The organism is Paenibacillus sp. DS2015 (assembly GCF_050433705.1).
Lineage (GTDB): Bacteria > Bacillota > Bacilli > Paenibacillales > Paenibacillaceae > Paenibacillus_AQ.
On sequence record NZ_JBNPWS010000003.1, the window covers coordinates 115,343 to 225,869 of the forward strand.

Below are 110,527 nucleotides of genomic sequence, written 5' to 3' on the forward strand. Positions count from 1 at the left end.
TGGGAGTAGATCAACGTGAAAATGACCGTGGTCGCTCAGATACGATGATTGTATTAACTGTAAATCCGATCAAACAGTCCATTCTTATGTTTAATATACCTAGGGATACTCGAACAGAAATAGTGGGGCATGGAACAGTCGATAAAATTAATCATGCTTATGCCTTTGGTGGCACAAGTATGTCAATTCAGACGGTTGAGAAGTTTCTGGACTATCCCATCGATTATTATATCAAGATGAATATGGAAGGATTTATTCAGATTATTGATTTATTAGGTGGGGTTAAAGTGAATAATCCTTATGCATTTAACATGGAGGGTCATTCGTTTCAACAGGGGAATCTGCAATTAGATGGTGCGGAGGCCTTGCTCTTCTCTCGTATGAGATATGACGATCCCAAGGGAGATTTGGGTCGAAATAGTAGGCAACGAGAAATCATTCAGAAGATGTTAAAGAGTGGAATGCAGATATCTAGTATTATACATATCCAATCCATGATTAAAGAAGTGGGGGATAATGTTAAGACAGATATTAACTTTGATAATATGAAGAAGCTTGTAACAGACTATCGTTCAGATCTCAAAACGATAGATATGGTAGAAGTGAGAGGACAGGGGCAGAAGATGAATGGTATCTATTATTACATTGTCGATGCAGCAGAACGTAGTCGTATACATGAAGTGATGATCGAGCATTTGAATCAGTCGGACGTACAGAAATAATAAGTATTTGGAATAGAGGACATGTCTATTATACGGAGCGACTAGTCCTATTGTGATACAATTTATATCGTTATGGAGTTGAATTAATCCCTTTTCTTTGATCGCTCCGTAATTAGACGTGACTTCTTTCTACAATTCAAAGTTTGAATGTATAAAAGGAATGGATGTAATGATAAATGGAGGATAATACATATGGTTCAATTGGTGAGAAATTCTGAGGGTATACTTGAAGCAGAGCTAGAGGGAAAGAAATATAGTCATGTTAAATTAATTCGGAAATTCCCCTTTACGATGCCAGATCAATATATCTCGGTACGCACCCAGGAAGATGAGGAAGTTACACTGATCACCAATATTTCAGTATTGGAAGAAGCAAGTCGTAGAGAAGCAGAACAGGAGCTTCAAGCTTACGATATGATTACACAAATCCTAAATGTTATTTCGATAAAGAGAAGCGAAGACCTATGGCTATGGACGGTGGATACGGATTATGGAAGAATGGTGGTTCGGATGAATGAGAGATTTGAGAATCTACACCCTCTAAGTCCAAGTCGATGGATTCTAACAGATATTGAAGGTCGTAGGTTTACTCTATCTAATAATTAGATCTGACAACCCTCACATTATAGGAATTCCTTGACATTGCAATAAATGTCAAGTACATTACTGTTAATGATACAATATGTAACTATTTGTGTAGTAGTCGATACATTTTGTCGAATAACAGAAATGATTCCGTGAGGGGAAGGTCTTCGCTTGATTGAATATAATCAATTTTTCTGCGTTTATTGTGAGAAAATGGTCCGATGGGATAAGAACAGTGTGATTTTCAAAACAGGATTTTATAGATCTAACATAGCTATGGGCTACTGTGCAGAATGTATTCACAATCAACCTGAAATTTATCAAGTATGTAATATTGTGGAGAAATAAACGAGATAATATGCTAAACTATGTTGTGGAACAAGAAGATTAGACCAAGAAGGTTGTTATTCGGTAAAGGAGTGAATATGATGCAGCAAGAGCCAGTGGTTCGGCTAGAGGGTGTTTCGAAGATTATTTCTTCAAAAACAATAGTGAATAATCTTTCTTTAGATATCGAACCAGGCCAAGTTTTCGGGTTCCTAGGACCCAACGGGGCAGGAAAGACAACAACAATCCGCATGATGGTTGGATTAATTTCTATTAGCAAGGGCGACATCGTAATCTGTGGCCACAGTATTACCAAGGAGTTCGAGAAAGCAATTACACATGTTGGAGCTATTGTGGAGAACCCAGAGATGTATAAATTTCTGACTGGGTATCAGAATTTACGACATTTTGCTCGGATGATGTCGGGTATTACGGAAGAAAGAATACAAGAGGTCATCAAGCTTGTTGGATTAGGTAATCGAATCCATGATAAGGTCAAAACCTATTCTCTTGGTATGAGACAGAGATTAGGTGTAGCCCAAGCGATACTTCATCGCCCGAAGCTTCTTATTCTGGATGAGCCGACGAATGGCCTGGATCCACAAGGGATCCGTGAATTACGTGATTATTTACGACATTTATGTAAGATAGAGGGTACGACGGTGTTCGTCTCGAGTCATCTACTCTCTGAGATGGAACTGATGTGCGATCGTGTAGCTATCATTCAGAATGGTTCCCTCATTGATGTTCGTCAGTTAAAAACGGAGGATGGTATCGCAGTCTCAGCATCTGAAATTGCCTTTGATGTAAGTGATCCACAGCAAGCTGCGCTAGTTCTTAGTGTAGATCGAGTGGAGAATAATCTACTGGTTATGCGAGCGTCACGTGAGGAAGTGGCAGATATCAATGCCCGTTTGGTTCAGGCCGGAATTAAAGTATACGGCATTCGCGAGGTAACACGCTCCCTAGAAGATCAATTTTTGGAAATGACGGGAGCTGATCAGATTGTCTAGTTCTTTTGTTAATCTTGTGTTAAATGAGAATATGAAAATTTATCGTCGTATTCGTACATGGATTATGATATCTATCTTAGTCGTTATATCCATACTTCTGCCCTTTTTGTTTTCTTTTTCAACGGGATTCGAACAACCGAATGTATGGGAAGTTACAATCATATCGATGACGATATCCTTTTTTCTAAACATGATATTTGTCGTCGTCATTGCAGCTGATTCAGTAGCAGGCGAATTCTCTTGGGGTACAATTAAACTATTACTAATTAGACCTTGGAAACGGTCCAAAATTTTACTTTCAAAGTATGTATCGATAGTGTTGTTTAGCTTACTTACTACTATTATACTTTTTGGTATTACTTTTCTATCTTCTAATATTTGGTTCTCCTATGGGGGTAGTGCTGGAATGACTTCAGGAGCATGGAGCGATATGAATTTCACATTGATGTCGTTGCTACTCAAATATGTTGAACTGGTCCTGATCGCTACGATTGCTTTCATGGTATCTAGCGTATTTCGGGCAAGTGGACTGGCTATTGGATTATCTTTATTCATTATGTTTACTAAGGATATCTTTACTACATTGTTTAATCCAGATAATCATGAATGGATGAAGTATCTAATATTCACGCATATGGATTTGAGTGGATATATGAACAGTTCCGTAGGTCCAGGTGGTAGTACACTTACCTTCTCCATATCCGTACTGGCTGCCTATTATATTTGTTTCTTATTGTTGTCATGGTTCGTCTTTAAGAAGCGAGATGTTTCATCTTAAGTATAAGTAACCATTAGAGCCTCATTGATGTAGAGTATACCTCTATCTCAATGGGGCTCTTTCAATTTTCATAGGACGTTTAATTGGTTTCTGGCTGTAAAAAGCGTGAACTAACCTCTTTCGAAGGTGTAGCCATGGTCGGAACAGGTTCTGGTTGGTTCATTGTACTCGTACCACTTAAGGCACCGCCCTCCATAATAATAAGCGCAGAGGCCGTTACATCACCGAACATCTCACCTGTCGCCGTAATCGTTAGTTTACCAGTGGTTGCTACATCACCGTATACTTTACCCGCAATGATGACCTCTCTTGCGTTAATATTAGAACGAGCTATTGCAGATTCACCAACGGTCACATAGCCTTGGGATGCTATCTCTCCATTGAAATTACCTTCGATTCTGAGGTTGGCATCGCATTGTATTGTGCCCGTTATTTCAGAACCTTGTCCAATAAGTGTATCTGTTGCTACTAGTGCTTTTCGTGATTTTCTCAATCTTGCCAAAGAAATAACCTCCTTCAAATGGTTAGTTTAATCTATATAGGGAAGTGGATTTACGACTTCATCTTGCTTTATGACCTGGAAATGTAAATGGGCTCCAGTACTACGACCTGTACTACCCATTTCTCCAATGATTTCTCCCTTAGAAACGAGATCCCCAGGAGACACCTTGAGATGACTCATGTGCATATACGATGTTTGTAGACCTTCAGGGTGTTGAATTACGATATAGAGACCTCGGGCGCCACTCTCTTCGGCACTCAATACTTGTCCTGCACCAGCGGCATAGATTGGATCTCCCGTCTGACCTCCAATATCGATACCCGCATGAAAAGCAGCTTTACCTGTAAAGGGATCTGTTCGGTAACCAAAGCTAGAGGTTAGTACTTTAGATACTGTTGGCCAAGCATCGGGCGTGCCAGAGATCATTTCTTGTGTTTCTTTGGCCTTTTCAAGCGTGTTGGGAATATGATTCTCCATCGTATCTAGTAGTTTTCTCATTAGCTCAAAGTCATCTTTGGTTTCCTGAGTAAGATCTAGAACCTCGCTTTGGTGAACCGCGATGAATTCCCCCCCTACGTGACTGGAAGCATCTAAAGACAGAGGGTCTGTATGAACTTCTGTAGATTCAGGAAGCATACTAATATCGTGTTTCTTGATGAATTTTTGTAACTCGTCCTCTAGCTCGCTGACGCGTTGCATCTTGCTCTTCATGTCATCAGCTTCGGAAGATAAGTTCACAATTTCATTCTTCAGTCGAAGGATGGCTTCCTCACGATTATTTACCGTTAATTCCATCTGAAGATTAGCTATGGTCTTCGATGTTATTTCGTGTTCCATCTTGGAAATGACCTGAGAGGAATGAACCTGCATGGATACAATTAGGCCCGATAAACATAGAATGGCGGCAGTGGGGACAGCAATAAGTAAGGGTTTGGAAATATGGATCTGCTTAACGGCATGCTGAGCATCTCGCAGAACGAGCAGGGTCAAGTGTTGTTTAGATTTCGCACTTTTCATGGCAACTCCTTTCTGTGGCTCAATTTTGTTGGACCGTGAAGATATTACGAAAGCTTGTTTATATTCTATTTATTCTAAATTATCTCGGAATATGTCAAATTTTTCTGTATCGTCAAGTTATACTTTGCCTTCTGGAGGGTATATATTGAATAAAGCTTGGACGTTATGGTCAATGCTGATATATATATTTTGGAAGCGGGAGGTGTGTATCCTTGACCGTTCACTTAAGGGGGCTAGCCGAATGATGTGGCTACTGGTCGTACTAGTGGCATTTATTTTTCAAATGGTGACCATTCTATTCCTTGAGTTTCGGGACCCAACAAAGGCTGTCGCTTGGATGTTTATTGGGATTTTCATACCTTTTTTTGGTTTTGTAGCTTATTATTTCGTAGCTCAGGAGTTTAAGAAGCGCAAGCACATCCGATCACGGGGATCTCGCTTATTTCAGGAAATTCGAGAACACCTGTGGAATGAAGCGGCTATTGTAGAGAAAGTAGAGGAAATGAGTAATGCTGAGTTTCTCCATGAGGGGCGATTGTTCAATCTCTTATCTCACCTATCGGAAAACCCTATAACGGGATGCAACCATAGTGGTGTACTTACTGATGGCAAGGCAGTCTATCAAGCTATGTTTGAGGCGATGGAAACGGCAGTTGACCATATCCATGTCCAATTCTACATATTTAGGCAAGATGTTATTGGTACTAAATTTCAGAATGTCTTGATTCGTAAAGCGCGAGCAGGTGTGAAGGTTCGTGTGGTATGTGATGGAGTCGGGAGCTACAGACTTAAACAGCCCTTTTTACAGCGCTTCAAGGATGCTGGGGTAGAGTTTCACTTCTTCCTCCCGCCATTTATTGCCACACTAGATCGTCGTGTTAACTATCGTAACCACCGCAAAATAGTAATCGTTGATGGAAAAAGGGGGTTTGTTGGTGGACTTAACGTAGGAGATGATTACCTGGGGCTCTACCCTAAGGTAGGACATTGGCGGGATACACATCTTGAGATTGAAGGAGATGCTGTTTATTTTCTACAAAATGTGTTTCTTAATGATTGGAAATTAGCCTCTGGGGAGCGAATTGTGGAGATGTCCTTGTTCCCTGCGCATGAATGTACGGGGAAGGAGCAAATACAAATATTAAGTAGTGGGCCAGATCAGGCTTGGAACGCTGTACAGGAGATGTGTTTCGGTGCTATAACAGTAGCCAAAGAGAGAATATGGATTACGACACCTTATTTCATTCCAGACTCAAGTATCTATGAAGGACTAAAAACAGCGGCAGTAAGTGGGGTAGATGTACGAATTATTATTCCTTATCAATCGGATTCAAGATTGGTACATATGGCTTCATTATCCTATGTTGAAGAATTGTTGATTGCGGGTGTACGCTTCTTTCAATATCGCAAAGGATTCGTTCATGCCAAAATTATGATTGTGGACCAGTTACTTGCCTCTGTAGGAACGGCGAACATGGATATGCGTAGTTTCTTCTGTAACTTCGAGCTGACCGCCGTGTTGTTTGAGCAAGAGCCCATTGCTCGTTTAGTACACGATTTCGAAGAGGATTTGAAAGTTTGTTCTGAAATGGAGCTCGACATCTTTCTGCGTAGATCACGTTTACAAAAAGGAGAAGAAATAATATGTCGTATGTTATCTCCTCTACTCTAAGTAGTGGAGAGTGTGCATAAAAATTACCTTATATCCATTAGGATCGAGGTGCCCAGAGGATTACAGAGACTCCAGCTATACATAGAATAGCTCCAATCCAATCGTACATATCGGGTGTGTTTTTATCGACCCACCAGCCCCATAGTATAGCGAGTACAATGAATATCCCCCCATAAGCCGCATAGACTCGTCCAAAAGAAGGGTAATGCTGCATTGTAGGAATAATTCCATATAAGATAAGAATGAGACTGCCTATGATGCCATACGTTAGAGGTTTGGATTCCTTAAGCCACAGCCATACCAAATATCCCCCACCAATTTCAGCTAAACCTGCAGCTATGAATAATAATAAGGAGCGCATTACAGTTATTTACCTACTTTCATTTTGTTCGTTATATTTCTATGATATAATATATATCATGTAATATTCATAATAACGGCATAAGTCCTAAGGTTACAGCCAAGGTTAAGATGATAATTAGAGCAAATGTTCTAATGGGATTTACAAGGATATGACTTGGACTACAATATTTTGGCTTACTATATAGACTGTTCATTCTAAATTATATTTCCTTCACTTATTCCTAGGCAGTGAGTCCGTACCCAATGCTTAACATATGAATATTTTGACCGAAATACGAAATAAATTCGAATTGTGCGGGGGGGGATTATATGGTAGCAAATTCAAATGTATTTGTTGAAGAGAGGCCGCAGGAGCCTAAGATACCACAGAGAACTCAATCAAAGGTCAAGACATTAGTCCGAATTTTCACCATGATTATAGGAGCGACTCTGGTTGCTGTAGCACTTGAAATTTTCCTGGTGCCTAACAACATTATTGATGGGGGTATTACTGGGATATCCATTATGTTTTCACATCTTTTCGGTATACCTATTGGTGTATTCTTACTGCTCCTTAACTTACCATTTCTATTTCTTGGCTACAAGCAAATAGGTAAAACCTTCGCTTTATCAACGTTATTCTCAGTTATTGTTATGTCCGTAGGTACTACGTTATTGCATCCTGTTAAGCCACTGACGATTGATCCTTTACTTGGAGCTGTGTTTGGCGGTGTGATCTTGGGGGTTGGTGTAGGTCTAGCGATACGCGCTGGGGGTTCAACAGATGGAACAGAGATTGTAGCGATCCTATTCAGTAAGAAGTCGCCCTTCTCCGTTGGGGAAGTTGTTATGTTTATAAATGTCTTTATTCTAGGTAGTGCAGGCTTCGTCTTCGGATGGGACCATGCAATGTATTCTCTCATTGCATATTATATTGCTTTTAAATTGATAGATATTACTAATGAAGGTGTAGATCAATCGAAGTCAGTTTGGATTATCAGTGATAAGTATCGGGATATTGGAGATGCTTTGACACATCGTCTTGGACGCGGAGTTACGTATTTGGATGGCGAAGGATCTTATTCGGGTGAGAATAAGAAAGTAATCTTTGTCGTTATTACGCGCCTAGAAGAAGCTAAACTGAAAGCTATTGTTGAGGATTGGGATTCACAAGCCTTTATTGCTATTGGTAATATCCATGATGTTAAAGGCGGACGCTTTAAGAAAAAGGCGATCCATTAGTAGACAATTTGACAAAAGAAGGTGCCCCAAAGCCATGGGAATTGGCTGAGGACACCTTCTTTTTTATGAAGTAAGCTACAGTGGGCTTTTTACACTTAGACTAGCTGTTTAATAATCTGTCCAACGGGTTGAGGTGGAAGGGTTGCGATGAGATCACCCTTAACTTGGAGTCTTTGTTCGATGTTAAGCAAATGGAAGTCGCTGGGACGGACGTCTTGCCTCACTTCATCCCATGATAGAGGGGTAGACACGGTAGCTAACGCACGAGCACGTGGTGTATAAGGAGCGGCCAATGTTTTCCCACCATAATGCTGTAAGTAATCGAAATAGATGTTATCCCCGCGGTGTTTCTTAAGTCTTTCTAGAGTGAAAAGATTAGGATGTTTCTCTGTGACATATCGACCTACAAAGTGGCCTATTCTTCGCAGTTCCTCAAAGGTTATTCCTTGCTCAATGGGTATGATAATCTGAACTCCAGTAGCACCAGACGTCTTGGGTACAGACTGTAGTCCGAGTGAGGACAGAAGTTCCCCTACGATATTGGCCGCCTCCATAATACGCGGTTCCACTTCAATCGATGGATCTAGATCAATCATCCACTCGCAGGGAAGGTCACTTCCCGCATAATGAAGGGACGGATGAAATTCTAACGAAGCTAAATTTCCGAGCCACAACAGTTCAGGAAGGCCGTTGAGCAGAATGTAGTTAATGTCTTCAGACGAAGATATAGATACATAAGGTGGCAAAGGTTCAGGGGCATTTTTTTGATAAAAAAAAGTCCCATTGACACCATGCGGATATCGGATTGTAGTTAGTAGTCGGTCACGGCAGTAGGGAAGTAAATATGGAGCAAGAAAAGCTAACTTTTGTAAGTATATAGCCTTCGTAATACCTACTTCCGGCCAGAGCATCTTCTCGGGATTGGTAATCTGTAAGGACTGACCATTAATCTGTATACTCCCCTTCAAATTTCTCTTCAAGACACTGTTGATTTAGCAGCTTTTTTCGTTGAACGTCGTTTTGGCTTAGGAGTTGCTGTCCCATCTGCGGTTATCTCAGCGCTTGTTTTTGCAGATTTAGTGGAAGGACCCTTTGTGCGTTTATTCTTAGGCTTACCAGGATCACTAATGACAGGTTGCACGGCTTCGATACTCGCTTGTAAGGCAGCCATCAGATCCATGACGTTCGTTTCTTGGCGTGCTGGAGCAATCTTCACTTCTTGACCCGCTACTTTACTTTGAATGAGTTGGAGCAGTGATTCACGATAATCATCGGTATACTTATTGGGGTCAAAAGGGGTAGAGAGCTGTTCGATGAGCATTTTAGCCATGTCAAGTTCTTTGTCTTTAATTTCTGCATTTTCCGGTAAGTTAGGAACCTGTGATACAGGTCTAATCTCATCAGGGTAGAAAATAGTTTCGATCGCTAAACATTCATCCAACACTCGAATAGCCGCTAAGCTACTTTTGGAGCGTATGGATATTTTGGCGATTCCAATTTTACCCGATTGTCGCATGGCTTCTAGCAGAAGCATATAGGCATTCGATCCAGCTTGATCTGGGGAAAGGTAATACGTTTTCTGGAAATAGATCGGATCAATCTCCGTTAGATCCACGAAATCTATGATCGTAATATTCTTATTCCCTTGTTCAGACAATTGCTCCATTTCTGCCTTCTCAAATAGAACAAATTTGCCCTTTTCATATTCATAGCCCTTAGATATTTCCTCCCAGGGCGTTTCTTTATCACATACCGGACATTTCCGTACATAAGAGAGCGGGCTACCACAAGTGGAATGAACATACCTCATCGAAATGTCTTTGTCTTCTGTTGCAGAGAACATTTTTACAGGGACATGAACCAGCCCAAAACTAATTGCACCTTTCCACACTGTATGCATAGGACTTCGTCTCCTTTGTTTTTTAACCATTAGTATATCCAACGCTTATTCATTTCATGTTCACAAGAAGTTGTCTGAATTCTAATTGAATGGCTCAGTTCCCTATGGGGAATATTGAGTAGAGCCGAAGCTGAGGTATGCTTAGATTAGGGGTATGAAATGGGCTGGGAGGAGTAATATTTGATGAAGGAAGAAGAACTAGAGATTGACGGCAGGATGGTCGATTGGGAGAATATTACCGCTCCTCCAAGTATAGATTCTGAACCACCTGAAGAGTCTTATGAACTGGATATTGATCGTATGGTTAATGAGGGTTTAGGCGGAGGTAATGTGACCCTAGACAATGGTCTGATTGGGGATAGCACAGAATTTCTAGATGACGATAAAAAGGAGTAAATGCTATGGATTTGCGAAGAGCTCTTGATATTTATCACGATCAGGATAGTATTGCTGTTCAATTGGACGGAGAGCCTGTCTGGATTGAACATGTGGATGAAGTATATGGGATGGCTACGGTACAGGTGGGATCTAAGCCAACGAATACACATACAGTGAGTGTTGAGCGGCTACAGAAGAAGGAAAAGTAAGATTAGAGTAAAGCAGCAAGATGTCATAGAATTAGCTTCTATACAAGGACTGAGGCCTGAACTTCTGAGAAGAGGTTGAGGCCTCTTGTTGCGGCTCATACCATAGACCGATATAATAAAGGTCAAAGTTAAGTAAAAGAACTGAAATTGGAACTACGTACTAAAATGGAATTGGAATTGGAATAAAGGTGGGTTCTATGGTGGAAAAAGACCAATATGGGGAGCATTACGTGTACATATCCCATCATCTAGAAGATACAGAGAAATTAGCGGCATGGCTTGCGGAAGCATCCGTCCCTGGGACTGTTATTGGTCTAGATGGAGATTTGGGTGCGGGCAAGACAGCCTTTTCACAGCGTTTTGCTACACATTTAGGTGTGAAAGGAATTGTTAATAGCCCTACCTTTACGATTATTAAAGAATATGTAGGTAGGTTGCCTTTATATCATATGGATGTCTATCGGCTGTCTATGGATGAAGCAGGTGAGCTTGGATTAGACGAATATTTCTATGGCGAGGGTGTATGTCTCGTGGAGTGGTCTCAGATGATTAATGAACTATTACCTGAGTCCCATCTACATCTTTATATAGAGACTATAGGACTTGAAGAACGTAAAATTACGGTGCGAGGTTTCGGGGAGTCTTACGAAGAGCTATGCCGTAATCTGAATAAGAATGGAGTCTTTAAGTGATGAATATACAACAGAAATCAGAACCAGAAGCACGTTTTCTTGCACTAGATACCTCTACAACTTCTTTGGCTGTGTCGGTGATGGAGAACAACAAGGCGCTGCACGAGATTAATGTATATGGTGAACGCAATCATTCCGTTCGCATCCTCTCGATTATTAAGGAAGCATTGAAAGTAACGGATACCACGAATACGATGGTCAAGGGGATCGCTGTAGGGATCGGACCCGGTTCGTACACGGGTACTCGTATTGCGGTAACAGCAGCCAAAACTTTAGCATGGGCTTGGGAGGTTCCTGTCGTAGGGGTTTCTAGCTTACATGCATTGGCCTATGGGGGTTACACCCAGGGGGCAAATGAATTTGAAGAAAAATCGCATAAAAAGGATCACATCAGTTGGGTCATTCCGCTACTGGACGCGCGTCGAGGTCAGGTGTTTACTGCGCTCTTTAGCGTGGATCATGGGGCGCATATTCCGAACCGTTTAGAACAAGATGGCATTCGTTTAATGGAGACTTGGGTTGAACAGTTGTTAAGTCTTATTGCGATGTTAGCAGATGAAGATAGACCTGACGCTGTGTGGATTGTGGGAGATGTCCGTCTGCATGAAGAAGCAGCATCGAAACTCACTTCTGTGCTAGGAGACCAACTCCACATTGTTCCATACGATTTGGAAGGACGTTTTGTGGGAATCTTGGGAGCGGATAGACTATTAAAGGGAGACCTGGATGATATGCATACGCTGGTGCCGAATTATACACAGCTAGCGGAAGCGGAAGCTAATCTCTTACGAGCCCTTAAGGAAGGGAGATAAGTTTCATTATGCTAATGGACGACAAACATGAGATTAATTCATTCAAGTTTCGACCGATGAAGCTGGAGGATATTCCTAGCATTATGATCATTGAACGAGAGGCATTTACATTACCGTGGACAGAAGATGCTTTTCGGAATGAGTTGACAAACAATCTTTTTGCTCGGTATGTGGTATTGGAGCATGATGGAGAGTCCATCGGCTATGCAGGAATGTGGACGATTGTGGATGAGGCACATGTGACCAATATTGCTCTCTTAGAAGCGTATCGTGGTCGTAAACTTGGAGGCCTTTTGCTGGGTGAGTTAATGAATACAGCTTCACAGTTGGGCATGCTAAGCATGACATTAGAAGTACGTGTATCGAATAGGATTGCTCAAAAGTTGTATGAAAGAAAAGGATTTACATCGGCGGGACTTCGTAAAGGCTATTATTCAGATAATAATGAAGATGCTATGATCATGTGGGCAGATTTGCCATCATACCAGGAGCATGCAAGTATGGAAGGAAGCGTATAGATTCATGGGTGAAGCTAATAATGAATATAAACCTTGTTATATACTAGCTATTGAAACAAGCTGTGATGAAACAGCCGTATCTGTTGTAAAAGACGGCCATGAAGTGATGTCTAATCTGATTTCAAGTCAGATTGAGACACACAAAGCTTTTGGTGGAGTTGTGCCTGAAGTCGCCTCACGTAAGCATGTAGAGAGCATCACACTGATGTTAGACGAAGCTGTGGCAGCGTCAGGAATTAAGAAGAGTGAGTTATCAGCTATTGCGGTGACTCAAGGCCCTGGGCTTGTAGGTGCATTACTGGTTGGTGTGGTAGCAGCGAAGAGTCTAGCTGTTGCCTTAGATAAGCCACTAATTGGTACACATCACATCGCAGGACACATCTATGCTAACCGATTAGTTCAAGAAATTCAGTATCCATGTATGGTACTGGTTGTATCTGGTGGCCATACAGAGCTTGTGTATATGGAGAAGGAGGGGCAGTTCGATGTAATTGGTCGTACACGTGACGATGCTGTTGGCGAAGCCTACGACAAAGTAGCACGTTCGATTGGCTTCCCTTATCCTGGAGGTCCCCATGTAGACCGCACAGCGATGGAGTCAGAAGAGTCGATTACATTACCCCGAGCATGGCTTGAACCCAACTCCTATGATTTCAGTTTTAGTGGATTGAAATCGGCAGTTCTAAATGTGATTAACCAGCGGAAAATGCGTGGAGATCCTCCGATTCATGAAGCCATTGCACGTGGATTTCAAGAGTCAGTTGTAGAAGTACTAGTAACGAAAGCGATACGCGCTGTTAAATCCTATGATGTTAAACAGCTGTTACTTTGTGGAGGAGTTGCTGCCAATCGTGGACTTCGCAGCGAACTGAGTCGGCGCTGTGCAGAGGAAGGGATTAATCTCGCTATACCTCCCATTGAGTATTGCACGGATAATGCTGCAATGATTGGTGCTGCTGCATATCTGAAATGGTGTGAGGGACAATTTACATCGCTTGATATGTTGGCAGATCCTCAACTTTCATTAGAGGATTGGGCTGCCAATAAGATGGTCTAGTGATTTGGGCTTGACAATGGTTAGTGATGCTCGATATAATCAATAAAATTCCAAATGATTATAAACGCGATGAACAAGACTAGTATGGTTATCCGGGAATAACAGAGAGCTGCGGGAGGGTGCAACGCAGTCGAAGGAACCTGAACTCACTTGGGAGCGGAACGGTGGAACACGGCGTATATATATCTGCGCAGGCCCGGAAAGTGCACGCCGGGAAGTATACCGTTACGATGGCCTCCGTGAGAGGGCAAGCTTATCAGTCTATTCTATTGTTGGAGAAGAGTAGCTGCATAGCGTTGAGGGGCCTTTCCGCTAGTATCCCATTTAGATTTAGGGAGAAGGAAGAGCAACAAGAGTGGTACCGCGAAGGTTAACAGCCTGTCGTCTCTTGATTTAGAGATGACGGGCTTTTTTGTATACTTTTATAACAAAACGCAATGAACGGGAGTAGTAAAGGGCCAATGTCTACAGAGAGCTACGGGACGGTGTGACGTAGTGGCAGAATCCTTTGAATCTCGCCCGGGAGCGCAAGCGGTGGAACTGTAAGTACACCAGCTTCGGCTTACCCCCGATATAGGGAACTTCTTGATCGATACGGTTATAATCCGTACTTTCAAGAGGATAAGTGGGGTGCCTAGACTGTAATTTAAGTCGATGGCATCAACAAGAGTGGTACCGCGGAAGGTGAAAGCCTGTCGTCTCTTAATATAGAGATGGCAGGCTTTTTTGTGTTACCAGCAACCATAAAATAACTATAATTTGAGGAGGATTTACGAAATGACAACAATACCGAATATCACGATTTTTGACACAACGCTAAGAGATGGTGAACAGGCACCTGGGGCTAGCTTACAACCAGAACAGAAGATACAGCTTGCAGCTAAACTTGTAGAACTAGGTGTTGATGTCATTGAGCCAGGGTTTCCTATTTCGAGTCCAGGTGAATTTGCTGCAGTAGAAGCCATTTCACGACAATTTCAGCAGGTTGAGATATGTGGATTTGCACGTGCGGTACAGGGGGATATTGATGCTGCCGTTCGAGCTACACGCGATGCGGAGCGAAGAAGAATACATCTTTTTCTCTCTTCATCGGATATTCATCTACAGCATCAATTGCGAATAAGTCGTAAAGAAGCTGTCGCTAAGGCAAGGCAGATGACCGCTTATGCGAAGCAGTATTGTGAGCGTGTCGAATTCACGGCGATGGATGCAGCGCGGACGGGAATTGATGATCTGATTGAGATGGTAGAAGCAGCCATTGAAGAAGGAGCAACGATTATTAATTTGCCGGATACCGTAGGTTATGCTCTTCCTGGGGAATATGGAGAGATGTTCCGCAGAGTAAGAGAAGGGGTAAGGGGAGGTAACAATGTTCAATATAGCGCGCACTGTCACAATGATCTTGGGCTTGCAGTGGCGAATAGCTTAGCTGCCATTCAGAATGGTGCAACTCAGATTGAAGTAACGGTGAATGGGATTGGAGAGCGGACAGGGAACTGTGCACTTGAAGAGTTGGTTATGGCTTTAACAACTCGACAAGAATCGATAGGCTTTTCCACTGGGATTGTGAAAGAGAAGCTATATGAAGTATCGAGATTGGTTAGTGGTGCAATGCACTTTCCAATGGCCTATAACAAGCCTATCGTGGGACGTAATGCCTTCCAGCATGAATCAGGTATTCATCAGGATGGGCTTCTGAAAGATCGCAGCACCTATGAGATTATGAATCCAGAGTCGCTAGGTATTCCACGGAATATGATTATTCTAGGGAAACATTCGGGCCGTCACGCTCTGAAAGATCGTATTGCACGCTATGGCCTGCAGATCAACGAAGAGGAACTAGAATTGCTTTATATTGAGTTCAAAGAAACAGCAGATCGGCTTAAGGTAGTTAGTGATGATCTTCTATTGCAAATGGTGAGCAGAACGATGGGCATTACAGCACAGAACTATGAACTAGGAGAGGTACAAGTGTTGGCAGGTAGTGCTCAGAACCGTGTGGCAGCTATTACACTGCGACATCTTCATGAGAATAGAGAATCCTCTCATACAAGTACAGGAGACGGTCCACTCGAAGCCGTCATTGCAGCCATTAGTCAAGGCATTGACGCTGAAATTACTTTCGTTGATCTAGAATTGCATTCTCTTAGCGCAGGGGAGGAAGCACATGCGGAGGCGGCCGTAACGGTAGAGTGCCAAGGTACAATCTACCGAGGCACAGCCGTGCATCAAGATATTGTCATGGCAGCAGGTCTTGCCTATGTCGCCGCATGCAATAGTGCGCTAACTGTCTTCCCCAAGGCCTAGTTAGCAGGAGAATGAGTGTGGTGTATCTGATTACAATAACTAAACAACAATAGTACATTGCAGTATCTATAGTAGATAAGGGCACTCTTGGGTTAATAGCAAGAGTGCCCTTTGTCGAATTCTTGTATTACAACCAATGAATAATAAAAATGAATAGCATCACTATAGGTCAAGCTTCGACGAGGAGAGCGTGTGAATATATTAAGTTTGTGCTTTCATAATATTTTGGTGAAGGGAGATATACGAGTATGGGAATGAACAATTTAAGTTCTTCTACAGTCAATGTACGAGACTTTGGAGCCACAGGAGACGGTAGTACGGATGACACAAATGCGATTCAATTAGCGATTAATCATTGTTCTGCTACGAAGACTGTTTTATATTTTCCAGTTGGCAAATATATTGTTACCCGGACCATATATCTGCCAGATGTCGTTAGATTGCTAGGTAGTAATTCAGCTATGATGCTACAAGGAGATCAGATAGGCCCCGAACGATTTTCCCCATGTAGAATGATATATCGCCCTGTAACAGAAGGAACATTATTTCTGAAAAATAACGGAAACCAGAATCTATATTTACAAATGGACAATATGTGCATAACCTCTAACGATATATACTACGCTAACGAAGAGTGGCCGACCTCAGGTACGGTATTCAAAAATATGACCTTATCAGGGCATTCTGTCATATCGAATTGTCAGATTCAGTCGTTTAACATCATTTTTGATCATTGCACCATTAATTACGCCGTTCGTGTGATTAACAACACGTTTCGTGAGATTGGGCAGTATTTCACGAAGCAATGCCAAGTGGGAGACTGTTATTTTGCACAGAATTATTTCAGTGGTAGTTCAATCGCGCTTGACGGTGCGACCATCTTTGATGTTTACAACATGAATATGACGACCATTGTGCAGAATTGGTTCGAGTTATGTAGGGTAGCTATAGGGTCAGGTTTTATTAACCGGGTTACGATATCAGCTAATATTTTTGACTATGCTTATCGGGGCATCGTGGGAGAAGTTATGCATTGTACATTTGAAGGTAATGTCTTTGATCATGCCAGTAAAAAAAACGCTCTGACCAGATTTAAGAATCTATCCAGTAACTCTATACTAAAAACTAAAGAATGGATCTGTATGGAATTAGCCGCAGTGAATGGATTATCGATCATAGGGAATGTAGCCAACGAAGCGGACCAAATGATTCATTTGGAACGATCTTCTATGAAAGATATCATCACTTCGGGCAATCTCAATTCCTTTGAGGATACGACAAGAATCGTGCCTATCAATCCAGAAAAAACAGTCAGAATCGTAATGCCTAAATCTGGATATTTCGGTGTTTCTCACGGACAGAACATTAGACTTGAAGAACTCAATTATCAACGTTACAATACCGAACCTAAGACGAGTTTGTTTCCAGGGCGTATCGCTTATATTGACGGTGTGTGGGTCACGCTGCGCGATGACTACGTGTGGGTGAACCAAGAGGGTAATCCATTCGGATTCGGTGGAGCCAATCTGTGTTCTCAAGCATTTGATGTGTTGTGGACTTATAGTGGTAGTGCCAAGAATATTGTGTATTCAGCGAATAAGAAAAAGGTAACCTTTCTAGCGCAGTCTAACTGGACGGATATCACTTTAAATATTCCAATAGGTCAGAATGAGAAGTTGCAGTTCTATAGCGAAACGGATCTATTAAATTCCACAGGTAAGCCGCATCTTATAGAAATCCATTATTATAATGCAGCGAGTATTAAGATAGGTACAGAATTTATTACTAAGGTGAATGTGGAAACCTTTATTCAGACTCCAGATGGAACGGTGAGATTAGAAATTAAGTTGCGTGGGCAATATGCAGGCCAAACGTATACCTACAAGATTCCAAGTGTATACCGATATCATCCGAAATCAAGATATACGGTATACTCCACAGGCACTAACAAATATAAAATAACAGTTGATGAATCGGGTGCATTGATGACTAGCAAAATGCCCTAATAGGCTCAGTAATATTTTGTTGAATATAGGTCTTTATAACTTGTTATGTTAATGATACAATATGTATCATATTAATATTAATTAAGTTATGGGGAGATTGGAAATGAAAAAGAAGAGAAGACGGCGTAAGAAAACAATGAATCGTAAAATATTACTGCTCACTGTATTAATGATCGGACTCACCATGTTCTTCAGCGTTGTGCTGAACGATTGGAGATTAAAGGTTGGAGAACAAGCTGAATTCGGTAAGATTTACGCCAATAAGCCTCTTGTTTTACCGTTTCAAGATGAGGTTGATAAATGGAAACCAAGTGATAAACCTAGATCATATCTAGACCACTTAAGGTATTTCGCTGCTCTTAAGCTTCAACAGGATGATGACTCCTATGTAAGAATATCTACGCTTGGCAGCAGTGTTACTGAGGGCGCGGGTGCATCTGATCCAAGAAAGAAATGGAGTACGCAACTATTTAAGTATATCAAAGCACAGGAGGGTCTATTCAGATTTGATTTAATGGTGAATGGATTTGGAGGTTACAACACGCGGGAAATCTTAGAGGAAGATAAAGTGGATCTAGTCATAGCGCAGAAACCCAATCTTATACTATTCGAGACATGTATGCTGAACGATCACGGTGAAGGTATACCTATACAGGAATCCCTAAAAAACATCGCAAAGGTCGTAAACAAGTTCAATAAGAAGCTTCCTAATGCTGAGGTCATCTTAATTTCTCCGAATCCAAAGGGGATAAAGCAAGATGTACCGAATAGTCTAGGGCTTTATATGGATGATTATAACTCGGCAATCAAACAGTATATTCATAATCAGGGATGGGAATATATTGATATTTATGGAAGTTTTAAAATAAAGTATAAAAAGAAGATAGACTCGGTCTTGACAGATGGGGTACATCCGAATGATCTTGGGTATCAATTCTGGTTCGAGACGTTGGAAAAAGAATTCGAAAAGAAGAGATGAGTCTTGCTACTAATCTTCTTCCTCATAAAAAAATAGCGACAAGGTACTTATTGTGTACTATAATGATACAATAAGTATCATTTTGTTTGTGAGGGGGATACCCATTGTTAGAAAAGGGTACGCGCTACGCGCAACTAGATTCTATTCGAGGCTTGGCTTCACTCGTTGTTTATTTACATCATATTTACTTAGTTACTCCTGTTCTACCGCTCATCCTGTGGTATTCACCTCTAAGAATTCTTGTAAATGGACATGGATCAGTCATTCTGTTCTTTGTATTAAGCGGCTTTGTCTTGTATCTTCCATTCGCAAATGAGAGGTTAAACTTCTCTTATAGCTCTTATCTCATCAAACGGGTTTTCCGAATCTATGTACCCTATCTAGTCGCAATTATCTTATCGATAGTTGCCTTGCAACTATTTGCAACAGGTGCTGGAATTGAGAAACTTAGTGAATGGTTTAACCTTTTTTGGAGAAGTCAGCCTGATGCTAGTCTGATCCTTGAACACTTGCTACTGCTTGGAAATGTTCATTCAGATTCTATCAATACCGTTATTTGGTCATTGATTCATGAGATGAGAATATCGCTTATATTTCCATTGTTTGCCCTGATCGTTAGAATGTGCAGTTGGAAGATTAGTCTGGTTCTATGTGTATTATTGTCTTCTGTAGCGGGAGGTAACGCTGTCTATCCATTGATGGTGAGTCATGGATTCCATACGAATATCTTCGACTCATTCCACTATTTATCCTTATTTATATTGGGCGCATTGCTTAATAAACATAAACATCAACTGATCCAAGTCTATGTGTCCCAATCCAGAAGGAACAAAATGATCGCTTTATTCGCAATCCTCAGTGTATATGTCTATGCAGGAGCCTTTGATAATTTAGTTAAGAATCCTTTAAGTTACATAGTGAGTGATTATGGAATAGCTGTATCTGCATGTGCTATCATCATTTTTTCATTAGGTTCCATTAAAATGGGTCATATCTTATCTTGGAAACCTATCGTTTTTCTAGGGAATATCTCTTATAGCCTATATCTGTATCATTTCATTATTCTGTTTAGCTTGATCTATGCGTTCAATGAAGTACTGCCGATCTGGCAAATGTATCTCCTCTCCATCCCAATCGTGATGGTTGTATCCTACTTAAGCTGGTTCTTCATCGAGAATAATTCTGTGAGAATAGGTAAGAAGATTTCTAATACGTTAACAAAAAGTAATACGGCAGCAGTTATTCCCAATGAAAAAACGGCATAAGTCGCTCATTAGAACTGAATATGTCATGGTAATAGCTAAGCTTGTATTCATCCGGGTTGCGGCTATTATTTTTAATGTGAAGTCGGATAGAATTTGTCAAGATGTGGACAAAGTTATCCACATATTCAAGGGTAATTGTGTACAAATCCACGCAATTCATAATTCATAGGGCTTTGAAAGAATAGTGAAACGGTGGATAGCTTTTTCACGAAAATTGTGGATAATGTGGATAAGTCGGTGGACAATATTGGAATTTTACATAAAACGCGATTAAATAGACGATATTAAGCTCTAAAAGCAAAAAAAAAGAGAGAGTTATGCACTTTTATCGGGGATAAGATTGTGCATAACTCTTTCTGTGTGTTTAAAAATATATTTTGAATAATTGACAAGTATATTGAATGTCTTAAAAATCATTGCATGGACTCAGAAAAAAGGCTTAATCGACAGCAAGCAATTCCCACTCTTCATATACTTGTTCAAGCTTATGTTTTCTCGTCTCAACCTGTTGTTGATGCTCCTGAAGAGCCATATAATCTTGGAATATTTCAGGACGAGCCATTTCGGCTTCCAAATCGGATATTTCTCCTTCAAGTAACTGAATCTCTTCCTCTAACACGACAAGTCTACGCTGACGGTTTCGTTCTTCACGTTTCAGTTGCTTGTCTGCTTCGAAGGAGGATACACCTGATTTATCGTTAGCTTCTATTCCTATGACTGCTTTAGAAGAACGCGCAGCTAGCTCCATGGCTTCCTGCTGAATTTCGGCTAATTCCTGCTTTTTATCTGTATAATCGTCATAATTCCCTAGGAACTGCTCGGTACCTGTAGGTGAGAGTTCGATAATGCGTTCAGCCATCTTGTTCAGGAAATAGCGGTCATGGGAGATGAAGAGAAGGGTGCCTTCATAATCAATCAATGCCGATTCGAGTACTTCCCTACTGAATAGATCGAGATGGTTCGTAGGTTCATCGAGAATGAGCATGTTAGCTTCTTGTAGCATTAGCTTGGCTAAAGCTACCCGTGCCTTCTCACCACCACTAAGCGCAGATATTTTCTTGAGTACATCCTCACCACTAAATAAGAAATTACCGAGTACCGTTCGGATACGGGCTTCTTCCATATGTGGATATTCGCTCCATAGTTCCTCAAGCACGGTATTACTCGTGGTTAGATTGGTCTGCTCTTGATCGTAATAGCCTATTTTGACTTTCGTCCCCCAATGAATCGTACCTTCTGCAGGTGTAAGTGTACCTATCATAGATTTTAATAACGTTGATTTACCAATACCATTAGGACCAATCAGGGCAATAGTCTCACCCCGGCGCATATCAAACGATGCATGTTTAAATAGGGGTTCTTTGGGATTGAATGCGATGGATAAATCTTTAACCTGTAGGACTTCTTTACCAGATGTATAAGCCACTTCAAACGAGAAGTGTGCCTTCTTAAGTTCACCCATAGGCTTATCTAACCGATCCATTTTCTCAAGCGATTTGCGGCGACTCTGAGCACGCTTAGTCGTAGAAGCACGTACTAAGTTCCGCTGGACGAAGGCTTCCATCTTGGAAATCTCATCTTGCTGTTTATCATATTGCTTTAATTGTGATTCATACTCGGCAGCTTTGAGCTCGATATAACGGCTGTAATTACCTGTATACCGCTTGGATTGATGCCGTTCAATTTCGACAATAGTCGTCACGAGTCGATCTAGGAAATAACGGTCATGAGAGACGACTAATAGTGACCCTGAGTAGGATCTAAGATAATCTTCCAACCACGTTAATGTAGCAATATCCAAATGGTTCGTCGGCTCATCGAGCATAAGTAGATCAGGAGCAAGGAGAAGAATACGAGCTAAGGCTAGTCTAGTTTTCTGACCACCGCTGAGTGTGGATACGGAAGTATCTGGTGCGAAATCTCCAAATCCCATCCCGTGTAGAACACTACGAATACGAGTCTCCATTTCATAACCACCATGATCTTTGAACCAATCAGAACGCACCGCATACCGGTCTAAGAGGTCTTGATACTTTTTCTCATTCTCCATTAGGACAGGATCAGCAATTTGCTGCTCCATCGTTCTTAGTTCTTGTTCGGCTTCAATTAAGGGAGTGAATACACTGAGCATTTCCTCCCAAATACTACGATCTGAGTGTAGTCCACTATTTTGAGCTAAATAGCCTATGGTGGTTTCTTTCGCTTTAAAGATTTGGCCACTATCATAAGACATCTCACCGGCTAGGATTTGTAGAAATGTTGATTTACCGGCTCCGTTTACACCAACTAACCCAACCCGTTCTCTCTCAAGAACCTGTAAATTGATTCCATCCAGGACTGGGAGGACACCGAATAATTTTTTAATTCCAGTAGCTTGAAGCAGCATGCCTTGGGAACCTCCATTTATGTTCTTATATATAGATAGTTTACATGAAAATAGTTGAATACGCGACTTAGGAGCAGGACTTAGAGCATTCTTGGCGAAAAGACAGTAAGAGTGGTAAACTAAGAGCAAATCAACATAAATGGGTAGACTAACGTCTATACTTGAATTTTTGCAAAGGTAGTTGTATAGAAATGAATGGGGACAATCGGGCAGTATCCGACATCAAAAAAGACTTACGTATCCATATGTCAAGTATGCGAAATACTTTGTCTGAACGGGAACGTCAGATGTGGTCGTATGAGTCGTGTAACCACACTTCTGTATACTTGAGTAATATGGGTATACGCTGCTTTCTAACGTATATTCCGTTTCGCTCAGAACTGAGTACCGTGTCACTTATTGAATGGGGATGGCAACAGCAGTTACAGGTTCTGGCTCCTCGTTGTCAGCCAGAAGATTACTCTATGACACTTCATACCATTCAGAACTGGGGTGATTTGGTACCTGGTGCTTACGGTATACCGGAACCTGATTTAGCGCGATCTGTACGTTCGGCGTATCATTCGGTGCCCGAGGCAATTATCTTGCCGGGACTCGCTTATGATCGTGAAGGTGGAAGATTGGGTTACGGAAGTGGTTATTATGATCGTCTATATGAACGACTTCGGCAGGTAAATGGCTCTCGACCTTCGCCGCTACTAATCGGACTTGGATTTGAGATGCAGGTGCTAAGTAAAGTGCCCATGGACGGGCATGATGTGGCGCTGGATGTTCTCATTACAGAGAAGGGTATTGTGAATTGCAAGGAGGAGGCTATCATAGATGGGAATGACACATTTCAATAACCAGGGAAGAGCACGTATGGTCGATGTAACCGACAAGGAAGTGACAACTCGGACAGCCGTAGCACAGACAACAGTCACAATGTATCCTGGGACTCTGGCAAGTATCAAAGCAGGGAAGGTCGGCAAGGGAGACGTACTCGCCGTGGCTCAGGTTGCGGGTATTATGGCAGCGAAGAAGACCTCTGATTGGATTCCGATGTGCCATCCTTTACCCTTGACAGGTATTAATATTCTTTTTACTGACAATGACAATAATGAACTTTACATAGAGGCAACGGTTAAGACTACGGGAAAGACAGGTGTAGAGATGGAGGCTTTGACGGCTGTGTCCGCTGCAGCTCTTACGATATATGACATGTGCAAGGCGCTACAGAAAGATATGGTGATCGGCCCCACACAACTGCAATCGAAGTCGGGTGGTAAAAGCGGCGATTATCAGAAAGAGCAGTAAAGAGACATAGATAGATAGTAGAGAAGAAGGAGGGTGATCATATGGTGTGGAAAACAGCGATCTTAACAGCGAGTGACAAAGGGGCTAGAGGCGAACGTGAAGATACAAGTGCTCAAGTCATCCGAGAGCTGGTGGAAGAGGAACTCGGCGGAGAGATTGTGGAATACCGCATCGTGCCGGATGAACAGGATGATATTATCGCCTCGCTCATTGAGCTAACAGATTATTTTCGAGCGGATCTTGTATTGACTACAGGAGGAACTGAACTTGCAATCCGAGACGTAACCCCAGAAGCAACAATGCGCGTCATTGAGCGTGAAGTACCGGGAATTGCGGAGTCGATGCGTACAGCAGTTATGCAGAGAGATCGTTCCGCAATGTTATTTCGTGGTATTTGTGGGATTAGAGGGCGTACCCTAATTGTCAATTTACCTGGTAGCCCAAAAGGGGTACATGAATGCTTAGCGGCAATTATGGACCAACTCCCTGAAGCTTTGCTAATGGTTACAGGTCAGTATAAACAATAAATGTTACAAATAATACAAATATGCCTTTCTTGATTTGGTTTTTATGTGACTAAAGTTATGGTATTATAACTTTATTGAGTAGTTAGGAATGGATCGCGATGTTCTACCTAACCGTGATTCTTATCCATAAGGAGGTATATCCATGTTGAATTCTATCGGAGTGCCAGGAATTATTTTACTTGTTATTTTGGCATTGCTATTGTTTGGACCGAATAAACTGCCTGAATTAGGTCGAGCTGTTGGACGTACCTTTAAAGAATTTAAGGAAGGCGCGCGTGATATTATGGACGACTCACCCACTACGCGTAAGACTGAGCAAGTAGCTCAGCCCGTCATTTCACATCAAGAGGTAGAATCTAAGCGTCTTCCTGAGTAATATGGCTAGACCTTGATCCCTTCCTTCGGGGAGGGGCTTTGTATAAGAGAGAGTATAAGATTTCAATATACTTCTCTTATATTTCTACGAGAAGCGGTTACCGTCCTCTTAACGACGGTGAGGCCGTTTCTTCTTGTGTCCAAAAAGCCGTAGAGAGTGAAAGGTGGGCGGTCATGTCAGAAGAACAAGATAAAATGTCTGTGTTCGAACACTTAGGTGAGTTACGTAAACGTATTATCTATGTTCTGATTGTATTTCTTATTGGGTTAGTCATCGGATTAGTCTTTGCTAAGCCAATCTATCTATACTTAATTAATGCTGAGGTAGCCAAAGGGTATGTGCTCAATGCCTTCTCTTTCTGGGACGGAATTGGGATCTATATGAAAATTGCTATGGTTGTTTCTTTGATTCTATCTATACCCACGATCGTGTATCAGTTATGGGCCTTTGTAAGTCCAGGACTGCGTGAAATTGAGCGCAAAGCAGCACTTCGATATGTACCTTTTGTCTTCATACTATTCTTAGTGGGTCTAGCATTTGCTTACTACATTGTATTTCCAATGGCCCTAGCATTTACTACGTCTATTACACAAGATATGGGGTTAAAAGAAACATACGGAATGACACAGTACTTCAGTTTTATGTTTAGTCTAGTACTGCCCTTATCACTACTATTCGAATTACCTGTGATTGTTATGTTTTTAACTAAGATTAGGATTCTGAATCCGTTACGTCTTCGGAAGATGCGCAAAATTTCATATTTTGTTCTTATCTTTATTGCGGTTGTTGTTACACCGCCAGATTTTATTTCAGACTTCTTAGTGACAATCCCACTACTTATACTGTACGAGTTCAGCGTGTTATTATCTTCCTTGATTTACCGCAAGCAGTTGGCAGCGGATGAGGAACTGGAGCACAAATACCGTAAACCAACAGATGAATCAAATGAATGAACAAGAAAGCGTACCTTTCAATAGAAAGGACGCTTTTTTTGTGTGGGAACTCGCCTTTTTGCAGGGAAAACAAAACAAAATAGTTATATATTTTTAGAAAAATTGGTATAATTACCTATATAAATCGAGCAAAGCAAGAGTGCCTACTCTAAGAGAACAGAACACGATATGGATCGTCCATCATGACTCCATAGTGAGATACATAGTGTAAGTTGATAAGAAGTTGAAAGACGTAAACAAAGCTTACTACTTTAAAACAAATAGGAGGTTTGACATGTCGGAGACCCTTGAAAGTAAAGAACAATTATTAGAACAATTCAGTGAGTGGATACGTTATTTAGAGAAGCTCGAATACTTTCGTGAAGACGTGTGGAATGAAGAAATATCTGAGGGGAAATGGTCTTTACGTGAATTAGTCAGTCATATGATGTTATGGGATAAGTATTTCTTCGAAACAGCCATTGAGATGATTTATAAGGAAGAGACTTTTACGCTTGAGCATCAAGACTTCGACGAATTCAACGATACAGCAATGGAATACGGGAAGAAGACTGGCATTAAGAAATTAAAGGAAGAGACTATCTACTATAGAGAACAGATCATCCAGTATATTCGGAAGCTACCTGAGGAGTCGTATATGGCAAGCTATGGTGACGGGGAGCCTTTTCATCTTCCACAATATTTGAAAGATTTCATTTGGCATGATCAACATCATATGAACCAATTAAATGACTTTATTAAACGTCATCTGCAATAAATGAGATGAATGAAAGGAGGCGTAACTATGGATCAATGGGAATATAAAACGATAAAATATAAGACTGTAGGATTTCTTGGAGGTAAAGTGGACGAGGAGCAATTTGAAGAGGATCTGAATCAATACGGGTTCGATGGATGGGAACTTGTATCTTGTTTTGACACGAGCAATGCACAAGGACAATCTAATGAAGTTATTATCGTGTTTAAGAGAAAGGCTTTATTAGGCTAGTTAGGGATATTTCAAGACGATGAGGATACAATGTAGAAGGGATTCCACATTTTTTTGGAAGAAAATATACAAAGGGACTTGAAATGTGCGCTCAAGTTGAGTATCATAAATAGTGGTTGTTAGCACTGAGGCTTGTCGAGTGCTAATACATATTTCCACAGTTTAATATTGTATCACAACATACTAATAAGGAGGCTATTTTTCATGATCAGACCTTTAGGTGACCGCGTTTTGGTAGAACCAATCGAGCAAGAGGAAACAACAGCATTTGGAATTGTCCTTCCGGACTCCGCTAAAGAAAAACCACAAGAAGGTAAAGTTATTGCTGTTGGTAGTGGTTCGGTAAAAGACGGGGCTCGTGTTGCTCTTGAAGTTAAAGAAGGCGACAAGGTGCTTTTCTCCAAATATGCCGGAACAGAAATCAAATATGAAGGTAAAGAATATTTGATTATGAAAGAAAGCGACATTCACGCAATTGTAGGTTGATTATATGGAATGAACTAAAGCTAACCCTTTAGTTCAATTTGTATGACATCTAAACATAAGAGAGTATATGTAACATATAATCCATAAGGAGGAATACATCACCATGGCAAAAGATATTAGATTTAGTGAAGACGCTCGCCGCTCTATGCTGCGCGGTGTTGATGCTTTGGCAAATGCAGTAAAAGTAACACTTGGACCTAAAGGTCGTAACGTAGTACTTGAGAAGAAATTTGGTAGTCCCCTCATTACTAACGATGGTGTTACCATTGCTAAAGAAATCGAGTTAGAAGACGCATTTGAGAACATGGGCGCACAGCTTGTTAAAGAAGTAGCTACGAAGACTAACGATGTAGCCGGTGACGGTACTACAACAGCTACAGTTCTAGCTCAAGCAATGATTCGTGAAGGTCTTAAGAACGTAACTGCGGGTGCTAACCCAATGGTTATTCGTAAAGGGATCGAAAAGGCAGTTAAAGCTGCTGTCATCGAATTGAAGAACATTGCTAAGCCAATCGAAGGTAAACAATCCATCGCACAAGTAGCTTCTATCTCTGCTGCTGATGATGAAGTAGGCGAATTGATCGCTGAAGCTATGGAAAAAGTGGGCAACGATGGTGTTATCACTGTAGAAGAATCTCGTGGATTCGCTACTGAACTAGAAGTTGTAGAAGGTATGCAATTCGATCGTGGATACATTTCCCCATACATGATTACAGATACGGACAAAATGGAAGCTATTCTTGAGAATCCATACATCCTTATCACAGATAAGAAAATTACAAGCACACAAGAAATTCTGCCTTTGCTTGAAAAAGTTGTACAACAAGCTAGACCGCTTGTATTGATCTCTGAAGATGTCGAAGGCGAAGCACTAGCTATGCTAGTTGTTAACAAATTGCGTGGTACGTTCAATGCTGTTGCTGTTAAAGCACCAGGATTTGGTGACCGTCGTAAAGCAATGCTTCAAGATATCGCTGCATTGACTGGTGGACAAGTGATTACAGAAGAACTTGGTCTTGACCTGAAATCAGCAACAGTAGAACAATTAGGTACTGCACGTCAAGTGCGTGTAACTAAAGAAAACACAATCATCGTTGACGGTGCTGGAAACAAAGCTGATATCGATGCTCGTGTAAGCCAAATTAGATCTCAATTGGAAGATACAACTTCTGAGTTCGACAAAGAGAAATTGCAAGAGCGTCTTGCTAAACTTTCAGGCGGCGTAGCCGTAATCAAAGTTGGAGCAGCAACTGAAACAGAATTGAAAGAACGCAAACTACGCATCGAAGATGCCCTGAACGCAACTCGCGCTGCGGTTGAAGAAGGTATCGTATCCGGTGGGGGTACTGCGCTCGTGAACGTATATGCTGCTGTAAATGCAGTAGATGTAACTGGTGACGAAAGAACAGGCGTAAACATCGTATTACGTGCTCTTGAAGAACCAATCCGCACAATCGCAGCTAATGCTGGTCAAGAAGGTTCCGTTATTGTGGAACGCTTGAAGAAAGAAAAAATCGGTATTGGTTACAATGCTGCTACTGACGAATGGGTGAACATGTTCGAAGCTGGAATCGTAGATCCTGCTAAAGTAACTCGTTCTGCACTTCAAAATGCTGCATCTGTAGCTGCTATGTTCTTGACTACTGAAGCTGTCATCGCTGACAAGCCAGAGCCAGAAAAAGCAGGCGGAATGCCTGATATGGGCGGTATGGGTGGAATGGGCGGCATGATGTAGATTTGCCAATTAACCCGTGGTGTGTAAGGGTTTGGGCGGTTTGATAATTTGTCATCCCACATTCATCCCACTTTGATCACGGAGTTGTTTAAGGGGAGAGGCTTTGCATGAGTTGAGAAAACTTATGTGCGGCCTCTTTCTTTTGTGTTTTTGTGACATGGAGGTATACATTCCTTGTTGTTTCGTCATCTTGATGTCCTAAACGTTCCATGATTGCCTCGAGCGAAACTTTAACTTCTGCAAGCAAAGATGTATGTGTGTGCCTGAGCGAATGTGGTGTTAGGTCTGTGTTTAGTTTGCAAATTTTTAACAGCCTTGCCATGCGGTTTTCGATATGCTTTATTTGTTCGGGATACCCTGCATGCTCCGGACTTTTTTTAACTAACACAAAATCTTTGTTATGATAAGTTTTTCTATACCTCATATAAAGTTCTTTTTGTGCTTGTTGGTGTGCCTTTAAAACATCATGTAACACATTATCCATTTCTATTACGCGAACAGAGCTTTTCGTTTTGGGAGTAAGTAAAGTATATTTTAATGTGTTATTGGTTGGATTATACAGCGTTTTGGTGATGCTAATTGTATTCTCATCAAAGTCTATATCTGACCACTTGAGAGCGCAAAATTCCCCAGCGCGCATTCCGGTGTACGCAAGCATCATAAAAATTACATAATCGGATTCTAACCCAAATTGTTTAGATGCTTCAAGAAACGTTGCTAATTCTTCTTTTTCAAGGTACTTTACATCTTGTTTCTCTTTTTCTAGTTGTTCTACTGTTTTTTGGATGCGTGGCACAACCGCATAAACAGTGGGATCATTCTTAATAACTTCCATTTCAACAGCTTTTTTAAAAATCATTCGTCCTGTGCGGTGCACTCCATCAATAGTGTTTTCTGCGTAACCATTTTCCTTTAGCTTATTAAGAGCATTCTGGTATTGTCTCCGAGTTATATCTTTTATTGGAATTTTCGCAAAAAAAGTACTAAGCCTACCAATTTCATGCGTCCTTACCCTGCCTGTACTAATTTTAACCTTGCCTGTTCCCATATAAATGGCGTGCCACTCTTTAGCAAATTCTTCGAATGAAATATTTTTTTCTTCTATAAATGTCCCGCTATGCACCTCTAACTCCGCGCGAGCCGCCTCTATCTCAGCTTCTTTTCTTGTACGAAATCCACCACGCTCAATTAATTTGCGCTTCCCGGTTACAGGATCGATTCCAACGCGAATTCTATAACTCCAAGCAGCTCCACATTTACATCTTTTGTTTGTTTCAGTTTTTACACATCTACAATTGTTTTGTCGAAATGACGCCATAAAATTAGGCTCCTCTCTGGATTTAATAAAAACCATGCATATTAGATGGGATACCATTTCTTGTTAAAAATTGTGCTTTTGTTTCATCGGGATAAGGTACATCATTCCCAATTAATAAGTGGGTTGCGAAATGATTTGCTTCACGCTCTATCTTGCTAACGCAAAACAAAGTGTTTTTCTTTAAAAATGGTGTGTTTACATTAGGGTGAAGAATATAGTGACCAAGTTCATGAGCGCAAGTGAAGCGAGAGTTGAATTCTGTAAGCTCATTATTTATGTGGATCATCGGAACACGTACAAATAGGTTATAGTAACCCCAAATATCACCTAATTCTTCATAAAATATCAAAATATTCTTTTGACTGGAAATATCAAACGGATTATTTGTCCCATATTTCATAAGCAAATTAGAAACTTCTCGCTGCACTATGCTCATGCGTGGTCCCCCGGGGGTCATCTGTATTTTTTTGGAGTAAACTTTTTCTTTGCAATCTGCTTGGCTACACGCATTGAGTTTTCAAGGGAAATACGAAGTAATTCACGTTGTCCCTCATTCATATCTATTGTTTCGCCATGGAACGCTAAAGACATATTGCTGTCAAGCGCAGACATTAGTTTTTCTAACTCTTTAGCAATATCAGAACCATCTTTATTCGTTAAAGCATAATACGGTTCCGTTTCCTCTACGATCATATTTTTTTCATCCTTCAACCCCAATAGGTAATCAACGCTTACACCGAAAATTTCCGCTAACTTCGCCGCATTATCTGCACTGAGCTTTTTGGCTCCTTTTTCAATATCGTAATAATACTGAGCCGAAATACCAATCCGATCAGCCACTTCTGTTCCGCTCATTTTTCTTTCTTTCCGAATACTTTTTATTATAGAGTCCACATGAATTCACCTTTCATCTATTTGATTAGTTATGTCTAATTTCATAATATCAACAAATGGATTAAAAATCAAGAGTTTATTTGATTAATGCAAAGGAATATTAAGCAAATGGAAGAATTACCTTTAAACTATGGGATTATGTTTACTAGATGATAGATTATGCCACTATTTGATTAATTAAGGAGATTGTAAAAATTAATCAAATAGATTAATATTTTATCCATGGAGGTGAGAACATTGAACATGTCAGACACAATAAAAAAAGTACTGAAGGAAAAGAATTTAAATCCTTCTGACTTAGCTAGGATGATCGGTTATACACCACAGTATGTACATAATTTGCTAGATGGCAACCGTCGGTGGAATGAGACAACTATCGATAAGGCGTGTACGGCATTAGGACTTGGTATTGAATTTACTATCGGCAAACCAAAGGGAGGCGGAATTGATGGGGACGAGTAAATACCTTCGTGTAAAGGACATATGTGAGATTCTTGGTTGCTCTACGCAGTATGTGAGCGAACTACTTAAAAAGCCATTAGAAAGCGGTGGCATACCTTGCATACGGCTTAGCCAACGCATGATTCTGATTGATCCAATCGATTTCAAAGCATGGGGAGAACGGATGAAAGGAGTGGGGAAATGAATTTAGGTGATGTGATGGAGGTTTGCAGGTCATGTGAGATCGATGACGTGAACGACATGCTAGGTACTGGGAAATGGAAAATAGCACATGAATTGTTCGACGAACTTGGAAATATAGAGTTCATTCTTTACCGGACAAAACGATGACAATTCTATTATGGGTCTTAGCGGCAATTTTGGCACTCGACACATTGTTCTTAATCGGACTCTCGAAGAATCCATTAAAAGGACGAGCTAAGAAAGGGGAAATCAAATGAATCAACTACAAGTTATCAATCACAACAGTCAAAGAGTTTTAACAACTGCCCAACTGGCAGAATCGTTTGAGTCAACACCGGATAAGGTCAGTTACAACTTCAATTACAACAGCGAGCGTTACACAGAGGGTAAACATTACTTTTTGCTTATCGATGAAGACTTGAAAGCATTCAAAAGAACGAATCGTGAATTTCAAGGTTCGATAAACAGGCTTTACCTGTGGACTGAAAAAGGAGCTTGGCTTCACGCTAAATCATTAAATACAGATCGAGCATGGGAAGCTTATGAAACTTTAGTGGATGATTATTATCGCATTAAAGATTTACAAGCATTAGATACAAGCGCATTAAGCCCTCAACTCCAACTTTTAATCAATATGGAACAGGGATTAAAGCAAATCGAACAACGGCAAATAGAACAAGAGCAACAGCTTACAACGATCAAAGAAACCTTCCTGCAGCGTGACGAGAATTGGAGATCAAAGATAAAAGGATTACTTAACGGAGCTGCCAACAGAATGGGAGGACATCAGGAAGTTAGAAGAGAGAGTTACCGGCTCCTGGAGGAACGTGCTAAATGTAACCTTGGAATACGCCTTGCTAACATGCATGAACGACTTATGGAACAGGGAGTAACCAAAACGAAGATTAAAGATACCAACCGCTTAGATGTCATCGAGTCTGAACCACGGCTCAAGGAAATCTATACAACGATTGTTAAAGAGTTAGCGATTGGAACTTTAATTTGATGAGCTGGTTATGGGCCTTAGTCGCTGTGTTAGTTGTGGACGTGTTGTTCGTTATTGGATTTACAAGAAGTGGAATCAAAAGGGAAATTGATCACGTTAAATTGAAAGGAGAATGACCATGTACGAATATACCTTAATCATTTCGCAATATTACTATTCACGGCACTTTTTCATAGTTAAGCATGATGAAAACTTTATCGAAAAGGCTAGAGCATTCGCAGAGGAATTAATGAACTATAAGCGTGATGCAAACAACGAAAAGGAATTGTATTTAGGTGACCTCGATCCTAGATATGTAGGAAATGAAATCAGACCAAGATACAACATAAATGACTGTGGGGATATCTATTTTTTGCAAGCTAACTACGCAAACAAGCTAATGGGGGAGAGCTGGCAGTACAAAAATGATTCACGCAGGGAGCGTCAAGGATTTCAAAAAAAAGCAGTGACCGAATCCATCGATAAACATCACTGTGAAAACAAGGTGTTTGAAATCGTGAAGAAACATTTCGAAATAGCTTAGAAAGGAGAATGACCATGTTTTGGTTCGCTGGAATGCATTACTGGTATGACCGCTTAGACTTTCCCATTCCTCCTTTGAACGAACCGGCAAAGCATCAATATTACCGATCAGCACACCGTCACAATCGCATGTTACCACTTGGTAACCGCACTCGTGGAGATGTGGGGGTGACAGTATGACAGACATTAACAACCTATCTGCAGAAGTAGTCAACCACTACAACAACCTACAACGCTTTTTAGATAGCGGATTGATCCTAGATGATCGTACAGACTTTGTGCTCATGTCCATGGCACAAATCGAACGCGACACTGGTATTAAGCCATGATTCGCCTGTTGGATTACGTGAAAGCCAATACACATCTTACACAACTGAAAAAGGCAAGAGAAACATCAAGAGTCGCTGAAGGTGGTCTGCCAAGAGTGGACAAGCAGATATCAAATCTCGAAACACTTTTAGCAGAAAGGACGGGATGGGCAAATGAAAAACGGTAAAAATGCACCAATCGAACGAATGAACATTCTTGCGGTTCATTTTAGGAAATCGAGAGTAGCGACTTTGGACAGGCGCAATCACGTTTTACAAATTCACAAGAGTTCGCAAGTTGATCCAATTTTCGAAGTGAAGGATATCCCAAGTATGTTGAAGCTAAGAGATTTATTAAATGACGCTTATCCGTTAGATAAGTACAAGGCGACAAAGGAAGGCGGCGCGTTCAATGTGGGTAGATGAAATGCAGGAGATCCAGCGTAGGCATTATGGATTTGTAAAGTTAACTATAGAAGACTTCAAACTATTGGGTATCGGACGGAAAGTTAAACCTTTAAAGAGTTCTGAATTATGTGAAGCTTGCAGGCTATATCCAGTCAGTTATAAAAATATGCTACTCAGTTTAAAGAATGCTTCAAGCGATAAACGAAGAGCTAACTTGTGCAAGGAATGTGAAAGGAATAATTCAGGAAATAGAAAGATACCTACTGAATGGGCAATCAAATGTTGATATGTGGATGTAGCAAGAAAGCCACTTACGAAGTATATGAGGACAAGCAAGCTCATTGCCTGGAATGCATGTTAGATGCTGTAGAGTGCCGAAACGGGATACTGGTCAGGAGGATTGATGAATTTGATCATGGGAATTCGGATCAAAGCAAGTGAAGATTTCAACGATTTATTAGCTCTTAGCATTGTAGGCGGTCGGGTAGCTGATGGTAAATATCCAAAGTTTTCTTTTCATAGCGATATCCAGCGAAACAAGTATGAAGAGGTGCGGAAGAAGTTAAAGGGAGGGGAATCACTTGAGAACATTGGAAATACATCTACGTAGGTCCTTAAACAGATTACTTAAGCTTCAAGAAGATATAACAGGCGTTGGTCCCGAGGCAGTCATGGCAGGAATGGGTGATTTTTTAAACAATAATGGCCTTCAAATTGTGATTGAGAACTTAGAAACTGCAAGAATTATCATCGAACAAAACGGAAAAGTGACCCCGGTTGCACCCGAGATCACTTGAATTAAACACTTTGTAAATATTTCACGGACAATATAACACAAAAATTAGGAGGATGTCAAAATGCATATTAAAAGAATTGAAATAAAAAATTGGTTGGGTATCAAAGAATTGATGTTTAGTCCAGGTAAGTTTAACAAGGTTTCAGGGGATTCAGGCACAGGAAAGACAGCTCTTGTTGAGGCAATGGAAAAATCGCTTACGAACAAAAGCCGTAGAACGGAAGTTATTCGGCATGGTGCGGATGAGGCCGAGCTATTCGTTGAACTGGATGACGGTTTGCAAACAACAAGGAGAATCCGTTCTGAAAAAGCCGACTATTTGAAGGTTAAACATGATTCAAAGGCTGTCAGCAGCACAGAAACATTCCTCAAAAAGTTAATAAGTGGTGACATATTCAGGCCCATTGAATTTGTACAGAAGGACGCAAAAGAGCAAACAGAAATCATCCTTAATATGCTTGAGATCGGTTGGACAGTCGATGATATCAAAAATTGGTTTGGCGAAGTGCCGGAAGCTGATTATCAATTACACATCCTGCAAATTTTGAAAGAGATTGAGACGGGATACTTCACCGAACGAACTTCTATAAATGGAGAAATCAACTTGTTACGCGCCAACATTGAAGGTATCAAGCGTGATTTGCCACAGAATTATAACGGAGCTGAATGGAAGGATGTTAATCTGCAGGCCTTGTATAAGAAGCTATCGGATGCAGAGGAATCCAATAATAAACTGGATGAAGCTATCAAGCTGATTGAAGGTCTGAATATCCGAATTGACGACATTAAACAACGTTCTGCTAATGCGAGAGAGTCGAAGGTTTTGGAATACAGTCGGCAGCGCGAAACGTTGAATTCATCGATTAAACGATTGAATGAGAATATCAAGGACGAGCAATCAAAAGTAGATGATGTCTCTCGCAGAATCAGCGATGAATCTATTAGGCTGGATACCGAATTAGAACAATCTATCGAACGATTGAAATTACAATATCAGGCCAAGAAACATACATCAAAAGAATCGATTCAGCAGGAAGGCGAACAGTCGGCCGTATTCATTAATGAATATAAAGAACAGCTCGTAGAAAAGAAGGGTGCCCTTTCGAATATTGAAGAGCATGAAAAGAAGGACCTTGAAAAGATCGCGGATCATGAAGCAAATCTGATTGTTGCGGAGAATGAGAAGTCAGGCAATGCCCAGAAAACCATTGATGAATCTGTATTAATCGAACTTGAGCCACTTAAAGAATCAGCGAATCAAGCTGCTGAAATGAAAGAATACTTGCGAGAATGGGAGCGCATGAACGAAATCATCAAGGAAAAGTTATCTCCTAAAGAAGCTAGATCGGCAGAGCTCACGAACAAGATCCAAAAGGCTAGGGATCTACCTAAAGAGTTACTCAAGACAGCATCGTTACCAGTTGATGGTTTATCTATAGACGAACAGGGACATATCCGCATTAACGACACGCTAATTGACGGATTGAGCGAGGGTGAGTCTTATGATTTTGCTTTCAAGTTTGCCAAGGCGCAAGCAGGGGAATTGAAAGTTATCTGCATAGATGGATGGCAAAACCTCGGAAGTCGACAAAAGGAAATTATTGAAGGATCCAAACATGATGATTACCAGTATTTTGTTCTCGAAACAGTGGACGGCCAAGAACTAAATATTGAAATAGTGGAGGGGTAAATCATGTCGGATAAATTAGTTGTAATCCATAACAATTTAGAAAAATTACTAGATTCAAAGCGCGAAGCAATGCCTTCTAATTTTAATAAGACAAGGTTCTTACAGAACTGTATGGCGGTCCTACAAGATGTTAAGGACATAGATAAAGCTGACCCAACAACCGTAGCTAGAACGATGTTAAAGGGTGCTTTCCTTGGCTTAGACTTCTTCAATAAAGAGTGTTACGCCATCATATACGCTGGCAAGGTTGAGTTCCGGACGGATTACAAGGGCGAGGTCAAACTTGCCAAACTATACAGTATCAATTCAATCAAGGACATTTATGCAAAGGTAGTTAAAGAGGGTGATGATTTTAACGAAGAAATCGTTGCAGGACAACAATCTATATCCTTTAAGCCATTGCCTTTTAACGATGGAGAAATAATTGGAGCATTTGCAATAGTGATGTTTAAAGATGGGTCAATGAATTACGACACTATGAGCGTAAAGGAAATTGAAATCATTAAGGAAAACTTTTCTCAGAAGTCGAGAGATAGCGGCGAATTTTCTAAGGCTTGGAGAATAACGCCTGGAGAAATGTATAAGAAAACTGTTCTGAGAAGACTTTGCAAGAATATTGAACTGGACTTTGACACCATCGAGCAAAAACAAGCCTTTGAAGATGCAGCCGAAATGGACTTCAATAAGAAAGAAGAGGTCAAGCAAGTGAGCCCTCTAAATCCGATTGATGTGGAATACGAGGTGGTTCCTGATGAAGCTAACAAAGAGTAACTACTTTAGCCAAGAAGCTAACCGGCACTACATGTCTAACTCACAGTTTAAAAGCTTCCTACCCTCTTATGGGGGCTGTGAAGCCCAAGCGATGGCAAAGATCAATGGCGAGTATGAGGACCCGCCAAACAAAGCCTTTGAGGTCGGGCATTATGTCCATGCGTGGAACGAGGGTACATTGGATGATTTTAAGGCAAACAACCCCAATCTATATGCAAGCACCGGGAAAACTGCAGGACAACCTAAAACGGAGTTCAAACACTGTAACAAAATGATTGAGATATTAGAAAGTGATCCTCTTGTATTAAAAGCACTGGCAGGACGAAAAGAAGTCATTATGACTGCTGAATTGTTCGGGATACCTTGGAAAGTAATGCTTGATAGCTATCAACCAATTTTAGGAGAGGACACTGGCATATTTGCAGACCTCAAAACATCAAAAGAAATGGGGGGGAAGTTTTGGAACACTGAAATGGGTGTTTATGAAAACTTCATTCACCACTATGGGTACACAATTCAAATGGCGTTGTATGCAGAGGTTGAAAGACTTGTTTCAGGTCGGGAAAATTGGCTATTGCCACATATGGTCATAGTAACCAAACAGGATCCACCAGATCATGAAATTATCTATTTTGATTATGACGTTATAGAGCAGAGCTTGCACATCGTAGGTAAACATATTGAACGTGTGAAGGCTGTTAAATCAGGGATGGTTGAACCTACTAGATGTGATAAGTGCGCGTACTGCAGGGGAACCAAGAAGATTAAAAAAATCAAACATTTTTCAGAACTGAGTTTGTACTAACGGGAGGTACTTATGACAGCATACGAATTTATCCCAGTGCCTAAACCTTCACATCGTCGCATTAAGAAGAAGCGAGGCCGCCATACAGCCATCACAGATAAGTGTAGTAATGAAGTCAAACGGAGAGCAGCAGAAGGCAATCCAGAAGGATATATGGAATGTGAACACTGTGAGTGTAGTCGTCCTAAGATACGATTTGAACGAGCCCACTTAATCAACGCTAGTCAATATGGAGAAGGTGGTCAGCCTTGGAACATAGCGATACTGTGCGGACCTAAGACAGAAACAGGCACTTGTCATCAATGGGCTGATGAAACCAAGGTAGGTCATGATTGGAAAATGAAAAAGCGTGCTGAATTAATTGAATATTACACAATTGGACCCGGTAAGCATTGGTGGAAGGAAGGGGATTGAATGGCGCGGCCCCGGAAGGAAGGCATGGATTATTTCCCTCATGATGTGAATTTATCCTCAGATAAGAAGGTCGAAGCTTTACGAATTATTCACGGAAATGACGGTTACGTATTTTATTGCATCATGCTCGAGTTGATCTACCAGGAGCGAGATTTCGCGCTAGATGTTTCTGACGCAGAAACTATTCAGATACTCGCCAAGAAAGTAGAAGTAACTACACAAAAACTGATAGACATGATTTCAACAAGTATAAAACATGGATGTTTTGATCGTGAATACTACGAAAAAAATAGTGTTTTAACATCAAATGGTATCAAAAAGCGTGCATCTGTCGTAATTGACAAGCGCGAAAAGATGCGAGAGAAATCCCTTACCTATGCGGTTCCTGTTATTTCTTCCCCTGTTTCTTCCGTAGTTTCTGACGCAGAAATAGGGGTAGAAAGTACACAAAGTAAAAGGAAAGTAAAAGTAAAAGATAAAGTAAAAGTAATTAAAGATATAAAACCTATTGCCGATTCTGACGAATGCGACCTCTCATTTCAAAAGTTTTGGGATTCTTATCCTACAAAGGGAAGCAATAAAAAAATGACTTCACAAAAGTGGACAACCCTTTGGAAAAACAAAAAAATCAACTTGCAAGAAATGTTAGATGGAGCGAGTAGGTATGTATCGTTTCAAAACCATCATGGTTATAGCATTTGTGCAGCTCAGGTATTTCTTAATCAAGAAAGATGGAGAGACGAATGGATTATAGAGGAGCAACAGCGATCAGCACCCAAAGGATTCAGCAGACCCAAATCAGGCACCAGTGGCAAAGTGGCCATTCCTATTGCTCAAGACACAGGCGGATCGCCCCCAACTGAAGAAGAGTATCAAGAAATGATGCGAATGGCTGCTGAACTACAAGCAAGCAAGGAGGGACGACGTGTCTAAACTTCCAGATGATCGTCAAATTGAACAGGAGATCATCACAGCTACATTAAATGATGAAACGATAGATTGGTTGTACAGAATCCTAGCGTCCGCAGAGATGCAATACAGAGCGTCAGAGGAGGATGAGACATGAGAGTGAGTTCAGCGAAATTAACGCTACCGAGCGATAAAAATAGAACTAATATTTATACCGCATGTGAAGATATGGACTTTCACTGGTCGAATAACGAGGTTCGTAGCTTTGAAAAAATGTGGCTGGAAGGCTTGGGAGTAAAAGAAATTGCAGAGAAATTGCAACGAGATCCTGACGAGGTTTTAATTTTAGTTATCGACCGGGCAAACAGGAATAAGCGTATAAAGGCTCGTACACATGGTGTTTGTGGGGTGGTTTCGTGACATTTGCAAACCGAGGAATGAAATTCGAAGAACTTATAACTTACTCTAACGATCAATACACAGCAAAGGGCATAGCAAATATCAAGAAAGTATCCACTCCTTGGACAGTGATTCGTAAAGGACCAAAGATCGTAAATGCATTCCCGAGTGGTCCCAGCACAGTGGATTACATGGGCGACTGGCAAGGTAGGTCGATATGCTTTGAAGCTAAAAGCACCAAGAATGAAACAAGTTTCCCTTTTTCGAACTTTGGAGAGCATCAAATTGAGTTTATGCGAAGTTGGAAAGGTGAAACGTTCGCCCTGATACACTTCGAAACATTCAACGAGACCTACCTAGTTGACCGTGTGAGCCTACTTATGATGTGGGACGAACAAATGTTAGGGGGCAGGAAGAGTATCCCTTACAAGTGGTTCCAAGCGTCTGCTAGGTTGATAGACAAAGGCGAACATCAAAATAAAGGCATCATACTAGACTACTTGCAAGCTTTGTAATAAATGAATAATTATGCACCTCATGCACCCTAAAATAGAACTGGTGTACCCATAAAAGAGAGGAAGGATAGCATGGGAAGAAGCACGAGAGAGGAAAAACGCGAGCCGGACGAGGAAGACATCATTGATGGTATAACCTACGACAAGCAAGGACGCATGAAATATAACCCTATATTTCACACCAACCACGGTAAACCACTCACGCTATCTGAGATAACTTATATTTGCAAATATTACGACATTGACGGACTGAAAACTATGTCATTAGCCGTTGGACGGACAACAAAAACAGTAGGAAGTATTGTTTGCAAACTAAAAAAATCAGGCGAATGGGATCACTACAAAAACATCCCTGATGAAGTGTGGGAAAAGATCATTTAATTATAAGGAGATAGAACAATATGACCGGTAAAGCGAGTGAGATTAAAACATTCCTGATCGAAGCTGAAAATAGAGCGTTGAGCGATTGCATTAACGAATGGTTAGGAAAAAACACAACGATCTCCATCCATAGCATTCAGTATCAAATAGGGCAATATCACCATTATTGCGGTGACGGATCGTATCAGTGGATTGCCACTCATAACGCCTTAATCATCTACAAGGAGGAATCAATATGAAACCTAAATATAGCAAACCTGATTCACGAGGAATGATGTTCATAGCTTGCTCTGAATGTAACCGTGGAGGTAACGGAGATGAATCATGCAGTAGTGGTTGGAAAGTGAAACGTGGAGGACCTGAGAAGGGAATGTGCTTCAGTGGTGAACTACTCGACAAGTTCAAGGAGGTTACACAATGAACGACAAGATAACAGAGATTAAAGAAGCGTTAGGAAAAGCTACACCTGGTCCGTGGGAAATAGAAAAAAGATATGACGGATACATGGTTGTTCAGCGAGAAACATTTGAAGTTATATGCAGCGGCAAACTCCATGAGGAAACCGAGAATAACCACAACTTTATCGCTAAATCCCCTGAATACATCACATACCTTCTACAACTAGTAGAGACACAGAGTAAAGCACTAGATCGGATACACTGTGAATCAACAGATCCATGGGCGGTAGGATACGCATTACGTGTTATGCAAGGTAATTAACCTATCCCATATTGAGAGGATGAATAACCAATGAACGACAAGATACCAGTCCCATATAAAAACCACTCAGACGAATGGCGAGACATAGAAAATCAAATCAAATATGAACGTGAACAAATACGTAAACAAGTAGATCCGAGAGATCCGAGTTACATTGCACCGGCTAGAAAATGTTTAGGCTGCGGAACGGATATCGAAGATTTATCTGAAGAGTTTGAAACGTGCCACTCATGCTATTTTAACGGTTTGGATTGAATTATTTAGCTAAAGGAAGGGAGACAGACACACATGAACCATATCATCTTCTTTTCAGGAGGGAAGGCCAGCCTAGCGACTGCTGATTATGTGAAGTCTACCTATCCAAACGGTAACATTATCTTATATTTCACCGATACACGTTGGGAAAATGAGGATCTATACCGGTTCATCAATGAGGCTTCAGACAAGCTGCAGCTCCCAATGTTAACTCATAGTGCCGGACTCAATCCCATGCAGCTAATGTTTGAAAAGAAAATTATATACAACAGCATGATAGGGGATTGCTCCAAGCTTCTAAAGATGCGTGTGTCGGCAGATTATTTGAAAAAGGGTAAGAAACCAACATTTGAACAATGGAGAAACAAGGAATATTTAAGGGAAGAAGATTTCATAACGGATGCCACATTATATTTTGGGATTGGATTTGACGAAATGCATCGAGAGGGTGCAATAAGGAAGAACTGGCAGCCATTCAAAGTCGAGATGCCACTCATAGAAAATAACATTTACAAAGATGATGTTCTTGTGAAATACGACATCAGACAGCCAATCCTATATGACCATGGATTTAGCCACAACAATTGTAATGGTAGATGTGTAAAGGCTGGACAAGGACACTACAAGCTCCTAAAAGAGCGCATGCCAGACGTGTTCCAAAAGATTATGGAGCAAGAACATCATTTAAAAATATGTGTGTCGTCATTTCGGTACATCACACTTGGTAACAAGCCAAAGGACGATATATCACCGGAGAATATTATACCGCTGGAAGTACAGGAAATAATGCTCCAGGAGTTAGATGACGCATATCGAGATTACTTCTACGATCGATCTGATAAGCCGAAATTTTACATTCATCCATGCAGCAGTGCTACCAGTGAGTTCATGAGGATCAAACAATACAGCTTTATGAAGAGAGATTCTAAGCCGTATCCTATCCGAGACTTGCGGGATGAAGTAGATAACGATATGCAAATTGATATTTTCGACATTGGAGGATGTGGCTGTTTCGTAGATTCATTCGCTGAACTTGAAGAAGTGAACGTGTAGGTTACACCCTGTATTGAATATATAACCATAAAGGAGCGATAACAATGACAAATCAAGAAAAGTTGAATGTACTAAATAGCATTGCGGTTGTTGATTATTCTGCATCGAGCGGCGAACTGGAATACGTAGAGGTCGCCAACTCAGAAGAAAATCGGATGAAATTAAAATCTATTGGTGTACCAGATTTTGAGGTTGAGGCGAATACGGAGAAAGAGATCATTGAGATTTCAAGTATTGGATTTGAATTTACTGATGCAGTGTGGTTTCAAGGTGGTATCGGATTTTTATTGGATGTTCCTTCGGAAGAGGATGAAGAAGAAGAGGAAGAGGCGGTGTCCCAATCATGACAGAGAGCAAAGGAATCACATGCAAGCTACGAAACGGAACAGAGGTCCTGCTATCCGAAGGTGATCGTGTACTAGCTTTACGCATGGTTAAGGACGGAATGCCCATAACGGTAGATGCTGACTACATTATAGATGAGGTACTAGCTACTCTAGCAGAGGCACAGCAAGTCAACACAGTATTCAAAGAAGCGCTAGAAGCTATTTGGTCCAACAGTGACGATCAGGGAGCAATTGAGTGTGCTACTGACGCACTCGACACAGTGAGACTAATCGGAAAGTTAAAAGTCGGGGAAAAAGTGGTGCAAAAGAGCACAGGGACCGAAGGTGTATTGATTGATATCCAGTATGAACACAATCGTTATCAATTTGCAGATGTTAGTGGATGGATGTATCACATTTCTGATCTGGAAACAGCTTTAGGGGAAGAGGTAGAGTCATGACACAGTTACAGAGTGTACAAGCGATGAGCGATCAGAAACTTAACGATTGGTTGGGAGAGAAGGCAATGGGCTGGATGGTGCGCCACAAGCCAATTGGATGTGAATGTGATGACGTGGATGAATGGTGGCATGACGGCACGAGATTTGTCCGTGATTACGAGTATTGGCACCCCTGCGCGGACCATACGGACTCTCTTGAGGTACAGGCAAAGGCTATAGAGGTAGATGGCGAAGGGTATGTTGACAATCTGATTGCAGTCTTGGATGCAGGACAATTTTACAACTCTGATGGATTTGATACTTTCGGGATCTCCATCCTACTCCAAGCTACTCCACGACAACGAGCTGAAGCTGCTTATCTGACTATAAAGTTTCAACCTTGATACGGCTATCACTAGCGTTAAGCATATTCGGTCGGGACGAAGCAAGGTCAAAAGCGAAAAAGAAACAAAGTTTGCAAGTGGGAGGGAATGAGAATGTTTGAAGTTTATGATGACAGAACGAATGAGGTCGTTTTTCAAAGCCCTCACAGAAGCGCATGTATTGACTATTTGAACGGTGTAGACGAGGACAGTGAAGAATTTAATCATCTTTGGTTGAGATAGTGTCGCATTACGAAAATGAAGCGTAACACCAAAATCAAAGGAGTGAATGGAATGAACAAATTAGAGGTTATCGACGAAAAAGGATTGCAAGACGTAATGGTCTTTAGATTGTGTGATAGTGACGCGGTAGCAGCTTATTCACAAGAAGAAGCAAGAACCTTCTACAAGGAACTTACAGGAGTTAAGGACGATGAATTATTCACTGACGATGAGGTAGAGATTATTTCGTTAGACAGTGAAATTTGGGATGACGAGGATAAAACGATAAAGAAGAAGCTAAAAGATGTGGTAAACGAACAGTGGGACGGAGAACCATTCATAGCAGTATCTTGGGACTACTGATTGACCGAAGGGCAACGGATCGACCGAACAGCCCAAGCCGTATAAAGCAATTAAAGGGATAGTATAACCTCTATCCCTACCTAAAAGGAGTGTAAAGGATATGGAAATGACAATTGAAAGATTCACAGAGCTGCTTGATGAAAAAATATTTGAAATCGCAAAAGAATTGCGTGATGAATACGGATTCTCAAAATTGGTAATCAGTCAAGAATCTAACTATTTGGAAGGCGAAATAACACTCGTGTTGTCGGAGAAAGCTTGAATAATATCCTAATAAGAGAGGAAGAAGAGATATGAGAGAGATTAAATTCAGAGCATGGGATAAGGAAACGAAGTTATTGCTTGATGGCGACGAAATCGAAGAATCCTCTTTAAGCGCTCATCTGTCATATGGAGAGTTATGTATATCTAACCAAGATGAACATGGTAACTATTACGAGTTAGAGATCATGCAATACACAGGACTCCAAGACAGCAAGGGTAAGGAAATTTATGTAGGCGATGTTTTGAGACTCAATTCACCTACCGAATATTACGGGATTCAAGCATATGGATTCCCAACCAAGAACGGACATGGAGAACTGTTTGGGGTTGTGAAGTTAGATTGCGGGTATATCCTGCGACACATTTCTTTCTTTGGTAAACGCGATGATTCAATATGGGAAGCTCCAAACTGGGTCCACCACGGGTGGACTATCATTGACAATTATAAGTTTTGGAATGAACAGCGCACATTTGAGATTCAAGGCAACATATACGAACATCCTCACTTATTGGAGGTAGAGAGTAAATGAATAAACCAAACATCAAGCAAAAAATAGAAACGATCATAGAAGAATTACAATACGCTTTGAACACTGGTGATGATGTAACTAGAGATATTTACATTAAAAATGCGATCAGATTCGCTCAGGAAGCTATTGACCCTATCCCATTACCAACAATTAAGCCGGTGGAACTCTTAAATCAATATCAAATTGCCATAATACGTACTCTATGGGAATTGGCTCAGGGAAGAATTGACGCTCTGTACTCAGAAAAAAGTGCAGAAGAGGATAAGCAAGCTACTGAATTATGGATGATAAGAGTATTTCCCAAACATGTGTGGAGTGAACTTGTAAGGGCAGGATCGGAGGTAATCCCTAATGAGTAGAGACCCAAGAGACTGGCAAGCAGACATGGAAATGAGTCTTCAATTTACAGATGGTCATGTACAGGGCGGTCCACACGATAACGGAAAATCAGTTCATACATTTGGTCTGCTTGCCAAGGAAGCCCTACCTTACTGGCTCCAAGAATCCAAGAATCTTTGTGAAACCATTCATACACAGCAGAGAGATATATTGGTATTGAAAAATGAACTAAAAAAAGAGAAAGAAGATAACGCACGTTGGACATGTAAACACACAGCAGCAGAGCAAAAGTACCAGACACAGGCTAATGTGATAGCGGAGTTACGTAAGGAATTGGATATCGAGCTAAGAGGACGCGTGAGATGGTCCGAAGTAGCCAAGAGACTAAACGACGATGTTGTAGCTGGAAAAGGGCGTGCGGATAAGGCAGAAGAGAGAGAACAGAAGCTAAAAGAATGTATGGAGAGAGTTATAACAATTGTTGATGTATTCCACGACTCTCCAGATCAAGCGTTGCTTATGCGAGGATCGTTACAAAGAGAGTTGTCGGCCCTTTATCCATTAGATAGGGAGGATACAAATGAATCCATTAGCAGAGATAAATAAGATACAACACCATTTACCTCTAGAGGTATTGCAGGACATTGATCGGCGTATAGGTGACTGGTTAGCAACTGGAGGTAAAGAAGACGATCCGTATATCTCGCAACAATTGAGGTATGTAAAAAGGTTTGTGAGGGAGGATACAACCAATGAATGACACTGTAACAGCATCAACATTTTGGGTCTGGACAGATAAAGCTGAGAAGGATAATCCCCAACGTTCAAAGGCTGGTGATCCGATATGGCCGCACTATAAAGAAAAGGCTCCTGCTTTCATGTTGAAGGACGGACTTATCATAGATTCATCGAAGTATGCCAAAGAGGGTCAATTAAGCATATTCGATTTAATATAAAGGGGTGAGCATATGGACAATGAAGTATTTCAAATCGCTTTCCCAGGTATGACAATAGATGAGGACGCAACCTTTGATAAACTGGAGAAAGAGTTGAAAACGGCATTTTTATATAAAAGGTTGGGATTTAACCGCAGGGAAGCAGTCACCACTCCATCGTATGAGGTAAATGAGAGTGGCACAAATTCAGCACGCACCATATCCAAGCAAACAGAGAATATAGCTATTCATAACATAGATGGGGAAGACAGATCCAAACAGACTTATGAACGAGTCACATATGCTATTGGTAGGTTAAAACATGTGCATCAAAGGATCATAACAACAAGATTCATGACAGAACCTGAACCATCGGATTTAAGCGTATGGTTGGATCTAAACCTCAGCGAGCGGACTTATTATAGAATCAAGATCGAAGCAATGAGCGAACTAGCATATGCCTTAAGGTTAGAGGTAGTTATTGAATAGTGGCAGGATAATGGCAGGAAGTTGGCAGGGAATTAGGAGATAAGTAATATACAATGTAATTGTGGGTAATTGAGATCGGACACCGAATATCTCAAACATAAAGCGGTCAGATCGAAACAACCGACTTAATACGATATCGGTGATTATCCAATCCATTACCCACAAACAGATTAACTATACAATATATTGTGCTAATACATTGTATAGGGGATGATATAAGATGTGGTGGCGGAATAGGTAGACGCTAATCAGTTACAGGAGAACTTGTCAGGTGTAGCGATACGGTGCGGGCAAGACCGTCCAGATGAGTATGGTAAGACGGACGGACAAGAAGTAAAACGAGGCGTCATCACAACACGCCTATCCTGTAACATGCAAGGTGCAAATCCTTGCCCACATTAAATACAGATAAGGCATCAGGTCTATGGACTTGGTGTCTTTTGTTATTTCAAATGTTATTATCTATATGAGGTGATATGTATGAAATTGTATTTAGTAATCAGAGAACACTTTGGATACGATGAATTTGAATCAGTAATTGTTAGAGCAGAAGATGAGAAAAGAGCATTTGAAATCGCTATAGAATTAAGTGATGACTTCAAGGATGAACACACAACAGTTAAAGAGGTACAGGTAGACGGTGAAGAAGGCGTAATACATGGAAATTTTAATGCTGGATAATGAATAGGACACATCAGGCGCTCACATTGTGGGTGCTTTTTTATATTACATAAAGGATGGTGATAGACATGGACGTGCAGGAGAAGATGAAGAAACTAAACATACAACCTGTTAACGACAAGGTGTATCTACAACATCTAAGACAATGGGAATTACTAGGGCAAGACATGACTGCGCATAAGAATTACAAGATGTGTGGAGACACAGCAATGTTTTACTCAGATGAATATTTAAATAAACATTCAATTGATACATTGCTCGAAGCTGACAAAAGGAATCACAAGGTGTTTAATCCAACACTTATATCTAAACTACTACGCAAGTGTGATACGTGGTGGTTTAGGTTTAGGTATATGTAATTGATAGGCATTGACGATCCACAGCACAATATGTGCAGAAAGGATTAAGGTGATCCAATATCTGCGTTGGTCACTCGCTTATGTGACTAGGAGGACGAGGTATGAAGCCGTTAGAGGATGAACCAACCTATATACAACCTGAGAAGTGCAAACGCTGTGTATGGGGTGAATGGACAGGCACTAAGCAATGGTGTAGTAAGAAGGATTGTGCGAAGGATGGTGAAGTTAATGGTAATCAAACCACCACCAGAGGGTTGGCGAGAACGGATAAGTAAGAAAGATCAAATGATAGGGTACATCGTTCGAAGAATGGAAGATGACAAAAGACCAATTACTTATTCAGATGTGCAGAGGTTACTTTTATACTTGGACGATTATAAGAGTGTGAAGCAAGGGGAGAACGATTAGATACAAGGAAGGCGTGCCCAATGAGTGATCCACAACAAACAACATGTGATGCAGGATGTAACCAACAGTTCACAGTAGATCGATTCATTACTGATCGGATAGGCAACGGAGTGGACAAGATATACATCATCTGTCCCCATTGCAGTCATGAGTATGTAGCGTTCTACAGTGATACAGAGGTAAGGCGGTTACAGGCAAAGATCAGAAGAGCGCAACAGAAGTTCGCTAATCCTCATGCTGATCATGCAAAGGTGGCAAGGCAAGAGGCTGAGATACAACAACAGATAAAGGAACGGATGGATACGTTGAGGTTAGAGGTTGAAGGGAAGGGTGAACCCAATGGATAACATATACACCACAGAGGATGACACACGTAAGAACATGCTTGAGTGGTCTATGAAAAATGGGTACATGCCAGCACCTCAAGTGAGTACGACATGGGAAGAGAAAAGGAATGAGTCAGCCAAGGTCATAGGTGAATATATCAAGGAGTTGTGTGCAAGATGTCGGTAGATGTGGACAAGGAATACAAGTGTATGAGGTGCAGTCACATCATGAGAGGTAAAGCATATAGACGTGATGGTGCATGTTGCAACGAATGTAATGGTCCGATCATTGAAAGAAAGACAGGTGTCGCAAACAAAGAGCCACTACTAACCATAACCGTACAAGACTTAGATAGCATACCTGTTATCACATACAAAGGCGAAGACATACAAGGTAGGGCGTCACTCTCTTATGAGTGGGTCACAAGAGACAACAAGGGTGAGGGTAAGCACGACATGAGTATCAAGCATTACCCGAACACTACTGGTACTCCGGTTTTAAAGACAATAGCATTGAGTAGATTAATGTGATCAACGAAAGCGTGTGACGTTACATGGCTGAATACAAAACATTAGAGCAAAAGAAGAAGTTCTATAACTCAACAGAGTGGACAGGTAAGAACGGTATAAGGCATCAAGCCTTGAAGAGAGACAACTACGAGTGTCAAGAGTGTAAGAGGCTTGGACAAATACATCTAGACTCAGAGAAGGTTGAGGGTGAACGTAAGAGCATTGAATTGAATGTACATCACATAAAGGAAGTAGAAGATTACCCAGAGTTGGCATTGGAGTTAGATAACACTGTTACGCTTTGCTTGTATCATCATAATGTTAAACATGGTCGAGTGCCTGAAGATAATAAAGCGAGATGGATGGATGAAAAATGGTAGTATACCCCCCGTCAATATATTTCAACGAATCCAAATAATCAGGATGACCGGTGGGAAGTCTTTCGTCCGGATTTAACATTAAATTCGCGCGTTAATTCTATATTGGGAATAAATGTAAGTTGGAAGGAGGGGATAAGATGGGCAAACAAGATGCTTTGAGGAATGAAATTGAACGCGATTTAACAAAGCAGTTGAAAGAAAAAGAAGTTGTAGGAGCGCATTACGGAGATATTATTCAAGATTACCTCTCTTTGTGGGATTTGAAGTGTGAACTAAATGAGGATATTCAAAATAACGGCATAAGGATACCTGGCATGCACGGTCCTAAGTCAAACCCCTCTATTAACGACTTGCATAAAACCAATGACAGGATGCTTAAAATATTGGAGGCGCTTGGGTTGAAAGCTTCACCAATTGAACCGATCACGCCTGAAAAAAAGCGCTCACCTAACGATTTGATATGATTGGCAATAAGTACGTGGTCGAGTATATCCACCTATATAGGACAGGTAAAATCAAGCTAAATAAAGAGCGCATAATGCTGATTGATTACCTAGAAAAATATATATTGGTGCGAGATGATTTATACTTCGACGATGAAATGATTGAGAACTTTATTAAGTTTACAGAGCGATGGTATTTCCTTTTATCGCCATTCCAAAAGTTCTTAGCTGCATTTGTTTTTCTTTTTTACAAAGAGGATGATTCAGTATTTTATGAACAGCACCTTTGGTTGATGGCGAGGGGCGCAGGAAAGAACGGACTCATATCTGCATTAGGCCATTTCTTCATTAGTCCACTTCACGGAATACCGAAGTATAACATTTCTATTGTTGCTAACAGTGAGCTTCAAGCAAAAACATCATTCAAAGAAGTATATGATGCGATCGGATCCAGCGAAGTGCTAGAAGAAGTGTTCTATCGCACCAAGGTAGAAATACTAGGTAACGATACAAAGAGCGTTCTGCAATTTCACACATCTAACGCAGGATCGAAAGATGGCCTGAGAGATGGCGCAGTTATCTATGATGAAATCCATCGTTATGAAAATTCAGATGTAGTAAACGTATTCTCTAGTGGGCTAGGTAAAGTGCCCAACGCTAGGGAATTTTTTATTGGGACGGACGGTTTTGTTCGCGAAGGTTTCCTAGACAAGCTGAAAGAGCGAGCTATAAACATTCTAGAAGGCAAAGACCTAGATGATCCACTCTTCCCCTTTATCTGCAAAATTGACGAACCAGAAGAGATTGACAATCCCGAAATGTGGGAGAAAGCCAATCCTATGTTTAGCAAGCCAAGAAGCTTCTATGGCAAGGGGTTGTTTAAAAAGGTATTAACTCAATACAAACAGCTAGTCAATAACCCTTCCAACCGTGAAGAGTTTATTACGAAGCGTATGAACTACCCCGAAGTCGATTTGAACAAGGCGGTAGCATCTTGGGAGGATATCCTTGCAACTAACAGACCGTTTCCAGTTTTGGAACATCGAGTGTGTGTTGGTGGGTTAGATTTCGCAAGTATAAAAGACTTTGCAGCAGTTGGGCTGTTATTTAAGGTTGGCGAAGATTATGTATGGAAAACGCATTCTTTTGCGCGTAAAGGTTTTTTGGATGTCGCCAAACTAAAACCACCTATTAAGCAATGGGAAACAGACGGACATCTAACAATCGTGGACGAACCTGTTATTAACATAAGGCACATCGTCAATTGGTTTGTAGAAATGAGAGAGATGTATGGGGTTAGTACGATTGTAGCTGATACATTCCGTCTGGACCTTGTTAAAGCAGCATTGGAAGCAGAGGGGTTTCAAATCGTTTACATCCGTAACCCTAAAGCGATCCACTCCCTCTTAGCTCCGCGAGTAGAGACGTTGTTTGCAAACAAACAAATTATCTTCGGCGACAACCCATTAATGCGTTGGTATACGCAAAACGTATATGTAAGCATAAAAAAGGATGGGAACAAAGAGTATTTAAAGAAGGATGAATTCAGGCGCAAGACTGACGGCTTCCAGGCGTTCATTCATGCGTTATTTGAAGCGGATAATATCTTGGGTGACGAGATGGAATTCTTCTTAGGAGACATTAAATTTTAAGGAGGAGGTGAAATCATAAAATGGGGTTTTTAGATGCAATTTTTAAACGCAATAGCGAATTAGGGTTCATGTTCGATGTGGAACTATTCCAAGAAACTTCTAACCGCGCACACATGAAACGACTGGCAATAGATACATGTGTTTCATTTTTAGGCAGAACGATCAGCCAGTCAGAATTCAGAATTAAAAACGGTAAAGAATTCGAGAAAAACGAGCTCTATTATCGGCTCAATGTAAGACCAAGCAAGAACGTCACGGCCAGCACGTTTTGGCAGACATTTGTGAGTAAGCTAATCTACAACAACGAATGTTTAGTCATTCAAGCGGATGACGGCGACTTATTGATCGCTGATGACTTCCAACATAATGAATACGCGGTACTTGAAGACACATTCACCAATGTTGTTGTTAAGGAATACGAGTTTAAACGGATCTTCAAACAGAGTGATGTCATTCATTTGAGGTACAGTAATGAAAAGTTGGCTCCATTAATGAATAGCCTTTTTGTTGATTACGGCGATCTATTCGGAAGAATATTAAACGCTCAAAAGCGAAAGAATCAGATCCGCGGTACTGTAGATATGGACATGCTATCAGCCAAAACAAAAGAACATCAAGGGAAGCTGCAAGAGTTCATTAACAACATGTACAAGGCGATCAGCGATAACGATGTTGCCATTATCCCGCAACAACCGGGCTTTAAATATTCGGAAACAACGAGTAATGCAACCGGGCAAAGTGTGGACGAAATCAATAAAGTTACAAATGGGTTCTTGAATCAAGTAGCTATGGCTATCGGTATTCCAGTCAGCTTGCTTTATGGAGATATGGCAGATGTAGAAAAACAGACGAAGAACTATATGTTTTTCACAGTTGCGCCATTGCTCAAGAAGATAAGGGATGAAGCTGATGTTAAATTCTTTACACAAAAAGAATACCTGAGCGGTAACCATATTGATATTCGCAAACCTTCATATCGTGATATTTTCGACTTGGCTACAGCAGTGGATAAACTACGTGCATCTGGGACCCTTAATGGTAATGAGTTGAGAAGTGAAATAGGTTATGAAACGGTTGACGATGAAATGATGAATAAGTTTGTAATGACTAAGAACTATCAAGATAGTTCTGAAGCGCTTAAAGGGGGTGATGAATAAATGAGAGCAATTTCGAAAGAAGAGTATTTCAAGACCTTTAAGAATCAATCTTACGTCGAATACCTCAATAAAGTTGAGCGTAAATTCGAGACACTTCACAACGAAGCAACGAACACAACAGAGATTACTATCTACGGTATTATTGGTGATTCGTGGTCAGAGGATTCGGTATCAGCTTCTGATATTGACAAAGCATTGAAAAGTGCAACGGGCGATATTTTAATTCACTTGAATTCTCCTGGTGGTAGCGCATTTGATGGTGTTGCGATCTATAACAGATTAATTAACCACAAAGAGAAACACGGTGCTAAGGTGACAGTACGCATTGACGGTTGGGCTTGCTCCGCTGCTTCTCTATTTCCTGCTGCTGCTGATGAAGTGATCATGGGTCTCGGATCTATGCTGATGATCCATGAAGCTAGTTCGTTTGTCTGGGGAACCAAAAAAGAAATGAGAAAAGAAGCGGATTTACTGGACGAGTTAGAAGAGGGCATTATTGATATTTACATGACTAAAGCGAATGTTGAACGAGAGGAAATTCGTAATATGGTGGATGGTGAGACATGGTTCAGCGCTCAAAAAGCTGTTGATATCGGTTTCGCTACTTCTACCGCCACTCCGAAAACTACGGAAGATAATAAAGAAGTGTCTCAGTTAAAAGCCCAAATGCAATCAATACAAAACGAACTACAACAATTAAAAAATGTGGAACCACAAAAGCCAGCGCCTGTTAAACAAAACAAGGCAGCGAGGCTTTTTTAAATTCCAAAAAAATGGAGGAATTAAGCAATGACAATTAAATTCAATAAATCAGAAGCGTTTAAAAACGCGAAAGCGGCACTAACGGCGGTGTTATCGAAAGAAGAAGTAACGGAACAGGAGCAAACGCAAGCTTACGAAAATTATTTTGATGCATTGCAAACAGAAGTGGCTTCTGCCATTACAACGCAAGTGAACAACGATATGTTGGATCGCTCGATTCTCCAACAACGTGGACATAACGTTCTTACATCTGATGAAACAAAGTTCTTCAATGCTGCAGTAGTTGCTGGTGGTTTCACGGATGATTCAATCCTACCTGTGACGACTCAAGAACGCGTATTTGAGGACCTTACCACAGAGCATCCTTTGCTAGCTGCATTAGGTTTGCAAGACTTGGGAGCAGTAACGAAGTTCATTTACTCGGATGCGACTAAGGCGTATGCGTGGGGTGCGTTGTTCGGTGATATTAAGGGACAAATAAACGCGGCATTCCGAGAAGAACAGATCAGTCAGTTCAAACTAACAGCATTTGCAGTCATTCCAAACGACATGCTCGAACTTGGTCCGGTGTGGATTGAACGTTATGTTCGCACAGTGCTTGTGGAAAGTTATTCTGTCGGTCTTGAGTATGGATATGTTAACGGTAAGGGGCCTACTGTTTCAGAACCAGTTGGATTAATGAAGAATGTTGCGGCGAACGGTGCTGTAACTGACAAAGTTTCTTCGGGAACATTGACGTTCGCTCCATCTCAATACGGTGAAACAGTGGCGGGGGAGCTTTATGAAGTAGTCAAAGAACTATCTGTTGATGCAGAAGGTAATTCTCGTAAAGTCCTAAACAAGATCGTTATGGTGGTCAACCCCGTGGATGCGATTGGCGTACAAGCGCGGAACACCATTCAAACCGCTAACGGTCAATGGGTTATGGCTTTACCTTATAACTTGAAAGTTGCCGAATCGGAAGAAGTACCTACAGGAAAGGCATTATTCTTTGTTCAAGGTCAGTATCTTGCTGCTATCGCCGGCGGCTACAAATTTAAGAAATTTGATCAAACACTAGCGATTGAAGACGCTACACTGTACACGATCAAGCAATTTGCAAACGGTAAGCCAAAGGACAATAAAGCCGCATTGGTGTATGACTTGGCAATCAGTTTTGTACCAACACCTTAAACTGAAAGGAAGTAATCAATAATGGCTCACAAAGTAATTAACAGGTTCAAAGATAACGATGAAGGCGGTACGATTTATAGTGTGGGAGAGAGTTACCCAAAAGGTAACTCTAAACCTACAAAAAAACGTATCGAGGAATTGTCCAAAGTACATTCTGAATACAATGTTGCATTCATCGAAGAGGTAAAAGTGCAACAAAAGGAGTGATGTAATGAGCATCACGAATGAAATATTAATAGAGTTTAAAGAAAGAATGCGTTTAGAGGATGATGAAGATTCGAACCTCACACGCATTCTTTCTGCTTCTATTGTTGCTCTAAAGAATAATTGTGGTGAGTATGACATGGAGAACGAATCATTCAAAGAATTGGTGTTTGAACGCTCTAGATATGCATACAACGACGCTTTAGAGTATTTCAATACAAACTTTTTAAGTCAGATTAATAGTCTAGCAGTTGCTAAAGCGCTGGAAGAAATTCAAGTGGGTGATCCGAATGCAACCGTTTAAGTACAAACCTAAATTGAATGCTGGAAAGCTTAATAGGCGAATCACCGTTCAGAAGAAAGTACCTGGACCAAAAGACGAGGGTGGCTATCCTACCGAAGATGTTTGGGTAGATGTAGTCACCCTTTATGCATCCAGAGAACCTTTGCGTGGCAGGGAATTCTTCGCCGCTGCTGCTGCTCAAGCTGAGAATACTGTCCGGTACAAAATACGTTATGGACCCGCTATCGCCGCTGACATGCGATTCATCGACCTTAAGGACAACCGAATTTATTACCTTAAAGGAGCTCCATTGGATGATGTTTGGGGGGACCGAACCGAAACCCATCTAATGGCAACGGAGGAACTCGCAAATGGGTAACGGAAGCGTCGAATTGTTGGGCGTAGAACAGATGCTAGCAGAAATCAGATCACGACTTAACGCTGGAGCTGAACGCATTGAGAATAAAGCTCTCCGTGAAGGTGGTGAGATGTTTGCAGAGGCTCAACGTGCGAAAGTCCCTTATGACCAGAGCGGTAGTGGTAGGCATATAAGAGATGACATCAAGGTCAGCGGCGTAAGGCGTGATGATGGTATTAAATTTGTTGTGATTGGTCCCGGTAAAAAGACTGGATGGAGATCTCATTTCTACGAATTCGGAACTGCTAAGATGTCCGCGCGTCCTTTCATTTACCCTTCATTTCACGAAAACAAAGCGCGAGTAGGGCAGTTTATCGCGGATGAATTTAGAAAGGGGCTGAACAACGGATGATCGACCTAGCACCAGAAGTCAGGCAAGCACTGAGTAATAACTCGGCGCTTGCCTTTTTAGTTGGGAAAGACAAATCGGGAGAGGTGAAAGTTTATCCCGAAGTCACCCCTGATGCTACGGCATTGCCGTATATTACATTTTTCGAACTCACCAACTTTAATGACAAGTTCGTTGATAACAAGGCGATTGACAGTGAGATACACATTCAAATCGATGTCTGGTCAAAGGGTAGCACATCTAAAATGGCTCAAGAAGTGAATCGAACCATGGAGGATCTTGGTTATCACAGATCAGGCACAGCAAGCCCGTATGACACTGAGACAAAGACGTATCACAAGGTTTTACGCTACAAAACAAATCGTAAATTATAGGAGGAAAATACATGCCAGAATTAAGTATTCCAGTCGGGTTGAGAAGTATCTATTACGCAATTTTAACAGCAGATGAAATCACAGGTGCAATTTATGCTACCCCAAAACCGCTTGTGGGTGCCATTGGAGCGAAGGTAACGCCTAGCATGAATACAGCAACGCTTTATATTGATGATGGCCCGGGTGCGGTCGCTTCTTCCCTTGGTGAGATAGCGGTAGAATTCAACATCGCCGATATCCCATACGAGGTTTCAGCGGAACTACTTGGTCAAACTCTAAATGCAGATGGCGTTTTAAAAGATAACTCGAATGACCAAGCTCCTTATGTTGCCATGGGTTACATTCGATCTACTAACACAGGCAAGGATCGGTTCACGTGGTTACTAAAGGGGAAGTTCAGTTTGCCTAGTGAAGAAGCCGCAACAAAGGGCGATAAGGTTGAATTCCAAACACCGACGATTACCGGTTCGTTTATTAAACGTCGATTTGATGATAATTGGAGATTCCAGATTGACAGTGCTTCAGCAACGGCTAAACCCGAAGTTGTCGCAGCATGGTTTGAACAAGTTTATTCCGAGTTGGCACAAATCCCAAACCCCTAACGGCGTTCCTGTCTCCACTGCAACCCATCTAGTCTAGTCACGCGTGGATGCCGTTAAAATCATAAAAATCACACATGGCGGCTATGTTGCCGCCATCTAAATTAAAAGGAGTGGATAAGATGCCAGGTAGTAATAAAGAACTCAAAAAAACAAAAACTGGCTCTGTCGCGCCTCAGTTCTTCAATCCAGACACCGACGATTATGAGTACGCGCAGGGCAAAGATGGAGCATCATTTGTGTCAATAAAAAAGGATGCCCACGAGACGATTACTTTAATTAACGCTCTTGCGGTAGCTGGTAACGGCGAATACGCAGCGGTCACAGCCAAATCCATCACGGTCGAGTTTTATGGGTCGGCAGTAGGAACCACGGCCACATTCTCGTTTTACCTTGTTGGTTTGAGTGGCACAAAAAGAGTGTTCGCGGGGATCAGAAAGACGGTGAGCATTGAACAAGTCACTACAGCGGTTGTGGGTGATATCGTATCCTTTAGTGTTCCGGCTGGGTATAAGTTGCGCATTGAAAATACTGTTGCGGTAGGCGGCACTGTCACTGCCAAAGGGACGGTGGAGTAGATGAGTTTAGCTGAGGATATAGCAGCGGCAGCACTGGGTAAATCCGTAAAGAACGCCACCGAACTCGCGCAGTTAAAAGGTGGCTCTACTATCGATGGGGTGAAATATACGGGCGTACACAACAGCATGTCATTATTACAGCCCATTCTCTTATTTGATCTATCGGCCATCAATTTTGTTGCTGGGGCTACAGGGGTATTTACCGTTAAGGTATTAACATCTAGCGCAAATGTCCTGAAACTATCGGGGCAACGGTGGTTTATCGATGAGGACAAAGTTACTGCCGATAAAACAACTGGTACCCAGATTACAGATAACTTAGACTTGGCCCTCACAACAGCGATCCCACAAAATGTCGTTGTAACATTTACGTACTCAAAAGTGTTAACCGCCAAGACATCTGCAATACACATTTTCACAGACTTCTCTTTTGCGGTTGGTGCCCTATCCACTTCAATCCTCTTATATGACGCAACCTTTGAGATCGGTGGAGTAAAGGCAACAAGGGTTAATGCGACAGCGATGTATAAAAAGAATGCGGGTGACAGTTTCGTCGCAGTTACCGAACTAGATAACGCACTCGCCACGAAACAATACGTTAAAGAATTGGCACTCGAAACCAATAAACTGGGCGGGAAGACATGGAGTGCAATTGGAGATAGCATTGGCACTAATCAGCTCACCACGAAGATATACCACGAGTACATTAAAGAAGCTTACGGAATGTTGGCGGTGAATAACTTTAGCGTTGCAGGGTCCACTGTTGCTAAGTACGATTCCGCAGACGCTCATCAATCCATGGCACTGCGGTACACATCAGTTGTTGATGCCGACATCATAACCGTGTTTGGTGGCACTAACGATGCAGCAAGTTATGGACCGACCTACGTACCGATTGGTACTATGGCAGACCGAACGGTGGATACATTTTACGGAGCTTATCACGTGTTATTGATGGGGCTCTTAACCAAATTTCCAACGCGTAAAATTGGTGTGTTCACACCGATCCAGAGAACTGGGAAGTACGAACTGTTATTACCATTCGTGCAGGCTATAAAAGAAGTAGCGGCTTTTTATTCCATCCCTTGTCTGGATCTTTTCAATTCAGGCGGATTGCCAGCCGATTTCCCGGCGTTTAAAACGGCCTATATACCCGATGGGACCCATCCCAACGCGGAGGGGCACAGACTTTTAGCCGCTAAAATAGGATCGTTCATAGCTAGCTTATAACCATAATCAAAGTTCGAAAGGAACGATATTAAATATACTCGAAATGCCCTGCCATTACTGGTAAGGGCGTTTTTTATTAGGAGGAAAATACGTGGCAAACGATATCAGAGAAATTAAAATCCCGATCATGTTGGACAAGGGAAGGACTTTAATATTCGACTTTAATGCTTTCGCCGAAATAGACGAAATGTACGGAGATTACAAAAAGGGGTTAGCGGCGTTAGGTACTGGATCACTAAAAACTGTTCGCGCGTTTTTGTGGGCAGGGCTAGTTCACGAGGATAAGGATCTAACTGTCGAGAAGTTAGGAAGTCTCCTCACAAGTGTTGATCCGGAATACATTATAGGCCTGTCTGAAAAAATACTTCAAGCCGCAAAAGGGAACCTAGGAGAAGTAAAAAACTAGGTGCCCAATCCCATCCCATTGACACAAATAGTGGTTGGGATTGGGCTTATCTTTGCTATGCAGGAACCGTCCTACTCGGAATGAGTGAGGCGGGCTTTTGGCGTTGCACACCTAAAAAGCTATTCGCGTTGTTGGAGATCCATCAGAAAGTGAATGGTCTCGGGGAAGCAGAAACGGAAGAACCGACGCACTCAGCGGCGTATATCGATCAATTTATTTAACGAGGTAGGTGGTGGTATTGGCAGATGAAATAGAAGTAGCTAACCTGGTCACGAAGTTGTCTATTGACGATACAGGTGTCGAACAATCGATGGCTGCACTTAACAGGCAAATGAAGACAGCTCAAACAGAGTTTCAGGCTGTATCAACAAAACTAGCGGGAATGGGTACAGCAGAGGAACAGCTTAGAGCAAAAACAGACTCTTTAAACAAACAAATGGAGATCCAAGCTCAGAAGATTTTAATGGTCAAGAAACGATTTGAAGAATCGGCATCTGTAAAAGGCGCGGATGCCCAAGCGACGCAAAAACTTGAAGTGGAACTGAATAAATTAGTTGCTCAATACAACAAGATGCACAATGAGTTAAAAACTACAGAGAGCGATATTGCAAAGCAAGCATCAGCATGGGATAAGCTCTCTACGTCCGTTAACGAAGCCGCCAAGAAGATGGAAACAGCAGGACGGAAGATGTCCGATGTAGGGCGTAGCATGACCCTTATGGTGACTGCTCCACTTGCGGCCGTTGGTGCTATGGCTACAAAAGCTAGTGTGGATTTCGATACTGCATGGACAGGCGTAGAGAAAACAGTGAATGGCACTGAAAAAGAATTGGCTGGATTTAAAGAGGAAATAAGAGATATGGCCACAGAGATCCCGGCGGCGGCAACTGCGATTGCAAGGGTTGCGGAAGCGGCGGGGCAACTCGGCATTGAGAATGAGTCATTAATAGGCTTTACTCGTACCATGACAGATTTAGGTGTCGCGACAAACATGGGAGCGGAAGAAGCAGCAACATCCTTGGCTAGACTCGCTAACATAACTCAGATGCCGCAACAGAATTTTGATCGTCTTGGATCAACCATTGTAGCTTTGGGTAATAACTTCGCTACTACTGAATCCGAAATTACCGCTATGGGATTACGCCTTGCAGGTGCCGGTCATCAATTGGGAATGACAGAAGCGCAAATCCTCGGACTTTCTGCTGGATTAAGCTCGGTCGGTATCGAAGCGGAGGCTGGAGGGTCAGCGGTCAGTAACGTAATGGTAAAGGTGGCCAGCGCTGTAGCGACAGGCGGTAAGGACTTACAGGACTTCGCGGATGTTGCAGGTATGAGCGCATCACAGTTCAAGACCTCATTCCAGACAGACGCCGCAGGGGCGATAGTCACGTTTATAGAAGGCCTAAGAGGATTGTCTGACAGCGGAGAAAATGTATTTGGTGTTCTGAAAGACTTGGGAATGGCAGACATCCGCGTTCGGGACTCCTTACTCCGTGCTGCTGGAGCTGGAGACTTGTTCAGACAAGCCATTGAAACAGGATCAAAAGCGTGGGAAGAGAATACAGCTTTAACAACCGAGGCTGAGAAAAAATATGAGTCGTTCAGATCACAGATGGATATATTTAATAATAAGTTAAAAGAAGCGGCAATCACTTTAGGTGACGCGCTCGTACCGATGCTCTTGACGTTAATGGACACCCTCGAACCCGTTATTCAAGCACTTGCTAAAGCTGCGGAGTGGTTCTCTAGTTTACCTAACTCTATACAGGTAACTGTTGTAGCTGTAGCCGCTTTTGCGGCGGCACTCGGTCCGTTGCTTATCTTAGCCGGGCAACTGTTAATATCGGTCAGTGCGCTCATACCTGCCGTAACTAAGCTCGGGGTTGCGTTTGGTACATGGATGCTAAACCCCGTTGTGCTTGGATTGACTGCTCTAGCGGCGGTAGCTATCACAGTAGGATCAAGTATCCACAGTGCAAAAGTTGCCACAGAGGAGCTAAAGCAAGCTCAAGAAGAATTACAAGCGGTACAGGCAAATGGCATCACTCGCGCTGAGGTGGACGCGACACAGGAAAAAATAGATAAACTCGATGAGTTAACGGAAACATACCAAAAACTTATCGAAATCGCTAATGCTACTTACGCTGGTCAGACAGGGGACAACTTGATGGCTTTACGCATAGCTTCCGACGAGTTGGGTGTTAGTCTCGAAGACCTAAAGAAGTCTGCCGCTGATGCTGGGGTAAAACTTGAATTTATGACCGAGACCGGAGAATTAACGACGGTGTCGATGAAGAAGTTAAAAGATGCTACCGCTATCCACACCAAAGCCATCAAGGACGCAAATCGCGAAACGGCCATCGAAATAAATGAATCAGCTCGTAAAATCGCTGTGAAACAACAAGAAATAACAAGCACGAAAAATCTATTAGCTACGTATCAATCTGCCAAAAAGGGATCGCAAGAATATAACGTTGCTCAGACTGCGCTAGCTAATATGTTTCCACAATTAACAGATGCAACAGGAGTTAATGCCGAGGCTGTTAAAGGGCTATTACTCCTTAAGGAACGAGAAATTCAAACGGAATGGGCTCTGATACAGGCTAAAGCGGCTGAGGCTAAACAGGAAATCGAGTCATCTATCGTTAAACAACAAGCGGCATTAGCTATCTCTTACGGCATCATGGCGATTAGCGGGGCAAGCGGGCTGGCTATGGTTGCAGTCGCAAAGATGAATATCCAATTAGACGCCTTGAGAGCGGAAGCGATTAGTTTACAAGCTATTTTGGATATGAAGCCAGGAGACTTTAAGTTACCCCCTGTTGTCACGCCTAAGTTACCATCTGTTGATCCTCCTAAAGTTAAGACGCCCAAGGCTGTAAAAGCGCCCAAGGCAAAAGGAGAAGAAGCATACGAAAACAAAGCGCTGGACGAAGCATACAAGAAACTCGAACACCTCAAAGCGCTTGATCAGCTTACTGCCGAACAGGAATTAAAGTCACTCGAAACTATACGGACTAAATATATCAAAACAGCCGACGAGCGTATGGAGATCGAAGAGAAGATCCACAGTGTAAAGAAAACGTTGGGCGATGCGTCTCTTGCAAGTGCTTTGAAAGATTATGAGCGATCCAAGGATGTAGGTAAGCTGACCATATCTGATGAAATCGAACGCCTTAAGCGTATTAAGAAGTTGTATACAGACTCTGCTGATGAGCGCGAAGATATCGATGACAGGATATATGAGGCTACAAAGCGCAAAATTGAAGCTGAAAAGCAGTTGCGAGAAGATGCCACTAAATATGTGAGTCAACAGTTACAAGCGGCATACGAGGACCGCATAGCACGCGAGACGTTGAGCGCCGAGGAAGCCTACAAGTTACAGGACAGATTGCTAAATGATCAAATTTATTTGAATAACAATTACCTCAAGAAGGTCATGGTAGATGATAGATATTCCGCTGCAGAGAAAAAGGATATTGAGCGTGAAGTGACCGAAGAAGTCAGAAAACAAGCTAACGAACGCCTTAAACTTCAGAAGGATTTTAATAAAGAGTCTTTGAAGCTTCTGGAGGATGAGAAAAAAGCCAAAGTAGATAGCATAAACAATACATCTAAAGGTATTCAGGATGCGTTGAAAGCTAAATATCAGGCGGAGAAATCAGCAGCAGAAGAAAGTATTAAAAATGCTCAGTCCGCTAATGAAGAATGGAAGAAGGCACAGTTAGACTCCATTAAGACAGTCTATGACGCGCGCATCAAGTCGGCTCAGATGGCGGCTGACGCTGAGATTGAACAACTAAATCGAACGATTAATGCGCAGATCGAGGCTATACAGGCGGAACTCAATGCTCTGAATAAAGGAGAACAACAAAAGTCTCGGGCTGAGTTGGACGCGGCAGATGCTAAGAAAATCAATCAACTATCCTTAAAGAGAGATTATGAGCCTGATGAGTCTAATCGGATAGCGCTCCAAAATGAAATTAACAAAGTATTGGCAGCTCAGGATAAGAGACACCAGGAAGAGCAGTTAGCCGATAAGAAGGAAGCTCTAACGGCTGAACAACAAGCTCTCAAGGACAAGTTGAAGGAAAAGACAGACGCCATAAAGGAACAATTAGCTGTCCAGAAAGAGCTAATGCAACTCGATATGGAAGAACAGCAAGCTAGGATAAATCAAATCTACAACGATCAAAAGGCATCCCTTGACCAACAACTTGTCGATACCCAAGCTCATTATGCTAAGTTGCTGGAAGCAAAAGCAATCCAAGCAGAAGCGGAAAAAATGATTATCCAAAAACAGCAAACGGAGATCATCAAGCTACTTGGAGAATTCGGGGACTCGTACAATCTCACTGGGCAGACACTTGGCGAAAAAATGTATCAAGGCTTTGCGGAAAAGGTCAATCAAATACAGACACTTATTGCTAGCGTTAATGCTCAGATTGATTCAGTGAGAAGTTCAGCGATATCCGCAATGAATGTGGCGACAGCGGCAGTTTCGGGCGGTGGTGGTGGTTCGGGGAGTGGCGGAGGCTCTAGTCAAAACTCTTCCGGTTCGATACCTAAAGCCACGGTAATATCTACAGTCAGTAATTTTTATGCGCCAGTCACTTCGCCAAGCTCGGTATCGGCTGCAGGTACAAAAGTAGCTCAACAGTTAGCAAATAAATTATAGGAGGTGTCGAATGCAAACCGTATCGTTTACTAACTCGCGTGGCGAAAGTGTTTTATTTGGCGCCTCCGGTGATTATCGCTTAACGCATATAGATGGCTTGGGAGGACCGCCTGCAGATATTAAATCAACCAAATCCCCATATCAGGATGGAAGTAGCTATGTTGATATACAGCTTGCAGATAGGCCCCTATCAATCACGGGCTGGATATCAGCCAGCAACCGCCAAGAGATGTACGAAAAGCGCAGGCAGCTATCAAGGGTCTTAAATTCAAAACTAGGGCCAGGTAAATTTGTGTATACAAATGACTACCGTAGCTTTGCGATTAAGGCTATCTGTGATGAGAGTCCCATTTTTAATGATCGAATAGTTGATTACCAACTTTTTACGATCAGCTTTATATGTAACGACCCCTATTTCTCGGATGAGACCCAGACGGTAAAGGGCCTTAAGTTTGAGGCAGGAGGTATGACTTTCCCTTTGCGGCTACCGACGCAGTTCGCTTTCTCGGCTTATCGAGGAACGTTTATGAATACTGGAGATGTTGAAACCGCATTGGAGATACGTTATCAAGGTCCTGCCACTAATCCAACTGTGATCAGTGAGACGACGGGCGAATTTATTAAAATCAATTATGAATTATCAGCTGATGATGTGTTTTATATAAATACAGCTATGGGAAATAAGCGGTTGGAAGTCGAGAATACAGACGGATCAAGAACAAACGTGCTTCACTACATCGATATGGGCAGTACGTTCTTTCAACTCCAACCCGGGCAAAACATGCTCAGGTACGGCAGTGATCATGATTCCGATCAGCAATCAGCAAATGTTACGGTGTATTGGAACAATCGATTTATAGGGGTGTGATGTTATCGGTGCTCCATCGGTTCGAATATTGGACACGAGTTTTAATTTACTCGGTGAAATAGACAATTACGAAAGTTTGCAACTCACACGGCGTTTTTACCGTGCTGGAGAATTCGAGATGCACATCAATATCGGCAAGAATTACACCGATCAGTTAATTGAAGGTCGTGTAATCTTAGTCAACAACCAGCCGCACAAATCAGGCATCATAACTCACAGTGAGATCAATCAAGATGAGCAGGGCATGGAAGTGCTAACGGTTAGGGGTCCTACTCTCGGCGGTGTATTTGATAGGCGCTTGACCTTGTCGGACACATATGACCGAGTGCGCGGATCTGCTGAAACCGTACTAAAACATTATATAAATAACCACATGGTAAACGGGACTTACGCTACAGGCATTTACGCCGCGCGGAAGATTCCGTTTTTTGCTATTGCTCCCGATCAGGCACGTGGGAAGGTAACACCTTGGCAAAGTCGGTATGAGCAGCTGGATAAGGTTGTTCGAGAGATCGCGGAATGGTGCGATATTGGCTGGCAAGTAGCGTTAGATTTCGCGAGTAAGAAGTGGGTCTTCAATGTTTTAACAGGACGAGACTTAACAACTAGTCAATCCATTCACCCGCCTGTTATTTTCTCTCATGAGTTTGACAACATTCAATCTCAATCATATGTGGATTCGTACATCCAATACAAAAACACTGGTTATGCAGGAGGTAAGGGCGAGGAGGAGGATCGGCTCATACAGATGATTGGGAATTCTTCTGGACTTGAAAGGCGGGAGGTATTCCTTGATTGTACTGCCGCTGAGGATGTCGTAGAGCTGATGGAACTCGGAGCTCAAAAGCTTGCAGAGCACAAGCATATCCAAACATTCAATGGCAAGGTCCTAAACACAGGTAGCTTTGTTTACGAAAGGGATTGGGATCTCGGGGATCGCGTGACTCAGCAAAATAGAAAATGGAGACTTGCCATGGACAGTCGCATCACAGAGGTTAAAGAAATCTATGAGCCAGCATCAAAGATAGAGGTCGCTTTAGGGGATGAAATCCCAACGATCACACAGTTTATGAAACAACTTCGATCAGATGTAAAAAGGAGTGATTAGGAATGCCACAAAAGAGTGGATTTTTTGATTCAACATCAGATGACATCCGAGAATATCCAGCGCGTGATTTCGCTGAATACTTTTCTCGTTTTATCACCAGCGGCGTATTTAACGGCGGGCTGAACTTAAACGTCACAGCAATCGGCAATGATGCAAATATCCGTATTAGCCCGGGTTGCGCTTGGATAAATGGGTATGTATACAGTGTATACGATTCGGAGGTAGTACTTCCGGTTAGCCCGGCAACAACTCAGGACAGGATTGATAGGGTAATTCTGAGGCTAGACACAAGCACACCTTCGAGGTCTATTAAGGCGCTCGTATTGCAAGGGTTAGCAGGTTCGACCCCTACACCCCCTGCGCTTGTTCGATCTGGGAACATTTATGATTTATCTCTCGCGCAAGTTCGCGTGAAAGCCAATACGTCTATTGTGCTTCCAGCTAACATTACTGACGAAAGGTTAAATGGAGCAGTTTGTGGTTTGGTTAACTCGCTAATCAGAGTGGATACTGCAACCTTCCAACTACAATGGGATGCTTTTATTGCATCGGTAAAAGATCAGGGGTTTGCTACAGCGGAATCCTTTAATGCGCATAAGGCAGATTATATAAAGCATCCGGGAATTGCATCGACAAGCGGGACAGCGACTGCATACACAGTTACTCTTGACCCTGTGCCCGCAAGTATTCCTGAATTTTTCGGGATTACGATTGTACCGCACGTAGAAAACGAAACGAGTCCGACACTAAATATCAATGGTAAAGGCGCTGTGGCTTTAAAAGATCAAAAAGGTGTTGCCTATGTTGCAGGCAAATTATTAGCAGGAAAACCATATACGTTCAGAAAAGTTGGAACGGATTTTTTGGCAGATAGCGGATCAGAGGGAGGTGTGAAACGAGTTCAACGAGGCGGCGCGTCTATTGCGGTAACCTTACTTAGTGTTGATGTTACAGTAAATGAATTGGATTTAAGTAAGGCAATATTAAAATTTGACTCTACTTCCAAATCCGCATTTATGGATATGAATAAGATTAGAGGAGAAATAATTGATAGTAAGACTTTAAGATTTACTAGGCATAACATCGAGGGTGATGAGTCAAAGAATGTGATTATCGCATTCGAAGTCATAGAATTTGAAAATGTTAAATCATTAGTTAGAGGTACTTTGAGTGGGCAAAGTAATTTATATGGAAATATTCCAAATCCTATCAACCTTAGTAAATCCTTTATAATTGCAAGCAACAGTGTGAATTTTTTTGGAAGTGATGGCAGCACTCTTAATAATGTTAGAGCTACTATAATTAGCCCAACTTCTTTTCATTTAGTTATACCCAATTCCAGACAAGGTGTAGTATGTTATCAAATCATAGAGTTTGAATAAAAGAGGAGGAATACACATGATATTTTTAGCTCAACTTAATGAAAACAACGTCTGTATAGCGGTCATACAAACATCGGGAATGATAAGTGGTGGTCGTCATGTTGAAATAGATACGCTTGATTTTGATTATTATAATTTACGCAAATATGAAGACGGACAATGGTCGGAGAAAAAGTACGTTCCTGATTATGCACAAATTGAATTATCTAGAATGGAACAGTTAGAAATGTCACAAGTGAGTCAAGATGAAGTTATTATGCAACTTATGCTAGGAGGTATGTAATCATGGGTGCTGTCTACGAACTGTTTTTACGCAATTGGGTTAATAGTCGGGCAAGTGTTGCACAAATAGAATTAGCAGTAACAAGGGGGTTTATAACCTTGGAAGAATCCCAAACGATTATGGGGACAGAACCTAACCCACAGTAAGACAAACGGACGATTATACGCAATATCAACAGCACCCATTGAGGTGTTTTTATTTTGCCCTCGGAGCCGATCTGAGGGTTATTTTCATTGAATAGGAGGGGATTAAATGGCTACCGAGACCCAGGAACAAATTACAGCAAGCATTGTGGCACAGGCAGCGGAGGCTACTGCAAAGGCCGTGGCACAAGCGGCTCAAGCTGCAGCGACGGTGATCGCTAAAGAAAACAGTACGGCGCTTACCGCGATCGCTATTTTACAGACAGAAATGACGATGCTTAAAAATCAACAAACTAGCTTTGAAACTGAAATGAACCGCAAAATGGACAACCTCAGCCCTAAGTTCGATAAGATTTTTGGGAAACTTGAAGAGATAAACGAAGGTCGTCCAACGTGGGCTGTGGCGTTAGTCATCGGAGCTTTGTTTAGTTTATCCGTGGGGTTGATCGTGTTTACTGTTACGCACATTTAAAAATTGGGAGGTTTAATATATGGAATGGTCAGCAATATTAGAATTTATCAGCGCTGAATTAATGGTTGTGGTTATTGCTTGTTGGGTCATTGGTTACATTTTAAAACAAACACCAAAGGTACTTGATTGGACTATAGTTTATATCGTTACCGTGTTTGCCGTTGTGTTTGCTGTATTTTTACTAGGCTTTACAGTACAAGCCATCTTGCAAGGTATTATGTGTGGAGCCGTGGCGGTATACGGTAATCAGTTAGTTAAACAGGTGAAAAAGAGTGGTGCGGATGAGTAAGTTAGTGTACTACAGTCAAGAAGATGCTAAATGGAAAAACGTTTTGTACTCCATTCGAAATGACAAGTCCCAAACCATTGGAACATCTGCTTGCGGTCCAACAAGTGCGGCAATGGCCATTAGTTCACTAACTGGTAAAGCTGTATTGCCTACAGTGGCGGCGGCTTACGCTATTAAAAACGGGTTTCGTACGCAAAATGAAGGTACGTCTTGGGGTTACTTTGCAAGCATCGCAAAACAATACGGGCTGATTTGTAAGCAAACGGGCAGCCTTGACGACGTTAAGAAAGCTCTTATTACTGGCAAATTAGTTGTTGCATCTATGGGCAAAGGTCATTTCACGGGTGGAGGTCATTATGTCCTTTTAGTCAGGATTAATACCGCAAAGGGAATGATTGATGTATACGATCCAAACCATGACAATACCAAGTACGGATCGGATGGGTTAATTGATCAAGGCATACGTAACGATGGGAAAGTAACAGCTAGAGAATCAGTTTTCAAAGGTGAAGCTAAACAATATTGGATTTTCGAAAAGGAAAAGGAGGAACTTGAAATGAAACCAGTTGATGCAAACGGAGTTATTGCCTATTTAAAACTAGCTCATGCAGTTGCTAAGACTCCAGCGGAAAGAATGGAAATAGGAAGATTGGCAGATTTATTGCGAGTAGCTTCAGGTCAAGCAAAAAAAAACGGATAATTCAAAGCCCACTAACCTTTATTGGTTGGTGGGCTTTTTTTTTATTGGCCAATCCATTTTCTAGCGTTAGCATAAGCCTCATCCAATCCCTCAATTTTACCACCTTCCCAAGCATGTTTAAAAGTTGATCTAATCCATTTTAGTGTTGGCTCAGTTATCACTATTTTGTCAGGATGTGCTTCAGCGATCTCCTTCAGGTGGCATAAAGCCAAAGTGGTTTTTGTTTAATCAATCCGAAGTTTTCATTTTATATCCAACTGCCGAATCGAGAGAAGCTTTACTGTTACCCAATGGTTTATGCGGAGTTGATGGCACGCGTGACGAGAGTTCCCTTAACATCGCGTTGTTGGATTGTAAATATTCTAGCATCGATGCAAAGGCTAAGAATAATATCCCTGAGATAGCGCCGCTGATCCACCATGTTAAAGCGACCACAAAACGGAAACTCTCGTCAACTTTGAACACTATAGCCGCAGGACTATCTTTCGCACCATACACAATCCCTAAGATGATACCACCAACAATTGATATGATACCAAGCACCTTTAATATTTGAGACAAACTAATCCCCTCCAATATTCGAATTCAGGACTAGTCTACCAGATTTAGGTAAAAGTTTCCATGATAAAACAACATTTACAAATCCCAAAATTGATCAGCCTTGACGGAAGGGTCAACTTCTCGAAGGGCTTTTATTATTTTCTGCATCGTATTACCGCTCGGGATATATCCGCCATCATTACAAACTGAGGATATAGTCTGTTTATTGACCTCACTTGTCTTTATTAACCAATCTTGTTTAATACCTCTTCGATCCAACCACTTCCCTAATTTCGAACGCGGTTTATTCAATCCCAATGACATACTTAACGCCCCCCCCTTATAGTTCCAAGTGTGGACAAAGGGTGAAAAATATATACCTTTAAGTCAAGAAATGTTGTCATTATGACCAAGCCGTACCCCATAGATATAGAACTAGGAACATAACTAATAGCTTTAAAACAGATTGGTTAGGCAACTGGTTATACAACTAGGAGGGATCACATGATAGTGGCGATTGATGCGGGTAACTTTGAAACTAAGTTTTATGACGGTAACACGTTCCATAAATTCTCATCAGCAATAGGCGAATACAGGGATCGCAATTTAAAAAGTGATGGTGGCATTGAATTTGAGTACAACGGTCAAAAGGGCTTTGCCGGAACTCTTGCGCTCATGGAGAGTGAATTTAGCGAAAGTCAGAAAGGAGAAACAAAGGCACATCCGGACGCACGATTGCGGGTTCTGCTTGCATTGCATCAGTTCGCGGAAGGGGCGGAGCACAGTATCGTTGTAGGCCAGCCAATCAGCATGCATACCGAACCCGAAAAGATGGCCATTAAAGAAATGTTATTAGGTCGCCATGAAATGACGGTAAATGGAAAGAAAAAGACGATCGTGATTAAACGGTGTGAGGTAGCTGCAGAAGGAGTTAGTGTTGGTTTATTGGTGCCAGGTGGCGGGGTTGTTCGGGTAATCGATATCGGCAGCGGTACAATTAATTTCGGAACAGTAATAGATCGTAAGTTCAGTGATAAACACAGCTTCACATTGGGAACCGGTATGGAAACAGTCAGATCAACACAACCTGCAGCATTCGCTCGACAAATCGCAATCAGAGCATTGGCCAATGGATGGAAGGCGGGGGATGTAGTTTATCTTTGTGGTGGTGGAGCTGAGGTTCTTTTATCACACGTTAAACAATTCTTTACTGGTGCTATGTTGATTGATGGTCCACCAGAATTTGCGAATGTTCGGGTATTTTATATGATCGTGAGGAAGTTATATGGCTAAAGAGATCAAGATCGTTCAGGTTGCTTTTAACATCTTGGACCCTGATCAGCGAGCATTTTATGAGTACGTACAGCTTAGACCTAATCAGTCGGGTTTTATCAAGCGACTAATTCAAAGGGATATTGATCAGTTACGCGAAGGAACTCCTTTAATCCAGGAGCCAGTGAAGAATATAAGTGTTGATTTCGACTTATTAGGATTTGTATAAGGGGGATGATCGTATGTGTAAATGTGAAGGGTGCGAAAAAAATATTGATTCGGATCGTGAGTTAACAGTTATTGGTGAGCACGGTTATCGTTTATGTGGACCCTGTGAAGAGTTTTTGAAGGAGGATAAATGAAATGTTGGTATTGAGCTGGACCCCATTTATTGGTTTGGCAGCTGTAGGCGTTGCGTCTCATATGATCGAAAGGCGTATGGAGTATGCAGGACATGGGGGTTATGTGCTGGGATTAAGGATCCTAACCCACGTAGTTTGTGCTGGGATATGTTTGTCCGCTTGGCGTGATTTGTTTAGGTATGCAGGGATGATACTACATGTAAATGGCACTTGGTAACATATGCACTTACTTATGCAACTAAATTCCAATTACTTATGTAGAAATCAATTAATTACATGGATAAATACTCATTTATCAATACCTATGTAATACAAGCAAAAGGGTTTGATATGACAATGTTTTAAAGAAATGTTAGAGCGGAGCGGAGCGGAGCGGAGGAACGAAGTGAGGGAGGGAAGTGAATGATCACAAGTTCAACAACGCTGCTTGCTGGTGCTGTGGGTAGTGCGACATCTGCATATATGGTATATCGTGGTTTGCCTGAAAATGTGATGAGGAGGAAGTTAGAGGGATTATTTAAAACAGGTGAAGTTTTCTTAAAGATCGTGGGATATAAAAAGAAGGAGCTCCGAAGTTATCCGAAGATTAAAAGAGTTAAGATGTATTTTGATCGGAATGAGGCTGTGTTTACTTTACCTATCGGAATCGATCCTTCTGTTGTAACTGAAAAGGAATGGTTGTTTAAACAAGTGTTTGGGGAGTTTTCGGAGCTGCACATGAATGACGATTCTAGGACGTTCGTATTGAAAGCTTACGGCGAATCTGTTGAACAGTACAGTTATGACATAGAAGCTGTTAAAACACATGTTCAGGGGGTTGAGTTGCCTATATATGCTGGTAAGGATCGAAATGGGTATGTTGTGTACGATATGGTTCCTAATCCTAATTTGCTCATTGCAGGGGAACCGGGCAGTGGCAAATCTGCATGCATCCGTTCCGTTTTAACTACCTTGATAAAAACCGTTGATGGACTTGAACTATATTGTGCGGATCTGAAAAGGTCTGAATTTCATCTTTTCAAGGGCATAGCCATAGATGTAGCGACAACACCGCCTGAAATATTACGAGTTGTAATGAAGTTACAAAGAGAGCTGGAAAAGCGCGGAAGGCTATTAGAATTGCACGAAATGGAACACGTTAACCAACTCCCAAAAGAAATCAGACCGCCATACATTGTTTTTGCAATTGATGAAGTGGCTTTGCTTAAAAAAGACCGCGACATCATGGACGGAATCGAATGGATTAGTACGATAGGCAGAGCTTTAGGGGTGTATCTTATTTTATCCATGCAACGCCCTGACGCTAATGTGCTTGATGGAAAGTTAAAAAATAATCTAACGGTGCGGTTTGGCTTTAGGCATTCGGACGAAATCAACAGTCGTATAACTATTAGTAGTGGCGAGTCTGCCCATATTAAAAACAGCGAAAAAGGCAAGATGTACATGAAGTTTGACGGAATCAGCGCTGTCCAAGGGTCTTATCTTGGTGTGCCAGAGGCTAGGGCTTTACTAGCGCCTTTCAAGTGGTCTAAGGGCGGGGTTGACAAGGGTGATCGCATTGACATCACAGAGGAATCACAGGAGGTTGAAGGAGATAATGAAGAGGATGAAATTGAAATGGGTATGTTAGGATGAATGCACGAGATAAGGTTATCCTGAACGACCTAGAACGCTTCAGGTGCTTAACTCGTGACGATGTCGCTGAATTGCACTTCTCTCATACGAAACAGCCTATAACACAGGCGAATATTGTTCTTAAGCGAATGCGGAGGGATGGACTCATTAAATGTTCTACGGAACGTAGGAAATACATCTACTTTCCATATGCTTTAAAAATGAAAAAGGACTCACAAAAAATAAATCACTTCCTATTAATAGCTCAGTTTTATAAAGACGTTCGCAGGAGTGTCACACCTAAAGAATTTATCGTTGAACCAAAATACGGAACTGGATACATGGAGCCTGACATCTTTATGATTTGGAAGGGAACACCTTTTTTCGTGGAGGTCCAGCGCACAACATACACGGATAAGGTTATGAAAGCTAAGATTGACCGTTATGAACTTTACTACAATAGTGGCGAATGGCAAAAGGAGTCGTGGCAGCCTAAAGATAAGAAAGTGTTTCCCTATGTTTGGATCATCGGTGTAGGTAAATATTCCACAGGTATTCGACCGTTTAGGGTGATTCAGAATAGTGCGGAAGAGATGTTGAAACAAGTGAAATGAAAACAAGAGTAGGAAGTGTCTCAAATCGACTCCATCCCACACCCATCCCACAGGAGCGACATTAAGTTATGGGAAACGCGAATAAACAAACTGTTTGTCCCGGACAAGAATACACCACGAACCCTTGAAATATAAAGGTTCGTGGTGTATTTGATCATTTCGCGGGAAACGACATATTAATGTACATGGAATGGGCGGCATGATGTAATAAGGGTCACAAACCCTTATGCATCAAGGGTTTCCTTGATAGGAAACCCTGAAAGACCACATTTTGACCACAATTGTATAATTTAGAGGCCTCTCAGGATTATCTGAGAGGCCTTTTCGACTATGACATATACGTTAATTTTTTTCATTTTTCTATTGACTATTCCAATAAATTAAGATTACGTTCAATTTATAATACATAATGGGGAGAGATAAAATTATGACTATTGTAAGAATTCCACTGCTGAACCGCCAAGTACACCCTGAATGTAGATGGGAATATAGACGGAGGAAGTAACAAAAGCTGTTCCCGCAGTGACAGCGATAGCATTGCTTGTTGAATACAGACGGCTTGAGAACATTTGCAATGAGATGATAGGTTCGGCAGCACGAGTCTCCGCTACGAAGAATAGAATAACCAGCACCACGAAAGCAGAGAATAAACCAATGATTGGGAGTGAGTCCCAAGGAAACAGTTTACCCCCGAGCTTGAGCACGATCATGAGACTGACGACAGCACTGACAAGCGTAAATGCCCCCCCCAATACGGGTCCGAAAATACTTGCAAGGCCGAATACAGCGCCAAAAATGCCACCAAGCTTTCCCCTTTGTTCTACAGGCATGAGATCATACATGAGGGTGAAGGCGATCGGAATCAATGCGCACATCCAATCCCTTGGATGGCTCGATACAAAATAAGTAAAATGACATCTCTGCCATTTCTGAAATCTGTATACCGATGAGACTCATACGAACTTATCCAAGCCGCCTAGTTCGCCGACAATCGTACCCATAGCTGTCGTGACAATTGGCTAACTATGGATGCCATCAAAATCCCCAGCATCAGTCCAGCTAAAATAAATCTCATATGGTGTTTGCTTATAGTCATTTGTTCCATCCCCGGTTAACATGTTTTATGATACATACGGCCATCCACAAACAGCCTGCAGTAATCAATAAACCATGAGCTACACGTAGCGGTTGCGTAGCGGCATACTGGGGCAAATACATCAAAAAACCTACTGCAAGTGGAACTCCAACCCACTTGGGAAATAAACGCGACTTCCATAACGCGGAGGCCATCATGACCAATCCGAGGCCGAGCAGCATAAGTCCGACGATAATGATGAAGAATCCAGGACCAGTCCGAATCTGATTTGCCAATTTTAGCAACTCCACAGTCTGCAGCTTCACCGCTTCTTGTCCGATGACCTGGAGCCCGAACACCTCTGCCCCGTAAAATGGCAACGTCAAGGCGGTTCCCAGCCAGCTCAGGATAAGTCCGCGAAATGCTATTCGCTCGACGTTTGTTTCCTGAAGAACTACATACACGCCGTAAAGACCAAAGGTCAGAAGAATAAAGGCAAGCATCGCAATGAGATGAGAGACGAGCCATTCGACGGAAGCAAATGCAGTTGCGCCCTGCAGAGATACTTCATCAGAGAAAGGACGAAGGAAGGGGTAAATGGCGAACAGTAAACCTGCTACTGCTAGAAGTATTGCAGCGAATCGAACTCGGAACAGGGAAGTTCTTAGAGGCAAACTACCTTTCTGTATGTAATTCATGTTAGGCATGGATTTGGTATTCATGGTTATGCAAACACCCTTTCTATTTAATAACTAAGAATAACATGAAACTAATCTGATTAGTTTATCAAGTTAATAAACTGCCTCCTCGTCGCAGCAGAAGCCGGCAGAAGATTATTGAGTCATTTCTTTTAAGGGGAAATCATGTATTTGTCGACGGAACGGTAGAGAACGATGTAGCACTAGAACGAGCCTTCGAGCTTGGCATAGATGTCGTAGTTAACCTGGCTGCTCAGACTCACGTAGACCGGAGTCTGGAAACGCCGGGTACACTTATTGGCGCTAATATTATTGGAGCGCAGAAGGTGCTCGACATGTGTCGCAAGCACAGTGTTAAGCGCGTCGTTCAAATCTCCTTTGTAGAGGTGTATGGACCTATTCCCAAGGGAAGTAACATAAACGAATCTGCTGGCTTCGCACCTGTAAGCCCATATGCGGCCAGCAAGGCAGCATGCGATCTACTCACTCAGTCCTACCACCCAAACCTTCGGCACGGATACTATCATCACACGCTGTGCAAACAATTACGAGCCATTCTAGACAGCGGATAAGCTGGTACCACTGGTCATTACGAACGCTCTTCTAGGGAAGCCGCCGAAACTCCTACTAAATACAATAGATTATTATTCCATATATTACAATATTAAAATAAAAAAAGTAACAAAAAGTAAATATGGTAAAAGTTAATTGTAACAAAATCTCTTCAATGCTCTGCTTGCAGATAATCCAATTGATTTAGCCGATGGAGCAGGAAAACGCTCCATGCGGTAATCAGGCTGAGAAGTCTTTAGCATCAAGTGTTTCCTTGAGAGAAAACTCCGTTTGACCACATCGTGCAAAAATGAGAGACCTTTCAAGAGTTCATTGAACTTTTGGGAGGTCTCTCATTTTTTTTAATCATGCACAGGTGGATATGCTTCAATCTAATTCTTGATCTAAAACAGGTATAACTAAACGACGTACTTCATCTGTTGACGTGGTATCCATTAATTGGTTTCTTAGTTCGCCTGCGCCTCTAAATCCACGAACATAGATTTTGAAAAAGCGAAGAAGTGGTTTAAATAAACGTGGGGTTTCTTTTGAATATTTATCGTGAAGATCCAACTGTAAAAGAAGTAAATTGAGAAAATCCTTCGCACTATGTTCTTTATGTTCTTTTTCAAAAGCAAATGGATTGGTGAAAATGCCGCGGCCAATCATGACTCCATCAACGCCGTATTGTTCTACTAATTTTAATCCTGTTGCGCGGTCAGGAATATCTCCATTAATGGTTAACAACGTATTTGGAGCAATTTCATCGCGTAATTTTATTATTTCAGGGATTAGTTCCCAGTGTGCATCTACTTTACTCATCTCTTTTTTTGTACGAAGGTGAATGGAAAGATTCGCAATATCTTGTTTCAATATATGTTCTAACCAATCGCGCCACTCGTCGATATTAGAGTAACCTAATCTTGTTTTAACACTAACCGGCAATCCACCAGCTTTTGCTGCTTGAATAATTTCTGCTGCAACTTCAGGATGATGTATTAATCCAGCCCCTTTTCCATTGGATGCGACGTTTTGTACTGGGCATCCCATGTTTAAATCGATACCACGAAAACCAAGTTTTTTCATATCAATACTCATCTGTTCAAAAAGTGCAGGTTTATTGCCCCAAATATGAGCGACGATCGGTTGTTCATCTTCTGTGAACGTTAATCGACCACGTGTGCTGTCTTTTCCTAAAGGGTGACAATAACTTTCTGTATTAGTGAATTCCGTGAAAAATACGTCGGGTTTTGCAGCTGTACTAATGACGTGACGAAATACAACATCTGTAACATCTTCCATGGGTGCTAATATAAAAAACGGCTTTGGTAAATCAAGCCAAAAATTTTGTTCGTTACTCATATGATCTCCTCCTTAAACTTTTCAGTTGTACATCTTGACTATGCATCCCGCAACTGAAAAGTCGCATCGGAAGCATGGGCTTAATATATAAAATCGATTTTAGCTATTGCAAAGTCCTTTATCCATCATACATAGTATCATTTCTTTTCGTTTGATGCACATGTTCCCGCATACAACACATGTGTTGTAATGGACGATTCAAATGCTTGACCACCAGTTGGCCACGAACCTCAAGGGTTTCCTGGACGGGAAACTTCAAAATGTTAATAAAAGAAGTTGGATGTGTGTGTGAGTATGTCTAAGTGAATGTGGTGTTAGGTTTGTTAATTGTATTCTCATCAAAGTCTAATCCAAGTGATTCGAATCATTGAAGCGGCGATGGAGAGCAGCAGAATCAAAGTTTCCATCATGGTATAAAGTAAGATTAACAAAGCGATACTGCTGAGGAATTTTACACAAGACAATGAGACGAATTTAGTGCGTAGCCGAAATGAGGCGCGCGCTGTTTACAGTTCACTATACATGTAGATATAATGAATGATGTAAGCGCTATATTAGATAAGCTATGATCTGGACATTTAAGGAGGTAATCATGAGTAAACAACGGGTAATCGTCACCGGAGGTAGTGGGTTGGCAGGGAAATGGATATTAAAGCATTTTGTAGAACACAATTATGAAGTCATCAATCTAGATGTAAAGGTTCCAGATGAGCCTATTTGTCGGACGATCATTACGGATCTAACTGATCTGGGACAGGTTCATAATGTTCTTTCTCAGTATGCGGGAGGACACCGACAAGAGGTAGCAGGGATTATACATTTTGCAGCCATCCCGCAAGCCTATACGCACCCTAATGAAGTATGCTATCGAAATAATGTGATGAGTACATATAACATATTGGAAGCAGCAGCGAATTATAATATTGGTAAAGTAGTCATTGCATCGAGCGAATCTTCCTACGGAATTTGCTTTGCGAGTGAGTTCTTTGAACCGAAGTATTTGCCGATGGATGAACAGCATCCTCAGCTACCTGAGGATAGTTACGGATTATCGAAGATCGTGAATGAGCTGACGGCAGAAACGTTCAACCGCCGTACAGGAATGCAAGTCGTAAGCTTCCGATTGGGCAACATTCTAGTGCCTGAGCGTTATGCTGAAGTGAAGGCACGCTTTGATCATCCAGAAGACCGACTGCGTATTCTATGGAGTTACATCGATGCGAGAGATGTAGCAACCGCTTGTCGTCTGGCCATTGAGATAGATGGACTCGGAGCGGTAGTCTTAAACCTTGCTGCGGATGATATATCATCTGATCAACCTACACAGCAATTAGTGAACCGTTACTTACCTGGAGTAACCGACATTCGTGCGTCACTTGAGGGTAGAGCGACACTCTTATCTAGCAAAAAGGCGAAACAATTATTAGGATGGCAGGCACAATATTATATTTTGGAGCAATAGTTGGTAATAGGGTAGAGTGACGGATGGGTAAAATAAGTTTGTATATTATAAGCCTCTCGTGAGTTCTACGAACTTTTGGGAGGCTTCTTTTTTACGTTTCATTACGTGAAGATAAACATGTTTGGTGATATAGCATTCTAACCTTATATTGTGCGGTTCTATGCTCTGTTAGTGCTTCCAGCACAATCGAACCTACATCATTTCTACTTGGTGATTTATCTTTGAATATATTTCTTATATTTGTTGTATCTAAAATAAATTACGCAATATGATAACCCAAATCAACATATTTTCGACATTCAGGATATTTATTGATGTCATAGTTTGGAATTGGGAATATTTCACCCCAATTAACACCTAAAGTCTCAGGAGCTTTTACAAAAGCATTTTGGTGAGCGTTATCTCGAAAAATCAAAAACTCTAAAGTTTCTCTAAAGGCTTTATTGGAACTCATCTCGTAAATCCTAGAGCTTTGTAATACACCAGTCGATTCAAGAACCACGTTGTTTAACATGTCTGCTACTAAATTTCCATGACTATACACCCATGATACATTCCCTCCTGCATCAACAGAAAGTAAACTTTGAGCGCCCATGATGAAATGATGCGGGTTTGCATGTTTAACAGCTTCGTTAAGAGGAGCACCGCCAATTCCTACATTCCCAACTTCATTGTCCCCTGCACCAATTAATAATTGATTAATAGTACTTTGAGCGATCTCTACCATTTGTAAACCTATTTCTTTTTCAGCTCTCTTTCGATCTCCATGTACTTTTACGAGTATACCACTTCGAAGGGACTCTCATTTTACAAGTCTAAAGGAGAAGCGAGGGTCAGAATTCACCCTAAATCCATTGCAAAGATGAAAGCGAAAGTAAAAGAACATACAGCAAGAAGCAAAGGAATAGGAAATGAAGACCGAGCAAGGGAGTTTAGACGCTATATCATGGGATGGGTAAACTATTCAAAATAGCGGATATGAAGAAGCTGCTCCAAGTGACGGATGAATGGATGAGAAGATGCATCCGAATGATTTACTGGAAACAATGGAAACGAGTGAGGACAAAGTTTGTAAGGTTACAGACACTCGGAATTCCTAAACAGAAGGATGGGAATACGCCTATACAAGAAAGAGCTACTGGAGAATCTCCAATAGCCCCATCCTCAGTAAATCCCTCGGAAACAACACGATTAAAGGACTCGGATTCCTATTCTTTTCAGATTACTATCGACAAGTCACTACGTGAACTAAGGAACCGCCGTATACCGAACGGTACGTACGGTGGTGTGGGAGGTCGGCTATTCAACTAATGAGTAGCCTCCTACCCGATTGTTATTAAAGGTTGTTATTAAAGGTTGTTATTAAGGATTTTAAGCACTTTTTTCTTGATCTTTTTCAGCTGCTTTAGCAGTCCCTTTAGCGAAGGTTAAGAACATTCCTAGAACTGCAATGGCTACTAAAATCGGTGTACTATTATTCCATACACTTCCTTCAAAGAATAGAATGTCTTTTATTCCATCAAACATAAATCGCATGGGTAACCATGGATATACCCAATCTGCATAGAAAGATGGCATCATTTCAGGCGCTAACTGTAGCAATGGTGCTCCGAAGAACATGAGTAAGATTAAGATGGGTAATGCTCCAAATCCAATCCAAGAAGCTAAGCCGAGAATTAATAATCCAAAGCTGACACTTGAAATCGTTAAGAATAAGGCAACGGTCATAAAGCTATCAAATTCATAGCCTAGCATCCAAGAGGATAATGCAGTCAGTGTGAAACCCGTAAATATACCTAATGCAATGGAGATAAGTACTTGATAACCTCTGAACTTCAACTGATCGACAACTGTTGAGAATATACGCTTTTTGCCAAGCATCCAAATTAATATAGCACTATACGTAGCGAGCCAGATGGGTTGGAAAAAAGAAAGAGGTGCATTACTTAATTCTCCCGTTTCAAACAAGGTGGTTGTACTCGCAACTATGGGTGTACTAAATATACGAGCTTGTTCCACAGTAAGTGGTAGATTTTGTTGTTCAAATGCTGTGAATAGTTGTTGACTCATTACTTTATTTACTTGTGTAGCAAGCGTATTTAAAGTTTGACTAACGACGCTAGCAACGGCAGTATTCTTACCTTGGTTTACATATAGCAGCATTTCTGCAGAAATAGGTGTTGCTGTTTGCAACGTAGCATATTGTTCTGAGAAGTTAGCTGGAATAACGATAGCGCCGTAAAGTTCTTTATCTGCCATTTGCGTGTTCATTTCTTGCTCGCTCTCGATCGGTACCCATTTGATCATCGGCTCACGACCGGTGTGATCAGTTGTTGATTTCTCCATGATTGTATCTACTAATGTTTGACCAAGAGCACCTTGATCTGCTACTACAATCCCAATCGGTAAATTTTCTGGTGATGAATATACCCCCGGAATTTGTGTGGACAAAAATACGAGTTGTATAGCTAATACAAGAATAAATGCGATACCGATATAACGATTCCCTTTCATCCTGACCCCATCCTTTCATGATAATCTACACAGCGTTGCTTATCGTGCATTTTGATTATATGATGGAGCCAAGAGATAAGCGATCAGCAATTTACATGAAAGTGTCGATTAAGAAACACTTCTACACTAATTGTCTCTTATATACCATTGGAGGTGATGACTTGGATAAGCAAGATAGACGGATAACGAAGACGCGATTGGACATTAAAGAAGCCTTCATTGCTTTGATGCAAGAGAAGAGCTTCAATGAACTCACAGTACTCGATATAACGGAGAGAGCTAACATTAATCGAACGACTTTTTATAAGCACTATTTAGATAAATTCGATCTATTGGACAAATATGAAGCAGAAATATTCAAGAAAATTGAGGAGGCGATGGATGAAGTCACGATGAACTCTTTAAAGGATACCCTTGAAAAGCAGATCTCTTTTCTATCCCTTATTAAGGTCTATGAATATTTTAACGTAGAAAGAGCGCTCATGAAGGTGCTTCTGGGTCCTAATAACGATATATCTTTTCAAGAAAAAACAAGTCAACTCCTAATTAAACGTATGCATGAGCGTATTTTGACACAGGTTCCGTTGGAACAATTAAACATTCCTTTAGATATTCTTATCATATACGTATCCTCGGCGCATATAGGCTTAATTCGATATTGGTTAGAGAATAATATTCAGCAAACTCCGAAAGAGATGGCCATGCTTTTATCTCAAATTATGATTGAAGGCCCCTTTAGAGCAAGTGGATTAGAATATTTTCTTGAATGATGTTACTTTTTTTCAACACTGGCTTTGTCTGGCTGTATCGATTCAGTGGATGCTTTTGAAATTTAGCCATATGTAGCTGTCGCTGAAAATACTAGTCCGATGGCTAATACGGTGAAAGTAACAGCTTTTCTTGAACTTTTCATTATTTGGCTTCTTCTAAAAAATTTTTTTTCATACAAGTTCTTCAAAAATTATATATTGCTAGAACTCTTCTCTTAGATTCCTTCTCCTTTTATATCGATTTAATAAAATATTATGACGTGTTCTCTTCTATAGATAATCCATATTTAACCAATTTTGTAATAATTGAATCTTTGAATGTGAATCCATATATACGATGCTTGATTTAGTTTCTAGTGTTACTGTGAAAAATGCTTGATTAGAAGATCCTGACAGCTAAGCGCGAGACCAATGAAAAACGTGTTCTTTACGAATCTGTGAAAATGTACCTTTATTTTATGTAATTCCTCACGCTTTTTACTTTAATAGCGTCAATGCTAAGGCATTTATAGGACTACACGATCTAAATCAACAGGTACTTTCATGGTTAGATACCATAGCGAACTGCCGTGTATATGAGACTACCCATGAGGTTCCTACTGGACGGCTTGCTAATGAGTAGTTGAAACCGCTCAAGACTAGAACTATTGAATCATCGAATACCTCGCTGTGTAGATTATAATAGTGTTACTAAATGTAGGTTGTGCTCTAAATATTGATCTGAGTCCACTCACAAAGTTTCACATACTTCATCTTCAAGACATAGTCTTAATAGATATGCTTATTGGGAAGGCAGTTGAATTTCACTGTATCTACAAAAATTGAAGAAGAAGGAGCAGTACGATGGATGATCTTACAATTGAAAGTTATGCAGAAATGAGGAGTACTCATTTCCATGATGGCTTTGAACTATATTATCTGCTAAGAGGTGAAAAACTTTTCTTTGTTAATGATACGATAATTCAATAAAGACACAAAGGCAGATGGTCAGTGGATCGGCTGCCTTTGTTCAGCTATACCAGCTAATAGCTTGTCAAGATTACCAGTAAAGTGAAGCTTATTCATATTGTATATTTAAAAACATGTAAGGCAAATAACCCTCCAATTTTATTTTATTTGGAAGGTTATACCACTGCTTTTATATTAAGCAGGCCGGAATCACCAGGCTCGGTCTCAAACCGTTCGGTAGTTGGAAAATTATTGTTGGCGAGGATGTTAAGTGAATAAAAATAATATGAAAGAGAATCAAAGAGGGCTGATACGTCGTATGGATGAATGTGATTGGTTTATGAGGATGGCGATAGTGAAAGGATAGAACGTTCAGAACTGTTTTCAAAAAAATGCAATTATGGGAGCATAGATCGAGTTTGCCTATGATCCTGAGAATGAGGGTCACCAGATCTTTTGATGCTATTGCAAGATTTGAATGTGTACTTCTCAATCAGAAATATCCAATCGCTTTGAAAAACGCGATTGGATATTTCTTAATAAAGAGATCCCTAGTCTTCACGGCTAACAAGCCTCATAGTTCTCAGCCAGTCTCCTCCAAAGCTGAAAGTTGAACATACCCTGATTTTCCAAGACTATAACTTGTAACTGGGACCCACGTGACTCCGTTCACAACGACAAAATTACGACCGCCTGATAAAACCGCACCAGGATATAAAGAAGCGACCCATGCTCCAGTTGGAGAGGCGGTTGCTCTCATATTGGTTGCAGTTTTGACTGTCCAGGTTACACTCAAAATAGAAACGTCACCTGCTCCTTCGGCGACTGTGATACTAGAATCTACAGCATTTTGGGTAACAGGTTCAACACTATCTGCAAACGCCCCAGATACCGGTAGTGCCATTGAAGCAACTAAAGAAACAGCAATCAATTTTTTTAACATGTTCGAGTCTCCTTTTGATGGTCTAAAATATGTTTTTTTACTATCCTACTTAAATATGTAAATAAGAGGATAAACATAATATAGCATATAGCACCATAAAATGGTAGTAATGATTTTGTGATGTACAATTTCTTGTCACACGTCAAGAAAAAAAGATAGTGATAGTATTATTCAACTCTATAAAGGTACTACTATTAAATATTCAATTTAAGAAGAGTGATTCTTGTTACTTTCAATAGCGCTTTGACAATAGCAATAAATCATATGCAAACCAAGAGTTATTCAATGAAAACTGCAAGTAAGTTCTTAAACTGAGTAATGCCTATCCTTAGTAAGGAATCAATACCTTTCTTAACAAAATCAATGAAGATTTTCCCGGGATTTCCTCGGAAATTTGGCTTATATTCAAGAAAACCTTATTCACGGTTTATTGGGTGATCCAATTCTGCATGGCCCATTAGACTTTCAGGTGATTCTCCATCGACAAGCAGATCGATGCTGTGAACTTCCTCAAACTGAAAAAATGTTTCTCTAAGTGCATCTAGGGCTAGAAGCTCTCCTCCAGAACCTAATCTTGCTTCATCCGGAATATGCACATTTAATATCAACGTTCCTTGATTGAATTTTGTTGACAGTAAGTCAATCTTGTTCCACAAGGAGATCAACCCGGTTTGATCCTTACTCTGGAAAGCGGCAAATGTCGCACTGTATTTGTCAGAGTTATCTTTAAAAGTAATTTCCTTCGTACTCTTCTCTAGTTGGGTTAGTTGAGCATCAACGTAATAAACCTGAATTTCTTGAGTTTGCTTGTTCTTCTCTTCCTGATTAGCTCCCTGTGGCAGTCCAGTACTTGCAGGATTAGAACCTTGCACCGGCCCTGAAGAAGTGTGCTTGTTTCCACAACCTACAGTTAACAAACTGATTGCACATACTAAGATAGCAAGATGAAATCCTTTTTTCATAGAAGCACATCCTCTTTATTTATTTGCCGTCCTATAGCTTCAGATACTCTTTGATCCCATCTACGATGGCTTGAGCTGCTTTAGTTTGAACGCTCTCTGACATCATAGCCTCTTCATCAGACTTATTACTTAAAAAACCCACTTCTAGAAGAACTGCGGGCATCGTTGTTTCTCGAATGACTTCTAAGCTGCCGTTTTTCACACCACGATCCTTTAGTCCCATTGCTTTGACCAAATGCTTATGAACGATGTTTGCAAGTTCCTTACTATTTGCGCGCTGGTAATAAAACGTCTCAGTCCCCGTTACCTGAGGGGCAGAAGATACACTGTTTCCATGTATGGATACAAACACATCTGCATTTAAATCGTTAGCTAATTTAACCCGTTCTGGACGTGTAGGATAAACATCTGTTTCGCGAGTCATAACCACTTCTATTTCGGGCTCTTGTAACAAGATCGCCTGAACTTTAAGGGCTAAAGCAAGGTTAAATTGCTTCTCATATCTGTTTGTAATACTTGTTGTACCTGGATCACTTCCTCCATGCCCTGGATCAATAACTACAATTTTTTTGCTAGAACCACCAATCGGGGTTGCTGGTGTCGGATCGTTTACCATTTTTAGATCAAGAATGAATTTTCCAGCGTCGTATTGTTGATTATAATTAACCGAACTTACATTGTTTAATTCAATAACTATTCGAACTTGGGCTGGATCGTTCTTGAAAAGAGAATAGCGTACTTCAGTAAGATTGGGAATATAACCAGTATCCAACTTTCCCATGGACTCAACTGGCACAGGTTGACTCATATTACCGAAATTTGTAGATGGGAAATCCACTACAATACGGTCGGGGTTTTTCAGTGTGGTAATCACTGGAGTAACCTCACGGTCTAAAGAGACTACGAGTTGATTGTTCAGGTAATTAATTTCGTGAACAAGGTTAGTTATCGAGTCATTTTGACTACCGTTGGCAGGAGACGATGGTGGAGAAGTAGTGCTTGCTAGAGTAACTATCTTTTCTTTGTTATTCCAGTCTACCTTCAAGCCCATTCCTTCACTAACAAACCGAATTGGAACTACAACGGTATTTTTAATTATTTGTGGGGCCATATTGAGCGAAACCGAACTGTTTCCCACGGTCGCTTCTTGCTTTCCAACAGTTAATGCGATTGCTTTAGAGCCTTGTTGAATATTTATATTCTGTGTTTTTTGATCCCAATTCACATTAAACTTTAAGTTCTCGGCTACCACTCGAATGGGAATCATAATATTGTTGCGAGCATTTACGACTTCAACTTCATTAGGTAGATTTAGTTCCTGGCCATCTAAAATAATTTTTATTTGAGATGTTGCTGCATGAGACTGAACTGGCATGAACAATAGTATTAGTGCGCTAAATAAAAACAATAGTACTGTTTTCTTCATTTTACACCTCGGTTTATTTACGTCTTATATAACTCTAGCTTTTCTGAATGACATAACTACAAAGTATCCTCATATATAATTCATTTTATAAAAATATTTCAAAGGAAAATGAACCATCGACCAATCAATAAAGCAATACAATAACGATCCAACAGGATTTCTTGAAGTAGAAGAGAGGCATCAAGTATGCGGGGTATTAACAATCACCTCCTGTGACCCACAAGTTAGCTCAAGAACACTAACTGCTTGATTATTACATTATTATACATGATTTTCCATGTAATTCGAGGAGTTATATGAAAAAAATATAGAATTGTAATATATTTGTTTAGATTGAATTACAGGATTACTGGAGATATAGTAAACTTATTAACGATTATACTTAAAAAGAAAAGATGCTCAACCTCGTAATCAGTGTTTGATTAATTAGTTAAGCCGATTGAGATTACATTCTACTAAAATCCCAGTCTTAGAGCGGTGACGATAACGTGTGAAGTAATGACGGCGTTGATAAGCTTTGATACGATTATGACGACCTTCTACGGTTGCGTTTGTCAATCGACAACGATGGTAATTGATGATCTCATTTTACCAATTACGCATCGTTTTTAATCCGCTTTTTACAGCTTCGTGGTCGATCTTATCGCCCTGTTCACACCAACGGTTGAAACCAAGTATTGCAACTTCGACATTCGGTGAATAGTTATACCAAGTCGTAAAATCTTCGTTCCATTCCCAGCACTTTCGTAAAAGCGGAGAGTAACCGAGCAACTCTTAATCGCAATCGAATTTACTCTTGCGGTTGGAATTCCCCTCTAATCTATCAATAGAGATAAAATACATAAAGAATCATCTCAGGGGACAATAGAGAAAGAAGATTCAACCGGCATATAATGCGGTTTTTTTGATTTGACGGATTGTAATATGCCGTGCGACAGCTAGCAGCCAACTAAGGGTGGAATGCTCGTGCGATTGCCCAAGAAATTGGGCGGCATCATTCCACGGTAACACGAGAGATTACGCGTAACCAAGTGAAGGGTGTTTACGAGGCTAAAGTTCTTTCAAAAAGACTATCAACAGGGGAGGGAATCCTCTATACCTATTGGAAAATGGAACGGTTGGAAACGCAGTGGTACTTTCAAAACGATCTACCTACCGTTGGTCTATACTGGACGCTTGGCGCGAGCAGAGGTACACCACAAAGGAAAACGGTGTAAACCGCTAGAAATACGAGGGCGCTTTCTATTGCAAAACACCTTCATTGTTATATCTGTTTTATGAAATGTATAGTTATGTATAAACTCAATTGTGGGGTATACCATATGACCATAAATATTAATAAATCTTATATCATCACCATTACCGAATAGCTATTCAGCAATGTTTGAAATATACAAATGTAAATAGTTAAATTTATTTTTTTGTAACTTTTGTGCATGTCGCAGTGTTATATAGATATGTATATCGAATGGATAGATGAAAAGTAGAAGCAGCAATCCGTTTATATAGACTATTTAGTAGGAAACTATAAGGAGAGTGATTGTAATGCCCTTTAAAGTTAGAAACAAGACCTGGAGCTAGTATAAAGTAGTGGACACAAAAAGGAGGACTGATAAAATAATATTGAAAGGTTGTATCCAACTATGGGAACCAAGCAAGGAAGATATAGTGATGAGTTCAAAGCAATGATCATTGAGCTCCATCGTAAAGGGAAAACGGCATCTGAAATTATGAGCGAATATGGTCTAAGTAAAACGGCGTTTTACAAATGGATTAATGAAGGTAAAGAGATTAATGTAGATAATGAACAAGTCTCTGTCGTAGAGGTTAAAAAGTTCGAATCTAGAATTAAAAAGCTTGAAGAGGAAAATGAAATCCTAAAAAAAGCTATGACCATATTCGCCAAAAGATAAGCGTTCGTGAGGTTGTGGATGTGGCCGTATCCCAGTCTGACAAACATAGCAAAAGTAAATTGTGTAAGGTGCTAGGAATTGGACGTAGCAGCTACTATTACTGTACTCAGAAACGCCCTGAAGGACGCTTAAAGCAAGAAAACAATCAGTTGAGACAAGAAATCATCCGGCTCTATCACGAACAAGATGGTGTCTATGGAGCACCTAAAATCAGAGAAGAACTTCTTAAGCTACAACTCCCATTTAAAGTGAGTGAGAATCGAGTACAACGGATCATTAGAAGTCTAGGACTCCGATCTGTTGTGGTCAAAAAATACAGACCGTACAAACCGGATGCTGTGTATAATGGTGGCGAAAACCTACTGAAGCGAGACTTTAAGGCAAGCAAGAGAAATGAAAAATGGGTAAGTGACATCACCTATCTCCACGTCCTTAATAAGGGTTGGTGCTATTTAGCTTCGATTATGGACTTGTCTACAAATAAAATTATTGGTTGGTGTTTTAGTCAAACGATGGATAAAGCTTGTGTGTTATCAGCACTTCATCAAGCTGTATCCACTCAGAAGCCTGCTAAGGGAGTTATCCTCCATTCAGATCGAGGCAGTCAATATACGAGTCATGATTATCGAGAAGAGCTCAGGACACTGGGAATAAGACAGTCCTTCTCGGCCAAAGGTTGTCCCTATGATAATGCTCCTATTGAAAGCTTCCACGCTATATTAAAGAAAGAAATGGTCTATCGAACCGTATTCACCTCTTTTGAAGATGCTCGAACAAAGTTATTCCAGTATATAGAAGGTCGTTATAATCGCAATCGCATTCATTCTGCTATAGGGTATAAAACTCCTTAGCAAATGGAAGATTTCCTGTCCTCATCAGCCTAATTTAGTCTTTCTTTTTGTGTCCAGTCTATTGACAGAAGTCCAACATTTGAGGAGCAATCGACCGTGATGAAAAAAGAAAGACGAACATTTACAACTGAATTTAAGGAACAGATGGTTCAGTTATACCAGAACGGAAAGCCTAGAAAAGAGATTATTAAAGAATATGAATTGACGCCATCTTCATTAGATAAATGGATAACGCAAAGCGAGAAAACAGGTTCCTTTAAGGAAAAAGACAACTTGTCCATAGAAGATGCAGAACTTATTAAACTTCGAAAAGAAAACAAACAGCTACTTATGGAAAATGACATACTAAAGCAAGCTGCGCTGATACTAGGACGAAAGTAAATGTGATTCGAAATAATCAACACAAATACTCGATATCAGCCATGTGTAAAGTCCTTCAACTCCCAAGAAGCACATACTATTATGAAGCGAGCGAGCCGTCTTCAGAAGATAAGATTTCCTCTGTTATCGTCCATATATTCCAAGCAAGTCGGCAATTGTGTATTTGTAGATCTCTTCAATCGTGAAAGAGAAAGTGTCCATACTGCCAATTAAGAAAATTAATAGAGTGGTAATGTCAATGTGGACTGCATAGAAACTATTATAACGATAAATACTATATAAGATAAGCTATCCTGATTGAAAGGATATTCAAGCCTGTAGCTTAACATTTGAAAATCCTTCTAACATTCTTCTAATGTTGGTACGATTGCTATACCTCGAGCATATCACAAAAAAACAGAGTCATCGCTTGAAATCTTGGGTTTACAGTAGGAAATTCCGATACGTAGATTAAGTATCAAAAACTCATCTTAAAGATTCAGGTTCTAGTGGTGATAGGAAGGTTTATCCCAGCTAGTAAAGAACCATACTCGAATGTAGAGAACCCTATAAATCAAAGCGTTGATCTAATTCAACAAATGCCAGCCGACTAACTTATTTTTCCGCATACTGCATATATGTTTGCTAAAGCTTTCTTTACATGCGGACTACCAGTTGACCACATTTTGATCACGAATACATCGGATTTAACATTTCTACCAGCTCATAACGAACTGGTTTTGTCTGAAAAGTGGACTTAATCCCCATGTATAGAACAAAAAACACATAAAGCTCACTTAATGTCTTGGGCCGCATGATATAAGAACCAGAACGGTTGAACGAAAGCGATAGTTTTTATGGGGACGGATTGGGGACGAAAGCTGTCATTAGCGATCAAACGGAAGCTATATAGAACCATAATGGAATAAAGAAAACCCTTATAGATCAAGGATATGACCAACGACAACAAATACGAACAAAGTAACCTATGTTCCCGCATACGAAACATACGTTTGAATAATTTCATGACTACCACTTGACCATATTTTGACCACGAACTCTACGCACACATCATATTCACTTGGATATATAGGACTTATTGTTGAGTAGTTTCGGACGGAATGCCTGAGAACAGGCTCAAAAAACCTTTAAAAATCATCATGTCTCATGGGCGGCATGATGTAATGAAATCATTATCGAAGTAATTCGATGATGAGCGACCGCGCTTAAACGGTAGATTTTATCGCCGATGGAGCAGAAAAACGCTCTATGCGGTAATCAGGCTGAGAAGCCTGTAGCATCAAGAGTTTCTTTGAGAGGAGACACTGCTTGAGCACAAAGTGCAAAAATGAGAGACCTTTCAAGAGTTCATTGAACTTTTGGGAGGTCTCTCAGTCTTTTTAATCATGCACAGGTGGGTATGCTTCAATCTAATTCTTGATCTAAAACAGGTTTAACTAAACGACGTACTTCATCTGTTGACGAGGTATCCATTAATTGGTTTCTTAGTTCGCCTGCGCCTCTAAATCCACGAACATAGATTTTGAAAAAGCGAAGGAGTGGTTTAAATGGTCGTGGTTCGGTTTCTTTTGAATATTTATCGTGAAGATCCAACTGTAAAAGTAGTAAATTGAGAAACTCCTTTGCGCTATGTTCTTTAGGTTCTTTTTCAAAAGCAAATGGATTGGTGAAAATGCCGCGGCCAATCATGACTCCATCAACGCCGTATTGTTCTACTAATTTTAATCCTGTTGCGCGGTCAGGAATATCTCCATTAATGGTTAACAACGTATTTGGAGCAATTTCATCGCGTAATTTTATTATTTCAGGGATTAGTTCCCAGTGTGCATCTACTTTACTCATCTCTTTTTTTGTACGAAGGTGAATGGAAAGATTCGCAATATCTTGTTTCAATATATGTTCTAACCAATCGCGCCACTCGTCGATATTAGAGTAACCTAATCTTGTTTTAACACTAACCGGCAATCCACCAGCTTTTGCTGCTTGAATAATTTCTGCTGCAACTTCAGGATGATGTATTAATCCAGCCCCTTTTCCATTGGATGCGACGTTTTGTACTGGGCATCCCATGTTTAAATCGATACCACGAAAACCAAGTTTTTTCATATCAATACTCATCTGTTCAAAAAGTGCAGGTTTATTGCCCCAAATATGAGCGACGATCGGTTGTTCATCTTCTGTGAACGTTAATCGACCACGTGTGCTGTCTTTTCCTAAAGGGTGACAATAACTTTCTGTATTAGTGAATTCCGTGAAAAATACGTCGGGTTTTGCAGCTGTACTAATGACGTGACGAAATACAACATCTGTAACATCTTCCATGGGTGCTAATATAAAAAACGGCTTTGGTAAATCAAGCCAAAAGTTTTGTTCGTTACTCATATTATCTCCTCTTGTTGCAATATATAAAAACGATATAAGCTGTAGCAAAGTCCTTTACCCATCATACATAGTATCATTTATTTTCGAATGATGCACGAGAGGAAGGTCTGACTCCCCTCGCCTCCATGTAAAAAGCACGCTTGGTAAAATTCTATGACCAGTGTTTTCAGTGGAATATTTTGAGGCGGCTGTTGTCGAAAAAGATGATACAACTATTACTGTTACATCCAACGATAATTCTGAAAATAATGAGCGAATATATACACTTATAACAAAGGGAATTGATAATAATGCCGAAGTTGGGGATAAGGTTAAAGTGTGGACTACGGGACAATACAAGGAAAGTAATCCAATACAAGGACAAGCTACTAAAATTGAAGTAGTAGAGTAGTTATTATCTACGAGTACCTTGGCCAACAGGCTAGGTGCTTTTTGTATTACAAAATACAATTATATTAGCTAGTGAATTGACCCAAAAAATCAGATACAATACATTGGCGCTGATTCTCTTTAATCAGTTCGTCTGGAGAGTACCGTGAAAACAACACGTCAGAACGCATTTATTATTTTATCGTTTACTTTTATGGCTTTTATTCTGGGTACGACGGAGTATATTATTGTGGCTTACTCTCAGAAATATCCGCGAGCCTCGGAGTTACGCTAGCGACAGCCGGGGTGGTGCTACCTGGCTTCGCGATCTCTTATGCAATTGGCACACCAATTATGATGTCCTTGTGCAGCCGTGTTCCGAAACGGATTACGATTCTTGTATCGCTTGTATTGATTCTGCTGCTGTAATTTGTGGAGTGCTATAGTTGGAACTTACATTATGCTACTGGTGACTAGAATAGTTACTGCCGTACTAAGTGGTTTTGTTCTTTCTGTAGCCATTACGGTAGCGAATGAAGCGGTTAATCCGGAGAAGAGAGGTAAAGCGATTGCTACGATTTTGAGTGGTTTCGTTGTCGCGAATGTATTTGATGTGCCGATCGGTACTTTAGTAGGGCAGGTTTTCACTTGCCTGCAGCATTTGTTCTTAATGGAATATTAGCTGGAAGTGCCTTATTGTTAAATTATATCTATACTCCACGCAAACTACCGAAGCCTGTGCCCAGCTAACTCAAGGATCAGATCGGACTGTTCACGAATGGAACGTATTATTCTTACATTTCTCATTCCGGTTACGGCAGTGGGAGCCGTAGTAGCCGCTAACATAGGAATCGCAGGTGGATCCGCGATTGGTGGAGTGGTTGCCAGGCATAGTGGATTGATCTTCCTTCCTGTTGTGTAAAAAAAGAGGCAACTTATGAGTTCACGAACTCATAAGTTGCCTCTTTTCCTTTCAATGAAACACACCTTACTGAATAGCTCAATCTCGATCCATTAATTTATTTATTTTTTCTTTAATGACATAATTACAATCAGGTCAATCACAAATATGACTCCAAAACCGACGCTATAAATAATAAATTGAACAAGTTGCCCAAGTCCATCAGCATCTTCAGTAATCCAGTACCATAGCGTTGCTGATGATAATATTGCAAAATTTATGACTGTTGAAATTAATAATGTCTTTTTTACGTTGTTGTGTCTTATGAGTTTCATACTAAAGATGATTGTTGCTATTAGAGATATGATTAAGGGCAATATCAGAAAGAAAATATAAATATAGATCCACATCCTTTAGATAAAGAGAATAATTGTTTAATTTGGCGTAGTCTGTCTTAATTTTGTCCAAGCTGTACCTGCACCGCCACGCTGGATAAGGGGGCTTGCTTCGAACCATGGTTGATTTCCACCTAGATTCTGGTGTTCACTAATATACGACACTTTTGAAACATCGAAATGTGTTGGGGTACCAGAACTAGTTCCCGTATCGGTTCTTCCCCAAACCGGGATATTGTTCCACTCATAAGCGTACTCTACAACACCATCGCAACGAATATCGTCAATTTCGTCAGGACTTAAATACTCTCCTGGATTAAAATCCGCATCAATCATGTTTAGACCAACATAGTTGATGTCAGTATCCGCTTCCATTAATGCCAAGGTACTTTGTACCTTCGATTTATCGGTAGCTGTCATGAGTGGATTAGTGAAGGCACCAAGGTATGTTTCTGTTCCGACAAAGCTTGCAAAGGTATTTAGATCAACTGTGTGGTTGTAACCTTTGATTTCGTAAACACCAACTCCTCCTTTACGAACCCCTGCATGTTGCCATGGATTGGTATCTGTACCGGTTCTATACAGGGCTTCAGAATCTGCAAATGCTAAACCTGTTGTGGTAAAAAAACTAATACCCATGGCAAGTATCGATAAAATCAACATTTTCCCAATAATCTTTTTCATGAATTTAATCCTCCCATTTTTCTGTGTTTGAAGGGAATGCTGATCTTTGCACTTCATTGATTTTGTTGAAGGCATCGATTGCTTTAGTTCTTAATTCACTGTCCAAGCTATGATTTGAAATTTCTTTAAGTTTTTCTAGGGCAGAATGCAGACTAATTAATTCCGCTGCTTTAATTGCGTATAATACATTATCTTTTGATTGGTTATTGTCTAACATGTTTAGAATTAACTTTTCGTTCATTATTAGTGCACCATTTCCAATATCGCTATTATTATATTTTCCGTATACTTCTAGTATTGATTTCAATGACTCTTCATTACGTAGTAAACCCAAGGCATAAACCGAACTTGCGTAAACCTTTGGATCAAGGGTGTTTTTAGCTATTTGTTCAATTTTAATTGCGACATTATTTTGCCTTGATTTCCCAGCTGTTACTACTGCACTGCGTATTAGTAATGAATCTTTTTGTTCATAATTATCTATGACGTCATGAATAGCAACAGCTAAATATGGATTATTAGTTCTTCTCATCGCAGTGAGTGTATTACCCTTAACTTTATTTGGTGTCGTGGCATCATTGAAGAGATCAACCAATATTTTGTCTTGCTTATCCTTCTTTGCTTTACTTCTGCTTTCTTCCTTTAGTTCACCTAGAGCATAGGCCCTAATATCATCATTTTCTGATGTGTCTGTCGCCAAAGTTAATAATGTTTCAGAAACAAAGTCGTTCTGATCTTGAGATTTCATATTGGAATAAAGATCGATTAAAAACAACCTGTTTATTTTATTATATGATTTGTTTTTTACCTCTAGCTCTAATTCCTGAGTATGAATTCCACCTTGCATTTTATTTTTTAAATGCGGACTGATTATGGCTAAAGAAGTATTAAACGTGTTATCTTCTTCAGTTGAATATTCAGCAACAGCTTCCAATAGTTCCTTTTCATTAAGTGTTCCGAGGTAATCCTTTGTTAATGTCATATCGTTGTAGAAGGATTTTATTTTAGTTGAATGAACTTTTTTTTCAACACTCGCTTTGTCTGGCTGTATCGTTTCAGTGGATGCTTTTGAAATTGAGCCATGTGTAGCTGTCGCTGAAAATACTAGTCCGATGGCTAATACGGTGAAAGTAACAGCTTTTCTTGTACTTTTCATTATTTGGCTCCTTCTAAAATGTTTTTTCATGCAAGTCCTTCAAAAATTATATTTTGCTAGAACTCTTCACTCTTAGATTCCTTCTCTTAGATTCCTTCTCCTTTTATATCGATTCATTAAAATATTATGACGTGTTCACTTCTATGATAATCCATATTTAACCAATTTTGTAATAATTGAATCTTTGAATGTGAATCCATATGAATTAGATATGTAAATGAAAAAGTTATGCAGAAATGAGGAGTACTTATTTCCACGATGGCTTTGAACTATATTATCTGCTAAGAGGTGAAAAGCTTTTCTTTGTTAATGATACGATAATTCAATAAAGACACAAAGGCAGATGGTCAGTGGATCGGCTGCCTTTGTTCAGCTAACGGGCAGAATAGTTTAATAACTGTATAAAATGGCGAGAGCGTAAAATGTGACAATCACTTTTAGATGGTGACTCAAGTTCAATTATAAATTCCCTTCTAGCAAACCCCCACTCGTTGTGCCATGTAGTGAGGGGGGGAGGGCTTTCCTTTCTTGAACCACCATTCCACTACCCCTACGATAGCAGCTCCCAAAAATTGAATAGTCACATCTTCACCGTCACTTAATCCTTGAGATTTTCTTTCGGTATGTTTTCTTCATTCTTTAACTCATGGAGGACAAATTCTAGGAACCGACTGCGAAAAAAAAGGCCCTCCTTTACTCGAGTATTGTTCTTTTGAACTCTTTGCCGGTTTTTGGAGCAAGACCGAACAGGAAGAAGAAAAGCCAATTCCAACAATCCAAGAACTTCGTAAAAAGGAAGTTTAAATATCCGATTGAATCGCGTGTTGACTATAGACTAAAGGTGTTACTGCCAAGGAATGGGTTTTTACCTTATTGCCGAACTATGAAATGAAAGGAGAGTTTTTTCATGAGTTCACTGAACTTGTGAGAAGCCTCTATCTTATTTAGTTCTGTAACACGGGTTCGCCGGCTCTTTAGAACTTTCCGATACTAAACTTTCAGAGGAAAAATCCTCATCATTAACTATAGAACTGGGACTGGGATAATAATTCTACTATTTGAGTCAATTAGGTAGTTAGTCCCCAACCTTTCATGTTATATTTTAGGTAAAAAAGGGGAAAGCAACAAAATGAGTAGAGTATTAGCTGGATTGATTGTATTTGCTTTATTGCTCAGCGGATGTGGGGGAGAAGCTTCTTTTCCTGCAGATGATATGGCAATATACAAAACTGGAAATAAAAAGAAAGTCGTACGATATGGTATGAGTCGTGTAGAGGCTGAGAAAGTTCTCGGCGAAGAGGAAAAGCCATCTGGTGATGGATATCTATACGATTCAGGAGTAGCAATTTTCTATAGGGATGATAAAGTAGCTGGGATAAGATTAGATAAGGAATCTAAAAAGACTTTTCAGACCAAAAACATAAAAATTGGTATGTTAGAAGATGATGTGAAAAAGAAGTATGGGAACATTACGATGGCTGTTGCTCCCTTGAGTTTAGACTATTATTATGACACCCTAACTAAAAAGTTTCTAGATGATCCAATGTCTTTACCGAAGTCTCAAGAAGGTAAGGAAAACATATATATCATCTCAAATACCATTGATGAGAGTGGATCTGTGGAATGTATCTATCTCTTCGACCTAAAAATGGCTCTATATGGGAAATAATGATAAAAAATAACGCAGATTGGGACTTCGGTTAATTTTTTTTGAGCATATTGTCTAAGAAGAAGAGACCTTGGCTTATTTCTAAAGTTATTTTTTCCAACATAATTTCTTTCGGAAGGGAGATAATACCCCTAATGAACAAAGACTTATTATCTTTGCGAAGCTGGATGGTGAGAAATGAGAGCCTTTGGAAAAATGAGATGGGTTTATATTTTGATTTTTCTGGTTTTATTTTTTAGCTTAACAGAAAAAATAGATGCCAATGAAAATATGGAAAAGAAAGAGATTGGAGAGACACTGAGCCATATCTTTAATCAAAGAGCTAGAATAATGATAAATCAAAACATCCATGAGTTAGAGACACATTACTTAATCAATCAACAACTGAGTAGTAACGCCTATCGAAACGAGAAGAATCGGATTAACTATGTCAATGAATGGGCTAAAAAAAGATCGATAAGGCTGGTGGATGCTAATAGTGATATTCGTTTAGTTCGTGTGAATATACGAGAGAACACAGCTATTGTCTCACTGGTTCAATCATTTAAACTTAGTTATAATTACTTAAATAAGATAGTTCCAGTACAGACCCTCGGTGTAGGAACTCGGCACTTTATTACACTGAAAAAAATTGATGGGAAATGGATGATTTATAAAGAATGGTACCTGGATCCTCTCGATGAAAATCCCAACAAAATTGCAGAAACACCTAATGGGATTGCTCCATCAGCTAAAGCCAAGCCAGAAATTTATAATGGTAAAAAATATAACCGTTCGCGAGCGATTAGTTATGCTAATAAATATGCCGGGGCAGCTTTGGGAGCCGGCAACAATCATCGTTACAACAGAAATTATTTGGATTACACCGGTCGAGGTGGCGATTGTACAAATTTCTCTTCTCAAGTAATGGGTGATGCAGAAGCAGGTGGGTTACCTATGACTGGTGCATGGCGTTATATTAAAGGGGCTGGTGGTAGCCAGAGTTGGGTTCGAACCGATTCCTTTAGTAATTATATTCTACGTAGTGGTTACGGTGAACTAGTGTCTAAAGGAGATTTGCATCACATTGTTACTCCGACTAGAAAGCATCCCGATGGAGCTATTTCACATATTCAACCAGGTGACTTAATTGGATATATAATAGAAGATAACGATGTCGATCATTTTTCAATTGTTGTCGATTTTGATAAATATGGGTACCCACTTGTAAATTCACATACAGCAGATCGTTATCGGGTTCCATTCGACTTAGGTTGGGACAAGAATACAAAGTATGTACTGATTCACATTAAGGACTAGAAAGTTGTAGCTTGTCAGCATAACCTTTTTTCAATGTCATAAAATAAAGACAAATGATATTGATGGTTATGCTGGGAGGCAATATGAAAATACCCCGCTTGTTGAAGCAATCTTTCACCAGAGCTAGTGCTATGATAGTTGTTAAACTGATTGGCCTGATCGGTCGTGTAATCCTAACTAGATTGGTCGGTGCCGAAGGAATCGGAATGTATCAAATTGCCTACTCCTTTTATGGTTTTTTAATTATGCTTTCAGGGGGATTACCTACGGCATTGGCTATTATAACAGCAAAAAAAACTGTGGTTGGATGGCAGTTTTTAAAAATAATTTCTCTTTTTCTTGTACTTTTCGGCAGTTGTATAAGTTTGATCGTTTTTTGGAATTCGACCCTATTAGCCGAGTTGTTAGGCAACCCCCGCTTGAATTATGCTCTGCGCGGTCTTGCACCCGCCATTTTGTCAGCACCTTTATTAGGCTTATTGAGGGGTTATCTACAAGGTCAAGAGCAATTTGGTCTTATTGCAGCTTCGGAAGTAATTGAACAAGCCTGTCGAATTTCTTGTATGCTACTAATCGTCTATCACTTGATGCCATTTGGAATAGACCGTGCGGTAGGCGGAGGAATCTATGCTACTTTTATAGGGTCTTTGATCTCATTTGTTATTTTAACAATTTATGTCTCAATGGATAAGAAGAAGTTATTACGGTCTCCTTATAAATCCTCAACCCTTCCGTTTGTTTGGTTTTTCAGAACTTCCTTTATTATTTCAATCACTCGTATGCTCATTCCAGCTTCTGAATTTATTGATGCTATTCTTATTCCTAATCGCTTGATTTCAGCGGGATATAGTACCTCAGAAGCTACCTCAATATACGGTATCATTATTGGAATGGCGACAATAATTGTCTATACTCCCACCCTGGTGACAGGAGCACTGAGCCATACCACAACCATGCGAATTGCATCCCACTGGCAGCAAGGAAACTTTGATAACTTTCACCGACTTTCACGACTTTCACTAAAAATAGGGTGGTTATGGGGATTATTCTCCTCAACATTTTTATTTGTTTATGCCACTGAGCTTTCGTTATTCATATTCAACACCGAAGATGCCTATCTAACGATAAAATACTTGTCAGCAATCCCGCTTGTCGTCGGATTTCGTGAAATATCGACGAGTATATTATGGTCAAAGGATGCTAGAGAAATTCCCTTTATAGGGCTCATTGTAGGAATTTCATGCTCTATAACTTTACAATATTTCCTAATAGGAATCCCTGGACTGGGTTATATTGGCGCAGCAGTTGGTATTCTATCAATGGAGATTATATCCGTGATTTGGAACCTTAAAGCATTAAATATAAGCAAATATGAGTTGAAGCAAGTATTCTCCTATATTTTTCTAGATACTGCAGCTATTTTTTTCATAATGTTTCTATCGTATTTTTTTATTCATTCATTTCAAGAAGATTTAATAGATATAACAAGATTTATACTAAGTGGATGTTTATATTTTATGATTTCAGGCCTTTATATGTATATTCGTTTGGTAGCAGATCTTAAAATAAATAAAAACTGAATCATTAAAAAATACTTTAAAGCATTAAATACTGAAATGACAAAAGGGCAACCCATTCGAAGTTTTGCAAGCGACATTAGAGTTCTTATTAAGGATATTGGAAAGACAGGTGACGAAAAGAAGAGGCATCTCCTAAGAATTATTTAATTCTTAGGAGATGCCTCTTTAATTTTTATTAATTAATTCGCTAATAGGCGTTCTACCTACAATGGAAAGTCACCTTATTAATGAGGGAACAAATGTTATGAAATTTGAATCTTACGTTTTACAGTGCCCTTTGAAATACAGAAGCTATCTTCTGCCACTTAAAGTTTTTGTAACTCATTTTGGTTGATCATGCTAACAGCTCTGTCAAATACTGCTTCATAAGTAGTATTAAATGAGAGAGCTATTTCTGTGAACAGTATTTTTTGAAGAGAAGTTAATTGTCTGCTATCCTGCTCAGAGAACTTCTTGTTGTGCGTCTCAGCTTCGTGCTTTTTCCGCATTAAAGTGTTGATTACTTTGGAAATGTCTTTTCGATTTCCCTTATTTGCAATATCAGAATATATATGAGTTCTTTGATGATTTTTTTCTACCCATTCTACACCGGGTAACTTGAAGGACTCTAAAATTTCTTCTGCTTCGTCTCGATGAATCATTTCTAGCATGACTACCTTTTGATTATCTACAGGGGTACTTATGGTTAAATTGGGCTTTTCAAGCGGATGCAAAACGTAATAGTTATTGCATACGTCCAAATATGTCTTTTCACATATTGAATCTATCTCGCAGATACCATGTCCTGAATAGATAATTAAATCTCCAATATTAAACATCGCAGCGGCTCCTATACTTATGATTATCAAATAATCTTTATTAATTAATTATAATACAATTCTCCCATAATGTCAACCTAGTTGACATTATGGGATGGTTCTTGTATATATGAAGTAGTAAAAAATGATTGGAGTGAAAGGGTTGAATTCTGAATTACAAAACCTAGACTTGATTGATTTATTGAGCGAGCGTCATGTTCAACTTCGCAGTTTATGTGATAAGTCGTGGAATGAAAGCAGCAATATTTATATTTCAAATTCCGAATGGTATATTATGGCGAGAATATATAAAAAGCAACCGACCATTGCGTATGTGTCAAAACATGTAGACATTTCTCGACAGGCAACTCATAAGTTTATTAAGAGTCTTGAGTCAAAAGGGTTAGTTGGCATAGAAAATGTGAAAAACAATAAAAAGGTTAAATTTTTATTTTTAACGGCATTAGGTGAAGAATGTTATGAGAAAAGTGAGGCTCAAAAGGCGATATTGGAGAAGAGAATCGAAGGTCATATCGGGGTAGAGCAATTAAAACTTCTTAAAGAAATTTTGAAATTAGAATGGGGTATATAGGCGATTCACCGAAAAGATAGCATGAAAAATGACCGAACAAAGCGTTAGCTAGTTCGGTCAATATGTTCACATAAAGGAACGGGACCTGAGCATAGAATGTTTGCTTAGAGTCATTGTTCCTTTTATTTCCATAAGAAATACCTCATCTCAATCGTCAATATCTATTGGTGAATGTTCGTGAACATTTGTATATCCATCAACCAATAAATCCAGCTTTCCAGTATCCGGATCGATAACAAGACCATGCACAGGAACGGTCTCGGGAATTAAAGGATGATTGTGTATAATATTTATGTTTTCCATAACCATATCGTTTACATTCTCAAACCCCTGTAACCATTTGTGGAGATTAATTCCCGCATATTCAAGGGTGGACAGAGTCTCCTTAGATGCTACTTTATTACCAACCATTTTTTGGAATATCTCTTTAGGATTGACGCTGTTCATTCCACAATGATGATGTCCAATGACAAAAATCTCTTCAGCTTGGAGTTCGTGTATAGCAACGACCATGCTTCGCATAATACTGCCAAATGGGTGAGTGATCATCCCTCCTGCATTCTTCAGGATGATGGCTTCACCATTGTGGACGTTTAAGGATTGAGGGATTAATTCCACCAATCGAGCATCCATGCAAGTCAGAATGATCATTCGCTTACTTGGAAATTTAGTTGCTTGATAGGGTACATATTCTTTGTTTGCTACAAATTGTTCATTGTGTTGTAGAATTTCTTGTAAGAGCATTTGTATGACCATCCTTCCATCCTTAGTATTTACTGAGGATTAGTTTGTACTTTTAATCTCGATGTTAATATGTTATAACTAATTTTACATTGTGCAGTTCATATCAATAGTATAACGATTTTATAACGATAACATGTATAATGCGGAATAAGTTAGTTAAATTTTGGAACATGAAACAATCGTATGAGTACTGGTAGCGTTTAATCTACGACCCGCTATTACGTCCGTAGGTCCAATAGTGGGAATCATTCAGGATGATGTCGGGTTAGCACATTGGAGTGCAGGTTTATTTTCTCTGGAACGTTATTGGTTGGCGTGGGTATAGCCATCGGAAATGTTCTATTGCCGGTCGTTGTGAAGGAGAAATTCCCACAAAAATTCGGTCTGATGACAAGTGTATATTCAACTTCAATGGGACTGTTTGCATCATTAGCATCAGGTATTAGTATTCCTCTGGCCAATGATCTGAACCTTGGGTGGCAGGGAGCCTTAATTGTATGGGGTATCCCGGCATTCATAGCGATCTTGGTCTGGGCTTTTGTGCTGAGGTTAAATCCTGTGAAAGGCGAGAGGGTAAAAAAGGTAAGTATCAGCGCAAGTCGGATCTGGCGTTCACCCCTCGCTATTTTATATAACTATGTCTTGGTTGCCTGAAATCTTACATAACTATGGCATAAGTAGGGGGACAGCGGGTTGGTTGCTATCCTTCACACAAATCGTTGGATTGCCAGCTAGCTTCCTCGTTCCGATTATGGCTGGACGTTTACGCTCTCAAGTGTGGATTGCATTCACATTAGGGATGTGCTCGATTGTCGGTTATGGAGGATTATGGATGGGATCATCTTACCCTATTATGATTCTAAGTATTATCTTAATTGGTATTGCATTGGGAGGGAACTTTCCGTTGGTGCTAAGCTATATTGGAATTCGTACTCAGAATGGAAATCAAGCTGTCGAATTATCTGGAATGGCTCAATCAACGGGATATATGCTTGCAGCGGTAGGACCTATATTGATTGGATATTTGTATGATATAACCCAAGTGTGGACTATTCCGCTCATTACACTAATCATTATTTCTGGACTAGTTATGATATTTGGGATGTTATCCGGTCGAGATGAGCATGTATAAGAGTTAGTATACATGAAGCATTTGATAAAATTGTAGCATCTAGGAGCCAAATTAAAAGTAAGATAGATAACGTGATTCTTGGGAGAAACCTAGCGGAGGATATCTTGTTCCCCCTATAATGAGATCTATATAACATGGGCTCTAGTTTCCTGATAAAAATGTATCTATAGAAGGATATCGACATAGACCCAATGATTGGAAATTTTAGCAATAAATGGAGGTAAACCGAGTGATTTCCTCTCAAAACTAATGAAAATAAGTAGTTTAGTCGAATATAAATATATACATAATTAAAGGAGAGATTCATCATGAGAAAAATTTTTGCTTTCATCCTTATCTTTAGCCTGCTGCTTCCAACAGGTATAATCGGTGCTAAATCAGCCCAATATACAGCTAAGTTATACCCGCAACTTAACCTCATAGTGGATGCTAAGAAATTCCCAATGAAGCTGAATAATGGATTGGTTATTGATAAGGAAAACGGAGACATGGGAGTGTTCCCAGTTATTAAATTGAATGGTAAGAAGGTATGGAGTGGTAAGAATGAATTTGAAGGCAGTGGAGAAGTTCAATTTACGGTGACTGCAAGTGGGGACACCTATCTTTATAGTAGTTACTATCATGGTGCCAGCGGTCCAATAGGGATTGACTTTGTAGGCGTACATGCAAACGGACGTGTATTCGTGAAGAAGAAATTTGGTGGCGACACTGCAGTGCCAAAATTCCTGAAGGCTGACTCATTTGAACTAGCTATTGAGAGAAGCAACCCGAAATGGGATCCTTCAAAGGATTCTAACGCGGAGCTTCACACGGGAATTTACGATGTCACGATATATCAATTAACGACCAAAGGAATCGTCAAGCAAAAGCAATTTGTGCGAAAATAGAATTTGGGTAGTAGGAGAACCCAATGGATCATCATCGTGTAAGAGACAGAGTTATCTCATGAATTCGCAAGCTCATGAGATAACTCTTTTTCGTATGAGCATTTCAAGATGCATTCGAAATAAATAACTAACTTTTATAAAGTTACTTGACAAAAGGATGATATTTCGATTATTATTATCTTACATACAAGATACTCATGTTGGAGATAAATCTGTGACGAGACTTAAGTTAATAAAGATTGGAGAGTTAACCCCTCATGTATGGGATTATAATAAGGCATGAAGTTCAGGTTGGGTTATATTCTTAATGCTTTAGAAATGGTGGTGTACTCCATGGGGTTTCTGGACAAATTATTTGGTAGAACTAATACTGAGGAGGAAAAAACAATGGCAAAATTAAATATTGGGATTATCTTAGGAAGCACTCGACAAGGTCGTGTAAGTCCACAAGTAGGAGAATGGGTAAAAAGTATCGCTGATAAACGTGGAGATGCTAATTATGAAATCGTAGATATCGCAGACTTCAAGCTTCCACTTTTAGGAGAATCCGATGCTACAGAACAAGCAACAGCTTGGAACACAAAGCTTGCTAGCTTGGACGGATTCGTATTTATTGTGCAAGAATACAACCACAGTATATCAGCATCATTGAAGAATGCACTTGATTATGCGCGTGAGGCTTGGAACGATAAAGCAGCAGGTATCGTAAGTTATGGTTCTGTAGGCGGAGCTCGTGCAGCTGAACATCTGCGTGGCATCTTGGGAGAATTGTCCGTAGCAGACGTTCGTGTACACCCGGCATTGTCACTATTCACTGATTTTGAGAATGGAACGGTTTTCAAACCAGCTGATCTGCATCTTACTAATGTGAATGGTATGCTTGATCAAGTCATTGCTTGGAGCGGTGCATTGAAAACATTGCGCTAAGATCAACTTGCCCTATCTTATAATGTTTTATTATGGAGCAATAATTGGGTATTAGATTGTTCCACTACGCCAAGAATGACTGATGTATTGATAAATTTAAACGCAAAAAGGCCTGAGCAATCATTCTGGCCTTTTTGCGTTCGTCATAGAATAACTGTACGCCAAGAAGTAATTCCAACGCTTATCCAAGAAAGAAAAGGAATTACCTGTAACACGTCGAAATGAGAGTAATGGAGGTGGTATGCAGTGGCAGATGAGAAAAAGGTTAGTATATTTTTCGGTAATGAACACAGTGTAGTCCTTAGAACAAGTGAACCTGAGAAGTTGATCAAGTTACTGACGGAGAAGCAAAAGGGATGGGTAACTTACGAAGACTACACGTTTAATCTGTGTAATATTACGTACATCAAAGTTAAGAACACTTCCAAACAAGATCATCCTAAAGACGTTGAATAATTCTCTACACAGTCGCCGTTAAGGCGGCTTTTTTTGGCACATGGGGGATGTCTGTGGAAGAATATAAGGGGAGAGTGAGTCTCTGTCTATTCTTGAAATATACGATCTCTTCATATCCAGCCTGTATAGCGAGTTGGACAGCATCATCCAGCATAGTGCCTAATTCGTCAGGGAAATGTGCATTGGACGCGAGCGTGATGGGAACTTCATACTCTTTTAAAATCGTCAAAAATGAGACGCCTGGGCTTATTTCCTTGAGTGGATCGCGATAGGCTTGCCCTGTATTGATTTCTGTAGCGACGTCGGCAATAGCAAGGGCAGCGGCTACATCGTTATAATGCTCATTTAATTCAGTGTCTGTAAGCGGATGACTGAAGACCTTTATATGATCCAAGTGCGCCATGAATTGAAAAAGACCACTGTGTATCGCCTCAATTACAGTTTGATAATGTTGTTTGTAGAGCAACGTGAGATCATAAGATTCAAATTGGCTCTGTGTATCCGCATTGTCGAATTTCCATCCCTCGTGAAAATGAACAGACCCGATGACATAATCCAGCTGATAAGGTTGAAGCAGGGCTTTAAGTTTCTCTTGGCTTCCCGGGAAATAATCGGCTTCAACACCGATAGATAATTCTTCATAGAACTTCGCAGCATTCCGCATTCCGGATAAATAATCCTCGATAGAATAAGTGCATACTAGATCTAACCATTGCCGTTGCATCCTGCCTATTGGACTGTCATCTAATAGCATGAATTCTTCATAGTAGCTTTTAAACTCGTGGAAGCGATATAAATGATCGACCACACCGAATTTAGTGATTCCTTTCTTACGACCTTGTTCTAAATATCGTGTAATCCAATTCTCGGAGTAACAGCCTTCTTTCATTCTACGGGACAGACTTCTTGTGATATGTTCAATCCAGGCGCGGGATTCAGGCTCCGCATAACTTGAGTGATTTCGTGAGGTTTGTTCTAGTGCTAATCCTGTACGATGAAGCCATGACAGGGAGTAAGCTCCTTCTTCTAGATGAAAGTGAAAGTCAATTTTCAATACGTAGCCTCCTTAAATTTATAACTTAACTCATTTTAGTACGTGTTCAAAAAGTCGACTTTTTGAACAACCTTTATTGTAGCGACTAACCATTAGCGCTAGCTCAGACCATTGTAAATGTTATGTAAAATGAGTAGAACAATAAACCAACTCACATATATGACACTTTTCGACAAAATATGATATTCTTTAAATGAAGAGTTTTAGAGAATAGGAGGGTTATGTAGTGGACAAGTTCAGACAGTTTATGAAGGCATCGCGAGCTTCTATTATTCTTGTCATGCTTATTCCGGTTGCACTAGGAGCACTAGGGGCATTCGTATGGAATGGCGTGTTTCATATTGGATTATTTATCCTAACATTAATTGGATCAGCCATGGCTCATCTTTTTTCAAATATGATAAATGATTTGTGGGACTATAAGAATGGAGCTGACACGGTAGTAGAGGGAGAGGTAGATGCGATCACCAGTCACTCTGGATTTGTGACGAAGGGGGTCTGGAGTCTTCGTACTTTTACAGCGGTAACGTGGAGTTTATTCGGAGTTGCGATACTATCGGGTATTATTCTCAGCTTATACAGTGGCTGGTGGGCATTCATCTTTGGCTTACTCGGAGGAATGATTGCCTATTTCTACGTTGCGCCACCGCTAAGACTTGGATACCGCGGTAAAGGATTTAGTGAAGTGGCTATTTTTCTTTCCTTTGGTTTATTGCCTGTCATGGGGGCTTATTATGTACAAACATCACATATGGATATTCGAGCGTTATTACTATCTTTACCGATAGGACTATTGACGACGCTTATTTTGTTCAACCATCATTTTTTACATTGGAGATTAGATCTTCAGGCTGGCAAAAATACGCTGATCGTAGTGTGGGGTGAATCCAAAGCGCTTCGCTTCTCACGAATTCTGCTATTACTCGCAGCGATTTCGCTTGTGGTCTGCATCTTCGCTGGGGCGCTTCCTTACTATGCCATCATTGCGTTCCTCACATTCATTCCGTTGTATCGGGTATATAGTGGGCTGAAGGAGCATAACTCCTCACGTGCTTATTTACCCTTGATGGGTAATTCCGTGAAGGCAACTTTTCGTTTCGGAGCGATACTTATCGTGATCATGATTATTCAAGGATTCATAAACATATAAATGAAAGAAGAGGGATTAGAGATGGAAGAACAACGGATAATAGGAGATTTTGATACGATTCTATCTGAAGATAAAGTTTGGAAAATAGGGGGGTTCCCTTTACCAGATGGAACGTTCTGGGAGTATCGTGAACCGGATGCTGTGGTGATTGTACGCAACGGCATACTATATGTACGTGCGGCTTTGAGTCGGCAGAATAATCAAGTTCAAATCCTTGATAATGCTAAACATATGTATTATTCCATTGATCCCGTGAAAGTACCTGAGGCAGGGGAAGTAAGTTTTGAGCTTCAGATCCGTGCTCGTTCGCAGAATACAGCGCCTGACGATCTATACGATGGTTATGTCTCGCTGAATCTTCTTGATTTCACAACAGGGGCAGCGCTTGATTTCTTTGCGGGTAACGACAAGTATGCTAGCGTCTATGCTATTCTTCCTTTTCCGGGGATTGAGGTACCGCCATCAGATAAGACGCGATTCTTCTGTATTTTCAAAGAAGATACAAACTTTAAACCACGTGAATTTAACACGTATAAGATTACGTATAATCGTGCTAATGATGAGGCTGTATTCTATTTGAACGGTGTAGAGATCAGAAGAGAGCAGAATATACCACTCAAATTGAATCAATTCACCATCGCGCTTGGCATTATGACAGAGAAGGATCTATCACCAGAAGGAAGTGTATCCGTCCACGGGCAGACTGTGATTGCAGAATGGTCGCCTATAACGGTTACTACGATGGAGGGAGCAAAGGCTCCGAAGAAAGTGGAATCGGGTGAATAGATTCACCGCATAAGCAATGGAATAGAAATAGCCGTCAGGATGATTCTGACGGTTATTTCTATTTTTTTATAGAAGAGAGTAAACTCAAGTTATGGAGAACTGTGTGTCTTCCAATTGGATTGAAATTTTAATTAATGATAATGTATTGGAAGTAAGATACAATCGTGGATATAACAAAATGGGTGGGTGAAGAGACAAGATGTCAGCAACAATATTACTCGTAGAAGATGAACCTTCCATAGGTGAGATGGTATTGAATTACTTAGAAAGAGACGGATTTACCGTCGTCCATGCGAAGGATGGAGAAGAAGCAGTACGGATATTTGCAGAGCAGCCATTCGATTTAATTCTTCTTGATCTGATGATTCCGAAGCTAAGCGGAATGGATTTCTTAAGACTAATCAGAGAGAAGAGTCTGGTTCCGATTCTGATTGTATCTGCGAAGGATAGTGAAGTGGACAAAGCACTAGGTCTTGGTTTCGGAGCGGATGACTACATTGCCAAGCCATTCTCGATGATTGAACTTTCTGCTAGAGTGAAAGCGGCGCTTAGGAGAGTAAGTTATTATGCCCATGCCCCCGCTGAGCATAGAGCGAACATCATTACGATTCATGAGCTAGTATTGGATCTCGACAATCTCACCATTAGCAAGAATGGGAAAGAAGTAAAGTTAACTTCTAAGGAACTACAAATCCTTAAGCTGTTCATGACTAACCCGAAGAAAGTATTTACGAAAGAGCATATCTACCAGACGGTATGGGATGAACCGTATTATGGAGATGAGAATATCATCAATGTCCATATGAGTAGACTAAGAGAGAAGATTGAAGATGTACCTTCTGCGCCCCAATATATTAAAACCCTGTGGGGAATCGGCTATCGATTAGGAGAGTTCTAATGTGACTATTCTTTGGATTGGCATTATTGTTCTATTGATTATTATCATTGTCTTTCAGTTCATATCGGCGAAGAGAAGAACGGCTGATTTGAAATATAGCTACACTATGATCAATCATATCTTGGAGCAGAAGTCTTCTGAGAGGGTGCTAAGAATTACCTATGATCCAACCCTGCAATCATTACTTACGGCAATTAATTCGTTACTTGATTGGAATCATGAATTAAGTGCTCAGTTTACAAGAACGGAGTTAGCGATGAGAAGAATGTTAGCTAATGTATCTCATGATCTGAAAACACCGTTGACTGTTGTTCTTGGAACGATAGAGACGATTCTACATGATTCGAGTCTTGATGAGGAAGAGCGCTTACGTCTATTAACATTGGTTCATCAAAAAGTGATAGAAATTGTTAAGTTAATTAATAAATTTTTTGACTTGGCCAAATTAGAGTCTGGCGATCAGGACTTCGCTTTAACACGTGTACATATGAATTCGGTTTGTAAGGAGAGTATTCTGTCGTTCTATGATCTTATTCATTCAAAAAATCTAAAGGCGGTTATTGAAATACCGGAGGCTCCGATATATGCCTATGCAAATGAAGAGGCTTTGGAGCGAATATTGAATAACTTAATGGACAATGCCCTCCGCTACGGAACAGATGGAAAAGTCATTGGTATTACCTTAAGAAACGATGAAAGCTATGTATATATGGATGTGTGGGATCAAGGGAAGGGAATTAATGAGAAACATCATGATCTTGTTTTTGAAAGAATGTACACCCTCGAAGACTCTAGGAATAAATCTTTTCAGGGGAGTGGACTCGGTCTAACCATAACAAAAAGATTAGTTGAACAATTAGGTGGGGAAATCCACCTTCATAGCAAACCCTATACCAAGACGGTTTTTACAGTGCAACTTCCACGAGCTACATATTAGAGGTAATTCAAACGTGCGCTATTAGTGAATTTACCATTCGTAAGGTTTTCTTAAGAATTATGAAATAAAAAAGAAAATGTTCTCGCTT

Annotated in this window: 147 protein-coding genes, 5 pseudogenes and 1 other annotated feature (1 of these 153 only partly in view); of the genes and pseudogenes, 124 read left to right on the top strand and 28 right to left on the bottom strand. The window is 40.6% G+C overall.

The features are described 5' to 3' along the window. From J2T13_RS03915 to J2T13_RS03930, 4 genes are all read left to right on the top strand, one after another. On the top strand, positions 1-722 hold the 3' portion of the coding sequence (locus J2T13_RS03915; RefSeq protein WP_429368518.1) for an LCP family protein. The gene continues 229 nt to the left of window position 1, outside the view; 722 of the gene's 951 nt are visible here — the last part of the coding sequence; the start codon falls outside the window, past its left edge; its stop codon occupies positions 720-722. Positions 723-914: 192 nt separating this feature from the next. Further along, positions 915-1,328 (top strand): DUF1854 domain-containing protein, encoded by a 414-nt coding sequence (locus J2T13_RS03920; protein ID WP_429368520.1) that lies wholly within the window; start codon positions 915-917, stop codon positions 1,326-1,328. A 407-nt stretch (positions 1,329-1,735) separates the two neighbouring features. Next, positions 1,736-2,647, top strand: a complete 912-nt coding sequence (locus J2T13_RS03925) for an ABC transporter ATP-binding protein (RefSeq protein WP_429368919.1) — start codon at positions 1,736-1,738, stop codon at positions 2,645-2,647. Then, positions 2,640-3,425: an ABC transporter permease gene (locus J2T13_RS03930; RefSeq protein WP_429368522.1), complete on the top strand. Its 786-nt coding sequence runs from the start codon at positions 2,640-2,642 to the stop codon at positions 3,423-3,425. The genes J2T13_RS03925 and J2T13_RS03930 overlap by 8 nt, the downstream gene beginning before the upstream one ends. Before the next feature lie 79 nt (positions 3,426-3,504). On the opposite strand, the gene J2T13_RS03935 is transcribed toward J2T13_RS03930, so the two are convergent. Both J2T13_RS03935 and J2T13_RS03940 read right to left on the bottom strand, forming a co-directional pair. Further along, the gene (locus J2T13_RS03935; protein WP_429368524.1) at positions 3,505-3,927 is read right to left on the bottom strand and encodes a bactofilin family protein; all 423 of its coding nucleotides are present in this window, start codon (positions 3,925-3,927) and stop codon (positions 3,505-3,507) included. Between the two features lie 27 nt (positions 3,928-3,954). Continuing rightward, the gene (locus tag J2T13_RS03940) at positions 3,955-4,944 is read right to left on the bottom strand and encodes a M23 family metallopeptidase (protein WP_429368526.1); all 990 of its coding nucleotides are present in this window, start codon (positions 4,942-4,944) and stop codon (positions 3,955-3,957) included. A gap of 241 nt (positions 4,945-5,185) precedes the next feature. On the opposite strand from J2T13_RS03940, the gene cls reads away from it, so the two are divergent. Continuing rightward, on the top strand, positions 5,186-6,616 hold the full coding sequence (gene cls, locus J2T13_RS03945; RefSeq protein ID WP_429368528.1) for a cardiolipin synthase: 1,431 nt from the start codon (positions 5,186-5,188) through the stop codon (positions 6,614-6,616). A 37-nt stretch (positions 6,617-6,653) separates the two neighbouring features. On the opposite strand, the gene J2T13_RS03950 is transcribed toward cls, so the two are convergent. Then, positions 6,654-6,977, bottom strand: coding sequence for a YnfA family protein (locus tag J2T13_RS03950; protein ID WP_429368530.1), 324 nt, complete (start codon positions 6,975-6,977; stop codon positions 6,654-6,656). Between the two features lie 311 nt (positions 6,978-7,288). Here J2T13_RS03950 and J2T13_RS03955 point away from each other — a divergent pair, with 311 nt between their 5' ends. Next, on the top strand, positions 7,289-8,200 hold the full coding sequence (locus J2T13_RS03955; protein WP_429368532.1) for a YitT family protein: 912 nt from the start codon (positions 7,289-7,291) through the stop codon (positions 8,198-8,200). A 95-nt stretch (positions 8,201-8,295) separates the two neighbouring features. Here the strand turns inward: J2T13_RS03955 and ligD are convergent, their stop codons facing one another. Both ligD and J2T13_RS03965 read right to left on the bottom strand, forming a co-directional pair. Then, a complete protein-coding gene (ligD, locus tag J2T13_RS03960) occupies positions 8,296-9,180 on the bottom strand; it encodes a non-homologous end-joining DNA ligase (RefSeq protein ID WP_429368534.1) in 885 nt (294 codons plus the stop codon). Further along, positions 9,177-10,100: a Ku protein gene (locus J2T13_RS03965; protein WP_429368536.1), complete on the bottom strand. Its 924-nt coding sequence runs from the start codon at positions 10,098-10,100 to the stop codon at positions 9,177-9,179. The genes ligD and J2T13_RS03965 overlap by 4 nt, the downstream gene beginning before the upstream one ends. Positions 10,101-10,283: 183 nt before the next feature. On the opposite strand from J2T13_RS03965, the gene J2T13_RS03970 reads away from it, so the two are divergent. From J2T13_RS03970 to J2T13_RS04020, 11 genes are all read left to right on the top strand, one after another. Next, the gene (locus tag J2T13_RS03970) at positions 10,284-10,496 is read left to right on the top strand and encodes a hypothetical protein (protein WP_429368921.1); all 213 of its coding nucleotides are present in this window, start codon (positions 10,284-10,286) and stop codon (positions 10,494-10,496) included. A gap of 5 nt (positions 10,497-10,501) precedes the next feature. Then, positions 10,502-10,687 carry an H-type small acid-soluble spore protein gene (locus J2T13_RS03975; protein ID WP_429368538.1) on the top strand — a complete coding sequence of 62 codons (186 nt, stop codon included), beginning with the start codon at positions 10,502-10,504 and terminating at the stop codon, positions 10,685-10,687. A 197-nt stretch (positions 10,688-10,884) separates the two neighbouring features. Beyond that, a complete protein-coding gene (gene tsaE / locus J2T13_RS03980; RefSeq protein WP_429368540.1) occupies positions 10,885-11,379 on the top strand; it encodes a tRNA (adenosine(37)-N6)-threonylcarbamoyltransferase complex ATPase subunit type 1 TsaE in 495 nt (164 codons plus the stop codon). Then, positions 11,379-12,191 (top strand): tRNA (adenosine(37)-N6)-threonylcarbamoyltransferase complex dimerization subunit type 1 TsaB, encoded by an 813-nt coding sequence (gene tsaB, locus J2T13_RS03985; RefSeq protein WP_429368542.1) that lies wholly within the window; start codon positions 11,379-11,381, stop codon positions 12,189-12,191. Before tsaE ends, tsaB begins: the two co-directional genes overlap by 1 nt. Before the next feature lie 14 nt (positions 12,192-12,205). After that, on the top strand, positions 12,206-12,709 hold the full coding sequence (gene rimI, locus J2T13_RS03990; protein WP_429368923.1) for a ribosomal protein S18-alanine N-acetyltransferase: 504 nt from the start codon (positions 12,206-12,208) through the stop codon (positions 12,707-12,709). Between the two features lie 4 nt (positions 12,710-12,713). After that, positions 12,714-13,766, top strand: a complete 1,053-nt coding sequence (gene tsaD, locus J2T13_RS03995; protein WP_429368925.1) for a tRNA (adenosine(37)-N6)-threonylcarbamoyltransferase complex transferase subunit TsaD — start codon at positions 12,714-12,716, stop codon at positions 13,764-13,766. Positions 13,767-13,930: 164 nt separating this feature from the next. Continuing rightward, positions 13,931-14,140, top strand: coding sequence for a hypothetical protein (locus tag J2T13_RS04000; protein ID WP_429368544.1), 210 nt, complete (start codon positions 13,931-13,933; stop codon positions 14,138-14,140). Positions 14,141-14,194: 54 nt separating this feature from the next. After that, positions 14,195-14,472, top strand: a binding site (T-box leader). A gap of 71 nt (positions 14,473-14,543) precedes the next feature. Further along, a complete protein-coding gene (locus J2T13_RS04005) occupies positions 14,544-16,073 on the top strand; it encodes a 2-isopropylmalate synthase (protein ID WP_429368546.1) in 1,530 nt (509 codons plus the stop codon). 248 nt (positions 16,074-16,321) lie between these two features. Further along, a complete protein-coding gene (locus J2T13_RS04010; protein WP_429368548.1) occupies positions 16,322-18,079 on the top strand; it encodes a glycosyl hydrolase family 28-related protein in 1,758 nt (585 codons plus the stop codon). Between the two features lie 103 nt (positions 18,080-18,182). After that, a complete protein-coding gene (locus J2T13_RS04015) occupies positions 18,183-19,058 on the top strand; it encodes an SGNH/GDSL hydrolase family protein (RefSeq protein WP_429368549.1) in 876 nt (291 codons plus the stop codon). Between the two features lie 104 nt (positions 19,059-19,162). Then, a complete protein-coding gene (locus J2T13_RS04020) occupies positions 19,163-20,323 on the top strand; it encodes an acyltransferase family protein (protein WP_429368551.1) in 1,161 nt (386 codons plus the stop codon). Between the two features lie 439 nt (positions 20,324-20,762). Here the strand turns inward: J2T13_RS04020 and J2T13_RS04025 are convergent, their stop codons facing one another. Next, a complete protein-coding gene (locus J2T13_RS04025) occupies positions 20,763-22,709 on the bottom strand; it encodes an ABC-F family ATP-binding cassette domain-containing protein (protein ID WP_429368553.1) in 1,947 nt (648 codons plus the stop codon). A gap of 191 nt (positions 22,710-22,900) precedes the next feature. On the opposite strand from J2T13_RS04025, the gene J2T13_RS04030 reads away from it, so the two are divergent. The 9 genes from J2T13_RS04030 (at position 22,901) to groL (ending at position 29,070) form a co-directional block, all read left to right on the top strand. Further along, positions 22,901-23,554, top strand: coding sequence for a 5-formyltetrahydrofolate cyclo-ligase (locus J2T13_RS04030; protein ID WP_429368555.1), 654 nt, complete (start codon positions 22,901-22,903; stop codon positions 23,552-23,554). Continuing rightward, positions 23,532-24,005, top strand: a complete 474-nt coding sequence (gene moaC / locus J2T13_RS04035; protein WP_429368557.1) for a cyclic pyranopterin monophosphate synthase MoaC — start codon at positions 23,532-23,534, stop codon at positions 24,003-24,005. Before J2T13_RS04030 ends, moaC begins: the two co-directional genes overlap by 23 nt. Positions 24,006-24,046: 41 nt before the next feature. Next, positions 24,047-24,532 (top strand): MogA/MoaB family molybdenum cofactor biosynthesis protein, encoded by a 486-nt coding sequence (locus J2T13_RS04040; protein ID WP_429368559.1) that lies wholly within the window; start codon positions 24,047-24,049, stop codon positions 24,530-24,532. A gap of 142 nt (positions 24,533-24,674) precedes the next feature. Further along, positions 24,675-24,908, top strand: coding sequence for a twin-arginine translocase TatA/TatE family subunit (tatA, locus tag J2T13_RS04045; protein WP_429368561.1), 234 nt, complete (start codon positions 24,675-24,677; stop codon positions 24,906-24,908). A gap of 173 nt (positions 24,909-25,081) precedes the next feature. Continuing rightward, entirely contained in the window at positions 25,082-25,861 is a 780-nt protein-coding gene (tatC, locus tag J2T13_RS04050; protein WP_429368563.1) for a twin-arginine translocase subunit TatC, read from the top strand. 274 nt (positions 25,862-26,135) lie between these two features. Then, a complete protein-coding gene (locus J2T13_RS04055) occupies positions 26,136-26,618 on the top strand; it encodes a DinB family protein (protein WP_429368565.1) in 483 nt (160 codons plus the stop codon). Between the two features lie 27 nt (positions 26,619-26,645). Next, a complete protein-coding gene (locus tag J2T13_RS04060; RefSeq protein ID WP_429368567.1) occupies positions 26,646-26,849 on the top strand; it encodes a DUF4177 domain-containing protein in 204 nt (67 codons plus the stop codon). Positions 26,850-27,053: 204 nt separating this feature from the next. Next, on the top strand, positions 27,054-27,335 hold the full coding sequence (gene groES / locus J2T13_RS04065) for a co-chaperone GroES (RefSeq protein WP_429368569.1): 282 nt from the start codon (positions 27,054-27,056) through the stop codon (positions 27,333-27,335). A gap of 103 nt (positions 27,336-27,438) precedes the next feature. Further along, positions 27,439-29,070, top strand: a complete 1,632-nt coding sequence (gene groL, locus J2T13_RS04070; protein WP_429368571.1) for a chaperonin GroEL — start codon at positions 27,439-27,441, stop codon at positions 29,068-29,070. 88 nt (positions 29,071-29,158) lie between these two features. Here the strand turns inward: groL and J2T13_RS04075 are convergent, their stop codons facing one another. The 3 genes from J2T13_RS04075 to J2T13_RS04085 are packed head-to-tail and all read right to left on the bottom strand — an operon-like array spanning position 29,159 to position 31,282. Then, the gene (locus J2T13_RS04075; RefSeq protein WP_429368573.1) at positions 29,159-30,388 is read right to left on the bottom strand and encodes a tyrosine-type recombinase/integrase; all 1,230 of its coding nucleotides are present in this window, start codon (positions 30,386-30,388) and stop codon (positions 29,159-29,161) included. A gap of 22 nt (positions 30,389-30,410) precedes the next feature. Continuing rightward, the gene (locus tag J2T13_RS04080; protein WP_429368575.1) at positions 30,411-30,824 is read right to left on the bottom strand and encodes an ImmA/IrrE family metallo-endopeptidase; all 414 of its coding nucleotides are present in this window, start codon (positions 30,822-30,824) and stop codon (positions 30,411-30,413) included. A 17-nt stretch (positions 30,825-30,841) separates the two neighbouring features. Then, positions 30,842-31,282, bottom strand: a complete 441-nt coding sequence (locus J2T13_RS04085; RefSeq protein WP_429368577.1) for a helix-turn-helix domain-containing protein — start codon at positions 31,280-31,282, stop codon at positions 30,842-30,844. Between the two features lie 243 nt (positions 31,283-31,525). Between J2T13_RS04085 and J2T13_RS04090 the strand changes: the two genes are divergently transcribed. From J2T13_RS04090 to J2T13_RS04425, 68 genes are all read left to right on the top strand, one after another. After that, positions 31,526-31,744 carry a helix-turn-helix domain-containing protein gene (locus J2T13_RS04090; protein WP_429368579.1) on the top strand — a complete coding sequence of 73 codons (219 nt, stop codon included), beginning with the start codon at positions 31,526-31,528 and terminating at the stop codon, positions 31,742-31,744. Further along, positions 31,731-31,928: a helix-turn-helix domain-containing protein gene (locus J2T13_RS04095; protein WP_429368581.1), complete on the top strand. Its 198-nt coding sequence runs from the start codon at positions 31,731-31,733 to the stop codon at positions 31,926-31,928. Before J2T13_RS04090 ends, J2T13_RS04095 begins: the two co-directional genes overlap by 14 nt. Continuing rightward, complete coding sequence (locus J2T13_RS04100) at positions 31,925-32,074, top strand: hypothetical protein (protein ID WP_429368583.1); 150 nt, start codon at positions 31,925-31,927, stop codon at positions 32,072-32,074. The genes J2T13_RS04095 and J2T13_RS04100 overlap by 4 nt, the downstream gene beginning before the upstream one ends. A 106-nt stretch (positions 32,075-32,180) precedes the next feature. Further along, the gene (locus J2T13_RS04105; RefSeq protein ID WP_429368585.1) at positions 32,181-32,933 is read left to right on the top strand and encodes an ORF6N domain-containing protein; all 753 of its coding nucleotides are present in this window, start codon (positions 32,181-32,183) and stop codon (positions 32,931-32,933) included. Positions 32,934-33,051: 118 nt separating this feature from the next. Then, entirely contained in the window at positions 33,052-33,456 is a 405-nt protein-coding gene (locus tag J2T13_RS04110) for a hypothetical protein (RefSeq protein WP_429368587.1), read from the top strand. Positions 33,457-33,470: 14 nt separating this feature from the next. Next, positions 33,471-33,635: a hypothetical protein gene (locus J2T13_RS04115; protein WP_429368589.1), complete on the top strand. Its 165-nt coding sequence runs from the start codon at positions 33,471-33,473 to the stop codon at positions 33,633-33,635. Then, the gene (locus J2T13_RS04120) at positions 33,632-33,784 is read left to right on the top strand and encodes a hypothetical protein (protein WP_429368591.1); all 153 of its coding nucleotides are present in this window, start codon (positions 33,632-33,634) and stop codon (positions 33,782-33,784) included. Before J2T13_RS04115 ends, J2T13_RS04120 begins: the two co-directional genes overlap by 4 nt. 153 nt (positions 33,785-33,937) lie before the next feature. Next, complete coding sequence (locus J2T13_RS04125; RefSeq protein ID WP_429368593.1) at positions 33,938-34,189, top strand: hypothetical protein; 252 nt, start codon at positions 33,938-33,940, stop codon at positions 34,187-34,189. A 385-nt stretch (positions 34,190-34,574) separates the two neighbouring features. Further along, positions 34,575-34,781, top strand: a complete 207-nt coding sequence (locus J2T13_RS04130) for a hypothetical protein (RefSeq protein WP_429368594.1) — start codon at positions 34,575-34,577, stop codon at positions 34,779-34,781. Next, positions 34,753-34,968, top strand: coding sequence for a hypothetical protein (locus J2T13_RS04135; RefSeq protein ID WP_429368596.1), 216 nt, complete (start codon positions 34,753-34,755; stop codon positions 34,966-34,968). The genes J2T13_RS04130 and J2T13_RS04135 overlap by 29 nt, the downstream gene beginning before the upstream one ends. 60 nt (positions 34,969-35,028) lie before the next feature. Next, positions 35,029-36,657: an AAA family ATPase gene (locus tag J2T13_RS04140; RefSeq protein ID WP_429368598.1), complete on the top strand. Its 1,629-nt coding sequence runs from the start codon at positions 35,029-35,031 to the stop codon at positions 36,655-36,657. Positions 36,658-36,660: 3 nt separating this feature from the next. After that, complete coding sequence (locus J2T13_RS04145) at positions 36,661-37,428, top strand: recombinase RecT (RefSeq protein ID WP_429368600.1); 768 nt, start codon at positions 36,661-36,663, stop codon at positions 37,426-37,428. Further along, entirely contained in the window at positions 37,409-38,233 is an 825-nt protein-coding gene (locus tag J2T13_RS04150; RefSeq protein WP_429368602.1) for a PD-(D/E)XK nuclease-like domain-containing protein, read from the top strand. The genes J2T13_RS04145 and J2T13_RS04150 overlap by 20 nt, the downstream gene beginning before the upstream one ends. 12 nt (positions 38,234-38,245) lie before the next feature. Next, positions 38,246-38,647: a hypothetical protein gene (locus J2T13_RS04155; protein ID WP_429368604.1), complete on the top strand. Its 402-nt coding sequence runs from the start codon at positions 38,246-38,248 to the stop codon at positions 38,645-38,647. Continuing rightward, a complete protein-coding gene (locus J2T13_RS04160) occupies positions 38,648-39,580 on the top strand; it encodes a DUF4373 domain-containing protein (RefSeq protein WP_429368606.1) in 933 nt (310 codons plus the stop codon). Beyond that, positions 39,573-39,713 carry a hypothetical protein gene (locus J2T13_RS04165; protein ID WP_429368608.1) on the top strand — a complete coding sequence of 47 codons (141 nt, stop codon included), beginning with the start codon at positions 39,573-39,575 and terminating at the stop codon, positions 39,711-39,713. The genes J2T13_RS04160 and J2T13_RS04165 overlap by 8 nt, the downstream gene beginning before the upstream one ends. Beyond that, the gene (locus tag J2T13_RS04170; RefSeq protein WP_429368610.1) at positions 39,710-39,976 is read left to right on the top strand and encodes a helix-turn-helix domain-containing protein; all 267 of its coding nucleotides are present in this window, start codon (positions 39,710-39,712) and stop codon (positions 39,974-39,976) included. The genes J2T13_RS04165 and J2T13_RS04170 overlap by 4 nt, the downstream gene beginning before the upstream one ends. Continuing rightward, positions 39,973-40,470: a Holliday junction resolvase RecU gene (locus J2T13_RS04175; protein WP_429368612.1), complete on the top strand. Its 498-nt coding sequence runs from the start codon at positions 39,973-39,975 to the stop codon at positions 40,468-40,470. The genes J2T13_RS04170 and J2T13_RS04175 overlap by 4 nt, the downstream gene beginning before the upstream one ends. A 72-nt stretch (positions 40,471-40,542) precedes the next feature. Further along, a complete protein-coding gene (locus tag J2T13_RS04180; protein WP_429368614.1) occupies positions 40,543-40,851 on the top strand; it encodes a DNA-entry nuclease in 309 nt (102 codons plus the stop codon). A 20-nt stretch (positions 40,852-40,871) separates the two neighbouring features. Further along, the gene (locus tag J2T13_RS04185; protein WP_429368616.1) at positions 40,872-41,090 is read left to right on the top strand and encodes a hypothetical protein; all 219 of its coding nucleotides are present in this window, start codon (positions 40,872-40,874) and stop codon (positions 41,088-41,090) included. After that, positions 41,087-41,272 carry a hypothetical protein gene (locus J2T13_RS04190; RefSeq protein ID WP_429368618.1) on the top strand — a complete coding sequence of 62 codons (186 nt, stop codon included), beginning with the start codon at positions 41,087-41,089 and terminating at the stop codon, positions 41,270-41,272. The genes J2T13_RS04185 and J2T13_RS04190 overlap by 4 nt, the downstream gene beginning before the upstream one ends. After that, positions 41,269-41,571, top strand: a complete 303-nt coding sequence (locus J2T13_RS04195) for a hypothetical protein (protein WP_429368620.1) — start codon at positions 41,269-41,271, stop codon at positions 41,569-41,571. The genes J2T13_RS04190 and J2T13_RS04195 overlap by 4 nt, the downstream gene beginning before the upstream one ends. A gap of 30 nt (positions 41,572-41,601) precedes the next feature. Further along, positions 41,602-41,826: a hypothetical protein gene (locus J2T13_RS04200; protein ID WP_429368622.1), complete on the top strand. Its 225-nt coding sequence runs from the start codon at positions 41,602-41,604 to the stop codon at positions 41,824-41,826. Positions 41,827-41,859: 33 nt separating this feature from the next. Next, complete coding sequence (locus J2T13_RS04205) at positions 41,860-42,879, top strand: phosphoadenosine phosphosulfate reductase family protein (RefSeq protein WP_429368624.1); 1,020 nt, start codon at positions 41,860-41,862, stop codon at positions 42,877-42,879. A gap of 44 nt (positions 42,880-42,923) precedes the next feature. Beyond that, positions 42,924-43,226: a hypothetical protein gene (locus tag J2T13_RS04210; protein WP_429368626.1), complete on the top strand. Its 303-nt coding sequence runs from the start codon at positions 42,924-42,926 to the stop codon at positions 43,224-43,226. Beyond that, positions 43,223-43,666, top strand: a complete 444-nt coding sequence (locus tag J2T13_RS04215; protein WP_429368628.1) for a hypothetical protein — start codon at positions 43,223-43,225, stop codon at positions 43,664-43,666. The genes J2T13_RS04210 and J2T13_RS04215 overlap by 4 nt, the downstream gene beginning before the upstream one ends. Continuing rightward, positions 43,663-44,049: a hypothetical protein gene (locus J2T13_RS04220; RefSeq protein ID WP_429368630.1), complete on the top strand. Its 387-nt coding sequence runs from the start codon at positions 43,663-43,665 to the stop codon at positions 44,047-44,049. Before J2T13_RS04215 ends, J2T13_RS04220 begins: the two co-directional genes overlap by 4 nt. Before the next feature lie 93 nt (positions 44,050-44,142). Continuing rightward, positions 44,143-44,271 carry a hypothetical protein gene (locus J2T13_RS04225; RefSeq protein WP_429368632.1) on the top strand — a complete coding sequence of 43 codons (129 nt, stop codon included), beginning with the start codon at positions 44,143-44,145 and terminating at the stop codon, positions 44,269-44,271. A gap of 51 nt (positions 44,272-44,322) precedes the next feature. After that, on the top strand, positions 44,323-44,613 hold the full coding sequence (locus J2T13_RS04230; protein WP_429368634.1) for a hypothetical protein: 291 nt from the start codon (positions 44,323-44,325) through the stop codon (positions 44,611-44,613). Positions 44,614-44,713: 100 nt separating this feature from the next. Beyond that, entirely contained in the window at positions 44,714-44,875 is a 162-nt protein-coding gene (locus J2T13_RS04235; RefSeq protein ID WP_429368636.1) for a hypothetical protein, read from the top strand. 31 nt (positions 44,876-44,906) lie between these two features. Then, entirely contained in the window at positions 44,907-45,407 is a 501-nt protein-coding gene (locus J2T13_RS04240) for a YopX family protein (RefSeq protein ID WP_429368638.1), read from the top strand. Next, entirely contained in the window at positions 45,404-45,766 is a 363-nt protein-coding gene (locus J2T13_RS04245) for a hypothetical protein (protein WP_429368640.1), read from the top strand. The genes J2T13_RS04240 and J2T13_RS04245 overlap by 4 nt, the downstream gene beginning before the upstream one ends. Further along, positions 45,759-46,352: a hypothetical protein gene (locus J2T13_RS04250; protein ID WP_429368642.1), complete on the top strand. Its 594-nt coding sequence runs from the start codon at positions 45,759-45,761 to the stop codon at positions 46,350-46,352. The genes J2T13_RS04245 and J2T13_RS04250 overlap by 8 nt, the downstream gene beginning before the upstream one ends. Continuing rightward, complete coding sequence (locus tag J2T13_RS04255; RefSeq protein ID WP_429368644.1) at positions 46,327-46,506, top strand: DUF6877 family protein; 180 nt, start codon at positions 46,327-46,329, stop codon at positions 46,504-46,506. Before J2T13_RS04250 ends, J2T13_RS04255 begins: the two co-directional genes overlap by 26 nt. Beyond that, complete coding sequence (locus J2T13_RS04260; protein WP_429368646.1) at positions 46,499-46,702, top strand: hypothetical protein; 204 nt, start codon at positions 46,499-46,501, stop codon at positions 46,700-46,702. The genes J2T13_RS04255 and J2T13_RS04260 overlap by 8 nt, the downstream gene beginning before the upstream one ends. A gap of 12 nt (positions 46,703-46,714) precedes the next feature. Then, positions 46,715-47,170, top strand: coding sequence for an ArpU family phage packaging/lysis transcriptional regulator (locus J2T13_RS04265; protein ID WP_429368648.1), 456 nt, complete (start codon positions 46,715-46,717; stop codon positions 47,168-47,170). Between the two features lie 480 nt (positions 47,171-47,650). Next, on the top strand, positions 47,651-47,851 hold the full coding sequence (locus J2T13_RS04270) for a hypothetical protein (protein ID WP_429368650.1): 201 nt from the start codon (positions 47,651-47,653) through the stop codon (positions 47,849-47,851). Positions 47,852-47,937: 86 nt separating this feature from the next. Further along, complete coding sequence (locus J2T13_RS04275) at positions 47,938-48,210, top strand: hypothetical protein (RefSeq protein WP_429368652.1); 273 nt, start codon at positions 47,938-47,940, stop codon at positions 48,208-48,210. 101 nt (positions 48,211-48,311) lie between these two features. Then, a complete protein-coding gene (locus J2T13_RS04280; protein WP_429368654.1) occupies positions 48,312-48,485 on the top strand; it encodes a hypothetical protein in 174 nt (57 codons plus the stop codon). Beyond that, entirely contained in the window at positions 48,439-48,618 is a 180-nt protein-coding gene (locus J2T13_RS04285) for a hypothetical protein (protein ID WP_429368656.1), read from the top strand. The genes J2T13_RS04280 and J2T13_RS04285 overlap by 47 nt, the downstream gene beginning before the upstream one ends. A 20-nt stretch (positions 48,619-48,638) precedes the next feature. Beyond that, positions 48,639-48,965: a hypothetical protein gene (locus J2T13_RS04290; protein WP_429368658.1), complete on the top strand. Its 327-nt coding sequence runs from the start codon at positions 48,639-48,641 to the stop codon at positions 48,963-48,965. Further along, on the top strand, positions 48,958-49,131 hold the full coding sequence (locus J2T13_RS04295) for a hypothetical protein (RefSeq protein WP_429368660.1): 174 nt from the start codon (positions 48,958-48,960) through the stop codon (positions 49,129-49,131). Before J2T13_RS04290 ends, J2T13_RS04295 begins: the two co-directional genes overlap by 8 nt. 41 nt (positions 49,132-49,172) lie before the next feature. Further along, positions 49,173-49,475 (top strand): hypothetical protein, encoded by a 303-nt coding sequence (locus tag J2T13_RS04300; protein WP_429368662.1) that lies wholly within the window; start codon positions 49,173-49,175, stop codon positions 49,473-49,475. A gap of 23 nt (positions 49,476-49,498) precedes the next feature. Next, positions 49,499-49,834, top strand: a complete 336-nt coding sequence (locus J2T13_RS04305) for an HNH endonuclease (protein WP_429368664.1) — start codon at positions 49,499-49,501, stop codon at positions 49,832-49,834. A gap of 137 nt (positions 49,835-49,971) precedes the next feature. Continuing rightward, entirely contained in the window at positions 49,972-50,298 is a 327-nt protein-coding gene (locus tag J2T13_RS04310) for a P27 family phage terminase small subunit (protein ID WP_429368666.1), read from the top strand. Beyond that, positions 50,295-51,929 (top strand): terminase TerL endonuclease subunit, encoded by a 1,635-nt coding sequence (locus J2T13_RS04315; RefSeq protein ID WP_429368668.1) that lies wholly within the window; start codon positions 50,295-50,297, stop codon positions 51,927-51,929. The genes J2T13_RS04310 and J2T13_RS04315 overlap by 4 nt, the downstream gene beginning before the upstream one ends. Positions 51,930-51,949: 20 nt before the next feature. After that, on the top strand, positions 51,950-53,086 hold the full coding sequence (locus tag J2T13_RS04320) for a phage portal protein (RefSeq protein ID WP_429368670.1): 1,137 nt from the start codon (positions 51,950-51,952) through the stop codon (positions 53,084-53,086). Further along, positions 53,087-53,848 carry a head maturation protease, ClpP-related gene (locus J2T13_RS04325; RefSeq protein ID WP_429368672.1) on the top strand — a complete coding sequence of 254 codons (762 nt, stop codon included), beginning with the start codon at positions 53,087-53,089 and terminating at the stop codon, positions 53,846-53,848. A gap of 27 nt (positions 53,849-53,875) precedes the next feature. After that, entirely contained in the window at positions 53,876-55,021 is a 1,146-nt protein-coding gene (locus tag J2T13_RS04330; protein ID WP_429368674.1) for a phage major capsid protein, read from the top strand. 21 nt (positions 55,022-55,042) lie between these two features. Continuing rightward, positions 55,043-55,228, top strand: coding sequence for a hypothetical protein (locus tag J2T13_RS04335; RefSeq protein ID WP_429368676.1), 186 nt, complete (start codon positions 55,043-55,045; stop codon positions 55,226-55,228). A 4-nt stretch (positions 55,229-55,232) separates the two neighbouring features. Beyond that, positions 55,233-55,529: a hypothetical protein gene (locus tag J2T13_RS04340; RefSeq protein ID WP_429368678.1), complete on the top strand. Its 297-nt coding sequence runs from the start codon at positions 55,233-55,235 to the stop codon at positions 55,527-55,529. Beyond that, positions 55,516-55,887, top strand: coding sequence for a phage head closure protein (locus J2T13_RS04345; RefSeq protein WP_429368680.1), 372 nt, complete (start codon positions 55,516-55,518; stop codon positions 55,885-55,887). Before J2T13_RS04340 ends, J2T13_RS04345 begins: the two co-directional genes overlap by 14 nt. Then, a complete protein-coding gene (locus J2T13_RS04350; protein ID WP_429368682.1) occupies positions 55,880-56,278 on the top strand; it encodes an HK97-gp10 family putative phage morphogenesis protein in 399 nt (132 codons plus the stop codon). Before J2T13_RS04345 ends, J2T13_RS04350 begins: the two co-directional genes overlap by 8 nt. After that, the gene (locus tag J2T13_RS04355) at positions 56,275-56,649 is read left to right on the top strand and encodes a DUF3168 domain-containing protein (protein WP_429368684.1); all 375 of its coding nucleotides are present in this window, start codon (positions 56,275-56,277) and stop codon (positions 56,647-56,649) included. The genes J2T13_RS04350 and J2T13_RS04355 overlap by 4 nt, the downstream gene beginning before the upstream one ends. Positions 56,650-56,660: 11 nt before the next feature. Beyond that, positions 56,661-57,251, top strand: coding sequence for a major tail protein (locus J2T13_RS04360; RefSeq protein ID WP_429368686.1), 591 nt, complete (start codon positions 56,661-56,663; stop codon positions 57,249-57,251). A gap of 119 nt (positions 57,252-57,370) precedes the next feature. After that, complete coding sequence (locus tag J2T13_RS04365) at positions 57,371-57,826, top strand: hypothetical protein (protein ID WP_429368688.1); 456 nt, start codon at positions 57,371-57,373, stop codon at positions 57,824-57,826. Positions 57,827-57,952: 126 nt separating this feature from the next. Next, positions 57,953-59,056: an SGNH/GDSL hydrolase family protein gene (locus J2T13_RS04370; protein WP_429368690.1), complete on the top strand. Its 1,104-nt coding sequence runs from the start codon at positions 57,953-57,955 to the stop codon at positions 59,054-59,056. A 91-nt stretch (positions 59,057-59,147) separates the two neighbouring features. Next, positions 59,148-59,462, top strand: coding sequence for a hypothetical protein (locus J2T13_RS04375; protein ID WP_429368692.1), 315 nt, complete (start codon positions 59,148-59,150; stop codon positions 59,460-59,462). Positions 59,463-59,542: 80 nt separating this feature from the next. Beyond that, a complete protein-coding gene (locus J2T13_RS04380; protein WP_429368694.1) occupies positions 59,543-59,683 on the top strand; it encodes a hypothetical protein in 141 nt (46 codons plus the stop codon). Between the two features lie 17 nt (positions 59,684-59,700). Beyond that, positions 59,701-64,140 (top strand): phage tail tape measure protein, encoded by a 4,440-nt coding sequence (locus J2T13_RS04385; protein WP_429368696.1) that lies wholly within the window; start codon positions 59,701-59,703, stop codon positions 64,138-64,140. Positions 64,141-64,150: 10 nt separating this feature from the next. Beyond that, on the top strand, positions 64,151-65,008 hold the full coding sequence (locus J2T13_RS04390; RefSeq protein WP_429368698.1) for a phage tail family protein: 858 nt from the start codon (positions 64,151-64,153) through the stop codon (positions 65,006-65,008). Positions 65,009-65,036: 28 nt separating this feature from the next. Further along, positions 65,037-66,116, top strand: coding sequence for a siphovirus ReqiPepy6 Gp37-like family protein (locus J2T13_RS04395; protein ID WP_429368700.1), 1,080 nt, complete (start codon positions 65,037-65,039; stop codon positions 66,114-66,116). Positions 66,117-66,118: 2 nt separating this feature from the next. Beyond that, entirely contained in the window at positions 66,119-67,498 is a 1,380-nt protein-coding gene (locus J2T13_RS04400; RefSeq protein WP_429368702.1) for a hypothetical protein, read from the top strand. 16 nt (positions 67,499-67,514) lie between these two features. Beyond that, positions 67,515-67,781, top strand: a complete 267-nt coding sequence (locus tag J2T13_RS04405; protein ID WP_429368704.1) for a hypothetical protein — start codon at positions 67,515-67,517, stop codon at positions 67,779-67,781. Positions 67,782-67,783: 2 nt separating this feature from the next. Further along, positions 67,784-67,927 carry a hypothetical protein gene (locus J2T13_RS04410; protein WP_429368706.1) on the top strand — a complete coding sequence of 48 codons (144 nt, stop codon included), beginning with the start codon at positions 67,784-67,786 and terminating at the stop codon, positions 67,925-67,927. A 106-nt stretch (positions 67,928-68,033) separates the two neighbouring features. Beyond that, positions 68,034-68,396, top strand: a complete 363-nt coding sequence (locus tag J2T13_RS04415) for a hypothetical protein (RefSeq protein ID WP_429368708.1) — start codon at positions 68,034-68,036, stop codon at positions 68,394-68,396. Between the two features lie 19 nt (positions 68,397-68,415). Further along, positions 68,416-68,685 carry a phage holin family protein gene (locus J2T13_RS04420; RefSeq protein ID WP_429368710.1) on the top strand — a complete coding sequence of 90 codons (270 nt, stop codon included), beginning with the start codon at positions 68,416-68,418 and terminating at the stop codon, positions 68,683-68,685. Next, on the top strand, positions 68,678-69,385 hold the full coding sequence (locus J2T13_RS04425; protein WP_429368927.1) for a C39 family peptidase: 708 nt from the start codon (positions 68,678-68,680) through the stop codon (positions 69,383-69,385). Before J2T13_RS04420 ends, J2T13_RS04425 begins: the two co-directional genes overlap by 8 nt. 41 nt (positions 69,386-69,426) lie before the next feature. Here the strand turns inward: J2T13_RS04425 and J2T13_RS04430 are convergent, their stop codons facing one another. The 3 genes from J2T13_RS04430 to J2T13_RS04440 form a co-directional block, all read right to left on the bottom strand. Next, complete coding sequence (locus J2T13_RS04430; RefSeq protein WP_429368712.1) at positions 69,427-69,597, bottom strand: hypothetical protein; 171 nt, start codon at positions 69,595-69,597, stop codon at positions 69,427-69,429. A 16-nt stretch (positions 69,598-69,613) separates the two neighbouring features. Then, the gene (locus tag J2T13_RS04435; RefSeq protein WP_429368714.1) at positions 69,614-69,946 is read right to left on the bottom strand and encodes a hypothetical protein; all 333 of its coding nucleotides are present in this window, start codon (positions 69,944-69,946) and stop codon (positions 69,614-69,616) included. A gap of 75 nt (positions 69,947-70,021) precedes the next feature. Continuing rightward, positions 70,022-70,249, bottom strand: a complete 228-nt coding sequence (locus J2T13_RS04440) for a transcriptional regulator (RefSeq protein ID WP_429368716.1) — start codon at positions 70,247-70,249, stop codon at positions 70,022-70,024. A 180-nt stretch (positions 70,250-70,429) separates the two neighbouring features. Between J2T13_RS04440 and J2T13_RS04445 the strand changes: the two genes are divergently transcribed. The 5 genes from J2T13_RS04445 to J2T13_RS04465 all read left to right on the top strand — a co-directional run bounded on the left by J2T13_RS04445 (position 70,430) and on the right by J2T13_RS04465 (position 73,787). Beyond that, positions 70,430-71,218, top strand: coding sequence for a ParM/StbA family protein (locus tag J2T13_RS04445; RefSeq protein WP_429368718.1), 789 nt, complete (start codon positions 70,430-70,432; stop codon positions 71,216-71,218). Further along, positions 71,211-71,426 carry a hypothetical protein gene (locus J2T13_RS04450; RefSeq protein ID WP_429368720.1) on the top strand — a complete coding sequence of 72 codons (216 nt, stop codon included), beginning with the start codon at positions 71,211-71,213 and terminating at the stop codon, positions 71,424-71,426. Before J2T13_RS04445 ends, J2T13_RS04450 begins: the two co-directional genes overlap by 8 nt. A 134-nt stretch (positions 71,427-71,560) precedes the next feature. Continuing rightward, positions 71,561-71,776 (top strand): hypothetical protein, encoded by a 216-nt coding sequence (locus J2T13_RS04455; RefSeq protein WP_429368722.1) that lies wholly within the window; start codon positions 71,561-71,563, stop codon positions 71,774-71,776. 185 nt (positions 71,777-71,961) lie between these two features. Then, positions 71,962-73,194 (top strand): FtsK/SpoIIIE domain-containing protein, encoded by a 1,233-nt coding sequence (locus J2T13_RS04460; RefSeq protein ID WP_429368724.1) that lies wholly within the window; start codon positions 71,962-71,964, stop codon positions 73,192-73,194. Next, positions 73,191-73,787, top strand: coding sequence for a replication-relaxation family protein (locus J2T13_RS04465; RefSeq protein ID WP_429368726.1), 597 nt, complete (start codon positions 73,191-73,193; stop codon positions 73,785-73,787). The genes J2T13_RS04460 and J2T13_RS04465 overlap by 4 nt, the downstream gene beginning before the upstream one ends. Positions 73,788-74,218: 431 nt before the next feature. On the opposite strand, the gene J2T13_RS04470 is transcribed toward J2T13_RS04465, so the two are convergent. Beyond that, positions 74,219-74,653, bottom strand: a complete 435-nt coding sequence (locus tag J2T13_RS04470; RefSeq protein WP_429368728.1) for an MFS transporter — start codon at positions 74,651-74,653, stop codon at positions 74,219-74,221. A gap of 226 nt (positions 74,654-74,879) precedes the next feature. After that, entirely contained in the window at positions 74,880-75,584 is a 705-nt protein-coding gene (locus J2T13_RS04475) for a hypothetical protein (protein ID WP_429368730.1), read from the bottom strand. 113 nt (positions 75,585-75,697) lie between these two features. On the opposite strand from J2T13_RS04475, the gene J2T13_RS04480 reads away from it, so the two are divergent. Next, positions 75,698-76,132, top strand: coding sequence for a GDP-mannose 4,6-dehydratase (locus tag J2T13_RS04480; RefSeq protein WP_429368929.1), 435 nt, complete (start codon positions 75,698-75,700; stop codon positions 76,130-76,132). A 367-nt stretch (positions 76,133-76,499) separates the two neighbouring features. On the opposite strand, the gene J2T13_RS04485 is transcribed toward J2T13_RS04480, so the two are convergent. Continuing rightward, positions 76,500-77,474, bottom strand: a complete 975-nt coding sequence (locus J2T13_RS04485) for a tRNA dihydrouridine synthase (protein ID WP_429368732.1) — start codon at positions 77,472-77,474, stop codon at positions 76,500-76,502. 592 nt (positions 77,475-78,066) lie between these two features. Between J2T13_RS04485 and J2T13_RS04490 the strand changes: the two genes are divergently transcribed. Beyond that, positions 78,067-78,936: an NAD-dependent epimerase/dehydratase family protein gene (locus J2T13_RS04490; RefSeq protein ID WP_429368734.1), complete on the top strand. Its 870-nt coding sequence runs from the start codon at positions 78,067-78,069 to the stop codon at positions 78,934-78,936. Between the two features lie 199 nt (positions 78,937-79,135). On the opposite strand, the pseudogene J2T13_RS04495 reads toward J2T13_RS04490, so the two are convergent. After that, positions 79,136-79,660 (bottom strand): annotated as a pseudogene (locus J2T13_RS04495) (manganese catalase family protein); the annotation flags it as partial. Positions 79,661-79,798: 138 nt separating this feature from the next. Here J2T13_RS04495 and J2T13_RS04500 point away from each other — a divergent pair. Further along, positions 79,799-80,247 (top strand): annotated as a pseudogene (locus tag J2T13_RS04500) (group II intron maturase-specific domain-containing protein). A 60-nt stretch (positions 80,248-80,307) separates the two neighbouring features. Here J2T13_RS04500 and J2T13_RS04505 read toward each other — a convergent pair. Further along, a complete protein-coding gene (locus J2T13_RS04505; RefSeq protein ID WP_429368736.1) occupies positions 80,308-81,450 on the bottom strand; it encodes a DUF3533 domain-containing protein in 1,143 nt (380 codons plus the stop codon). A gap of 17 nt (positions 81,451-81,467) precedes the next feature. Between J2T13_RS04505 and J2T13_RS04510 the strand changes: the two genes are divergently transcribed. Next, a complete protein-coding gene (locus J2T13_RS04510; protein ID WP_429368738.1) occupies positions 81,468-82,220 on the top strand; it encodes a TetR/AcrR family transcriptional regulator in 753 nt (250 codons plus the stop codon). A gap of 1,531 nt (positions 82,221-83,751) precedes the next feature. Here the strand turns inward: J2T13_RS04510 and J2T13_RS04515 are convergent. From J2T13_RS04515 to J2T13_RS04530, 4 genes and pseudogenes are all read right to left on the bottom strand, one after another. Further along, positions 83,752-84,111: a hypothetical protein gene (locus J2T13_RS04515; protein ID WP_429368740.1), complete on the bottom strand. Its 360-nt coding sequence runs from the start codon at positions 84,109-84,111 to the stop codon at positions 83,752-83,754. 416 nt (positions 84,112-84,527) lie between these two features. Next, positions 84,528-85,073, bottom strand: a complete 546-nt coding sequence (locus tag J2T13_RS04520; protein ID WP_429368742.1) for a GerMN domain-containing protein — start codon at positions 85,071-85,073, stop codon at positions 84,528-84,530. 31 nt (positions 85,074-85,104) lie between these two features. Then, positions 85,105-86,448 carry an N-acetylmuramoyl-L-alanine amidase gene (locus J2T13_RS04525; protein ID WP_429368744.1) on the bottom strand — a complete coding sequence of 448 codons (1,344 nt, stop codon included), beginning with the start codon at positions 86,446-86,448 and terminating at the stop codon, positions 85,105-85,107. Positions 86,449-86,925: 477 nt separating this feature from the next. Next, positions 86,926-87,270 (bottom strand): annotated as a pseudogene (locus tag J2T13_RS04530) (transposase); the annotation flags it as partial. A 194-nt stretch (positions 87,271-87,464) separates the two neighbouring features. Between J2T13_RS04530 and J2T13_RS04535 the strand changes: the two are divergent. From J2T13_RS04535 to J2T13_RS04550, 4 genes and pseudogenes are all read left to right on the top strand, one after another. Beyond that, positions 87,465-87,716, top strand: a pseudogene (locus tag J2T13_RS04535) (helix-turn-helix domain-containing protein); the annotation flags it as partial. A gap of 426 nt (positions 87,717-88,142) precedes the next feature. After that, the gene (locus J2T13_RS04540) at positions 88,143-88,412 is read left to right on the top strand and encodes a transposase (protein ID WP_429368746.1); all 270 of its coding nucleotides are present in this window, start codon (positions 88,143-88,145) and stop codon (positions 88,410-88,412) included. A 20-nt stretch (positions 88,413-88,432) separates the two neighbouring features. Then, positions 88,433-89,263: an IS3 family transposase gene (locus J2T13_RS04545; protein ID WP_429368747.1), complete on the top strand. Its 831-nt coding sequence runs from the start codon at positions 88,433-88,435 to the stop codon at positions 89,261-89,263. 99 nt (positions 89,264-89,362) lie between these two features. Continuing rightward, a pseudogene (locus J2T13_RS04550) lies at positions 89,363-89,734 on the top strand (transposase); the annotation flags it as partial. Positions 89,735-91,048: 1,314 nt separating this feature from the next. Here the strand turns inward: J2T13_RS04550 and J2T13_RS04555 are convergent. Beyond that, positions 91,049-92,026, bottom strand: coding sequence for a tRNA dihydrouridine synthase (locus tag J2T13_RS04555; protein ID WP_429368749.1), 978 nt, complete (start codon positions 92,024-92,026; stop codon positions 91,049-91,051). A 160-nt stretch (positions 92,027-92,186) separates the two neighbouring features. On the opposite strand from J2T13_RS04555, the gene J2T13_RS04560 reads away from it, so the two are divergent. From J2T13_RS04560 to J2T13_RS04575, 4 genes are all read left to right on the top strand, one after another. Further along, positions 92,187-92,417, top strand: a complete 231-nt coding sequence (locus tag J2T13_RS04560; protein WP_429368751.1) for a DUF3221 domain-containing protein — start codon at positions 92,187-92,189, stop codon at positions 92,415-92,417. 144 nt (positions 92,418-92,561) lie between these two features. After that, entirely contained in the window at positions 92,562-92,690 is a 129-nt protein-coding gene (locus J2T13_RS04565; RefSeq protein WP_429368753.1) for a hypothetical protein, read from the top strand. Between the two features lie 135 nt (positions 92,691-92,825). Further along, entirely contained in the window at positions 92,826-93,077 is a 252-nt protein-coding gene (locus J2T13_RS04570) for a hypothetical protein (RefSeq protein WP_429368755.1), read from the top strand. A 96-nt stretch (positions 93,078-93,173) separates the two neighbouring features. Then, complete coding sequence (locus J2T13_RS04575; protein WP_429368757.1) at positions 93,174-93,317, top strand: hypothetical protein; 144 nt, start codon at positions 93,174-93,176, stop codon at positions 93,315-93,317. Between the two features lie 413 nt (positions 93,318-93,730). Here the strand turns inward: J2T13_RS04575 and J2T13_RS04580 are convergent, their stop codons facing one another. The 3 genes from J2T13_RS04580 to J2T13_RS04590 form a co-directional block, all read right to left on the bottom strand. Then, positions 93,731-94,375 (bottom strand): hypothetical protein, encoded by a 645-nt coding sequence (locus tag J2T13_RS04580; RefSeq protein WP_429368759.1) that lies wholly within the window; start codon positions 94,373-94,375, stop codon positions 93,731-93,733. 4 nt (positions 94,376-94,379) lie between these two features. Beyond that, positions 94,380-95,531, bottom strand: a complete 1,152-nt coding sequence (locus tag J2T13_RS04585) for a hypothetical protein (RefSeq protein ID WP_429368761.1) — start codon at positions 95,529-95,531, stop codon at positions 94,380-94,382. A gap of 473 nt (positions 95,532-96,004) precedes the next feature. Then, complete coding sequence (locus J2T13_RS04590; RefSeq protein ID WP_429368763.1) at positions 96,005-96,115, bottom strand: TetR-like C-terminal domain-containing protein; 111 nt, start codon at positions 96,113-96,115, stop codon at positions 96,005-96,007. Positions 96,116-96,660: 545 nt separating this feature from the next. On the opposite strand from J2T13_RS04590, the gene J2T13_RS04595 reads away from it, so the two are divergent. From J2T13_RS04595 to J2T13_RS04605, 3 genes are all read left to right on the top strand, one after another. Beyond that, the gene (locus J2T13_RS04595) at positions 96,661-97,200 is read left to right on the top strand and encodes a hypothetical protein (protein WP_429368765.1); all 540 of its coding nucleotides are present in this window, start codon (positions 96,661-96,663) and stop codon (positions 97,198-97,200) included. A 177-nt stretch (positions 97,201-97,377) separates the two neighbouring features. Then, on the top strand, positions 97,378-98,499 hold the full coding sequence (locus tag J2T13_RS04600) for an amidase domain-containing protein (RefSeq protein ID WP_429368767.1): 1,122 nt from the start codon (positions 97,378-97,380) through the stop codon (positions 98,497-98,499). An 83-nt stretch (positions 98,500-98,582) separates the two neighbouring features. Next, the gene (locus tag J2T13_RS04605; RefSeq protein WP_429368769.1) at positions 98,583-100,079 is read left to right on the top strand and encodes an oligosaccharide flippase family protein; all 1,497 of its coding nucleotides are present in this window, start codon (positions 98,583-98,585) and stop codon (positions 100,077-100,079) included. 305 nt (positions 100,080-100,384) lie between these two features. Here the strand turns inward: J2T13_RS04605 and J2T13_RS04610 are convergent, their stop codons facing one another. Further along, complete coding sequence (locus J2T13_RS04610) at positions 100,385-100,897, bottom strand: CarD family transcriptional regulator (RefSeq protein WP_429368771.1); 513 nt, start codon at positions 100,895-100,897, stop codon at positions 100,385-100,387. Positions 100,898-101,039: 142 nt separating this feature from the next. On the opposite strand from J2T13_RS04610, the gene J2T13_RS04615 reads away from it, so the two are divergent. Beyond that, the gene (locus tag J2T13_RS04615; RefSeq protein ID WP_429368773.1) at positions 101,040-101,468 is read left to right on the top strand and encodes a MarR family winged helix-turn-helix transcriptional regulator; all 429 of its coding nucleotides are present in this window, start codon (positions 101,040-101,042) and stop codon (positions 101,466-101,468) included. Between the two features lie 147 nt (positions 101,469-101,615). On the opposite strand, the gene J2T13_RS04620 is transcribed toward J2T13_RS04615, so the two are convergent. Beyond that, the gene (locus J2T13_RS04620; protein ID WP_429368775.1) at positions 101,616-102,212 is read right to left on the bottom strand and encodes a beta-class carbonic anhydrase; all 597 of its coding nucleotides are present in this window, start codon (positions 102,210-102,212) and stop codon (positions 101,616-101,618) included. Between the two features lie 315 nt (positions 102,213-102,527). Here J2T13_RS04620 and J2T13_RS04625 point away from each other — a divergent pair, with 315 nt between their 5' ends. The 5 genes from J2T13_RS04625 (at position 102,528) to J2T13_RS04645 (ending at position 105,614) form a co-directional block, all read left to right on the top strand. Beyond that, entirely contained in the window at positions 102,528-102,866 is a 339-nt protein-coding gene (locus J2T13_RS04625) for a hypothetical protein (RefSeq protein WP_429368777.1), read from the top strand. Next, complete coding sequence (locus J2T13_RS04630) at positions 102,850-103,344, top strand: MFS transporter (RefSeq protein WP_429368779.1); 495 nt, start codon at positions 102,850-102,852, stop codon at positions 103,342-103,344. The genes J2T13_RS04625 and J2T13_RS04630 overlap by 17 nt, the downstream gene beginning before the upstream one ends. A 308-nt stretch (positions 103,345-103,652) precedes the next feature. After that, positions 103,653-104,231 carry a hypothetical protein gene (locus J2T13_RS04635; protein ID WP_429368781.1) on the top strand — a complete coding sequence of 193 codons (579 nt, stop codon included), beginning with the start codon at positions 103,653-103,655 and terminating at the stop codon, positions 104,229-104,231. Between the two features lie 387 nt (positions 104,232-104,618). After that, positions 104,619-105,158, top strand: a complete 540-nt coding sequence (locus tag J2T13_RS04640; protein WP_429368783.1) for an NADPH-dependent FMN reductase — start codon at positions 104,619-104,621, stop codon at positions 105,156-105,158. 246 nt (positions 105,159-105,404) lie between these two features. Further along, positions 105,405-105,614 carry a hypothetical protein gene (locus J2T13_RS04645; protein ID WP_429368785.1) on the top strand — a complete coding sequence of 70 codons (210 nt, stop codon included), beginning with the start codon at positions 105,405-105,407 and terminating at the stop codon, positions 105,612-105,614. Positions 105,615-105,618: 4 nt separating this feature from the next. Here the strand turns inward: J2T13_RS04645 and J2T13_RS04650 are convergent, their stop codons facing one another. Continuing rightward, positions 105,619-106,668, bottom strand: coding sequence for a histidinol phosphate phosphatase domain-containing protein (locus tag J2T13_RS04650; protein ID WP_429368787.1), 1,050 nt, complete (start codon positions 106,666-106,668; stop codon positions 105,619-105,621). Between the two features lie 226 nt (positions 106,669-106,894). Here J2T13_RS04650 and J2T13_RS04655 point away from each other — a divergent pair, with 226 nt between their 5' ends. The 4 genes from J2T13_RS04655 (at position 106,895) to J2T13_RS04670 (ending at position 110,439) form a co-directional block, all read left to right on the top strand. Further along, complete coding sequence (locus tag J2T13_RS04655; protein ID WP_429368789.1) at positions 106,895-107,818, top strand: prenyltransferase; 924 nt, start codon at positions 106,895-106,897, stop codon at positions 107,816-107,818. A 21-nt stretch (positions 107,819-107,839) separates the two neighbouring features. Then, on the top strand, positions 107,840-108,604 hold the full coding sequence (locus J2T13_RS04660; protein WP_429368791.1) for a DUF6081 family protein: 765 nt from the start codon (positions 107,840-107,842) through the stop codon (positions 108,602-108,604). A 199-nt stretch (positions 108,605-108,803) separates the two neighbouring features. Then, a complete protein-coding gene (locus tag J2T13_RS04665) occupies positions 108,804-109,502 on the top strand; it encodes a response regulator transcription factor (RefSeq protein ID WP_429368793.1) in 699 nt (232 codons plus the stop codon). A 1-nt stretch (position 109,503) separates the two neighbouring features. Then, positions 109,504-110,439 (top strand): sensor histidine kinase, encoded by a 936-nt coding sequence (locus J2T13_RS04670; protein WP_429368795.1) that lies wholly within the window; start codon positions 109,504-109,506, stop codon positions 110,437-110,439. Positions 110,440-110,527: the final 88 nt, after the last annotated feature.

Excerpts from the sequence above, each read along its gene's own strand:
- J2T13_RS04295 (WP_429368660.1), top strand. The coding sequence starts at position 48,958 with ATGGATAACATATACACCACAGAGGATGACACACGTAAGAACATGCTT.
- moaC (WP_429368557.1), top strand. The coding sequence starts at position 23,532 with ATGGGAATGACACATTTCAATAACCAGGGAAGAGCACGTATGGTCGAT.
- J2T13_RS04305 (WP_429368664.1), top strand. The coding sequence starts at position 49,499 with ATGGCTGAATACAAAACATTAGAGCAAAAGAAGAAGTTCTATAACTCA.
- J2T13_RS03925 (WP_429368919.1), top strand. The coding sequence starts at position 1,736 with ATGCAGCAAGAGCCAGTGGTTCGGCTAGAGGGTGTTTCGAAGATTATT.
- J2T13_RS04205 (WP_429368624.1), top strand. The coding sequence starts at position 41,860 with ATGAACCATATCATCTTCTTTTCAGGAGGGAAGGCCAGCCTAGCGACT.
- J2T13_RS03975 (WP_429368538.1), top strand. The coding sequence starts at position 10,502 with ATGGATTTGCGAAGAGCTCTTGATATTTATCACGATCAGGATAGTATT.
- tsaE (WP_429368540.1), top strand. The coding sequence starts at position 10,885 with ATGGTGGAAAAAGACCAATATGGGGAGCATTACGTGTACATATCCCAT.
- J2T13_RS04150 (WP_429368602.1), top strand. The coding sequence starts at position 37,409 with ATGAAGCTAACAAAGAGTAACTACTTTAGCCAAGAAGCTAACCGGCAC.
- J2T13_RS04405 (WP_429368704.1), top strand. The coding sequence starts at position 67,515 with ATGATATTTTTAGCTCAACTTAATGAAAACAACGTCTGTATAGCGGTC.
- J2T13_RS04360 (WP_429368686.1), top strand. The coding sequence starts at position 56,661 with ATGCCAGAATTAAGTATTCCAGTCGGGTTGAGAAGTATCTATTACGCA.
- J2T13_RS04265 (WP_429368648.1), top strand. The coding sequence starts at position 46,715 with ATGGACAATGAAGTATTTCAAATCGCTTTCCCAGGTATGACAATAGAT.
- J2T13_RS04220 (WP_429368630.1), top strand. The coding sequence starts at position 43,663 with ATGACACAGTTACAGAGTGTACAAGCGATGAGCGATCAGAAACTTAAC.
- J2T13_RS04365 (WP_429368688.1), top strand. The coding sequence starts at position 57,371 with ATGCCAGGTAGTAATAAAGAACTCAAAAAAACAAAAACTGGCTCTGTC.
- J2T13_RS04420 (WP_429368710.1), top strand. The coding sequence starts at position 68,416 with ATGGAATGGTCAGCAATATTAGAATTTATCAGCGCTGAATTAATGGTT.
- J2T13_RS04665 (WP_429368793.1), top strand. The coding sequence starts at position 108,804 with ATGTCAGCAACAATATTACTCGTAGAAGATGAACCTTCCATAGGTGAG.
- J2T13_RS04475 (WP_429368730.1), bottom strand. The coding sequence starts at position 75,584 with ATGAATACCAAATCCATGCCTAACATGAATTACATACAGAAAGGTAGT.
- J2T13_RS04525 (WP_429368744.1), bottom strand. The coding sequence starts at position 86,448 with ATGCCAGTTCAGTCTCATGCAGCAACATCTCAAATAAAAATTATTTTA.
- J2T13_RS04340 (WP_429368678.1), top strand. The coding sequence starts at position 55,233 with ATGAGCATCACGAATGAAATATTAATAGAGTTTAAAGAAAGAATGCGT.
- J2T13_RS04335 (WP_429368676.1), top strand. The coding sequence starts at position 55,043 with ATGGCTCACAAAGTAATTAACAGGTTCAAAGATAACGATGAAGGCGGT.
- J2T13_RS04310 (WP_429368666.1), top strand. The coding sequence starts at position 49,972 with ATGGGCAAACAAGATGCTTTGAGGAATGAAATTGAACGCGATTTAACA.
- J2T13_RS04465 (WP_429368726.1), top strand. The coding sequence starts at position 73,191 with ATGAATGCACGAGATAAGGTTATCCTGAACGACCTAGAACGCTTCAGG.
- J2T13_RS04250 (WP_429368642.1), top strand. The coding sequence starts at position 45,759 with ATGAGTAGAGACCCAAGAGACTGGCAAGCAGACATGGAAATGAGTCTT.
- J2T13_RS04200 (WP_429368622.1), top strand. The coding sequence starts at position 41,602 with ATGAACGACAAGATACCAGTCCCATATAAAAACCACTCAGACGAATGG.
- J2T13_RS04300 (WP_429368662.1), top strand. The coding sequence starts at position 49,173 with ATGAGAGGTAAAGCATATAGACGTGATGGTGCATGTTGCAACGAATGT.
- J2T13_RS04230 (WP_429368634.1), top strand. The coding sequence starts at position 44,323 with ATGAACAAATTAGAGGTTATCGACGAAAAAGGATTGCAAGACGTAATG.
- J2T13_RS04055 (WP_429368565.1), top strand. The coding sequence starts at position 26,136 with ATGTCGGAGACCCTTGAAAGTAAAGAACAATTATTAGAACAATTCAGT.
- J2T13_RS04210 (WP_429368626.1), top strand. The coding sequence starts at position 42,924 with ATGACAAATCAAGAAAAGTTGAATGTACTAAATAGCATTGCGGTTGTT.
- J2T13_RS04370 (WP_429368690.1), top strand. The coding sequence starts at position 57,953 with ATGTCATTATTACAGCCCATTCTCTTATTTGATCTATCGGCCATCAAT.
- J2T13_RS04635 (WP_429368781.1), top strand. The coding sequence starts at position 103,653 with ATGAGAAAAATTTTTGCTTTCATCCTTATCTTTAGCCTGCTGCTTCCA.
- J2T13_RS04505 (WP_429368736.1), bottom strand. The coding sequence starts at position 81,450 with ATGAAAGGGAATCGTTATATCGGTATCGCATTTATTCTTGTATTAGCT.
- J2T13_RS04140 (WP_429368598.1), top strand. The coding sequence starts at position 35,029 with ATGCATATTAAAAGAATTGAAATAAAAAATTGGTTGGGTATCAAAGAA.
- J2T13_RS04605 (WP_429368769.1), top strand. The coding sequence starts at position 98,583 with ATGAAAATACCCCGCTTGTTGAAGCAATCTTTCACCAGAGCTAGTGCT.
- J2T13_RS04460 (WP_429368724.1), top strand. The coding sequence starts at position 71,962 with ATGATCACAAGTTCAACAACGCTGCTTGCTGGTGCTGTGGGTAGTGCG.
- cls (WP_429368528.1), top strand. The coding sequence starts at position 5,186 with ATGATGTGGCTACTGGTCGTACTAGTGGCATTTATTTTTCAAATGGTG.
- J2T13_RS04225 (WP_429368632.1), top strand. The coding sequence starts at position 44,143 with ATGTTTGAAGTTTATGATGACAGAACGAATGAGGTCGTTTTTCAAAGC.
- J2T13_RS04445 (WP_429368718.1), top strand. The coding sequence starts at position 70,430 with ATGATAGTGGCGATTGATGCGGGTAACTTTGAAACTAAGTTTTATGAC.
- J2T13_RS04270 (WP_429368650.1), top strand. The coding sequence starts at position 47,651 with ATGAAATTGTATTTAGTAATCAGAGAACACTTTGGATACGATGAATTT.
- J2T13_RS04030 (WP_429368555.1), top strand. The coding sequence starts at position 22,901 with ATGAATGGGGACAATCGGGCAGTATCCGACATCAAAAAAGACTTACGT.
- J2T13_RS04575 (WP_429368757.1), top strand. The coding sequence starts at position 93,174 with ATGGAACGTATTATTCTTACATTTCTCATTCCGGTTACGGCAGTGGGA.
- J2T13_RS04400 (WP_429368702.1), top strand. The coding sequence starts at position 66,119 with ATGCCACAAAAGAGTGGATTTTTTGATTCAACATCAGATGACATCCGA.
- J2T13_RS04660 (WP_429368791.1), top strand. The coding sequence starts at position 107,840 with ATGGAAGAACAACGGATAATAGGAGATTTTGATACGATTCTATCTGAA.
- J2T13_RS04345 (WP_429368680.1), top strand. The coding sequence starts at position 55,516 with ATGCAACCGTTTAAGTACAAACCTAAATTGAATGCTGGAAAGCTTAAT.
- J2T13_RS04515 (WP_429368740.1), bottom strand. The coding sequence starts at position 84,111 with ATGTTAAAAAAATTGATTGCTGTTTCTTTAGTTGCTTCAATGGCACTA.
- J2T13_RS04600 (WP_429368767.1), top strand. The coding sequence starts at position 97,378 with ATGAGAGCCTTTGGAAAAATGAGATGGGTTTATATTTTGATTTTTCTG.
- tsaD (WP_429368925.1), top strand. The coding sequence starts at position 12,714 with ATGGGTGAAGCTAATAATGAATATAAACCTTGTTATATACTAGCTATT.
- J2T13_RS04105 (WP_429368585.1), top strand. The coding sequence starts at position 32,181 with ATGAATCAACTACAAGTTATCAATCACAACAGTCAAAGAGTTTTAACA.
- J2T13_RS04115 (WP_429368589.1), top strand. The coding sequence starts at position 33,471 with ATGTTTTGGTTCGCTGGAATGCATTACTGGTATGACCGCTTAGACTTT.
- J2T13_RS04155 (WP_429368604.1), top strand. The coding sequence starts at position 38,246 with ATGACAGCATACGAATTTATCCCAGTGCCTAAACCTTCACATCGTCGC.
- J2T13_RS04315 (WP_429368668.1), top strand. The coding sequence starts at position 50,295 with ATGATTGGCAATAAGTACGTGGTCGAGTATATCCACCTATATAGGACA.
- J2T13_RS04080 (WP_429368575.1), bottom strand. The coding sequence starts at position 30,824 with ATGAGCATAGTGCAGCGAGAAGTTTCTAATTTGCTTATGAAATATGGG.
- tatA (WP_429368561.1), top strand. The coding sequence starts at position 24,675 with ATGTTGAATTCTATCGGAGTGCCAGGAATTATTTTACTTGTTATTTTG.
- groL (WP_429368571.1), top strand. The coding sequence starts at position 27,439 with ATGGCAAAAGATATTAGATTTAGTGAAGACGCTCGCCGCTCTATGCTG.
- J2T13_RS04380 (WP_429368694.1), top strand. The coding sequence starts at position 59,543 with ATGAGTGAGGCGGGCTTTTGGCGTTGCACACCTAAAAAGCTATTCGCG.
- J2T13_RS04195 (WP_429368620.1), top strand. The coding sequence starts at position 41,269 with ATGAACGACAAGATAACAGAGATTAAAGAAGCGTTAGGAAAAGCTACA.
- J2T13_RS04440 (WP_429368716.1), bottom strand. The coding sequence starts at position 70,249 with ATGTCATTGGGATTGAATAAACCGCGTTCGAAATTAGGGAAGTGGTTG.
- J2T13_RS04235 (WP_429368636.1), top strand. The coding sequence starts at position 44,714 with ATGGAAATGACAATTGAAAGATTCACAGAGCTGCTTGATGAAAAAATA.
- J2T13_RS04090 (WP_429368579.1), top strand. The coding sequence starts at position 31,526 with ATGTCAGACACAATAAAAAAAGTACTGAAGGAAAAGAATTTAAATCCT.
- J2T13_RS04325 (WP_429368672.1), top strand. The coding sequence starts at position 53,087 with ATGAGAGCAATTTCGAAAGAAGAGTATTTCAAGACCTTTAAGAATCAA.
- J2T13_RS04160 (WP_429368606.1), top strand. The coding sequence starts at position 38,648 with ATGGCGCGGCCCCGGAAGGAAGGCATGGATTATTTCCCTCATGATGTG.
- J2T13_RS04110 (WP_429368587.1), top strand. The coding sequence starts at position 33,052 with ATGTACGAATATACCTTAATCATTTCGCAATATTACTATTCACGGCAC.
- J2T13_RS04320 (WP_429368670.1), top strand. The coding sequence starts at position 51,950 with ATGGGGTTTTTAGATGCAATTTTTAAACGCAATAGCGAATTAGGGTTC.
- J2T13_RS04415 (WP_429368708.1), top strand. The coding sequence starts at position 68,034 with ATGGCTACCGAGACCCAGGAACAAATTACAGCAAGCATTGTGGCACAG.
- J2T13_RS04015 (WP_429368549.1), top strand. The coding sequence starts at position 18,183 with ATGAAAAAGAAGAGAAGACGGCGTAAGAAAACAATGAATCGTAAAATA.
- J2T13_RS04125 (WP_429368593.1), top strand. The coding sequence starts at position 33,938 with ATGAAAAACGGTAAAAATGCACCAATCGAACGAATGAACATTCTTGCG.
- J2T13_RS03965 (WP_429368536.1), bottom strand. The coding sequence starts at position 10,100 with ATGCATACAGTGTGGAAAGGTGCAATTAGTTTTGGGCTGGTTCATGTC.
- J2T13_RS04275 (WP_429368652.1), top strand. The coding sequence starts at position 47,938 with ATGAAGAAACTAAACATACAACCTGTTAACGACAAGGTGTATCTACAA.
- J2T13_RS03920 (WP_429368520.1), top strand. The coding sequence starts at position 915 with ATGGTTCAATTGGTGAGAAATTCTGAGGGTATACTTGAAGCAGAGCTA.
- J2T13_RS03970 (WP_429368921.1), top strand. The coding sequence starts at position 10,284 with ATGAAGGAAGAAGAACTAGAGATTGACGGCAGGATGGTCGATTGGGAG.
- J2T13_RS04145 (WP_429368600.1), top strand. The coding sequence starts at position 36,661 with ATGTCGGATAAATTAGTTGTAATCCATAACAATTTAGAAAAATTACTA.
- J2T13_RS04075 (WP_429368573.1), bottom strand. The coding sequence starts at position 30,388 with ATGGCGTCATTTCGACAAAACAATTGTAGATGTGTAAAAACTGAAACA.
- tsaB (WP_429368542.1), top strand. The coding sequence starts at position 11,379 with ATGAATATACAACAGAAATCAGAACCAGAAGCACGTTTTCTTGCACTA.
- J2T13_RS04455 (WP_429368722.1), top strand. The coding sequence starts at position 71,561 with ATGTTGGTATTGAGCTGGACCCCATTTATTGGTTTGGCAGCTGTAGGC.
- J2T13_RS04610 (WP_429368771.1), bottom strand. The coding sequence starts at position 100,897 with ATGTTTAATATTGGAGATTTAATTATCTATTCAGGACATGGTATCTGC.
- J2T13_RS04280 (WP_429368654.1), top strand. The coding sequence starts at position 48,312 with ATGAAGCCGTTAGAGGATGAACCAACCTATATACAACCTGAGAAGTGC.
- J2T13_RS04245 (WP_429368640.1), top strand. The coding sequence starts at position 45,404 with ATGAATAAACCAAACATCAAGCAAAAAATAGAAACGATCATAGAAGAA.
- J2T13_RS03940 (WP_429368526.1), bottom strand. The coding sequence starts at position 4,944 with ATGAAAAGTGCGAAATCTAAACAACACTTGACCCTGCTCGTTCTGCGA.
- J2T13_RS04255 (WP_429368644.1), top strand. The coding sequence starts at position 46,327 with ATGAATCCATTAGCAGAGATAAATAAGATACAACACCATTTACCTCTA.
- J2T13_RS04595 (WP_429368765.1), top strand. The coding sequence starts at position 96,661 with ATGAGTAGAGTATTAGCTGGATTGATTGTATTTGCTTTATTGCTCAGC.
- J2T13_RS04025 (WP_429368553.1), bottom strand. The coding sequence starts at position 22,709 with ATGCTGCTTCAAGCTACTGGAATTAAAAAATTATTCGGTGTCCTCCCA.
- J2T13_RS04390 (WP_429368698.1), top strand. The coding sequence starts at position 64,151 with ATGCAAACCGTATCGTTTACTAACTCGCGTGGCGAAAGTGTTTTATTT.
- J2T13_RS04520 (WP_429368742.1), bottom strand. The coding sequence starts at position 85,073 with ATGAAAAAAGGATTTCATCTTGCTATCTTAGTATGTGCAATCAGTTTG.
- J2T13_RS04170 (WP_429368610.1), top strand. The coding sequence starts at position 39,710 with ATGAGAGTGAGTTCAGCGAAATTAACGCTACCGAGCGATAAAAATAGA.
- J2T13_RS04510 (WP_429368738.1), top strand. The coding sequence starts at position 81,468 with ATGATAATCTACACAGCGTTGCTTATCGTGCATTTTGATTATATGATG.
- tatC (WP_429368563.1), top strand. The coding sequence starts at position 25,082 with ATGTCAGAAGAACAAGATAAAATGTCTGTGTTCGAACACTTAGGTGAG.
- J2T13_RS03955 (WP_429368532.1), top strand. The coding sequence starts at position 7,289 with ATGGTAGCAAATTCAAATGTATTTGTTGAAGAGAGGCCGCAGGAGCCT.
- J2T13_RS04100 (WP_429368583.1), top strand. The coding sequence starts at position 31,925 with ATGAATTTAGGTGATGTGATGGAGGTTTGCAGGTCATGTGAGATCGAT.
- J2T13_RS04585 (WP_429368761.1), bottom strand. The coding sequence starts at position 95,531 with ATGAAAAGTACAAGAAAAGCTGTTACTTTCACCGTATTAGCCATCGGA.
- J2T13_RS04285 (WP_429368656.1), top strand. The coding sequence starts at position 48,439 with ATGGTAATCAAACCACCACCAGAGGGTTGGCGAGAACGGATAAGTAAG.
- J2T13_RS04120 (WP_429368591.1), top strand. The coding sequence starts at position 33,632 with ATGACAGACATTAACAACCTATCTGCAGAAGTAGTCAACCACTACAAC.
- J2T13_RS04040 (WP_429368559.1), top strand. The coding sequence starts at position 24,047 with ATGGTGTGGAAAACAGCGATCTTAACAGCGAGTGACAAAGGGGCTAGA.
- J2T13_RS04640 (WP_429368783.1), top strand. The coding sequence starts at position 104,619 with ATGGCAAAATTAAATATTGGGATTATCTTAGGAAGCACTCGACAAGGT.
- groES (WP_429368569.1), top strand. The coding sequence starts at position 27,054 with ATGATCAGACCTTTAGGTGACCGCGTTTTGGTAGAACCAATCGAGCAA.
- J2T13_RS04350 (WP_429368682.1), top strand. The coding sequence starts at position 55,880 with ATGGGTAACGGAAGCGTCGAATTGTTGGGCGTAGAACAGATGCTAGCA.
- J2T13_RS04215 (WP_429368628.1), top strand. The coding sequence starts at position 43,223 with ATGACAGAGAGCAAAGGAATCACATGCAAGCTACGAAACGGAACAGAG.
- J2T13_RS04410 (WP_429368706.1), top strand. The coding sequence starts at position 67,784 with ATGGGTGCTGTCTACGAACTGTTTTTACGCAATTGGGTTAATAGTCGG.
- J2T13_RS04540 (WP_429368746.1), top strand. The coding sequence starts at position 88,143 with ATGGGAACCAAGCAAGGAAGATATAGTGATGAGTTCAAAGCAATGATC.
- J2T13_RS04450 (WP_429368720.1), top strand. The coding sequence starts at position 71,211 with ATGGCTAAAGAGATCAAGATCGTTCAGGTTGCTTTTAACATCTTGGAC.
- J2T13_RS04620 (WP_429368775.1), bottom strand. The coding sequence starts at position 102,212 with ATGCTCTTACAAGAAATTCTACAACACAATGAACAATTTGTAGCAAAC.
- J2T13_RS04180 (WP_429368614.1), top strand. The coding sequence starts at position 40,543 with ATGGGAAGAAGCACGAGAGAGGAAAAACGCGAGCCGGACGAGGAAGAC.
- J2T13_RS03950 (WP_429368530.1), bottom strand. The coding sequence starts at position 6,977 with ATGCGCTCCTTATTATTATTCATAGCTGCAGGTTTAGCTGAAATTGGT.
- J2T13_RS04355 (WP_429368684.1), top strand. The coding sequence starts at position 56,275 with ATGATCGACCTAGCACCAGAAGTCAGGCAAGCACTGAGTAATAACTCG.
- J2T13_RS04240 (WP_429368638.1), top strand. The coding sequence starts at position 44,907 with ATGAGAGAGATTAAATTCAGAGCATGGGATAAGGAAACGAAGTTATTG.
- J2T13_RS04260 (WP_429368646.1), top strand. The coding sequence starts at position 46,499 with ATGAATGACACTGTAACAGCATCAACATTTTGGGTCTGGACAGATAAA.
- J2T13_RS04005 (WP_429368546.1), top strand. The coding sequence starts at position 14,544 with ATGACAACAATACCGAATATCACGATTTTTGACACAACGCTAAGAGAT.
- J2T13_RS04490 (WP_429368734.1), top strand. The coding sequence starts at position 78,067 with ATGAGTAAACAACGGGTAATCGTCACCGGAGGTAGTGGGTTGGCAGGG.
- J2T13_RS04485 (WP_429368732.1), bottom strand. The coding sequence starts at position 77,474 with ATGAGTAACGAACAAAATTTTTGGCTTGATTTACCAAAGCCGTTTTTT.
- J2T13_RS04010 (WP_429368548.1), top strand. The coding sequence starts at position 16,322 with ATGGGAATGAACAATTTAAGTTCTTCTACAGTCAATGTACGAGACTTT.
- J2T13_RS04060 (WP_429368567.1), top strand. The coding sequence starts at position 26,646 with ATGGATCAATGGGAATATAAAACGATAAAATATAAGACTGTAGGATTT.
- J2T13_RS04185 (WP_429368616.1), top strand. The coding sequence starts at position 40,872 with ATGACCGGTAAAGCGAGTGAGATTAAAACATTCCTGATCGAAGCTGAA.
- J2T13_RS04130 (WP_429368594.1), top strand. The coding sequence starts at position 34,575 with ATGAATTTGATCATGGGAATTCGGATCAAAGCAAGTGAAGATTTCAAC.
- J2T13_RS04580 (WP_429368759.1), bottom strand. The coding sequence starts at position 94,375 with ATGAAAAAGATTATTGGGAAAATGTTGATTTTATCGATACTTGCCATG.
- J2T13_RS04330 (WP_429368674.1), top strand. The coding sequence starts at position 53,876 with ATGACAATTAAATTCAATAAATCAGAAGCGTTTAAAAACGCGAAAGCG.
- J2T13_RS04630 (WP_429368779.1), top strand. The coding sequence starts at position 102,850 with ATGTCTTGGTTGCCTGAAATCTTACATAACTATGGCATAAGTAGGGGG.
- J2T13_RS04555 (WP_429368749.1), bottom strand. The coding sequence starts at position 92,026 with ATGAGTAACGAACAAAACTTTTGGCTTGATTTACCAAAGCCGTTTTTT.
- J2T13_RS04290 (WP_429368658.1), top strand. The coding sequence starts at position 48,639 with ATGAGTGATCCACAACAAACAACATGTGATGCAGGATGTAACCAACAG.
- J2T13_RS04095 (WP_429368581.1), top strand. The coding sequence starts at position 31,731 with ATGGGGACGAGTAAATACCTTCGTGTAAAGGACATATGTGAGATTCTT.
- rimI (WP_429368923.1), top strand. The coding sequence starts at position 12,206 with ATGGACGACAAACATGAGATTAATTCATTCAAGTTTCGACCGATGAAG.
- J2T13_RS04425 (WP_429368927.1), top strand. The coding sequence starts at position 68,678 with ATGAGTAAGTTAGTGTACTACAGTCAAGAAGATGCTAAATGGAAAAAC.
- J2T13_RS04190 (WP_429368618.1), top strand. The coding sequence starts at position 41,087 with ATGAAACCTAAATATAGCAAACCTGATTCACGAGGAATGATGTTCATA.